This window comes from Paenibacillus donghaensis, from assembly GCF_002192415.1.
GTDB classification, from domain to species: domain Bacteria; phylum Bacillota; class Bacilli; order Paenibacillales; family Paenibacillaceae; genus Paenibacillus_AQ; species Paenibacillus_AQ donghaensis.
Genome location: NZ_CP021780.1, coordinates 2133845 through 2249187, shown reverse-complemented (window position 1 = coordinate 2249187; position 115343 = coordinate 2133845). Strand labels below are relative to the sequence as shown.

Sequence of the window (115343 nt, the reverse complement as noted above, 5' to 3'; positions counted from 1 at the left end):
ACATCGCCGTTCAGGCCGGGAATGCTAAGGCAGCCTTCTGGTCCCAGCTGTTCGCCTTCTCTGCTGATGATCTCCGGGTTGATCATCTGGATCAATCCATGCTCCTCATCCGCATCGATGACGATCAGCCTTTTCAGAATGCCTACCTGAGGCGCAGCAAGTCCTACGCCGTCCGCATCATACATCGTATCTCTCATATCGTTCAGCAGCTTTTTGACATTGGGTGTAACCACCATTACTTCTTTGGCTTTTTTGTGCAACACTTCATCCGGTTCCTTCACAATCATCCGAATTGCCATCTATAACACCTTCCTCGTTCTATTCAATAATAATTTGCTGCCTACATCAGCATCTGCGGGTCCACGTCGAGGCTGATCTGCAGATCCTTGTCCCGCACGGAATCCTCCAGCTCCTCGGCCACAGTCCTGGCCAGGCCAATGGCATCAATGGTGCCCCGCCACTTGATAATGCACTGGAACCGGTAGCGCCCCTTCAGACGTGGCATGGGCGATGCCACAGGTCCAAGCATATCAAGCGCATCCGCAGACAGCTTATCCAGACTGCCATACCATCTTAGCTGGCGAGCCTTGCCCTGCAGGTTCAGCGCATAATTCTCAGCCAGCCGCAGCAGCACGGGAAGCTGCTCATGCGACAAAGTCACGAGAATGAGCCGACAGTAGGGCGGATAATGCAGGCTTTTGCGGTGCTTCAGCTCTTCGCGTACGAAGGAATGGAAATCGTGTCCGCTGGCATGAATAATCGAATAATGCTCAGGGGTATAGGACTGGATCACCACTTCACCCGGCAGTTGATGCCTTCCCGCTCTGCCGGCTACCTGGGTAAGCAGCTGAAAGGTTTTCTCTGCCGCCCGGAAATCAGGCAGGTTGAGCGCAGAGTCTGCTGTAATTACGCCTACCAGCGTAACGTCTGGGAAATCGAGCCCCTTTGCCACCATCTGGGTACCGAGCAGCACATCGGCTTTTTTGTCACGGAACTGGTTGAGCAGCTTCTCATGAGACCCCTTCTCGGTCGTCGTGTCCACGTCCATACGGATCACCCGCATGCCCGGAAACAGCTTGCCCAGTTCCTCTTCCACCCGCTGGGTACCCGTTCCGAAGAAGCGGATGTGCTCGCTGGCACATTCCGGGCACACCTTCGGCGCAGGCTCGGCATGACCGCAGTAGTGGCAGCGCAGATTGTCGCTGCGGCTATGGTACGTCAGTGAAATATCACAATCCGGACAACCTGCCACATACCCGCAGCTGCGGCACATCACAAACGTGGAGAAGCCTCTGCGGTTCAGCAGCAATACCGTCTGTTCTCCACGTTCCAGCCGCTCAGCCAGCGCAGCATGAAGCCTGCGGCTGAACATCGAGCGGTTGCCTTCCTTCAGCTCATCGCGCATATCGACCACCTGCACTGCCGGTAGCTCATTGCCCAGCGCCCGGCTGGGCATCTCCAGCAGCACCGGGGAGAAATGAATATCGGTCTGCACCCTGGCAGCATGATAGCTCTCCAGCGAAGGGGTAGCCGATCCGAGGATCACGGCGGCTCCCCCCTGCTCCGCTCGGCGTACAGCCACATCGCGGGCATGATATTTGGGATTCTCCTCCTGCTTGTAGGAGCTTTCATGCTCTTCATCTACTATAATCAGTCCCAGGTTGACGAATGGGGCAAACACCGCCGAACGGGCACCGACTGCGACCGTTGCTTTGCCTTCGCGGATCTTGCGCCATTCGTCATAACGCTCGCCGACCGACAGCCGGCTGTGCATCACGGCAACCCCGCTGCCGAACCGGCCCTTGAAGCGTTCCACCATCTGCGGAGTAAGCGCAATCTCCGGCACCAGCACAACCGCCTGCCGGCCTTGATCCACGCAGAGCTGAATGCTCTGCAGGTAGATCTCCGTCTTCCCGCTGCCGGTTACTCCATGCAGCAGGAACACGTCATGACTCTGCGCCTCCAGCGTACGGGCAATCGCAGCATAGACATGGCTCTGCTCAGGGGTAAGCGGTAGAGGGACGCTTGGCTTGAAGTCGCGTCCACGATAGGGGTCGCGGTACACCTCAATCTCACCGATCTCTATATACCCCTTCTCCTCTAGCCCCTTCACCGTGCCTGCGGAGATTTGCAGCACCGCCAGTACCTCTTTGAGCGGCAGAGGCAGCAACGCTTCCATCTCGATCAGGAACTGGAGCAGCTCCTTCTGGCGGGCAGACCTGGCCGGGAAGCTCTCCAGCAGCCCGCGGGCCATTTCCGTACTGATCGCCAGCTCAACGGTTTTGAGCTTTTTTTTGCCCATTTTATCCTTGATTGACTGACTCTCAGTCAGCACTCCGCGCCGCAGCATGAACTTAACGGTCTCCGCTGCCTCCGGAAAGGTGCGGGTCAGCTGCTTCATAGATACCTCGCCATGCTTGGCAACGAATTCGGTAATGCTTCGTTCTTCCTGATCCGGCTCGGCGAAGAGCGGGAACAGCTCATCTTCAGTAGCCGCGGCATCCGATTCGGCACTGCCGAGTGAGATCAGCCGTTCGGCCTTGCCCTTGAGCGCCGTCGGCAGCATGGCCTGCAGCGCGGAAATACGCCGGCAGGCATACCTGCGGCTCATCCATTCCGCCAGCTCAATCAGCTCTGGTGACAAGGGCGGCAGCAGATCTAGCACCTCCTGGACCGGCTTCAGCCCAGGCATGGTGCCGATTTCACCGGATTCCAGGGAAATGACGAAGCCCTGTACTGTACGGTGACCAAAAGGCACCGCTACCCGGCTGCCGACCTCAATCCACAATTTCAGATCATCTGGAATCAAATAATCAAAAGGCCGGTCCGTGCTGCGGACAGGTACATCTACAATGACCTTGGCGATATCCATCAGACAGAAATACCGGTCATCCGCTCAGCGAATAGCAGCAGCAGCCGACGGGCGACCTCGTCCTTGGTCAGCAGCGGCCACTGCGCAACTACACCTTGTGTATCATAAATGGAGACAATGTTGGTGTCCAGTCCGAAGCCTGCTCCGGCTTCCGCCACATTGTTAGCCACGATCAGATCACAATTTTTGCGGACCAGCTTCTCTTTGGCGAAAGCCTCGGTGTCTCCGGTTTCTGCTGCAAATCCCACCAGAAACTGCTTGTTCTTGGTTTTGCCCAGTGTTTCCAGAATATCAGTTGTTTTTACAAGCTCTAGCAGCATCGTATCGCCGCTCTTTTTGATTTTGGCCGCCGCCTGTTCCTTCGGACGATAATCGGATACGGCCGCAGCCTTAATCAGAATATCGCAGTCCTCCCATACGCCCAATACCGCATCGTACATCTGCTGGGCAGACTCGACCTTTACCACACGCAGACCGGCTGCCTGTGGAGGCTCCTCATCCGTGCGGGCGGCGACAAGTGTAACTTCAGCTCCCATGGCAAGCGCAGCGCGGGCCAAGGCGAAGCCCATTTTGCCGGATGAGTCGTTCGAGATATAGCGGACCGGATCAATCCGTTCCACCGTTCCACCAGCGGTAATTACAACCTTGCGACCTTTGAGCGGCTGCTCGGGCTGTGATTCCGGGCGGCTTGACAACGCAAAAAAGCTCTCCACGCAACGAACAATCGCCTCCGGCTCTTCCAGCCTCCCCTTGCCCACATACCCGCAAGCCAGCAAACCTTCTCCCGGCTCGATAAACTGGATACCACGGCGTGACAGGATATCAATATTGTTCAATACTGCAGGATGCTGGTACATATGAACGTTCATTGCCGGAGCAACCATCACAGGTGAAGTTGCAGCCAGAAGTGTGGTTGACAGCATATCATCGGCCAGCCCATGCGCCATTTTGGCCAGAATATTGGCCGTTGCCGGGGCTACCAGCACCAGATCAGCCGAGTCGGCCAGATCGATATGCGAAATCGAAGACGGGTCCCGTTCCTGAAACGTATCGCTGTACACCCGCTGCTTAGACAAGGACTGCAGCGTCAGCTCTGTAATGAATTGTTTGGCTGATTCAGTCATGATCACATGAACCTCTGCACCCTTTTTAACCAGCATGCTGGTTAATGAGGCTGCCTTAAATGCCGCAATTCCTCCGGTGATGCCTAGCAGAATCGTTTTGCCCTGTAAGCTCTTCATTATTATTCTCCCCCTGCTCCCGGTTAATGTTAATAGAAGGATGATTGATATCGTGAAATATATAGATTCTGATCTTGTTACTACTCTTATCTTTAAAAAAATAACAACCTTGCGGTTGTCAGGAACAGCCCGCTAAGGGCTATTATAATAAGTTGACAGCCAGTTTAGAGGCCTATAAAGCAAGAAGAAACGGCTGCGCCGTCGGCACCCGTTTCCGAGGTTAATTAATCCTCCGGTTCACTGCAAGAACAACTACTCCCGTTCTTCTTCTTCCGTGCCGCGAGTTACAATAATCCGGTCTTCATAGATTTCTTCAAGGGCAACTCCCACATACTTGTAGGATCTTGGACTCTTAATATCGGTTCTGCCGCCTTCACGCAGCTGTCTTGCCCGGCGGGCGGAAGCGACAACGAGCGAATACTTGCTGTCGACCTTGGTCATCATTTCATCGATAGATGGATATAGCACTGGGACACCTCTTCATAGTTTACTGTGGATCATCATTACGTAATTAAGTAAGCCTGATTATCTAACCTTACAATGTTCGGCTATAATAATGCTTTCTATTCTCTTGCAGGCCAAATCAATCTCATCGTTAACTACGGCGTAATCATAATGCCGCATCAGACTGATCTCATCCTCTGCCACTGACATACGGTGGTCAATCACATCTGGATGCTCAGTGCCCCTACCGCGTATGCGGTCCTTCAGCTCATCCATGGATGGAGGAAGCAGAAACACAAAGATACCTTCGGGGAATTTCTCCTTGACCTTCAGCGCTCCCTGAACCTCGATTTCCAGAATAATATCTCTTCCGCTCTCAAGGGTCTGTTCAACAAAATCACGCGGAGTACCGTAATAATTGCCTACGTACTCCGCGTATTCCAGCAGCTGGTCAGCTTCGATCATAGAGGCGAACTGCTCTCTGGTCTTGAAGAAATAGTTAACTCCGTTCTCTTCGCCGCCGCGCGGACTGCGGGTGGTCGCCGAGACCGAATAAATCAGCTGCGGCATCTTCGGCCGCAGCGCCGTGCAGACAGTACCTTTACCAACGCCGGAAGGTCCGGATAAAATAATCAGCAATCCTTTTGACATAATACACTCCATTTAGTTGTTATTCGTCGTTATCATCGTCTTTGCTGGATAAGCGGTGAGCCACGGTTTCAGGCTGAACCGCCGACAGGATCACATGGTCGCTGTCAGTGATGATTACGGCGCGAGTCCGTCTTCCGTAGGTGGCGTCGATCAGCATGTGCCGATCTCTGGCCTCCTGGATAATACGTTTGATCGGTGCAGATTCCGGACTGACAATGGAAATAATGCGGTTGGCCGATACTATATTTCCAAAGCCAATGTTAATAAGTTTAATGGCCATGTTCCGGTTGTTCCCCCCATAAATTACATCTATGCTTGTGATCATAAACCCGCTATTCCTAATTGGCCGCCTGTTCGCGGTTCATTTCTTGAATGAGAAAGTCCAGCATGTCTCCCACCGGCCCTTCCACGTTTGATCTGCTGCTGAACCTTATCTTCGGAGCACAGCCTCATAACCCGTCCAATCCTGCGGCATCCGCATGGTTATTACGCAGTACCGGTGATTCACTGATTTCAATTCTAAACGGAATCACATCCATTACACTATTGTAATGGATTATTACTAGCGAAACAAGGGGGATAATTTACGACCCTGTTTGGCCCAGATGTACTCCACCAGCTGAGCGCTCATTTCATAGAACATGAACGGCGTCATCAGATAGATGCCGTTGAAGTGGGCTGTCGCCTCATCCAGCAGCTCCTTGGCAATGGCCACACCTTCCGCGCGCCCCACTTCTCCCTCAAGTCCGCTCATCCGGCTGCGCACTTCATCGGTCAGCTGGATACCGGGAACCTCATTATGCAGAAATTCGGCGTTGCGGCCGCTGGCCAGCGGCATAATCCCGATAAATATGGGGATATTGAGGTGGGCAGTGGCCTCGGCTACTCTGGCAATCAGCCCCCGGTCATACACCGGCTGGGTCATAATATAATCCGCGCCGGAAGCAATCTTCTTCTCCAGCCGCTGGACAGCCTTGTCCAGATGTTTCACATTCGGATTGAACGCGGCGCCGATCACGAATCCGGCCTTCTGCTTCAGCGGCTTGCCGGAGAAGGCAATCCCGTCATTCAGCTGCTTGATCATACGGATGATCTCGAAGGAAGTTAGATCATACACGGAGCTGGAGCCGGGAAGATCGCCGAACTTGGCCGGATCTCCTGTCACCGCCAGCACATGGTCAATGCCTAGGGCATCGAACCCCATCAGATGCGACTGAGTCCCGATCAGGTTGCGGTCACGGCAGGCGATATGCACGAGCGGCCGCAGACCAGTACGGGCCTGTACCAGCGCACCCAGTGCCATGTTGCTCATCCGGCTGACCGCGAGCGAGTTGTCAGCAAGCGTCAGCGCGTCGGCTCCTGCCTTGCGCAGCGCCTCGGCTCCCTTCATGAATCTGGCAATGTCCAGGTCGCGCGGCGGATCAAGCTCCACAATGACCGTGTGACGCTCCTTGACCAGATCGACCAGAGTCGGCTCTTTGCCGCTCGGTCCTTCCGCATCAGCCAGATGCTCCTGCAGAATCAGGCTTGCTGTCGCCCGCTGCGTAGGCTCCGGCAGCGGCTGGGGCTGGTAATTCCGCAGCGCCGCGGCCATCTCGGCGATATGCTGCGGCGTGGTTCCGCAGCAGCCGCCAATGATCCGGCTGCCCATCTCGGCGAAGGTAACGGCCATCTGGCCGAAATATTCCGGCGAAGCACCGTAGCGGTATTCACCATCCACATAATCGGCTACCCCGGCATTCGGGTAGACTGAGACCGGCAGCACCAGGCTGCCCTGCAGATGTCTAAGCGCCCGCTTGATCCCGTTCGGGCCGGTGTTGCAGTTGAAACCGATCACATCCGCTCCGTCGTCCTCCAGAATCCGGAACGCCTCGGGAAGGGTCAGGCCATCCAGCGTACGGGCAGTTTCATCCACCGCCAGCTGGCAGATGACCGGCAGCTGGCTGAGCTTGCGCAGGGTGCGCAGCGCCAGATGCAGCTCCTCGACATCATAGAAGGTCTCCAGCATAATGCCGTCCACCTCTTCCTCCAGCAGCGCCGATAATTGCTGCGTGAAGAAACGCTTCAGCTCGGAGGCGGACAGATTGGCACGTTTGCCGGAGCGGATCGAACCGACCGCTCCAACCACATAACCTGTATCTCCTGCAGCCTTACGGGCAATGCGCACGCCTGCCCGGTTGATCTCTTCCACCTTGGATTCCAGCCCGTATTTGGACAGCCGGTCATAGTTGGCCGAGAAGGTGTTGCTCTCCAGCAGCACAGCCCCCGCCTCCATGTAGCTGCGATGTACATCCTCAATAACCCCCGGTGAGGTCAGATTCAACTCTTCATAAGAGATGCCGACAGGAAATCCTTTTTGATACAAAAAAGTCCCCATCGCACCGTCTCCCACCAGCACTTTACTACCCCATGCAGAACGCAAATCCGGCTTCACGGCAAGCCCCCCAGACATTAGTTTCATACTAATGTAACATAAAACGGGATGCTTGATAAGCTTTAACGGCCAAAAGCGCTCGGCTTCAGGACAGCCGGTGCATGAGACCCGGATCTGTGCTTCATACTAGCCCTAACTACTAGACAGGAGGTGATCATGATGAAGAAGAAAGCCCGGAAGCTGCTGCTGCGCAAATATGCCATTCTGCTGCTGCTGTCGGTGCTGTGCCTGCTGTATTTGTTTTTGGGTGATTGGCTGTTTGGTTACGGGCTGCATAACATTCCCAAGGTTATGAATTATCTGCTGTATACCACCTCTGAGAAGGTCGCCGCAGGCCTTATGCTGCTGTGTCTGATCCTCCCCGATCTGCTGCTCTGGATCAAAGGCGGCTATCCCGGACGGGGAGCGGAGCGGTGACTTTTAATTGCGGCCACAATGACCAGCACCAGCGGAATCAGCACCATAAACAGCGGATACACCGTATACAGCAGCTTCCCTCCTTCATCCAAATGCTCGGTGAAGCTGCGGGCATCCAGCATGGAGGTGAACAGAATAATCAGCGTAGTCGGATAGAGCATTTTACGGTATGGAATCCCAAACACATCGGAAATTCCGATCAGGGCTGCCGCGAAAAATACGGCGATTTTGAAAAACACCCCGATAATCAGCACCATGACCACAAAAATATCCACTCGCTGGATAAAGTCCGAAATTGAGATTTTACTGATCGAAGGCATTAAGGGAAGCGAGGAACGCTCTACGATATCGACACCAAGCACGGAGATATTCATCGCCGTCGTCAGGCTCAGCAGCACTCCCGCAACAACCATGCCTGCGATCAAGGCCCAAGGCCCTTTGCGCACATTGGACAGATGAGGCATCAGCATCGTAAAAGCCACCATCTCCCCAAACGGAAACATATAGCTCTGATGAGCCACCGACGACAGCACAGGCCTCATTCCCTCTTCCAGCACAGGCAGCAGCCGGTTCAAATTAATCGACCCTGACAGCAACAGCATCATTATACTGAACAAGCCGATCACCAGCACCAGCCCCGAGAAGACCAGCGAAGTGCGCGTAAGCACCTCAACCCCTTTATGCAGCACGTAAAAGCAAGACAAAATCATCACCGCACTGAGGATAAACAGCGGGGTGTCGTGCATCGTCGATATAGCCAGCATGCTGCTGCCATCCCGCAAGTCACGGGCCGCCAGGTTGATAAACCATACGATATACAGCACGGAAACTGGCTGTCCGATGTATCGGCCCAGCAGCTTGCGGGTATAGCCGGTAAGCGGCAGAGTCGGATACTTCTTGTAGAGGTATACGTAACCCATAAATATAATCACACCCGCCACATCACCGATCAGGATCGAGAGCCAGGCATCTTTTCCCGACCCGATACCCAGATTCACGACCAGAGCCGTACCCAGCTCGAACAATAAGGTTATTGAAAAAAACTGCAGCAGTCCAATCTTTACCGTTCCCATTTCTATATCCTTCCTGCTCACCTTCAGCGGTTCATCTCAAAAGCTCTGCTGCGCATATCGGTATGCCTGATGACCGTATCCGCCTCAATCACAATTTCACACTCGCGAAAAATCTGATCCCAGCGGTCCTTCACCTTCTTCCAGCCGCGGGGATGGCTGCGCTCCACCGCCTCGCCGAATCCAAGATAATCACTTTCCAGCTTCCGTGCGGCTGCAATCGCTGCTTCGATCTGGCTGCGGCACTTGGCTGTCAGCTGATCGGCAAGCCCGGTGAGCACCCGGGGTTGGGTCAGATCCTTGCCGTTCGTAGATTCCTTCAACGCCGCCTGCTGTGTAACCTTGATGCGGATGACCGGATGTTCTGCGTCACCGCCTTCGGCCGACACCTTGACCTGCGACTTATAGATACTGAAGGCGCTATAACCTCCGCCCTCTTCCAGCAGCACAGGGTACTGCCTGATTGTGTTATGAAGCAGGGAGGTTCCGATCGCAGTACTGCCGTCCAGCCACCCCTTGAGCTTGTCCCCCTTGAAGGCAGCAATTTCTGCGATGCGCAGAATGGACTGCGGTGCAATCGTCTTTACATTATCATTGGAATCTGCCTTCTCGAGATTCCCGCTGACATAGACCCCGTTTATGATCGGCCCACCTCCATTCATCTGAATGCCCCGGACCACATCATCCACTTCCACTCTGAAATTATACCCAAATAGCTTGGAGGTGGTATCCAGTTTCTCTACCAGATCATTTGAAGGGATTTTACTGAACACAGTCATTGTTGACATAGTCTGGACCGCCTCCTGGCCATGCGATATAAAAATAAGGCTGGTCAGCCGCATATCACTTTCCCGTTCCAGTACATCCATAATATCTTTGATGCCCTCACGGGCAAAAGCCTCAGAAATCACGATGACGCGGATATGCCCCAGGGACAGGAAACGTGCCGTCTGGCTGGAGGCGCTAGAGAGCGCTTCGTACATCGAACGGCCACTGCCGGTGTACAAGGCAACCGGTGAGGTGCTCCGTGCATTCTCTCCGGAAATCTCTTCGGAGACGATTACTTGAAAGGACAGCTTATATTTCGTGTCTTCGGTCGGCCCTCTGTCAATGGAAACACCCGATACGATCGCCCGCCGGTTCAGCTCAACGCTGTCCCAGCACCCTGTCAACAGCAGCGTCAGCTGGAGAAACGTCAGCCATAGAGCAAGCCGGCTCTTATTGCTCATCATACGGATTCTCTCCCTGTTGTTCCGATTTCTTACGGATGGAGGGTGCAATTTCGGATTCATTGCCTGTCGTAACCTTCATGTACAAGGGCAATTCCTTCATCATCTGCTGCGGCGACTTATCGGGCTTCATCAGCCAGATTGGGAATCGGAGCAGGGTGTCCTTCTGCCCTTTGACGGACAGCGGCACAAACGGTGATAAATAGGGAACCCCGAAAGAGCGCAGGCTGTTCATATGGGCAACCAGAATAATCAGACCCAGGGTGATGCCGAAGAAACCGAACATTCCGGCCAGCAGCAGAAAAGCAAACCGGATCAGCCGTCCGGCAATCGCTATATTGTAAGCCGGGATGGCAAAGCTGGCGATACCGGTCAGTGCGACCACGATAACCATAATCGGAGTGATAATGCCCGCATCCACCACAGCCTGTCCAAGAATCAGCGCCCCCACAACCGAAACCGTCTGCCCGATCACCCGCGGCATCCGCACGCCTGCCTCCCGCAGGATCTCAAAGGTCATCTCCATGATTATCGCCTCGACAAAAGCCGGAAAAGGTACATTCTCACGCTGGGACAACAGGTTGATCAGCAGTGTGGTCGGAATCATCTCATAATGGTAGGTAGTGAGCGCAATATAGGCGGCAGGACCCAGGATCAACACAACAAAGCTCATATAGCGCACCAGCCGCATCAGAATGGCAATATCAAACCGCTGGGCGTAATCTTCTGCGGACTGGAAGAATTGCGTGAATACCGCCGGAGCAATCAGCACAAATGGCGTCCCGTCCACAATCAGCACCACCCGGCCTTCCAGCAGATTTCCCGCCGCCACATCCGGCCGCTCTGAATTGTAGAGGGTAGGAAACGGCGTGAAGGTCTTGTCCTGGATCAGCTCCTCTATGAAGCCGGATTCAAGCACTTCGTCAATGCTGATCTTGTGCAGCCGCTCCCTGACCTCACGGATCAAGTCCTCGCTGGCTGTGTCTTGTATGTACATTAAGGCCACATGCGTTTGGGTTACGCTGCCTATCTTGGTATATTCCAGCCGCAGCTTGGGCGATCTGATCCTGCGGCGGATAAGCGAAATGTTGGTGGCTACAGATTCGACGAAACCGTCCTTAGGCCCGCGCACCACCAGCTGCGAGGTAGGCTCGCTGACCGACCTCCACTCCCCGCCCCGGGTAGCGCATATTATGGACTGTGCATAGCCATCTACAAGAATGACCGTATCGCCCGAGAGAACAGCCAGCAGCAGCTCCTTCCAGTCATCCTGCCGCTCCGCTTCTCCGGCCTCCAGAACGCGGTTCATGATGAAATCCGGCAGTGCCGGCAGCTGCGAGCTGTCCATGCTGTCAAGTTCTGCTGTACAGCGCAGCAGCGAGCCAATTACGAATTCGTTCACCGTCTCCGCATCCGCCAGCGCACTGAGATGAATGGCAGCGGTCTGCACCGGGCGGGAGCTGCCTACCCAGACTTTACGGATCTTCAGGTCCGGACTGTTGCCAAGCTCGTTCGCTATATTGTCCAGATCCTGCGCCAGATCCCCGGTAAGGCTGAAGCTTACAGCACCTGCTGGATCGCCGGGAGCACCAGCTTTTCTTTTGCCCGAATACGGATTCTTGATCACATCACCACTCCTTCCGCGAGAGAATTCACGTTAGTATTTGCCCGCTGCTTTGCCATTATTCGCCATGGACATAGAAAAAGAAGCTATGGCCGCAGCAGAATATCTGCTTCGTCATAGCTTCTTGTGTCTTGGGAACTCCCTAGATGGAGACGGTACCTGTGTAAACCACTTCTGCAGGTCCGGTCATATACACATGATTGTCGGCTTCATTCCATTCAATCTCCAGATCGCCGCCCTTCAGGCTGATCTTGGCCGCACGGTCGGTAAGCCCGTTCAGCACCGAGGAGACCAGCGTTGCACAGGCACCGGTTCCGCACGCCAGGGTGGGTCCGGCTCCGCGTTCCCATACCCGCATGTCGACATGGCTGCGGCTCCGAACCGTGGCGAATTCAACATTCACCTTGCGCGGGAACAGGGGATGCACCTCAAGCTTCGGCCCCCATGCCGCCAGATCAAAGGTAACGGCATCGTCCACATAGATCACGCAATGCGGGTTGCCCATGGAGACGGCCGTGAAACGGAACTCTCTGCCATCCGCTTCAATCGTCTGGTCGAGCACAGACTCCGCATCGATGGCGACCGGAATCTGCAGTCCAGCCAGCACAGGCTCGCCCATATCAACTGTAACGGTCTCGACAACCCCGTCGTTCACCTTCAACGTAACCTTTTGCTCACCGGCACCGATCGTTTCAATAACAATCTGCTCCGAGCTGACGAGGCCCCGGTCATACACATATTTGGATACGCAGCGAATCGCGTTGCCGCATTGCTCGGCTTCCGAGCCGTCCGAGTTCATAATCCGCATCATATAATCTCCGCGTTCTGACGGCAGGATGTAGACAAGTCCGTCCGCTCCGATACCGAAGAACCGGTTGCAGAGGGCTATCGCCAGCTCCGGCGCGTTCGCCGGCAGCTCCTGCTCGCCATAAACGACGATAAAATCATTCCCGAGTCCATGCATTTTCGTAAATTCCACTGGGGTCCACTCCTAAAGGTTTGGTAAGTTCAAGGTTTGCTAAGTTCATTCCGTAGAGCTAGCATACCTTAAGGAGTGAGCCAATGCTATTGACTTTATGCTGAAATTTTTGTACTTTTTATCACCCGGCTGCTGCCGCTGCGGCGGTTTCTGCTGCGTTTGCCGCTCCACACGCTGCCGGCACCCATTAGGAAGGTCGGAATTCCGGCCATTACAAACACCAGGCACCATTCGCGGAACACCAGCGGCACGGTCTTGAAGACCGGCTGAAGCGGCGGGAAATACATCACGGCCAGCATCAGCAGCACTGAGGAGAGCACAGCCAGTACCAGATATTTATTCTGGAACGGATTGCGGTGGAAGACCGAACGGGAGCTGCGGCAATCGAAGACGTGAATGAGCTGAGCCATTACGAGCGTGGCGAAGGCTACCGATTGGGCACGCACCAGCTGGGCCGGATGATCAGGCGTAACCCGAAGGGTCAGCCAGAAGGCGCCCAGTGTGCACAGGCCGATCAGCAGGCCGCGGCTGACAATCTTCCAGCCGAGGCGGCGGGCGAAGATGTTCTCTTTGGCTCCGCGCGGCTTGTGCTCCATCAGATCCTTCTCCGGCTGGTCCACCCCCAGCGCCATCGCTGGCAGCCCGTCCGTGACCAGATTGACCCACAGGATCTGGATCGGCACCAGAGGCAACGGCAGACCCAGCATCATTGCGAAGAACATGGTGAGAATCTCTCCAACATTGGAGGCCAGCAGATACCGGATGAACTTGCGGATATTCTCATAGATGTTGCGGCCTTCTTCTATCGCAGCCACAATCGTAGAGAAGTTGTCGTCTGCGAGAATGAGTGAAGAGGCCTCCTTGGTTACATCCGTTCCGGTGATGCCCATCGAGATGCCGATATCCGCCGCCTTGATGGCCGGCGCATCGTTGACCCCATCCCCGGTCATTGCCACCACATGGCCATGCCGCTGCAGGGACTTCACAATCCGCAGCTTGTGCTCAGGGGACACACGGGCATACACATACACACTGTCCGAAACCTTGTCGAGATCGTCGTCGCTCATCCGGGTCAGCTGGCTTCCGGTCAGCACCGTGCCGCCGCGCTGCAGAATCCCGAGTTGGTGGGCTATGGCCTCGGCGGTCGTGCCGTGGTCTCCGGTGATCATCACCGTCTTGATCCCCGCCTTGCGGGTAACGCTGATCGCATCCCGCACTTCGCGGCGCGGCGGGTCGATCATGCCGGCCAGACCGGCAAAGATCAGCTGGCATTCGGCATCCTGCTCACTGTCCGCCTTCTCGCTCGAACGCAGCTCACGGTAAGCCATGCCCAGCACACGCAGTGCGCCTGATGCCATCTGCTCATTGGCATCCAGCACCTTCTGGCGCAGCGTAGGAGTGCAGGGCACCACCACGCCTTCCCACAACATATAGGAGCAGCGTCCCAGCAGCACGTCCGGCGCGCCTTTGGTGCAGACCATCCGCCCGCCCGGATGGGCGGCGATCACGGACATCAGCTTGCGCTCCGAGTCAAACGGAAATTCACGCTCCCGCGTAAAAGTGACGGCCAGCGACTGCGAGGTAAGCCCCATCTTGGCCGATAGAGCTACCAGGGCGCCTTCGGTGGGGTCGCCCTTCAGTTCCCACACGCTCTGGCTTGCCATATCCGTATCGCTGCCTGCATCCTTCCCTTTGCGCTTGCCTCTCGTTTCCTGAGGCAAGGTCTCAATAATCTCGGCATTGCTGCACAAGGCCCCGATCTGCAACATCCGCCGCAGGCTCTGGTCATTCTTCAAATCGACTGCTTTGCCCTTCTCCAGCACATGTCCTGCAGGGGCGTACCCTTCACCCGTCACCTCCAGCGCACGGCCTGCGGTCCAGAGCCGGGTTACAGTCATCTTGTTCTGGGTAAGTGTGCCTGTCTTGTCAGAGCAGATAACCGAAGCGCAGCCCAGCGTCTCCACCGAAGGCAGCTTGCGGACAATGGCCTTGCGTTTGATCATGCGCTGCACACCCAGCGCAAGCGCAATGGTCACAATCGCAGGCAGCCCTTCGGGAATGGCAGCCACGGCCAGACTCACCCCTGCCAGAAACATCGCTGTGGCAGGCTGTCCATGCAGAATACCGGCGGCGACTACCACAATCGTCAAGCCAAGCGAGACATAGATCAGGATTTTGCCCAGCTGCTCCAGCCGATGCTGCAGCGGCGTTTCCTGGCTGTCCGTATTTTGAATCAGATCGGCGATTTTGCCCATTTCCGTATTCATTCCGGTTCGAATGACCATGGCCCGTCCGGTTCCCCGGGTCACCATCGTGCCCATGAAGCCCAGATTCTTCTGATCGCCAAGCGGGATCTCCTCAGCGTGGATGGCTTGCGAATGTTTCGAAACCGGCAGCGATTCACCGGTGAGCGCCGATTCTTCCACATACAGCGCACTGCATTGCAGCCACCGCACATCGGCCGGAATCCGGTCCCCGCTCTCCAGCAGCACAATATCCCCCGGAACGAGCAGCTTGGCTGCAATCACCTCGCTTTTGCCTGCCCTCATGACCTTTGCCGTAGGCGCGGACAGCTGCTTCAAGGCGCGCAATGAACGTTCGGCGCGGAATTCCTGGACGAAGCCCAGCACTCCGTTGAGCAGAATAATGGCGATAATCGTGATGGCGTCCAGGTATTCGCCCAGCAGCCCCGAAACCAGCGTCGCACCCATCAGCACCAGCACCATGAAATCCTTGAACTGATTCAGCAGCAGGGTCAGCGGCGAGACCGTTTTGCCTTCCGACAGCTCATTAAGCCCGCTTTCTTTGCGCCGCTCTGCGGCATCCTCTCCGCTCAGGCCTGCTGTCGGATGAACCTTGAATAGTTCCTGCAGCTCCTCTGCACCGAGCCGGTGCCAACTTTTTTGTTCCATAATTATTCTTTCCCCTCCCGGTCGTTTCTTGACTTCCGGCGGCGCACAGCTTTTCCACCTGTTCAAGACCAAGTGTATTCAGGGTCGTCCCGAAATATCACTGCAACCGGACTGCCGCTTTTGCGCAAATGTCCCCAAGTGTGGCATCATAGAGGGGCAAGAACTTTATTTCAAGGAAGGCAGGAGAGCTGTAACATGGCATTGGACGGCATTGTAACCCGCGCTATCGTGCACGAATTGCAGGCTTTTACAGGTGCGCGAATAGGCAAAATATATCAGCCAAGCACTCACGATCTTATCTTTATTCTGCGTGGCTTCGGTGGCGGCAAGCTGCTGCTGTCGGCCAACCCAACTTACCCGCGACTGCATCTGACTGAACGCAGCAGTCTGAATCCTTCGGACGCCCCGATGTTCTGCATGCTGCTGCGCAAGCATTGTGAAGGCGGAACCATTGAGAGCATCACCCAGGTCGGTATGGAGCGGATAATACATATCAGCATCAAGAGCCGGGATGAGCTGGGAGATCTTTCCGCCAAAACGATCATCATCGAACTGATGGGCCGTCACAGCAATATTATTCTTACCGATCAGGCCACAGGCACCATTATCGACGGCATTCATCATGTCACGCCATCCATCAGCAGCTACCGCGTGGTTATGCCTGGCGTGTCCTACACAGAGCCGCCGCAGCAGCATAAGCTGAATCCGCTGGCGGTTGGCAAGGAGCAGTTCGTCCAGCTGATTGCCGCAGCCGAGGAAGCGGCTCTGCTGGAAGGCGCTGAAGAAGAATCGGAGCCTGAAGAGGTTATCGAGGGAGAGCTAGCCAATCTGCTGAAGAGCCTGGAGGAGCAGCCTGCCGACGGCTCCGGCGGGCCTTCTCCCTCAGGGAATCCGGTCGGCTGGATGGTCCATGCCTTCAGCGGCATGAGTCCGCTGATCGCCGGCGAGATCATGCTGCGTTTCAAGGAATCGGGAGGCGCCTATGACGGTCCGTTTGGGGAGGACTTCCCCCTCCGGCTCTGGGAAGCTTTCGATACCGTGATGGAGCCGGTCCGCGCGTGCAGGTTCACACCGGTGGCGGGACCGAGCAGCAAGGGCAAGATGATTTTCTCGGCGGTGCCGCTGCTGCAGATTCAGGAGAACGCAAAGCCATACAGCTCCATCAGCGAGTGCATGGAGGATTATTACGGGGACAAGGCCGAGCGGGATACCGTGAAGCAGCGCGTAAGCGACCTGATCCGCTTCCTCGGCAATGAGCGCAGCAAGAACATCAAGAAGCTGACCAACCTGAAGAAGGATCTGGATGAAGCCCAGGATGCTGAGCGTTACCGGATCTGGGGCGAGCTGCTGTTCGCTTCCCTGCATGCCGTCTCCAAGGGAGACAAATCGGCTTCGCTGGTCAATTATTACGATGAGAACCAGGCCGAAATTGTGATCCCGCTTGATCCGCTGCTCAGTCCGTCCGACAACGCCCAGCGTTATTTCAAACGGTACAACAAATACAAGAACAGTCTGCGCGTAATCGATGAGCAGCTGACCAGAACTCATGAGGAAATCGCTTATATGGAGAGCCTGCTGCAGCAGCTAGCCCATGCTTCCCTGCACGATATCGAGGAGATCCGCGACGAGCTGGTAACCCAGGGCTATCTGCGCGACCGCAGCAAAAAAACCAAAAAGAAGAAAAAATCGGCCAAGCCGATACTCCAGGTGTTCACTTCTTCTGAAGGCATCGACATTTATGTCGGCAAAAACAATCTGCAGAACGAATATGTCACCAACCGTCTGGCCTCGCCGAATGACACCTGGTTGCATACCAAGGATATTCCGGGTTCCCATGTCGTAATCCGCAGCGAGCAGTTCGGCGACGCCACCCTGGAGGAAGCCGCCCAGCTGGCCGCGTTCTTCAGCCAGGCCAAGCAGTCCAGCAGTGTGCCGGTTGACTGCACCCTGATCCGTTATGTGCGCAAGCCCAGCGGCTCCAAGCCGGGGTTCGTAATCTACGACCATCAGAAGACTCTGTTCGTAACGCCGGACGAAGACTTGATCAGACGGCTGCCTAGCAGCTATAAATAGAACGTTGTGGTGGCCGGCGGACCCGTTTGCTGCTTGCTTGCTGCTTACTGCTTGCTTGCTTGCTGGCTGGCTTTAAAGCTGCGGATCAGGTTGCTCCGAACATTCGGAGTTGTCAGGAAGCTCTATACACCAGGCTTGCTGCCAGCTCCAGCTCCACTGCTTCATTCTTAAGTTAATCTTGTATAGTTGCGAAACTGGTTGCTGAATAGCACCTAGCCAGGATCTGAGTGTGTTGGGAACGTTCAGCGCAAATAGATGCGAAAGTGGTTACTACTTAAGAGCCCCCTTGTGTTCCATGTGTTCCTCGTCCGAGCCTGTCATACAACACTGCGCGACAAGGAGGCTAAGAATTACAAATGAAGGCCATCGCCAGTAACCTGCACTTAAATTTCAGACTACTAACGGACTCAGGAGCCTCTATTTGCTGTAAAAAGGCTGTTTTGCAGGTCTAACGGACTCAGGAGCCTCTATTCAGGCAAAAACCCACTAGTTAGGGCCTGTTTTTCCAATATAGAGGCTATGCGGTCCGTTAGACTCCAAACCAGCACAGGAATGCGGAAATAGGAGCTATACGGTCCGCTAGGACGTGGGTTACCTGAAGGGGGGAGTGTTTGGGTTAAGGTAGCGCGATCCCCTAACCTTCGCAAGTAAACCTTCTATACCCTCGCAGGGACCTAAGTAGTAACCGAAAGTGCAACTAATTTCGGCCGAATCGTGAGCAAGCGGGTGAATAAGTGCAAATCTGCAACTAATCTGGCGTAAATCCGTCCTATTTGGACCAAACGCCAAAATTAGATGCCTTTTTGCACTTATTTTCTCCAAAACGATAAAAATCGGACAATTAGTTGCACTTTTGCAACTAAAGTATGGGTTTGAACTTAGCAGCAGCATCTCTGTGCTAATTCTTCAGCTTCTTATCATACTCATAGTCAGTCCGAAGCAGTGACCGAGAGTGTGCCTAGCTTAGCCGCTAGACATCCCGCGTGTGATTAAGTGTGAGGAGCTGTAGCTAAGCTCAAGCAGATCAGTTTCATGTCTCTTACAGCATCGCATTTAGAGCTGTCATCCAGCTGTCTATTCTCTCCCAGACTGTACAAAAGGCCCATTCAGATGCACTTCAGCATCTAGATGGGCCTTTTAACCTTTTATATTGTTTAACTATTGCCACCGAGCCTTGTCATCGACACCAGGTCGTTCTGGGACCTAAGCAATATACGCTTTCTCCCCGTGGGCATGACTACACAATGGCTGCAGTTGCTTACCTGTTCGCTGTACTCCCCTGTGGCTTCAGGCGCTCCAGTACCTCCACGCCAACCGTGACACTGCCCAGATCGCCGTGAAAAACCACACCCTGGCGGGCGCCATGAAAATCCGATCCACCGGTGACCGCCAGCTTGTATTCTTCTGCCAATGCAAGATAACGCTCCTCTTCAGCAGGGCCGTGATCTGAGTGGTACACCTCAATCCCTGTAAGCGGGCATTTCTCCAGGATATCGCGCACCAGCAGATCATCCCCGTACAGCCCCGGATGAGCCAGCACCGGCGAACCCCCGGCAGCGAGTATCCATTCGCAGGCTTCCTGCGGTGCAATCCGCAGCGGCGAGACGAACGCAGCTGCTCCTTCGGCAAGATATTTGTTGAAGGCGTCCCGCATATCCTCAGCCGCTCCCAGCCGTACCAGCTCATCGGCGATATGCGGCCGTCCGATACTCTCATCCGGCTGCAGCTCGCGCCCCATCCCTAGAATCACCTGCTCCATGGTAATCTCAATACCTAGACTGCGCAGCTTGGAGAGGATCAGTTCATTGCGCTGGGCACGGGTATCTCTTAGTCCGGCCAGACGCGACAGGAACAGTTCATCCGCCGGATCGATGTAATAGCCCAGCACATGAATATCCTTGCCGCCTGCACGCGTACTGATCTCCACTCCCGGCACTACGGTAATTCCGTAGGTGCGGCCTGCCTTCAGCGCCTCGGCTATGCCTGCCACCGTGTCATGATCGGTTATGGCTACCGCCCCAAGCCCTTTGTCACGGGCCAGCCGCACATTGTCCGCAGGAGGCTGCATGCCGTCCGAAGCCTGGGTATGCGAGTGCAGATCACAGCGCCCCCGGTTCTCCCATTCCTCGCGGAGAATGCCCATCTTGATCGCATCATAATATTCACCGCGCACAATCCGCGCCTTGCGGACACGCGCTTCTTCAATCATGCCGCATTTAGACGCAAGTCCCATCATGCGAATATTACCCGACCAGGTACCGATCCCCAGACGGACGGTATCCAGATTTTGAAACAGATACTCCATCCACAGCCGGAACGCTTCGGTTCCATAGCCCCCGGACCAGTAGCGGGAATCCATAATGCTGATTCCAATCTCAAACCAGTTGGTCACTTCAGATACCCAATAGCGGCCAACCGAACCTTTTAGCTCACCGTCGATTTCAATAATCAGCTTTCTCCGCGTAATGTCCGTTTGCGCCTGGGCCAGAATTGGCTCATAATCTTTGGCAAACTCCTCATAGGTACATTCCTCTTGCGGTTCATACGGCCCATCCCAGTTCAGATGCTCGCGGTCCTCGGCCTCATAATACCAGTAATACAGCTTGGGCAGATCCTCTTCCGTGAGGTCCCGCAGCAGCACACGTTCTCCATGCAGTCTGATGCTCACTTCCGCATTCCCCCTCTCCCTAACTAATGATATGCCGCATGTTCACGCAAAAAAGTCAAAAACGTCACAGCCGAAATCGGCAGCAGCGTGGATTTCAGATGAATCGAGTAATACTGCCGCTTGAAGGAGGCATCCGCCAGATCCACTATCTTCAGCAGCCCCAGCGCGACCTCATGCTTGACGGAGGAGGCCGAAATAATCGTAATCCCCAGCTCCGCCTCCACCGCCGATTTGACTGCGCCGGTACTGCCCAGCTCCATCACAATTCTCATCGCCCCCGGGTCAAGTCCCCTCGCCAGCAGTTCTTCCTCCATCACACTGCGTGTCCCCGAACCCTGCTCGCGCAGCACAAACGGATATTCCAGCGCGTCGGCCAGCGTCACCGGCTGCCGCTGAGCCAGCGGATGTCCGGCCGGAACAATCAGCTTCAGCTCATCACCCATTACCGGCTCCATCACCATATCGGGATGGCTGACCGGAGCTTCGATCAGGCCGAAATTCAGCTGATGCTTCAGAATCTCGTCCATAATCTGGGCGGTGTTCATCACTTTCATCATGATCGAGATATGGGGATTCTGCTTGGCAAAAGGCCCAAGCATACGCGGCAATACATATTCCCCGATCGTCAGACTGGCTCCCAGCTGCAGACGCCCCTCCAGCATATGGGTGAAGGCCGACATCGCCTGATCCGTCTCCCGCATCAGCTGAATGCTGCGCAGTGCGTAGGGCATCAGCGTGCGGCCTGCTTCCGAGAGCGAGATTTTTTTGGTGGAACGGTTAAACAATTTGATGCCGAAATAATCCTCCAGCGCCTGCACCTGCATCGTAACCGCAGGCTGTGTCATATGCAGCGTCTGCGCTGCCGCCGAGAAGCTGCCCCGCTCGGACACGGTATAAAAAATATGCAGCTGGTGAAAATTCATCCTCTGCCACTCCTTGCCGATTGCTCTAATCTTTGAATACTTGCTAAGTAGAAACGGCTTCGCCGTCCTTTTAGGGACGGTAACCGTTTCTGCGAGAAATAGAAGGATTTAGCATCAGGTGAAACCTATACATTCTTATCTTTTCAATAAAGAGCATGCAGCTCTCGCCGCATGCCTGTCCTTCTCTGGGTTATACTCGATCTTTCATCCTACTTGCCATCCTTCTTGCGCTTGCGGCGTTTCTTCGCCAGCTTCAGGCGGCGCGAAGAGCTGAGAGCGGAATAGAAGCTCCGCAGATTCCGCAGCTGCAGCTGGGCCGAGATCCGGCCGAGAAACGTGACAACGACCAGCAGATAGAGCGGATCACCGGACAGGGTGCTCTCCCCTTCCAGCTCCTTAAGCTCACAGATCGTCACAATATCATTATCGATCAGATAGGCATTATATTCTCTTGCCAGATAGGGTGCAAGACGATTCTGTCTCAAGCACTGCCACATCCAGGCCGCAACCTCGGCATCCACCGGCTCTTCGCTGCCCGTGGGGTTGATCCGGTCCTGATAGCGGCTTCCCGCATGGCTTGTAATCACGATATCGACGATTCTGCATTCGTCCAGCATGATGTAAAAAGGCTCATACATGCCCAGTCCTTCCGTTCCCTTGTTGCGCATCTTTGCTCACACTCCACCATAAACATGCTACTTATTTCTGTCATCTTACCTTATTGCCGGGGGTTGTACAAGCTTGCCCGGAGGCTTGGAGGCAGGACATTGCAGTGTCTCAGGGGCAGTTGCGGAACTCTCTGAAGCTTGGCTCAGCTACGGTTCGAGCGCGGCGGTGAATGCCTGCGGCTTGGCTTAGCTACGGTTCGGATTCGGCGGCAAATGCTACGGCTTGACTTAACTATGGTTCGGATTCGGCGGCAAATGCCTGCGGCTTGGCTTAGCTGCGGTTCAGACGCGGCATCATGGGCCGGGTAGCTGCAGGTGATTACAGGAAATTTTCACCAGGTATAGCTAATCCATATTCTATTAATTAGTTTAAACGTTACTACTTAGGTCCAGCGGCAATTTTAGAGGGATTTCTTACCGCTAGTTGGTCTCAGAATGGGGGTTTACAAAATGTAACCGTTGCCAGCGGGCCTATTTTCCGTTTTTTCGTAGGCAGAGGGGCTGTTTCGTCCAAATAAGCGCGCATACAACCGTTAGAAAAGAAACCCCCGTTTTTTGGGCCGATTAAGCGCTATGACAACCGTTAGCGTATCAATGTTCCAAACAGGTCGCTCGTTCGAGGCTAACCCGTTGGTCAAGCACCGATTTCTAGGTTGCGCCGGAAATCCTCCAGCTAATCTCTTGTAATTCGCAAGCCAATATTTTATATTGACATATGAGTAGGTCAATAACAAAAGAGGTGAACGGACGAGATGACTCCACGCACGAAGGAACAAAACGAAGATATCCGGCTACGGCGTCTGGCGCAAATCCGTAAAGCCGCTGCCGATGTGTTTTTGAAGAAAGGGCCTTTACTGGAAATCCGTGATGTGGCCGCGCAGGCAGGACTCGGCTATGGCACGGTATACCATTATTACAGCAATAAGGGCGATTTGCTCCACGATCTGCTATGGGACGCGTTGGAGCGGGCCGGGGGATGGCTGGAGGCCCCGTTGGAGGCTCCGCTAGAGGCCCTGCTGGTTCCGCCGGAGGTCCCACTGGAGGCTCAACTGAAGGCCCCGCTGGAGGTCCTGCTGAAGGTTCCGCCGGAGGTCCCACTGGAGGCTCAACTGAAGGCCCCGCTGGAGGTTCCGCGCGCTTCGGCTTCGGGGGAGGCGCCGGCGGGCGGGCATTTCGGCTTGGCTGCTGCGGCGGACACCGGGAACTCGGCTGCCGCGGATTCCCGAAGCGGAAGCCGCGAAACGGCCGCTGCCGCAGAGCTTGGCCCCGCCGCCGCCGCCGGCGTCCGGCTGCTGCAGCTTTGGGCGGAGGACCACGCCCTGTACCTGCTGCATAAGCTGGCCGGTGAGGGCTTTGCCTCGCTGCCTGAAGCGCGCTCAGCCCCGCTCTCGGTCGCCTTTCGCCGGGAGGTGCTCGCGCCGCTGGCCGCGCTGCTGGAAACCGGGCGTGCGGCGGACGGGGCTGCCGCTTCCGGCGGAAACGCGGCGGAGCCGCCGTATCGGCTGCGGCGCGCGGAAATGCTGCTGGCCGCCTTAGTCGGCTGCGCCTCGCTTTCGCTTCGCCGCGGAAAGCTGCACGAGGAGGCCAGGGATATCGCCCGGTTTTTAAAATTATAGAATGGATAAGGAGCGAATAAACAAAAGATGATCATTTTAAAATCACCTAGGGAAATCGAAGAGATGAAGCCGGCGAGCCAAATCGTTGCGGACTGCTACCGCGAGGTGGCCAAACTGATCAAGCCTGGGATCACCACCCGGGAAATCAATGACTTTGTTGCCAGACACATCACCAAGCTGGGCGGCAAGCAGTTTACGAAAGGGTACAACGGTTTCCCCGCCGAAACCTGCACTTCGGTCAACGATGTGGTGGCCCACGGCATTCCTTCGAACCGGGCGCTTATGGACGGCGATTTGCTGAAGCTCGACATCGTCGTGGAATACGGCGGATGGTTCGGCGATTCGTGCATGTGCTATGCGGTGGGCAATATCCGGCCGGAGGCGCAAAAATTAATGAAGGTGACAAAGGAATGCTTGGATCTGGGGATCGCCCGTGCGCTCCCCGGGGGCCGGCTCGGCGACATAACGTCGGCGATTCAACAGCATGCGGAAGCAAACGGGTATTCGGTCGTACGCGATCTGCTGGCGCACGGGATCGGGCGGAGCCTGCACGAGGAGCCGAGCTACGAGCATATCGGCGTAGCCGGCAAAGGCATTCGGTTAAAGGAAGGCATGGTATTTACGATTGAACCGATGGTCAACGAAGGTACGTTCCGTATGACGATCGACGACGATCAGTGGACGGCGAGAACGGCCGACGGCAAGTTGTCGGCGCAATATGAGCATACGATCGCAATCACACCGGACGGACCGCTGATTTTAACGGCCCAGTAAGAATAGAGGCGAACAGACGGGAATGCGTCATTTTAGAAAATAAGTTACCAACCCGGCCTGCTTGGCCTGACGAAAGTTCGTAATCCGAAACGACGAAAAAGCGCTGAGCCCCGCCTGTGACCCAAAGCTTTTTTTACATGGTTTGTAACTTTACCGATTTACGAAAAACCGCGTTGTTATGCGATTTTTTATTATGACTTTGGTATCAATTTTGTAACCTTTATGGAAAAGGGTGTAAAAATCGAACGAATCTTAGTGCACAATTCATGCGTCTATTTATGACGATTCGCTAAGCCGGATCCGGTGCCGAAAAACCGTCTCCCCGGGAAAATGGCCCAGAAGTAAAACACTTCCATTAGCCTAGTAGAACGATCTGAAATAACGTAAAAGGCATTCAACCTAACCCATGCTTCCAACGAAAAAGTAACAGGATTGGCGTTGACTTCTTGAAGATACAATTCAATACGTTGTTTCAATTCTTCCTTGGACTTCACTCGTAGGTGACGAAGCACTTGTTTCGTCATCTTTGCAAAAAAGCTTTCAATCACATTGAGCCAAGAACCATGTTTGGGGGTGAATATCAGTTCAAAGCGTCCGGGCACACTATTCATAGTCACCTACGCGTTACTCCTTAGAAAGCTAAAACCTCTATCAGAAGGCAAGGGGCCTTACGTAGTAACCTATACCTCATCAAATAAGCCTCTCTTCCGCTATAGGAAGAGAGGCTTATTCTCACATTTCGTTACTGCTTAGGATTCAGCCAGGATTTAGAGTGTTGCCTTGGAACCTCCGGAGTAATTAGATGCGAAACTGCAACTAATCTCCGCCGAAACACCCATTATCAGGATAATAAGTGCATATCTGCAACTAAATTCGAGTAAAGCAAGCTTATTACGCTCAAAATCCTAAATTAGGTGCGTTTTCGCACTTATTTCCTCCAACACAGAAAAAAACGGCTAAATAGATGCAGTTTCGCAACTAATTCTTTGGACTGATCATATGAGACTATATAAGATGAACTTAAGAATGAAACGGTGGAGTTGTCAGAATGCTGGGTGCATTGGGCTACCCGGACCACTCGAATATAACATTCTTAAGTTCACGTTCTATATCATGGAACTGAATCTGAAGTGTTCTTATCATACGGAATCCTAAGTAGTAACGTTTAAACAAATTAAAGGCAAACCTCTTATAAGTCAACCTGTACCTCCAATCCTGCACGTAATGCTCCACTTATCCCTCTTCGCACCATCACAGTCATCTAAGTAACCAGCTTTCAGAAGAAGTATAGCTCTAGAGCACACTATTTGAGTAAGGGGCTGCATGAGAAGAGAGGATAGCGGGTGATAGTGAGGATAGGGATAGGGAGAGACGAATGGGGAAGAGAGGTAACTGCATTTCGTACAGCTGTATTAGCTGGTTGGAGCGTAGAAAGTAGTTTAGATGTATTTCGCACACTTATATTTGCCGATACAGCCCTGATTACGCATTTTGGCCGAAAATAACTGCGCAGAATACAGTTAAAGTAGTTTTGAGCCAACTTTTGCCCAGAATAACTGTACCTAATACAGTTAGCATCGACAGCGACTGTGAGGCGCACCCAAAAAAACAGGTGCCAAAGGCACCTGTTTCAGAACTCCATTTATAATCCGTAATATCGGGACTTGTCCGGCCCGTTACTGGTATATTCGGTCTTCAGCTCATTGCGGTAGGATCTTTCGATCTTGCGCACATAAGAAAGTCTGCGGACGTTCTTCATGACTTCCTCGGCGCGTTCCGCGTTGACGTACATGACCGCGTAATGCATTCTGCGCGAAACATAATGTAATGTTCCGTACTTCTCCAGGTTGCGTGCCGCCTTGACATCGCTGACCCAAACAATATATCCTGTGCGTTCCGCAAACATAAGCTCATCCGCCCTTCATCTTCAATGCCCTGCCTAAGCTACCTTACCCGCAGGAGCACTTGCCGCCACTGCCGCAGCCGCCCTTCGGCGCCGGGTTATTGCTTGGAACCTTAATCGTCTCGGATACAGAGAAAGCAATCGTCTCCGACATGGAGTACAGGATATCGTCGAGTATCTTCTCCGCCTGCTTGAAGCGGACCACCTCTTCAAACTGTTCCATCTCCAGTTCTACCGCTGTTACCTCATCCTTGGCCGAATGATAATTCGGATGGAAATGTCCGAACCGCTGTGTCTCCTCGAACAGTTCTTTCTTGCTCTGCAACCGATTGATCATCGCCTGGATTTCAGGGTTAGTGTCAACCCGTCCCTTCCAGTATAAGTAATCCGTCACTTCGACAGACTGATTTATCATGTCGCCCAATTCATAGGCGTATGTCAGCACTTCGGCCATATCAACCGTATTTAATTCCGCTACGCTCATGAGCTTCATCTCATTTCTGTATAAAATTGACTACCTGCTTGAAGTAGACCTTTCTATCATAGCATATCCGGCCGCTTCAACAGAAGAGGAATTTCTGCTTACAACTGGAAATACCAGCTTCATTCCGGTCCAGTCCTCAGCCGTCAGCTCCATTTCGGAAGCGCCTTCTTCGCTGTCACCCTCTAGCAGGTAACCTGCCACTATCCAAGGGTTGTCCGTAATTCTCGAGGGAATGAACTCACAGACTTGTCCATCCAGGGTCAGACTTACCCCGATGCCCCAAGCCAAGGCCTGCTCCATGACTTGGCGGGCCGTTGAACTGTGGTAGTGCCGCCACTCGCGGCTCCACCTGGCCGGGACCTGCCCTAGGCCCGGGTACAGCGGTTCCTGCGGCAGGTCCGCAAGCGGCTGCCAGTGTGGCCGTTCCCTCGCTGGCAGTGGTCCCGGCAGCAGCTCTGGCTGCGGTTCCTGCTCCGGCAAGCAGAACCTCTCCGCCGGCGATGCGGCTTCCAGGCTGAACCAGCCGCCCACAGCTTCGGGCGGCTGGCTCTGCGGCCCCTTGCTGCGGAGCGGGGCCATCCCGGCTGCCGCCAGCTCCTTCAGCAATGCCGCTGCTGAAGGAGCTGTCACGCGAAACTGCAGCGGGCCATCCCTGGATAGGCCCGCCTGCAACCGTGGATGCCCGGCGAGGGCATCGGCATCCTCTTCGCTGCGGCAGAGCAGCATATCGCCGGACAGTGTCGTCCGGCCAAGGCTCCTGCCCCATTGCGCAAGCGAAGTCCTCACCACCGGTGGCAGCCCGCCGAGCGCGTGGCTCTCCAGCCAGCGGCACACCTGTCCTGCGTCCAGGCCCTGCTCCAGCGCGAACTCCAGCTGCGCACGGGTCAGCCGGTAGCTCCAGAGCGTGTCGCTCAGCAGCAGCTCTGCGCAGCCAGCCAGACTCCAGCGCACCGCATAGGGAACCTCCGGCGGGACCAGAATCTCATAGTCCGGCTGGACGATAAACGACGGGGATGCCGTCTCCACGTAACTGTCGGGCTCCATGTCCATGTCCATGTCCATCTCCAGCCCATCCCACAGCCCAGCCCCACCGCCAGCTTCCGGCAGCGGCTTGCCTGCTGTCCAGCGGAAGCAAAGCGCCCCCGAGCCGGCGCTCCCCAGCTCACCCCAGCCAAAAGCAGCCAGGCATTCCAGCCACCGCTGCCCTGCACTTGCCAATTCGTCCCGGCTGGTTATGTCCACCAGAGCAGTGCTTTCCATCCAGTCCAGCAGCGCAGGAAAGGACACCCATACGCCAGGTGCCACGCCACGGCCTGACAGCAGCCACCGCAAATGACGCGCGGCGGGCCGGTCACTGCCGTACCGCCGGCACACAATGCCATAGAGCAGCCTGTCCATAGCCGGCTCTGGCAGCTGCATCCAGGCCTTCAGCTGTCCGGGTACTAGGCTGTACCCCTTGCTGTGTCTCTGCACCAGTCCGAGGCACAGCATCAGATCCACGGCAACAGCCGCAGCCGGAAATTGCAGATCGCCGGCCGGGAAGAACATAATCAGGCTGCGCAGCGTTTCATCGCACAGGGACAGTTGCAGATTCAGGCGGCGCATCGTACTTCTGGCAATGATGCCTTTGGCCGTGAGAGGCAGTCCTTCCCGCGCCGTGAACAGCAGCGCCCGAAATAGCTCGCCCGCCAGTCCTGCTCCAGGCTCGCGGAGCAGCTTCACGCCGCTGCCGTCCAGCGCTGCAGGCGTATAGCTGAACCAGCGCTGCTGAAGCGCTGGCAGCACTGCCTCCGGTATCCGGTAGAAGATTTCCCCGGATACCTCCTGCACAGCTGTCAGCCAGCCGCCCTGCAGCAGCTCCTGCCGCGCCAGCGTGCCCGCCGCCCGGCATTGGTTTACCGGACCGAGCCGCTGCTCTTTGCCGGCAACGAAGGGCTCTGAGGCGTGAGCCGCACAGATACGCCTCAACAATTCCTGCGCCCCTTGTGAGAGCTGTTCCAACCTGCTCATCACAGCGCCTCCTGTCCGGCAGCCAGACTGCGGATTTCATATTCATACCCCTGCTCGGTCAGAAACATCCGGCGGTGCGCTGCGAAATCCTGCTCCCGGCTGTCAACCGTGACCAGCGAATAGAAAAAGGAGCGGTTCTCTCCCGGCTTCGGCCGCAGAATCCGGCCCAGCCGCTGCGCCTCCTCCTGGCGTGAGCCAAATGCGCCCGAGACCTCCACAGCAACCGCGGCATCCGGCAGGTTAACAGCGAAATTGGCCACCTTGGACACCACCAGCAGGCGGATTTCATCGGCATTAAAAGCCGCAAACAGCCTGCCCCGCTCCTGCTGGGTCGTCTGCCCTGTGATCAGCGGCGCTTGAAACAGCTCCGCCAGCTCACTCAGCTGATCGAGATATTGCCCGATGATCAGAATCGATGATCCGGCGTGTTCATTCACAATCTGCCGCGCAGCCGCAGCCTTGGCCGGATTAACGGCAGCCAGGCGGAATCTCTCTTTAGGCTCCGCATGGATATATCGCTGCTTCAGCTCACGATCCATCGGAACCAGCACTTCGACACATTCCACGGTGGCGATCCACCCCTGCTGCTCCAGCTCCTTCCAGGGCAGGTCGTAACGCTTCGGGCCGATCAGTGAGAATACATCGCCTTCCCTGCCGTCTTCCCTTACCAGCGTTGCCGTCAGACCGAGACGGCGGGTTGCCTGAATATCTGCGGTAGCCCGGAAGACCGGAGCAGGCAGCAGATGCACCTCGTCATAGATAATCAGTCCCCAATTGCGCTCGTTGAATAGATTGATATGTAGAAAGTCCCCATCCTTGGAGCGGCGGTGCGTAAGGATCTGATAGGTGGCAATGGTAACCGGGCGCACCTGCCGTTTCTCCCCGGAATATTCACCGACCGCATCTGCTGCGAGGTCCGTCCTCAGCAGCAGCTCCTCCATCCACTGCCTGACAGAAGTCGTATTGGAGGTCAGAATCAGCGTCTCGCATTGAAGCTTCTCCAGCACGGCAAGACCTACCAAGGTCTTGCCTGCCCCGCAGGGCAGCACGACTACTCCGCTGCCCTCCAGGCCTTGGAACTGCCTGACCGCCTCCACCTGGTAGTCTCTTAATTCCAGCGATGTAGCACCTGCGGCCTTCTCACCCGCTTTTTCACCAGTACTTTCACCAGCACTTTCACCAGCACTTTCACTCGCTCTATCTCCAGCCCCTTTATCAGCCCTCCCCCAGCCCCTCTGCCAGCCTGCTCACCGCTCTCCTTCTTCCATGATAGCTGCAGCGTCTGCCCCGCATGATAACCCGCATAATCCAGCACAGGGTAGCCCAGCCGCGTTAATTCCTGCTTCAGCAGCCCCCGTTCCTGTGCAGGGAATCTCGCCTCCAGCGTTGCGGTCCTCTCCCAGCCCAGACCGGTAACTGTGAGGTGGCACTCCAACTCATCCAGCAGCTCAGGCCCGTCAGTGCGCAGCAGAATCCGCCCCGGATCAGCATCCGCGCCATGCAGCGTCAATCTGCCGTAGCGGGACAGCAGCAGTGTGATTTCTTCCTCCAGCCCTGCGGGAACTCCCAAGCGGGCCAGCGCGTTCAGGCTGTCGTTGATCTGAGCAGCCGTATAGCCTAGTGCTCCCGCATTCCAGAGAGACAATGGCGTAACCCGGTACGTGTGATAGCCTGGAGGGCTTTTGACCAGCTCGGCAAAGACTGCCAGCACCCTTCTTGCCTCCTCAAAGCCGGGATGGGCACACTCCAGCAGAATACTGCGGTCCTTGCGCACAATACATGCTCCTGATCCGTTCATTCGGTTACCTCCTTAGTCGCAGGCGGTTTTGCCAAGCGGCATTGAATCCATTCACAAATAAGAAACAGCCTATATTTCAAAAAAGCCCATTGCGTATCCACGGCAATGAGCTTTCACAATAGTCCTTATCAGGTTATCCTCTCTCGGAGAAGATTATACAAGTGTGGGTTCTGCCAGCGAGGAATCGGCCATGGCAATCATCAGCCGGAGCCCGTGGAGCATAGCATCCTCATCGAAATCAAATTTGCTGTGGTGATGAGGATAAATCGCGTTCTTATGCGGATTGCCCGCGCCGACGAACATGAAACAGCCGGGAACCTGTTTCACATAATAGGAGAAATCCTCCGCAGGCATCAGCTTCTCCATCCGCATCACCTGAACGGAATCCCCCAGCGCTTCTGGCGCAATCCGGGCAAAACGGCCATACTCCGCCTCATCATTCACCAGCGGCGGATAACCCATCACATAGTCCAGCTTCGCTTCGGCGCCGTGAGCGGCAGCTACAGCAGCCGTCATCTCTTCAATTCTACGCCGGATCAGATGCCGCGTCTCTTCATCGAAAGCCCGCACGGTCCCGGTGATCCGGCAGCGCTCGGCAATTACGTTCTGGGCGAAGCCGCCCTGGATCGTGCCCACGCTTAACACCGCCGGACGCAGCGGATCAACGGACCGGCTGACCACGCTCTGCAGCTGGGTGACCAGCGCCGCGCCCGCCACGATGCTGTCAATCGTCTTGTGGGGCATACCGCCATGCCCCCCTCGGCCGATGATATCGATGAAGAATTCATCTGCGGAAGCCATGAGCGGACCGGGCGCACTGCCTACTGTCCCTACCGGAAACGGAGTCCACAGATGCAGGCCGTAGACTGCATCTGCTCCTTCAAGCACACCTTCGGCAATCATACCCTGTGCCCCGCCGGGGCAGACCTCCTCCGCCGGTTGAAACAGGAAGCGGATCTCCCCAGCCAGCTCTTCGCGCCGGGCACTGTAATAAGCCGCTGCGCCCAGCAGCATCGCCGTATGACCGTCATGGCCGCAGGCATGCATAACCCCCTCATTCAGCGAGCTGTATTCACAACCGTTGTCCTCACGGATCGGCAACGCATCCATATCCGCCCGCAGCACCACCGTTCTGCCCGGAAGCGCCCCCTTCAGGATGCCAGTCAGGCCATAACCTGTTTGGCTTCGGATCATTTCAATCCCGAAGGCTGCCAGCTTGTCCGCCACATATGCGGAGGTCTCTTTTTCCTGATAAGACAATTCGGGGTGACGGTGCAGATGCCGCCGCCAGACGATCATATCCTCCAGTAATTGTTCCACCTGTAATCTCTCCATGTTTCTCCAAATCCTCTCCCGGGATCATGATCCGTGCAGCCCGTAATAACGAATCTTTTATGTTAGTTGCTGCCACGGTCCCATATATAGCTTTTATTGTAGCAGAAACCCCAAAAACAGTGTATCGCAGCCTTTCGAACGCTCTTGCAGAACCCCTTTAAACATACTATCATGAGGAGGAACGTCAATAACCGGATCAGCAATTTATCATTATACTTCATAAGGGGGATGTCTGTGCTATGATTTTTGAGAACACGGGCCTCGTGGGATTAAGAAGCGATCTGTTCTATCTTGACGAGAGTGCGGCAAAAGCCGGCTTCATCCGCTGGCAATGGGAATACTACCGTGCCACTTACGACTGTAAAATCGAAGACCGGCAGAATGGCGATGAATATTACCTGCGCTTCAACACACGCGCTGTGGAGGGCAAGCTGGAGAAGCCCGACGCGGTCCTCTCGATTGAAGCGGTTTATCTCGGGAAAGCGACCTTCCCTCATGGGCTGGAATATGAGTCGCCGGTTCCACAGCCTGTATTGGACGCAGCTGCACAGCGGATTCTTGAGCTTAAGCAGCTGCTGGAAGCTTGAGTACGGCAAAGGGAAAGACGAAGTCCAAAGTCAGCCTGCCCAAAAGAGGAACACCCGATTTTCAGCTGCTCGTGCTGGTTATGCTGCTTGTAGGCTTCGGTCTGGTTATGATCTACAGCTCCAGTTCCAGCCTTACCCTGTCCAGCAAGCAATTCAGCTATAATCCTTATTTTTTCATCAAGAAACAGATTATCTGGGTCGCGCTGGGAACCTTCGTGATGCTGGTCGTGATGAATATTCATTACAGCAAATTCAAGAAATGGTATGCTCCGATATTTGTAATCACTGTGGTTCTGCTGCTGCTGGTAGCCACAATGGAAGGCATTAACGGTGCCAGAAGCTGGCTCAGCATCGGAACCTTGGGAATCCAGCCTACCGAACTGGCCAAAATCTCGATCATTCTCTACCTTGCTGCCCTGATCACCAAAAAAGGTGAGCGGCTGCGCGATCTGCGCACCGGCTACATCCCGGTCATGGTTATTGTCGGCATTGTCGCCGGACTGATCATGATGCAGCCCGACTTCGGTTCCTGTATGATTCTGGTCGCCACCAGCGGGCTGGTGATTTATGCCGGAGGCGCAAGCATGAAGCATATTATGGCCTCGCTCGCATTGCTCGTGCTGGGGGCTGCGCTGGTGCTGGGCGCCAAGGGTCTGCTAGATTCTCTCTCGTCCTCTCCGGAGATCGTGACTACTGAACAGAACTACAGAATGGACCGGATCGAAGCTTTTCTCAATCCTTTTAAAGAACCGGATAAAGGCGGATTCCAGATTATTCAGTCTTTAATGGCTTTTGGCGACGGCGGGGTCAGCGGCTCCGGATTCGGTCAAAGTGTGCAGAAGCTGAATTATCTGCCTTATCCCTATACCGATTTCATCTTCGCCATCATCGGAGAGGAGTTCGGGTTTATCGGGACCTCCATGTTCCTGCTGCTCTACCTCTATTTCATCTGGAGGGGCATTCTGATCGCCCTGCGCTGCCCCGATCCGTTCGGGACGCTGGTCGGGATCGGCATTATGGGGCTGTTCGCCATCCAGGCCTTCGTCAACATTGGGGGCGTCACCAAGACGATTCCCTTGACAGGGGTCACCCTGCCGTTCATCAGCTACGGCGGCTCCTCGCTGCTGGTAAGCATGCTCTGCATGGGCATTATGCTCTCCATCTCCAGAGAGAGCAATCGCCCGGCCAAGCAGGAGGTGACCAAATCGGTGACCACGGTCAGACAGGTAAGGGCGCTAAGAACCAATCAACGGTAAACTTCACACAAAAAGGCAGTCCGGGAGATGATCCGCGGACTGCCTTTTTGTGATAGATAAGTTTTTTCAATTTAAGGCAACCCTGACGTTTACGAAATCTCGTCATTCTTGAAGGCTACGCCTTCCACCTTAACATTCACTTCTACAATATGAAGACCGGTCATACTCTCCACAGCCTCGCGTACGTTCTGTTGAAGCATCCGGCACACTTCGTGTATCGGTGTTTCGTACAGAACAATAATACGCAGATCTACAGCCGCTTCAAGCTGTCCCACTTCAACGGTAACACCCTTCTGCACGTTCTTCCCGCTTAAGCGCTTGGCCCAGCCTTCGGACAAGCCGCCGGACATGGCCGCTATTCCCGGCGTTTCCAAGGCAGCCAGTCCGGCAATCTTGGAAACGACGTCATTCGAAATTCGTATATTTCCCATTTCCAGTTGAAGTTGTTCCGCCATGCCATATCCCTCCTACACTCATTATCAATTATTGTAATTCCTAAACAGGCTAAAAAGCAAATGACTTTCCTACTTTCTTACAGCTTCCGTTTACATGCATGGGCAATTTGGGTATATTGTTTATGAATTTATCCTACATATATCGGATGGAGCGTGTCTCAAGTGAAAAAATGGATTTCTCCGGGGCTGCTGGGCATCACCTTCGCCCTCATCGCCATCGGGCATTATGCCGGCTGGGGCCACACCCTGCAGTTTATACTTTAGGGCTTCTCCGTATGTAACATTCTTAAGTTCACGTTCTATAGGCAGAAAAAAAGCGCACATCACGGCTCTCCGGACCGTATGTGCGCTTTAATAATGGGTTTGTCCCGTATGAGCGGATTACTTCGCTTTGTTGTTGAGCGCTTCGTACAATACCGCCAAATTGCGCTCCAGCTTGCTCAGCACCATCTTGCCGGTAATCTCCGGCACCAGCCCGGCTCTGACCGCGAAATCGACCTCTCTGGAGAAACCGTACATTTGGGTATCCAGCACTTCCTCATAGAGAGGGCAATACCGGGTCGCCAGATTCTCCATCTGAACCTCGATAAGCTTCTCAATTTTATTGGCATCTTCCTGTAGAAGATTGATCGCTTTAAGATTATACTGTTCCTGCAACTCCGATGAAGTCATGTTTCGTCCCCCCCATGTCCAAAAGTGAAATCTGCTTTTGTTAGTTTATTTAATATTAGTCGAAATTGCATACCAATACAAGAATTCAGTTTGCGAAAGACTCATTTCCAGAATCAATATCCGTCATTTCCAAGTGGAAACGGCTTTGCCGTCCTTTTATAAGGACGGTATGGTTTCAGCGAGAAATAGAAGGATAAGTTATCGTGTGAAACATATAAATTCTTATATTCATAGTAAAAACGCCCTGCCACAATCGGCAGGACGTCCTCTTCTTCTGACTACTCCGCTACAACCGTGAAGTTGAGTCCGTGCTTAGCGAACACTTCGCTCATTGCCTTCTTGGCTTCCTCAGCATCGGCTCCATGAACATGAAGCTCATAGCTCTGGCTGGATACCAGCGTAGTGAACAAACCCAGAATGCTCTTAACGTCAATGTACTTGTTCTCTGCTTGAAGAACGATAGATGAGTTAAAACGGCCCGCTGTTTGGGCAATGTCAACAATTGCCGCATTGTTACTGGACATAGAAATCCCTCCGCAACTTGATTATAAGACTAGTCTTCGTTATCCATTCTCATGATACATTGAATCCGCTTACTCACGCAAGGTGTTTTCTTTCTTTACATTTTATTTCAGGTTATCCGGATTCAGACCTTGCAATTCCGGGGTCACAAAAATCCCGTCTTTGCGGATCAGCACATCGTCGAAATAAATCTCGCCGCCGCCGTATTCCGGACGCTGAATCAGTACCAGATCCCAGTGAATGGCCGAACGGTTGCCGTTGTCGGTGACATCATAGGCCTGACCGGGAGTGAAATGCAGGCTGCCTGCGATTTTCTCATCGAACAGAATGTCCTTCATAGGGTGCAGAATATACGGGTTGAAGCCGATGGCGAATTCACCGATATGCCGGGCGCCTTCATCCGAATCCAGAATTTCATTCAAGCGGGCCGTATCGTTGCTGGAAGCCTCGACAATTTTGCCTGACTCGAATCTGAATTTCACATTCTCAAAAGTTACCCCATTATATAGAGTCGCTGCATTATAGCTGATTGTGCCGTTTACAGAATCACGAACCGGCGCGCTGTACACCTCGCCATCCGGGATGTTCTTCTGGCCGGAGCATTTCTCGGCCCCGATCCCTTTGATTGAGAAGCTGAGGTCGGTACCCGGGCTTACGATGCGCACCTTGTCGGTAGCTCTCATCAGCTCGGCGAGCGCGTCCTGGGCCTTGTCCATTTTGGCATAATCCAGATTGCAGACCTCGAAGTAGAAATCTTCAAAAGCCTCAGTGCTGACATTGGCCAGCTGTGCCATACTTGCATTCGGATAACGCAGAATCACCCATTTGGTGTGCTTCACGCGTTGTTCAATATGTACCGGATGGGAGTAGATGGAGTTGTATAATTTCATATTGTCTTCCGGCACATCGGACAGATCATTGACATTCTCACCGCTACGGATACCGATATAACAATCCATCTGCTTCATACGGTTCAGGTCAATCTCAGCCCAGGTCTGCAGGCTCTCACGGGTTGCATATTGAAGCATGCTGCGGAGCACGGTACGGTCTGTCAGTTGGACAAAAGCGTTGCCGCCGGCTTTGCCGATCTCCTCCACCACGGCTTTGATCAAATCTCTCTCACTGCCGATCATTTCGACGAGTACATTCTCGCCCGGCTGTACATTCACGGAATAACCTACCAGGTTAGCCGCCAGCTTCTGAATTCGCGGGTCCTTCATGGTTCTCTATCTTCCTTCCTCTGACTAAAATAGACATGCCTTTCTATTGTAGCACTCCGGCATGCGAGCGCAAGATCTTTGCGGCTGTGCAGCGGCTTAGCGGTAGCCGTAGAAATCCACCTCTACCACATAGGTTTCACTGTCCGCCTGGCCCATGGCTCCCGTACTGCTTACCTTGCGGTTCCAGGTCAGCCGCTTGGGCAGATTACGCTTCGTATCTACCGTCAGATGGTAGACGGCCTCCACCTCGGCCTGGTTCAGCTTCTGCAGCAGCTCCTTATGCCGCTTTTGCCACAGCTTCTCCAACGCCGCGTTTACCCGCTGCTCCTGCGGCGTCAGCTGCTCGGCGCTCTCCGCCGTGGCCGGCCGCGCGGCGAGCATCTCCTGCTCCAGCTCGGCGGCCAGCCGCCGCTTTGCTTCCGCCGGGGTCACCCGGATGCGCAGCATCCGGGTACCGCGGGCTGCGCCGCGCTCCTCGGTCACCTGCTTGGGCGCATCCTCCAGCTCCTCCAGCTGGCGCAGCGGGTTGAGCGCAGGCAAGGGGTTCCCTTGCTGCTGCGAAACCAGCGCATTCGCCTGTGGCTGCCACACGCCCGCCTGCTTCTCCAGGCGGGAATAATACGTCGGCGAGCGCAGGGCGCGCTCTGCCGGGCGTTTCACGTCCGCACTTGCGTCTGCGGCGGTTGTATCTGGCTGCTCCGCTATAGCTGTACCTCCGGGACGGGAGACAGGTTCCATCTCTGTGTCGCCGAGTGGGGGACGGTCCGGCAGCAGCGTATACAGACTAACCTTATTATGGTCCTCCACATTGCCTCCATAATATAGAATCGAATCGGCCAGCGGCTTCCCGCCGCGCAGCAGCGCTGCCGCCCCTTCGAACGATACCGCATCGCTGCCCGCCATCCCCGCCAGCACCAGATTCAGATCCTCGGCAGCCGGCTTGTCCATCCCCGCGCTGCAGCCCGCGCAGATGCTGAGGAGGCAGCAGATGCCGCAGGCAGAACACCACACATGCTTCCGTACAATATTGTGCCAGTGCTTCATCCGCTTTCTCATTTGCGACCCTTCCTTTGTTCGCATGAAGTTAATCAATCTGCTAAGTTAGGTTATCCTCTCCGGTCGCGCTTATACGCTGAGCATTAATCTGCTGATCAGTTACCGCAGTCTCGCAACTAAAAAATCCCCAAGCCATCAGGCCCAGGGATTCTTCATACTGCTCTCGAATTTCTTACTGTCAATCACGACCCGGTTGCGGCCTTGGTTCTTAGCTTCGTACAGCGCCATATCGGCACGGTAGAACAGCGATTCCACGCTCACACGTTCATCTGTCCAGCTCCATTCCGCAATCCCGCATGATACGGTGACTCTCGGCTCCGTTTCGTCCATCACACGTTTACGGATACGCTCGGCCACAAACATCGATTGCTGCGCGCCAAGCTGCGGCAAATATACGGCCAGCTCTTCCCCGCCCCACCTGGCGGCAATATCGCCCTGCCGGATGGAGGATTTCACAATCTCGCTGACCTGTTTGAGGATCTTGTCCCCCTTCTGGTGGCCATAGGTGTCATTCACCAGCTTGAACTGGTCGATATCCACAACAATCAACGATCCGCAGAAATCGGTGCCTTGCCTGTCCTTGATCACTTCGTCCAGATAATGGCGGGCATACAGCCCTGTCAGACTGTCCCTGTTGGCCAGACGTCTTACCTCGGCATGTAAACGCGCGTTACCAACAGCCAGGCCAATATGGCCTGCCATGGCCTGGAGCAGCTTGTAATTGTCGTAAGAGAAGTAGTGAGCATCGCGGTGCGCAAGCATAATGGCTCCGCGTACTTCACCGCCTACACTTAGCGGCGTTGCAATCAGCGACTCGGAGCCGGTGGCATCCATTAGCCGGGAGCTGGCTTCGGGATTATCCAGGTAGTCGGATATAATTACCGGTTCGCCCGTCGAGTATACTCTCCCACCAAGTCCCTGCCCTGCCGGCATGATCTCGTTCAGCAGGGGAGCATGATTGCAGGCAATGACCTCCAGTCCGCCCTTCTCTTCATTCATATGCATAATGCAGCAGTAGTCGGCGCCAAACATCTCCAGCAGCTCTTCAAAAGCAAAGCGGAAAATATCGCCCAGCCGCAGGCTCTGATTCAGCCGCTGGGTCAGTTCATTGCTCATCCGCAGCTCGCGAATCAGCTGATTGGAGCGTTCATAGAGCTTGGCATTCTCAAATGCTGTTCCGGCTGTATCGGCCACCATAGACAGAAACCGCAAATCAACATCCGGGAATTCAGGATCGTTAAGCACCATATGAAAAACCCCGTATACCCCCTGCTTGCCGCCAAGCGGAAGACCGATCTCTACCGTACTGCAGTCAGCTCCTCCCACTGACAGCGTCACCTTGCCGTCCTTAAAGGCCTTGGCCCGCACATCATCGCTTGTCCAGAGATGAGACAGCGGCTTGACCTTTGAGTGGGTACTGCGGTGGTCCTGGGACATGAACAGTCTTAGCTCAGCCCCCGGATACATAGCCGAAATACTGTCAATGACTTCAGACAGCACAGCGTCCACATCTATATTGTCATGCATCCGCTGCACAATCTGGAACAGCAGGGAGCGGCGGGTGCTCTCCCGTTCTGCGTGAAGATGCACGCCAGCCAGATCAGAAACAAACACATGCTCGAAACGGCGGTAGAAACAGGTTCGGTAATGCTGCGCCATCGCCTCAGCCGTGAAGCGACCACCCTGATCATATACTTCTGCAGGCATGACGCAGCCAAGCAGGGCAAAGATCTCCCTGCCCTTGCGCGTAAATACCGGAATGGTGAACAAGTTCAGCTCCATTCCGTCCATAGAGGAACGAACCGCTGCTATATCCCCGGATAAGAGGGAGCTATAGGCGGCCTCATTCCAATAAGGGCTCCAGCGCTCCTGGTCGCCTCCCTTGGTACTGATCCACTTTCCTTCATAATCAAGGATGCACCATTCCCAAGCCTCGGCAAAAGGCAGGTCCTTTAGTCCTTCATGCCATTCGCTGAAGCTCTCGGCTATCAGCTCCGCTGCGTAAGGAAAGTCATGGGACACGATGTCCGCTTCCCTGAGCCATGCGGCGGGGTCAACGGCAGGTCCCCCGGGTTGCATGGTATCCTGTAACAGCATACGACTGTCTTTATGACCGTACGCTTCCTGCTCTGACATAAAGAGGATCCCCTTTGCATCTCAAGTAAGTAAACAAATTTTTCAAATATAAGAATTTATATGTTTCACGCCATAAATTATCCTTCTATTTCTCGCAGAAACGGATGCCTGAAAGCGATACGTAGTATCGCTGCTTCGGAAGCGTAGGCTTTTGCAGAGGACGGCGAAGACGTTTCTACCTGCGGTAACGACTAATTAGCTATATTTTACTCTCTTTCCTTAGGATATGCATTAGTTTTTCGGGATTTCCGGGATTTTTTTTAGGACCAAAGAACTAACGACAAAGACTGACAAAAACTCTTTAAAGATGCGCTTGACATCAAGCATGGTTTTCATATAATATTTATTGTTGAACAAGACTGTAACAGGTCTTACTTGGGCGTAACGTTGTGTCACCCTCTACGCGTTTCGTACTGTCAGGACAGCGGCTGAACTTTCCTGGCAGTGTGGCAGCATTCCATGCTGTTCACACATACGAAATGCGGCGCAAATACTCCCTATTAATCTAAACCCAAATATAAAGGAGTCTACTATAACATGGCACGTTACACCGGACCTAAATTTAAACTCAGCCGCCGTCTGGGCATTTCCCTAAGCGGTACAGGCAAAGACTTGAAACGCCCTTTCCCACCAGGACAACATGGAGCCAACCAACGCCGTAAAGTAAGTAACTACGGAATGCAGTTGCTGGAGAAGCAGAAGCTTCGCCACATGTACGGTTTGGGTGAGAAGCAGTTTAAGACTTTGTTCACCAAAGCACAGAAGCTGCAAGGGATCGCGGGCGAGAACTTCATGTTCCTGCTTGAGAGCCGTTTGGACAACCTCGTTTACCGTCTTGGCTTCGCCAACTCCCGCGCTGGTTCGCGTCAGCTGGTAGCTCATGGCCACGTAACCGTAAACGGCAAGAAAGTCGACATCGCTTCCTACCGTGTAGCACTGGGCGACGTAATCGGTCTTCGCGAGAAGAGCCGTGCAATGTCCTCCATCAAGGAAGCCCTGGAGAACCGTTCCCACCTTCCAGCTTACCTGGAATATGCTGACGGATCGTTCGAAGGTAAATACATCCGTTTGCCTGAGCGCGCTGAGCTGTCCCAGGATATTGATGAGAAGCAAATCGTCGAGTTCTACAACCGTTAAGATTAATCTTAATCTGTGTATGACCAAGAACCTCCGGATCATTCCGGAGGTTCTTTTTTTTGTTTATTAAAATCCTGCTTTATCTTGGATCATGCGCCACGTGATCAAGCATCGTCAATCTCAACTTCGCGAACTTTCGCTTCCCCACCTGAATGATGTCTCCGTCCTGCGGTGCTAACCCACCATTCACATTCAGCGGCACGCCGCCGATTGGATCAGTTTGCGCTTCAATTCTTCCTCAGGTACCATTTCTGCAACTCCACGCGAGATTACTTCCAGCTGATGCTGCACAGTTTTCCTGCTGTTCCACTGACAACTCTTCCCACCTCATCGTCATATTCCCCCTGTTAAATTCACATAATAACGCCATAGACAGCGGCTTTTATTGAATGCACTGCACAACAAAAAGCCCCTTATTCATCCCTAGGGACGAGTAAGAGGCTCGCGGTACCACCCTTATTAAAGCGCCTGCAGCACTGCTTTGTGCAGTCGGAGCCTTCACTTCATTGCCATAACGGGCTTGCACCCGGTGCCGGACTGCTGAGCCTGCCCAGGCAGACACGCCGTTCCTCCGCACAGCTCCAGACTGTAATTCAAAGGGGCCCGTTGCCGATTCGCACCACCCACCCTCTGCAACGCAAGGCTTGCCTTCTACTGCTGTCTTTCCGCGCTTTTTCAGATATGAGATTACGTTACTTTTATCACAGACTTCGCTGTCATATCAAATCGCATCTTCTGAGGAAGAAGCGCATTCAAATTCGCCAATTTATGCTATAATAGTTCCGTTAAAAGGAGGAATATGGTCGATGGTTGAAGAGACAAAAAAGAAAACTCCCAAAAAGCCTAAACCCCGCAGATCCGGGCTGAGAAGATTCGGGTCTATAGTCAAGTGGATGTTTATTCTGGGAATCATGGGTATTCTGTTTGCCGGTGGTGCACTGGCAGGCTATATTACTTCGATCGTAAAAGATGATATTGTACGCTCCGGCGAAATGATTGAGCAGCAAATCAGCCAGAATGCGATCACTGGCTTTGCTTACTTCCGCGACGGCTCTCCCATCGGGCAGCTCCGTACGGAAGAAGACCGCAGAATCATTCAATACAATGATATCCCCCAGCTGGTCATCGATGCCGTCCTCGCTATAGAGGACAATAATTTCAATGATCATGAGGGCGTCGATTTCAAAGGTACTCTGCGTGCGGTGAAGCAGCGGCTGCTGAACGAATCCGTCCAGACCGGCGGCAGCACGCTAACCCAGCAGCTGGCCCGGCGGGTATTCCTCAGTCTCGATAAGACGGAGGACCGCAAGGTCAAGGAGATTCTGCTCGCCCTCCGGCTGGAGCGGTTCCTCACGAAACCCGATATCCTGACCGCTTATTTGAACAAGGTTCCCTTCGGCAACGGCTCGAACGGCTATAATGTCTTTGGTATCAAAGCCGCAGCCAAAGGGATCTTTGGCTTGGATGATCTCGACAAGCTGAATACGGCACAAGCGGCTTATCTAGCCGGACTGCCGCAGCTTCCCTCCTCCTATTCGGCATTTAACGGGGTTGGCGAATTTAATGAGACCGCCTTTAAGCGGGCCATGGACCGCCAGAAGCTGGTGCTTCGCCGTATGCTGGAGGAGAACAAGATTACCACCACCCAGTATGAGACCGCACTCGAATTCGATATCCAAGGCTCGCTGGCGAAGCAGACCAAGAAAGCCTACGCCACCTATCCTTATCTGATGCTTGAAACCGAGCGCAAGGCCGCTGAAATCATGCTAGCCATCAAGGAAGAAACCGCAGGCGCCGGAGAAACGACCGACAATAACGTCCTGCTGGAGGAAGCACGCCAACAGCTGATGACAGGCGGCTACCGTGTCTATACTACAATTGACAAGAAGGTCTACAGTGCGATGCACAGCATCTCCGAAGACGCTGACAATTTCACCAAGGACAGCAAGGCCAGAGGCAAGGAACAGACTGCAGGCATTATGCTTGACAACAAATCAGGCGCCATCCTCGGCATGATCGAGGGACGCGACTTCAACATTGAGCAGATGAATTACGCCACCCAGATGATCCGCCAGCCCGGCTCCACCATGAAGCCGATCTCTGCATACCTTCCGGCACTGGATGCCGGACTGATCCAACCTGCGGGGATTCTGGACGATGCGCCTATTATTCTGAAGGATGGCGGCAAAGGATATCATATTCCAAAAAATTCCAACAACCGCTACCAGGGACTGGTCACCGCTCGTTACGCGCTGAACAAGTCGCTGAACCTGCCTGCTCTGAAGCTTTTTAATGAGAAGGTCGGCATTGAAGCGTCCTGGGCCTTCACCAAGAAGCTGGGGATCACTACGCTCACGGAAGATGATTATAATGCCAAGACAGGTGTAATCGGCGGATTGCGCTACGGGGTAACTGTCGAGGAGCTGACCAATGCCTATGCCGCTATTGGGAATCATGGAGCCTTCAATGACGCCTATATGATTGAGAAGATCGTCAATGCCGACGGCAAGATTATCTACGAGCACAAAACCAATTCGAAGCAGGTCTTCTCCCCGCAAACGGCATATTTAATGACGGATATGCTGCGCACGGTTATTACCGAGGGTACGGCAAGCACTGTAAAGAGCAATTATAAACACTTCAAGGATATCCCGATTGTCGGCAAAACCGGCTCCACCCAGAATTATGGAGATGTCTGGTTTATGGGCTACACCCCTGACGTTACGCTTGGCATGTGGGTAGGCTATAAAGAGCAGATCAACACGCTACAGGGCAAAAGCCAGCAACGGCAGGCACAGACGCTGTGGACCAAGGTGCTGAATGCGGTCATCACTAAGCAGCCTGATCTGTTCGTTACCGATAAATTCAAGCAGCCGGAGGATATCGTTAAGAAAACCGTATCCGCCTATAGCGGCAAGCTGCCGACGAAGCTGACGGACCGGTTCACTACCGATCTGTTTAACAGCAAATATGTGCCTACCGATAGTGATGATGGAATTTCCAATGCCACTTATATTACTTATAACGGGGTTAATTACATCCCGCTGGAAGGAACGCCTTCAGACTTTCTGAAGCAGAAGATTGTCGTGAAACGCGACAAGCCAATTCAGGAGCTAGTCAAGGAGCTGCTGGCCGCATTCCCGGCCATGAAGACGCATGAGCAGTTATCCTACTATATGCCTTCGGATGCCAAAACCGATTTCCCGACCGAAGTGGACCCTCGTGTCGATGACGGCAGCTCGCCAACCCCTCCGGGCAATGTGAGCATATCGTACAGCAGCGGCAAAGCAGTAATCAGCTTCACGCGCAGCGGATCTCCAGATGTCGTTGGATACCGCTTATACCGCTCACTTAACGGAGGCGCGTTCAAGCAGCAGGACGTGATTATGGCGGGAGACAGTCTTTCCTTTAGTCCGGGAACCCCGGCAAGCTCCAATGCGACGTTCTATGTTACAGCGGTAGACGTAGCCGGACATGAGACATCGTCCGGAAGTGTGGCGGGCGGTGTAGTCTCAACGCCTCCACCTGCCGAGACTACACCACCGGCGGAGACGCCGGGAACTGAACCGACACCGGAGCCGGAGATTCTCCCCACGGAGACCGTCAGCCCGGAAGATCCCGGAATGATCATCATTGATCCGCCTACAACCGAGAATGTGCCTGCCGGTACAGGCAACAGCCAGGGCAGCAACAACCAGGGTGGCAACAGCCCAGGTGGCGGCAATGCCAACACTACAGGCAAAAATACCGAGAAACCCCAATAAGGAGAGCGGCAAGCCCTACCGTGAGCTTGCCTCCTAACACAACACCGTTCCCGCTAATCAGCCGGGAACGGTGTTTTTGTGCTGCAGGGTTAGTCTTCAATGGTGGATAGGTCGCCGGCGGGCAGCTGCAGCTCCCAGGCCTTCAGGACCCTGCGCATGATTTTGCCGGATCGGGTCTTGGGCAGCTTCTCCTTGAATTCGATCTCGCGGGGAGCCGCATGAGCGGATAATCCCGCCTTGACGAAGGCGGCGATCTCTTCCTTCAGAGCAGCTGTCGGAAGATACCCTTCCCGCAACGAGATGAACGCCTTGATAATCTCGCCCCGCGTAAGATCAGGCTTGCCGATCACACCTGCCTCAGCCACCGCTGGATGTTCCACCAGCTTGCTCTCGACTTCAAACGGACCAATCCGCTCTCCAGAGGAATTGATTACATCGTCGATGCGGCCTTGAAACCAGAAATATCCTTCATCATCCATATAGGCGGAGTCACCTGAAATATACCAGCCGGGGATACGGAAATACTCATCATATTTCGCCCTGTTGTTCCAGATCATGCTCATCATCGATGGCCATGGAGTGCGGATTGCCAGGTTGCCCATGCTGAATGGCGGCAGCTCCTGCCCTTTGTCATCCAGGATCGCTGCCTGTATGCCGGGCAGTGGCCGACCCATCGAGCCGGGCTTAATCGGCATCGCCGGATAGTTACAGATCAGCTGTGCGCCAGTCTCGGTCATCCACCACGTATCGTGAATCCGCTGATGGTAGACTTTGTCCCCCCAGCGAACGACCTCCGGATTCAGCGGCTCACCGACGGACAGCACATGGCGCAGACTTCCGAGGTCTACATCCTTCAGTGCCTGCTCTCCTGCGCCCATCAGCATGCGGAACGCCGTTGGCGCACTGTACCACACCGTTACCCCATACCGTTCAATGGTCTTATACCAGTCAGTCGGACTGAACCTTCCGCCCCGGATCACGTTGGCCACCCGTTCAGCCAAGGAGCGAAGATCCCGTAGGAGGTACCTGTAACCCAGCCGGGATCTGCCGTACACCAATACACATCGCCCGGGCGCAGATCGAGCACGACCCGGCCTGTATAATAATGCTGGATCATGGCCCGCTGCGCGTGATAGACACCTTTGGGTTTCCCGGTGGAGCCTGAGGTATAATGCATGATCAGGCCATCCTCCAGGCTCAGCCATTCCAGCTCCAGCTGTGGCGAGGCAGCGGCCATTTCCGCTTCATAGCTGAGGAGCCCTTCTTCCTCCCTGTTCTCCCCGCCCACCACGATAATATGCCTCAGAGCAGGCAGCGCCTCGCGCTTCACCCGTTTCAGCAGCTCTGGTGTAGTTACCAGCAGCACCGCTCCACTGTCCTCCAGCCGATCCGTGACAGCCGTTTCCATAAAAGCTTCAAATAACGGACCAGCTACAGCGCCGACCTTCAGAATACCTAGCAAACTGAAATACAGCTCAGGCTGGCGGGGCATAAACAGGAATACGCGGTCTCCCTTGCTTATTCCATACTGGCGCAGCACATTGCCGAAACGGTTCGAAAGCTCCTTCAGATCCTCAAAGGTATAGCGTTCCTGACGCACCGAATCACTGTACAATAGCGCCTGGTCAGCCCCACGGCCCTCCTCGACATGACGGTCTACCGCTTCATAAGCCATATTCACTTTACCGCTCTGGAACCAGGTGAAGTGCCGCTGCGCGTCCTCCCATGCAAACTGCGCTGCTGCCAGCTCATAATTCGGCATATTGCTGTTTGCTGCGGTAACCGGCAGAACTTCCTTCTCCATACTCTTCATCTTGCTTGCCTCCCTTACCTATTTGCTTTAAGCTTTAAGGGCGAGACTATTGTTGTAGATGATGCCACTTCTGCTGAGCTTGGGAATGACAACATGGCAAATGTGAATATTATGTGTCTGAACCAGTATATCATAGCAAACGCTTACATACCATGGTTTGGATAAAGGAGAGGGTCTGCATGATGGAGCACCGCAAACGTTATGGCACACGGGTCTGTCCTTTTAATGGCAAAAGCATTGAGGTATCCGGACCGCAGCCGCAGAGCGCTCTGGAACGGCTTGTGATGCACCCTGATCTGGACGCCTTCCGTCCTCCCCGCGAACAGCTGGAGGCTCTTCTGGAGATTGCAGGACTGCCTGAAGGGCGTGTGATTACAGCAGTGGATCAGCATACCATCGTTGGTTATGTTACCTTTCATTATCCAGATGAACTGGAGCTCTGGTCTCAGGGCGGAATGGCCGATCTGGTCGAGCTGGGAGCGATTGAAGTGGCCGATGATTACAGGGGAGCCGGGATTGGACGGCAGATGCTGTTGACTGCTTTTGACAGGGAACAGCTGGAGAATGTTATTGTGTTTACAACCGAATATTATTGGCACTGGGATCTGGCAGGCAGCGGGCTGGATGTGTGGGGGTACCGCCAAATGATGGAGCGGCTGATGGAGACTGTTGATATGGTGTGGTATGCAACCGATGATCCGGAAATCTGTGCGCACCCCGCCAACTGCCTGATGGTCCGGGTCGGCACAGAGGTGCCGCTGTCTTCCCGTGAAACCTTCGACAGGGTGCGCTTCAGACAACGTTTCATGTACTAGCCTAAAGAGCCTTCAGCATGTGCTCCAGAATGGCGTGGGAGCGCTCGGAAGCCAGAATGGTGAAATCTCTGTAATTCATCTCGGCCGAACCATCCGCCTTGTCGGACATGGAACGCAGCACTACAAAAGGAATCGCATTCATCGAGCAAGCCTGGGCCACAGCCGCTCCCTCCATCTCCGCACATGCGCCGTCCATCTCCGCTCTCAGTGCTGCAACTGCGTCTTTGCTGGCAATAAACTGATCGCCTGACAGCACGCGTCCGGTCAGGAATTTCTGGCCAAGCTCAGCACAAGCCTGCTCTGCCAGCTGCACCAGGGCAGCATCTGCAGGGAAGATCGAAATCTCTGCGTCAGGAATGACTCCCTTGGCATACCCCAGCGGGGTCACATCCATGTCATGCTGCATACACTCCGAGGAAATGACAATATCGGCAATATCCAGGTCCGGGTGCAGCGCACCTGCCACACCGGTGAACAATACACGGGACACGCCAAATGTATCGATCAGAATCTGCGTCGTTACTGCAGCGTTAACTTTCCCAACCCCGGACTTGCAGAGGACAATCCTTTTGCCGTGAATGGTCCCTTCATAATATGTAATCCCAGCCTTAATCCGGCTGTGCTCCTGCGTCATGCTACCTTGCATCAGCTGGATTTCTTCGTCCATTGCCCCAATAATCCCAATCACTTGACTCATCTTATGACCTCCTGTTAAGTTATAATCGATTGCTCGCCAAACAGCATAAAAAGCTCCCAAAGGAGCTTCTTATGTCACCTAATCCTGTAAATGCTGTGTACCGAGGAATGCCGGCACAGCCTTCAATTATTTGTTGACGTGGTTAACGGAAAGACGAAGAATGGTTTCATGCGGCAGAATAACCCGCGGGTTCTCCACCGTTTCCTTCTTCATCAATTTGGTCAGCAGTCTCATCGCTACTGCACCCAGATCATACATAGGCTGGGCTACTGTGGTCAGCAATGGACGAACCATCGAAGCCATGCGGATGTTGTCGACGCTGATGATTGAGAAATCATCCGGCACCTTCAGCCCTTCATCCTGAATGCTGTGGATCGCGCCGATCGCCATTTCATCGGTAGCGGCAAAGATTGCCGTAGGCTTATGCTTAAGCCCCAGGAAATACTTCATGGCTTCGACACCGGATTCGTAGCGGTAGTTGCCGATACGCACCAGGTCCTCCTGGTATTCAATTCCCGCTGCTTCAAGCGCTTTCTTGTAGCCATGGAAACGTGAATAGCCATTGGCCGGGTCCTGCAGGGTGCCGCTGATCATCGCGATCTCACGGTGTCCGTGACGAATCAGCGTATTCACGGCATCAAATGCCGCAGTCTCATGGTCAATATCAACCGACGGGTAGGTACCCTTCTCATCGCGTGTCGCACAGAGCACAATCGGAACGGAAGAGGTCTGGAAAGCCTGGATATGCTCGTCTGTTACCGTACCGCCCATGAACAGCAGACCATCCACCTGCTTCTCCAGCAGCGTGTTGATGACACGGATCTCCTTCTCTTTACGCTTGTCCGCATTGCACAGAATAATATTGTAATGATACATGTTGGCGATATCTTCAATCCCGCGCGCAATTTCCGCAAATATCGAGTTGGAAATATCAGGAATGACAACACCAACTGTTGTCGTTTTCTTACTGGCAAGACCTCTTGCCACGGCATTGGGACGATAGCCCAAACGTTCAATCGCTTCAAACACTTTCTTCCGGGTCTGCGGCTTCACGTTGGGGTTATTATTCACAACCCGTGATACCGTAGCCATGGATACGCCTGCTTCTCGAGCTACATCGTAAATGGTTACCGTCAAATTACTCTCTCCATTGCGATAAATTTTATCGTTCGACTAATTAAAATTATGATACGACACTTTGTACATTTGTGCAATGATAACGCTTCATTTTCCTTTCAATATTTCTTTCAAGGCTGAAATACGCTACTGTTCCTTGCACCAATTCTATAAGCTTTCTCTATCGTAACAAAAAGTGAGTGAAAAATCCAATATTCGTGAAAGATTTTCATCTTTTTTGCAGAAAAATCTTTCATTTCGCACTTTTTAACGAATGTTGGGTTAATTGAGACAGCCTACGGCCGGTTTCTTCCATCCATTCCTGATCCGAATGATCGGCTGCAAAGCGGTAGATATCCAGCAGTAGATCGATCCGGCTCTGGATGGCTGTGCGGATTCTTAACTCCAGCTCTTCCAGTCCGCCGGTGACGGATTTGGCAAAAGTCTCCTTCAATACACCGGCCCATTCATTGTGGTCGGCAAAAGAGTAATGTCTGCGGGAACGGTCGAGCGACTGCCCGCCCATCCCGGTAATCAGATCAGCCAAGTCCTGCTTAATCATTGGCAAGGGCTCATAACGCGCGCAATCACGGCAGGTGTAGACCGGTACATTGGTTATTTTGGTTCTGGCATTATAAATTAATGTATGCATATGTATGGTCATTACGCCGCCGCAGCTGCAGGTCTTTCTCATGAGTTCATCATTCGGCATCCATTACACCTCTGACGTTAGATTAAAAAGGGGTATAGTCCAGCCTTTTCAATACACTATATTCGACCTGCCGGCCCTTAAACCCTTCCGATTTGCATATCATGATTAATTTGGAAAAATACCTAAGGATTACAATTCCACATGTGACTTCAAACCGTTAATTTGCTAGAATGTAAAGCATCCTGCAGCTTGAAAGGAGTTCTACCCATGAGATTAGCCGGCAAAAAAGTAATTGCACTGGTAGACGATGAATTTGAGGACCTGGAACTATGGTATCCGGTGTACCGGGTACGTGAAGAAGGCGCAGAGGTTCATCTCGCCGGGCTGGAGAAGGACAAGACTTATATGGGCAAATACGGCGTTCCCGCCACCGCGGAATACTCCTGGGACGATCTGGATGCTGCCGATTATGACGGCATCTTGGTTCCAGGCGGCTGGGCGCCGGACAAAATCCGCCGCTATCCAGCTGTGCTGAAGCTGGTGCGGGATTTCAATGAAGCCAAGAAGCCGATTGGCCAGATCTGCCATGCGGGCTGGGTGCTGATCTCCGCCAAAATCCTGCAAGGGGTCACGGTAACATCCACCCCCGGCATCCGTGATGATATGGAGAACGCCGGAGCCATCTGGAAGGATGAAGCCGTCGTGACCGATGGGCACATCATCTCCGCGCGCCGTCCGCCGGACCTGCCGCCTTACGGCAAAGCGTTCTGTGATGCGCTGGCTGGAGAATAAATTATATTCATAAGCCAGATTTAGCAGCAAGCCCTGTTCCTTCACCGAAGTGAGGATCAGGGCTTGCTTATTTATTGATGTTATTTTCAGCTAATCTGCAGCTATCTGCACAACTATCTGATCCTCAGACTGTCACTGCCTTCAAGCAGGTTCGGGTACACGGTAAGCCTGAATGTCAATGGCTGGGGCAGCTTCTCTGTCCCCAGGTTATACGTGTTGATTCTACTTGCAGCGCCGTCAACCCCTTGGTTAGTTTCGCTATACGTTGAGTAATTGTCCTTCAGTCCCTGCATAAAGTGTCCGCTCCCAGTGCCGTCCACAAAGTTATCATCGAAGGCGAAATTATCCCCCCCACCTGATTGGCTCCCTGATTCTTTCGGTGTGGTCAGCTCTACATACAGATATCCTTCTTCTCCAAGCTCCTTCCGGTCGATTACCTTGAGGCGGTCATCCGGTGCTTGAAGGATGGTATGCTTCTCTGTATCAATTACGACCTCCAGCTTGTTCCGCTCCAACGCATAAACATCTTCAATTACCAGTGTTAACGGACTGTCCGGATTCCTGTTGTCGTTCTGATAGATGTAGGTTTCTTTGAAATTGTTTTTGCTGGTCAAGCTATATAGCGGATACATAAGATCATCACTCGGCTCTTGTTGTCCCTCCAGAATTCCTCTGCGTAGCTGTGGATACATATGAAATATTCTCATCGAATTCTTGCGGTCCATGGACGTTTCCACATAAATACCTGTGGGTCCTACATACACCTGCTCCACCAGCATCTTCTGTCCTTCAACCTGAAGGGTCTTGTTAATTGGAGTTACACCGTAGTCTTCCGTTTCTTCTGCCAGCTTCAGCTTAAGCGGTACATTAAGAGTAGTAGCATCTTCGAACCAGTTAAATTGTTTCGATTCAAGCAGTTTCTCCGGGAATACCCTGAATGCGAGATTGAATTCCGATTGCCCGTCCAGCAGTTGATTCCAGGAAATACTCGTATATTCCCGGATAAGTCCTGTTTGGTCTGAATCCATTCTACGACCGCTTTCACCATAATTTCCTGTCACCGGTTCTTTCAGTCCTTCGAAAGATAAGCTCATGCCACCCAAACTTGCTCTATCCTTATTCTTGTTTTCGAATGAATACAGCACAATCATACCCATCCGGTCTGCTACAACACCGTTAATAGTTAACTGATAGCCGTTCTTCTCCTCTGAAGCCACATTCATCGGCTGCACTAAACCAGCATCCAGCGCGGACAGCAAGCTTAGGCTGCTCTCATTAATGACTGAACGAAACACCTCCAGCTCTCCCCAGCTCTGCGGGGTGAAGGTCTGCTGCGGCTTCAACTGCTGCTGATACACCCAGGGGAGAAGAACCAGCATTACTAGGGTAACGGCGGCAATTAGCCCGGCAGTATAACGGCTGCGCAGCCCTCTGCGGCTACTTGTCCCCCGCTGCATTCCCTTGCGGATGGCAAGCTCCAGCTTCATTTCCGGCACCTCATCGGCTTCGGCCGTGAGTTTCTGGAAATAGTCTGACAGCTGTTGTTTGTCTTCATTGGTATCCATATTAGTATTCCCCCTTCCGCTTCATTCGGTCACGCAGCTGCTTCAGCCCTTTGTTGAGCCAGGTCTTTACGGTTCCCTCCGGCTTATCTAGTACCTCGGCAATATCGCTGACCGTCATATCCTTGTAATACTTAAGCACCAGCACCTGGCGGTATTTGGGCTTCACGGCATCCAGTGCCTGATCCATATCCAGCCTGTGGTCGCTTCTCATCTCCATAACACCGTCTTCGAAACGTTCTGGCTGCTCAGCAGTAACGATATGTTTTCTGCGCTTCAGCTCATCCTTGCAGCAATTAATCAGAATACGGACCAGCCAGGGCGTGAAACGCTCGGGATTTCTCAAGCTCTTACGCTTCTGCCAGGCACGGCAGGTAGTCTCCTGCAGTACCTCCAGTGCGTCCGCTTCACTTCTTAGATAGCTGTAGGCGATGCCGTACAGCTTCCTCCGCTGCGCGGACACCTGCTCATAGAAGATCTCCTCCTCCGATATCTCAAGCGCCCCTGCTTCAGCCGTTTGTTGCATACCCTTCCCCCCCAATCTGCTGTTCTTCAGAGGACGGCGATGCCGTATCTTCTTAGGAAGCAGCAGTTTTGTTGCTCTGTTTTTATATTGACTCTGTTCAGGCGCAAACGGTTTTTCTTTTTTGGAGCAGCCTAACTTCCAAGGCTGCTGAAAGCTGCAGACAGACCAAAGGCCCGGCAATCTGCCAGGCCTTTGATTAAGTCAGCCTGAATGCCGATACTCCGGCCCAGGGCTGTGTGCTGTATTTGCAGCTGACGCCCGCTGCGTCAGGAGCTTTTCTCTTGCGGCTTGGCAGCGGCTTCAAGCACGATTCCGCTTCTTCGGACAAAAGCGCTAAGCTTCTCTTCGGTTTCCAGACTGGTGCGGTGGCGGAAACAGGCCTTCGCTACCGTTCTGGCCTCTGAAGCTATTGTATTCAGCGCGCGGTGCTTCACCTTCAGAAGCGCCTGCGGCGACATGCTCAGTTCGCTGATGCCCAGCTCCAGCCAGAGTGGCAGCGAACGTTCGTCTGCTGCCATCTCTCCGCATACGCTGACCTGAATGCCCGCATCAGCGGCGGCTTCCACGGTCATGCGGATCATGCGCAGCACTGCCGGATGGTAGGGATGATACATATGAGCAATCTGCTCATTCATCCGGTCAACAGCCAGCACGTACTGCACTAGATCATTGGTGCCGATGCTGAAGAAATCAACTTCCTCTGCCAGCAGATCGGCGATCATCACCGCTGCAGGCACCTCGATCATAATGCCCACCGGCAGATTCCTGTCGAACGGCACACCCCGATCTGCCAGCTCCTGCTTGACTTCCTCCAGCACAGCCTTGGCAGCCTGAACCTCCTCCACAGAGGAGATCATGGGGAACATCACCTTGACCTTGCCGAACGCGCTGGCCCGCACAATGGCAGTCAGCTGGGTTTTGAACATATCCTTGTGGTCGAGGCTGATACGGATGGCGCGGTAGCCCAGGAAGGGATTCTGCTCTTCCGGCAGCTGGAAGTAATCCAAGTGCTTGTCCCCGCCGATGTCGAGCGTACGGATAACAACCGAGCCATCTCCTACCTGCTCTACCACCTGCTTGTAGACATCAAACTGCTCTTCTTCCGTAGGGAAGGAGCTGCGGTCCATGTAGAGAAACTCGGTACGGAACAGCCCGACGCCTCCGGCTCCGTACTTCAGCGCCACTTTTAATTCCTTCACCGAGCTGATATTGCCGGCAAGCCGCAGCGTCACTCCGTCCTTCGTGACAGCTTCCACCGTCGCCAGCAGCTCCAGCTGTTCCCGCTTCTTTTGCTGCTTGTCCCGGATGGAAGCGTAATTGGTCACGGTCGTCTCATCGGGATGAAGCTGCACTGAACCCGTCTCGCCATCGATCACCAGCATATCCCCGGTCTGGATCGGGCTGGGCAGCTTGTTCTCCAGTCCCGCCACCAGCGGAATTCCGAGCGCCCGCGCCATGATTGAGGAGTGCGAGGTTTTGCCGCCCATCATGGTCACAATACCCAGGACATAAGCGGGGTTCAAATGAACCAGCTGGGAAGGCGACAGCTCCTTCGCTACCAGGATATAAGGCTGTGTGTCCGAGGGAAGAACCACTTCCGGTGCACCCAGCAGATGCTTGAGCAGACGGTTGCCGACATCCTTGATATCGACCGCCCGCTCTTTCATATATTCGTCATCCAGCAGGTCGAACATCTGTACAAAGTGGTCGATGGCCTCTTTAACCGCCACCTCAGCCGCCTTGTACTGGCGTTCGATAATGCCACGGATTTCACTCATGAATACCGGATCATCCAGGATAGCCAGATGCGCATCAAAAATGCTGGACTCCTCCGGCCCCACCACCTCGCGAAACTCTTTTTTGATAAATTCAATCTCATTCTTCGAGGTACGGATGCCTTCATATAATCGTTCGAATTCCTTGGCCAGATCTACCGGGTTCACCTGCGTATCCGGCAGGCTCCATTCCCAGTTCGGCAAGACAAAGGCCTTCCCGATGGCTACACCAGCTGCTGCGCCTATGCCTTGTATCATGCTTCGATCCCTCCAATGCTGCTTTCATGCAATACTACGGACATTACTGATGATTGCCCCTTTTTAACATTTTTGAATGGAGCATAACTCCAGGATTTCACACGGTCCGGATTCGTAATCACCATCGGAGTGGCCAGCGATGCAGCATGCTCCTTCAGGTAGGCCAGATCAAACCTCACAAGCAGCTGTCCCGGCTCTACGCTGTCGCCTTCTTTCACCACCGCATCAAACGGCCCTTTCAGCTGTGAGGTATCAATGCCGATATGCATCAGCACCTCCAGCCCTTCCGGCGTGGCAATGCCGACAGCATGCATCGTGGGATACACATGCATAACCTTGCCGAAGACCGGAGAGACCAACTCTCCTTTCTCCGGCATAAAGGCGACGCCGTCTCCCACCAGCTTAGCGGCAAAAATATGGTCCGGCACCTCCTCGATCGGCAGCATCCGGCCCTGCATCGGCGCACTGAACAGCACCTGCGGCAGATCCCGCAGCAGCAGCTTGTTGATCTCTTCCCGGATCAGCTCAGAGTACGTGCCAAAGACCACCTGCACATTGCCGCCTCCGAGCTTGATGATCCCGGCCGAGCCGAGTCCCTTCAGCGCTCCGGTATCGATCATCCGGTCATTGTGCACTGTGAGTCTCAGACGGGTGATGCAGGCCTGCACCTGCACGATATTCTCCTTGCCGCCAAGCGCTTCCAGTACAAGCGGTGCCTGATACGGAATATTGCCCGCCCAGTCGCCCAGGTCGGAGCCCTCCTCGCGGCCCGGAGTTGGAATCTGGAAACGGCGTATAGCCCAGCGGAACAGATTGTAGTAGACAATTCCGTAGCCGATGCCGATCGGAATCAGCAGCCACGCCCGCTGCGACAGATGCAGATTGAGGAAGAAATCAATCGCCCCGGCCGAATAGGAGAATCCGTGATGGATGCCGAGGTAATAAGTCAGCACCATCGCCAGACCCGACATCACCGTGTGCAGGATAAATAGCGGCGGCGAAGCAAACAGGAACGCGAACTCAATTTGCTCTGACACCCCGGTCAAGAAACAGACCAAAGCGGCACGAAAAAAAGTCTTCCTGATCTTAGGCTTCAAATCCTCGCGTGCTTCCTGAATGATGGCGAACGCGATGGCCGGCAGCGCAAACATCATGATCGGAAACAGCCCGGCCATGAAGATCCCCGCTGTAGGGTCTCCGGCAAAAAAACGCGGCAAATCGCCCTGTACAACAGCGCTGCCGTCAGATGTGGGAAAGCTGCCCAGCTGGAACCAGAACACATTGTTCAGGATGTGATGCAGTCCGAAGGCGGTCAGCACCCTGTACAGCACCCCGTATATAAACAAGCCAAAACCGCCGGTTTCAAGTATGCCTGCAAACAAGCGGTTCAAGCCGCTCTGCAGCAGAGGCGCAACCCCCAGCATCACCCAGGCGAACAGGGCGGAAAACAGCCCCATAAACAGCAAAACAAAACGCGATCCTCCAAAAAACTGGATCGCCTCCGGAAGCTTTATATTCTTAAACCGGTTATGCGCAACACCGGCAACAATCCCAAGCATAATACCGATCAGTGTAGCGGGCTGAACGGTTCCGTCACCCATACCGCTGAGAATCCGGTCATAGGTGAACATCCCTGCCAGCGCTGCCAGTCCCGCAGGCCCTGCCTGATTGGACAACCCCCACGCTACGCCGACTGCGAACAGGTATGGCATATAGAAGAATATTCCCTCTCCCGCCAGTGTGGCCACTTCGGCTACCGAAGAAAGTCCCCATGCAGACCAAGGCAAGCTGCCCAGACTAAGCAGAATCGCTGCCGCCGGAAGCACCATGGTCGGAAGCATGATGGCTCTGCCCAGTTGCTGCAATGATCCGAGCCAATTCAAGCTGACCCTCTCCTTTCTTTCTATAATAGATGGTACGCGCTGGGCGAGTTTTTGTCAAAAGATTCTGTGCCGATTCGCCCACAGCTGGAAGCGCTATATCCCGCTCTCCAACCACTTACCACCTGCACGTTCAGGTGCGCTCGCTCTCTGACCACTAACCACCTGCCCTTCAACTGCCCCGGTACCTCCAGGTACCACGCACGCCAACTACTCCCATCGCTCCTCCAGGTACCACGCACGCCAACTACTCCCATCGCTCCTCCTGGTACGCACCAGCCCCAATTCTGACCACCTGCCTGCCCCCACGCCAAGGTAACTGCATTTTGTACACTTAAAACAGTCACTTTTCTCTCAAATCAGTGAATAACTGTATTTCATACACTTAAAAATCCTGATTTAGCCGTTTTCATACGCTTTGGTCAATTTTAACTGCACCAAATACAACTAAAACTAAAAAACAGCTGATTACTTTAAGAATAGATGTATGAAATACAGTTACTCTCCATAGAAACGCCCGCCGGGTGATCCACTTACCATATTTGATCGGGATGCATCGCTTTTGGCTCATAAAATCTCACTCTTTGGCCGGAGCCGACTGGCTGGAGCAGATTTTTGCCGCTAAGCGACTGCAGCAGCTTCTGTGCCGTCCGAAAGTTCAGCTCAAAATGCAGTTGCACATCCTTCGGCCTAACAGCACGGCCCAGGCTCCAGGCATAACGCAGCACGTCCTTTTCTGCTGAAGCAAGCACAGGGCCGCCCGTTCTGCTGCGCGTCAGATATGGAGCCAACGCAAGCTGCAGCAGCATCCGGCAGATCTCGGGACGATTCTGAATATCGTCAAACGCGAAGTGCAGCATCCGCCAGCCCATTCCTGTCAGGTAGCTGTCCCGGTTGAGCGCGTAGCTGAATTTCTCGCGGTCCATATCCTTAATATGACTCTGAAAGCCGTCACACTCCAGCCCGAAACGCGCCCCATTCTGCGGCAGATAGGCAAAATCCAGGAACTGTGATTTGCGGTTCCAATCATAAATCTCAACCTCTGGATGCAGCTGATCCAGCGATTCGAATAGCGGCCACCACACATTTTGCACAAAAAGCTTCTCGGCATAGTTATGCCCCCTGAGCAGTCTTCCCTTAGCTTCACCCTCTCTCTGTTCAGCATGCTGGCTGATCCACAAACGGTGAGCTTCCTCAAACTCCTGATTGCTGCCATTCTCCATCATTTCTCCCCCCCCATTCTTATAACGCAAAAAAGCCCTTCAACCCGCAGAGCTGCGGATTAAAGGACGTTCTTCGTCACATATAACTACTTACAATTATAGCTGTTCCAGCTTAAAAGTTCTACAACGATCCGGCTGCCCCTCTGCGGGAAAAGTCTTAGGCCATCACTCACGCAGGGTAGCGGTTTAGCTCAGCCCAGCAGGCGCTTGGCAAGGTGCAGGCATTAGCATGGCGACAGGCGGCCCTTAGCATGGCAACAAGCGGCGCTTAGCATAGCGACAGGCAGCATTCAGCTCCCTTACACCCGGCTGCGCCCGTGCATCGTGATCGCTTCCTCTACCTTGATGCAGCGGTCCATAATGGCCGTCATCCCGTGCAGGGCGGCAATATCTGCCGCCTCCTGGCTGATGATGCCCTGCTGGAGCCACAGCACATTCGCGCCGATGTCGGCCGCCTCCTGCGCAACCTCCGCGCAGAATTCACTGCGGCGGAACACATTGACGATATCCACGGGTTCCGGGATTTCTGCCAGCGTATGGTAGCATTTCTCGCCCAGGATTTCGCCGTCAACTGTTGGGTTGACCGGGATGATCCGGTAGCCGCGCATTTGCATCGCCCGGGCGACCATATAGGAGGTGCGGTCGGTTTTGTCTGATAATCCAACAACAGCTATGTTGCCCACAGCAGCCAGCAGGTCGCCGATCCGTTCACGGGGCGGGTTCTCAAAATGCATATCTCATTCCCCTTTTCATATTAGGCTCTGAATGGTTCCCTATCCTTATTGTACCCACTCTACATCGGCACCAAGCGCACGCAGGTGATCGAAATATTGCGGATAGGACTTCGCCACATGATGCGCATCCTTGATCAGCAGCGGCTGGCGGGCACGCAGGCCTACTACGGTGAGCGCCATAATTACCCGGTGGTCATAATGCGCATTGATCGTCACGCCGCCTTCAACCCCTTCCGGCATGCCGTGGACAATAATCTCATCGCGCCGCTCCTCGACCTTGGCTCCGGCCCGTGTCAGCTCGGCCAGATAATCCGTAATCCGGTCGCACTCTTTATAGCGCAGGTTCTCCACATTGTAGAACCGTGAGGTGCCTTCGGCGAAGACCGCCGCCGCCACCATCGCCAGCACCGCATCCGTTGCGTTGTCACCGTCGAATTCAACCGCCTTCAGCTTCCCGTTCCCCTGCACATGCACCGTACCGTTCTCATGGGTTAGCGGCACTTCCATCATCCGCAGCACATCGATTATCGCCCGTTCCCCTTGCTTGCTGTGCTCGGCCAGCCGGTGAATGCTCACATCCGACTGCGTTACCGCCGCTGCGGCAAGCACCGCTGCAGATCCGGGGTAATCGCCCTGCACCGTATAATTCTTGGCGGCATACGCCTGCCCGCCTGGCACCTTGAAGGACATGTAATCCTCTGCAGCATGGACTACAATTCCGGCCTGCTCCAGCACCTCCAGCGTCTGCCCCACAACCACCTTCGACTTCAGATCGTCCAGCACGATAATCTCGCTGTCCTCGGCAAGCAGCGGGGTCAGGAACAGCAATGCGCTGAGATATTGCGAGCTGACCGCACCGGAGACGGTAATCCGGCCTCCTACCGCCGAGCCGCCGCGAATGGTGATTGGCAGCTTGCCTTCACGATGCTCGACCTCCACACCGAGCTGGCCCAGCGCTGTTATAAGGTCGTCATGCGGCCTTTTGCCCAGCGAATCGGGATAGGTGTTCACGAAGGTCACCTCAGGACTAAGTGCAGCCACAGCCATCAGGAAACGCAGCACCGCTCCCGCGTTGCCCACATTCAGCTCCTTCACATGACGCGGATGGCGTCCAAAGCCCTGAATAACAATCTTCTCTTCGTCTTCGGTAAGCACTGCTCCAAGGTCGGCAATACAGCGGCGGATCGCATCGCTGTCCTCGCTGTGTGCGGGATGATAGATCGTGCTCACCCCTTCGGAGAGGGCGGCAACAAGCAGGTAGCGGGTGGTGTAATTCTTGGAAGAGAGTGCTCCGATTTCACCTTGCAGCGTTGGCGTTGGCCTAACAATAACATCCATAATTTAAGCGCTCCTTAGTATAATTGTAGTCTGTATGTACAGCTGGTTTGACAGGCTATTCTGCTCTTGTGTTATCATTAGGGCATTCTTCAGATGAAAAGAGGTTGCTCCATGAACAATAATATTCCCCAAATTACACCGCAGGAACTGCGGCAGCGACTGGAAACAGGCAGTGACCTGGTGCTCATCGACGTCCGCGAGGATGAAGAAGTAGCCGCGGGCATGATCCCGGATGCGCTGCATATCCCCATGGGCGAAATTACTGCGCGCCAGGATGAGATTCCTGCAGACGCAGAGATTATATTCATCTGCCGCTCCGGCGCACGCAGCCAGCGGGTCTGTGAATACCTGGTTCAGTCCGGCTATAACGTCGCCAACCTGAGCGGCGGCATGATCGAATGGAACGAAACGCAGGAGGACTAATGCCTGCAGTTCCACACGCTTAGAAGCTAAGACGCGGCAATGCACCAAAGACAAGGGGCTGACTGTCCCTGCTTAGCGGCAACCCGCTCTTCCAGAACCTCAAGGTTTATGGATGAATTGAAGTATAACTACCCATATGATCCAAAATATGCTGCAGCACCTCAGCCGTATTCAGGCCTGTGGTGTCCACTGTGCAATGCGCGAAGCGATAGGCCTCCCGGCGCTCTTCCATGATGCCCCGGACCCGTTCTTCCGCATTGCCGGCGAGCAGCGGCCGGTTCTGATCCCCGCTGACCCGGGCAATAATCTCCTCAGCAGTTGCCGTAAGCGCAATGACCACTCCCTGCTCCAGCATGAGACGGGTATTGGCCGGTGCCAGCACCGCTCCGCCGCCGGTCGATATAATCTGCTTGTCGGCTTGCAGCACCTCCGCAAGACACTGCGACTCAACCTTCCGGAAATAGGCTTCGCCGCTCTGTGCGAAGATCTCCGCGATGCTCCGGCCTTCCTTCCGGACGATCACCTGATCCACATCCACCAGCTCATAGCCCAGCTCCTCGGCAAGCAGCACAGCCACAGTCGACTTACCGGTCGCCATCATGCCTACCAGAACGATATTACTGCTGTGCTCACGGCATTCTGCCGGTTTCTCTGCTTCCTTCTTCCCAGTCATGACTACCCTCCTGGCCGCGACATTTGTCATATCATAACACAGGGTCAAAAGATTAGACAATCCGCTTCTTGCACGCCCCGCCCAGGCACAGCCACAGCAAAAAGCCCGGAGGGCCCGCCATTTCTGGCGAAATCTTCCGGGCTTGCAAGTTATGAAATGAATCGTATGTCTTACTCTGCCAGCCAGTTGTGGTGGAACACGCCTTCTTTGTCAACACGCTTGAACGTGTGGGCACCGAAGTAATCGCGCTGCGCCTGCAGCAGGTTCGCCGGAAGGCGTTCTGTGCGGTAGCTGTCATAATAAGCGAGTGCGCTGGAGAACCCTGGAACCGGCACACCAAGTGTTACCGCCGAAGCGATGACCTTGCGCCATGCAGTCTGGTAGGAATCCATGACATCCTTGAAGAACGGATCAAGCAGCAGGTTCTTCAGATCAGCGTTATTCTCATAAGCATCTGTGATGTTCTGCAGGAAACGGGAGCGGATAATGCAGCCGCCGCGCCAGATTTTGGCCAATTCGCCATATTTCAGGTTCCAGCCGTATTCGTCGGAAGCTACGCGCAACTGGGCGAAGCCCTGGGCGTAGGAAACGATCTTGCTCGTGAACAGTGCCTTGCGCACGTTCTCGATGAATTCAGCCTTGTCCCCGGTGAATGGAGCGGCTTCCGGTCCGTTCAGCACTTTGCTGGCTTCTACACGCTCATCCTTCATGGCAGACAGGAAGCGGGAGAATACGGATTCGGTAATCATGGACAATGGCACGCCGAGATCCAGCGAGCTTTGGCTTGTCCACTTGCCGGTACCCTTCTGTCCGGCGGAGTCAAGAATCACATCCACCATCGGTTTGCCGGTTTCTTCGTCATACTGCGCGAAGATGTCTTTGGTAATCTCGATCAGGTAGCTGTCGAGTTCGCCTTTATTCCACTCTGCAAAAATTTCATGCAGTTCCTTGGCACCCAGGCCAAGCACATCCTTAAGCAGTTGGTAGGCTTCACAGATCAGCTGCATATCGCCATACTCAATGCCGTTATGCACCATTTTGACGTAATGTCCCGCACCGCCAGGCCCAATATATGTACAGCAAGGCTCTCCGTCCACTTTGGCCGAAATTGCCGTAAGAATAGGTTCTACGAGCTTATACGCGCTTTCCTGGCCACCTGGCATGATGGAAGGCCCTTTAAGAGCACCCTCTTCGCCCCCGGAGACACCGGCTCCGATGAAGCGGAAGCCTTTTTCCTCCAGCTCTTTGCTGCGGCGCACCGTGTCAGGGAAATAAGCGTTGCCGCCGTCGATGATAATATCGCCCTGGTCCAGGAACGGCAGCAGCTGCTCAATGGTAGCGTCCGTTGCTTTACCCGCCTGCACCATGATCAGAATTCTGCGCGGTGTTTCCAATGATTCAACAAATTCCTCAATGGTAAAAGCACCCGTCAGGTTCTTGCCTTTCGCTTCGTTCAGAAGATCATGTGTCTTCTCAGGAGAACGGTTGAATACTGATACGGTGAAACCTCTGCTCTCGATATTCAGAGCCAAATTCTTGCCCATTACCGCTAAGCCAATGACGCCGATTTGTTGTTTAGCCATCTGGTCCTCCATCCTTTACACTCTGTATTGTGTGAAATCCATTTCTCGCAGTATAAGAATACCACCCTTTGTCAGAGACAGCAAAGTCCCCTGCGAAAAGAGATCAATTTCATTGACAAATCCCTGGATACAGGGAAATTGCTCACAATGACTATTTTAACGGTTTTATGTTCAGAAGTGAACCCCTCCGTAGATAGGCAGCTACATATTCCAAGAAGAAACGGCTTGCCGCCGTCCTTTGAAGGAGACGGAATCCGTTTCTGCGGGAAATAGAAGGATAATTTATGGCTGAAACATATAACTTCTTTTATTTGAAAAAAAAGCACCCCGGCTGCGGAGTGCCCTTTGCGCTGCTGTGGTCCATTATGTTACCATTCCAGCAGGCTCAGCTCGTGCGTCAGCGCTTGAAGCTTGCCGGTGCATTCCGCCGAAGCCTCAGCATCGCCTGCACGCATTGCCTTGCTCAGCAGATCAAGCTGCTCATCAACCTCCAGCCTGCGCTGGCGGATGCGTTCCTCTCCCTCTGCGGAATAGTACAGCTTGCTCAGCTCCAGGTCCGACAGCAGCGGCCCCTTCTGGTATAATACCCGCTGCTGGTAGCCCGAGATTTCCACCAGACGGATGACTTCACCGAACAGAATATTCTCGATAATAATCTGGCGGTCGCGGAAACGCTTGACGATTGCATGGCCGCGCATCTCTCCGATCAGCTTCTCCATCCACTCGGACAGGCGCGGATCACGGATCATATAGTCACCCACCAGCTTGTAGCCGTCTTTAAACGGCTGGAACCGCAGTTTGACAAGCTTGCGGCCGGTGCGTACCGAGATCAGAAACACGTTCTCATTCTCGCTCCAATACAGGGAATAGCCGTCTTGAATCAGATTCTTGATCAGATCCTGGATATGCTGCCGGTCGAAACGCAGCTCCAGATTGCAATATTCAACCTCGTCGTTTTTATTCAAGGCACTCCCTCCTAACAGCTTGGTAAGTCAATCTCGGAAGTATTGCAGGATGCCGGACCTCCCCAATTTTTGTGATGCTGAATTTTGCGTTCGTGTTACTCTTATTTTATACTTCATTTTATGTAGCGGTAACTTGGTTTATTGACTATTTTTACCCGCTGCTGTCCATTCCCAAACGTTTACAACATTTTAACCCATTAAAATACGAGGTGACAGCTATCATGCCGGTTATTGAATTTGACAAGCCCGATTTTGCCGTCTTTGAGATTGAAGGACTGGAGCCGCGTATGGAGGCGCTGATCGAACGCGTCCGTCCCAAGCTGACCCAGCTTGGCTATGAGCTGGCACCCTTCCTGTCTGCACTCTGCGGCGAGGAGATGTTCCCGCATGTAGCGAAGCATGCCCGCCGTACCGTCCACGCCCCGAAGGATACCTGGGTCGCCTGGGGACCGAATAAACGCGGCTACAAGGCGTTGCCCCACTTTCAGGTAGGGATGTTCGGCAGCCATTTGTTTGTGGTGTTTGCCATTATCTATGAGAGCACTAATAAGATTAGCTTTGCCGAAGCCCTGTCGAGAAATACAGAGGATGTGATCAAGCAGCTGCCAGGGGATTATTTCTGGTCCACAGATCATCTGGACCCGCGTGGCACACCCCATTCGGAAATGGGCGGCGAAGAGTACGGCGAATTCGCCCGCAGGCTGAAGGAAGTGAAGAAAGCTGAAGTCACCTGCGGGCTGCGCATCGCCAAGGATGACCCTGTGCTGCAGGATCAGGATCGGCTGATCGCCTTGATTCAGCAGACTTTTGAGAGGTTGTTGGTGTTGTATAGGATGGCGTCGATCCCTCCCAAACCCTCCCTTCCAAGGGAGGGCCCCAAAGGGCTGCACCCTCTGGACTCCCGCAAATTTGGCGAATGAGCTTGGCGGTACTGTGATTAGGAGGCTGGGAGGGAGGAGCGCTTATCCCTGCGGGACCGCTTGGACGCCGCTGGGGTTGGCCGTGGCATCCCTTACGGGATAACACGGCCGATTGCTAAGATCAAGAGCGGGCTGTTCCTGCGGAATGCGCGCAAGAGCCTATGAGCGAGAGCGGGCTGTTCCTGCGGAATGCGCAAGAGCCTAAGTGCAAAAATTTTACTACTTAGGTTCTTGCCAGGAATTTAGAGTCTGCCCTGGAACTTTCTGGGTAATTTGATGAGAAACTGGTTACTCCTTAGGTCCAGTGAGGATGTGTAGGGAAATTCTACCGCTAATTGTACGAAAGTTGGGGAATCTGATGAGAGGATAGGGAGTTTCTACCACTAATGACACCCTATTGGCTCCAAAATGCCCTCGATAGACGATTCAGTGGTAACTTTTCCCTATATGCCATGATTATCGATCATTAGCCCGGAATTAACGGTAGTTTTTCCCCATAGCCACCTATATTTTTCTCCTTCGATAGCGCCAATCTGCTTGGGGAAGGCCCGAGTCCTAAGCAGTAACCGAAACTGCAACTAAATTCAGCTGAAACATCAATGTAGAGTGTTGCATAAGAGCTTTCAGAGAATTAGATGCGAATCTGCATTTAATTTCAGCTGAAACTCCTGTTAGCGGAGAAATAAGTGCGAATCTGGTTACTACTTAGGACCCCCTTATGTTCCTTGTGTTACTCGTCCGAGCCTGTCATACCACACCGCGCGACAAGGAGGCTAAGTATAACAAAGGAAGGCTGTCGCCGGTAACCAGCGATTAACTTTCAGACTATTAACGGACTCAGGAGCCCCTATTTGCTGTACAAAGGCTGTTTTGCAGCTCTAACGGATTCAGGAGCCCCTATTCAAGCCAAAACCCACTAGGTAAGGCCTGTTTTTCCGATATAGAGGCTATGCGGTCCGTTAGATTCCAAACCAGCGCAGAAATGAGGAAATTGGAGCTATACGGTCCGTTAGGACGTGGGTTACCTGAAGTTCGGGTGGGGAGGGTTTGGATTACGGTAGTGTGATCCCCTAACCTTCGCAAGTAAACCTTCTATATCCTCGCAGGATCCTAAGTAGTAACCGAATCTGCAACTATTTTCGAGGAAAACGTTTGTTTAACGCTCAAAACTCGAAATTAGATGCGTATTCGCACTTATTTGCTCCAAAACAGAAAAAATCGGTGAATTAGGTGCGTTTTCGCACTTAAATCGCTGGCTGGACTAAGCTGGTGTTCAAGAAATCACATCTTGGATGCTCCTATCTTATGGAGACCTAAGCAGCAACCCGTTTCGCAACTAAATGTTCGGCTCCTTAAAGGAGTCCTAAGTAGTAACACAAAGGCCGGCTGTTCCTGCGGAATGCGCAAGAGATTAAGTCAACAATAAAGCCGCTGGTCCCCAGGATGTTCCCGGGGACCAGCGGCTTTATTCATAGCTCACAAGCATACACAATAAGCGTGCCTCTAGTCATAGAGGCGGTTTCTGCTTCATTCAGCTCAGCTTCAGCTTCAGCTTCGTCCGGTGGACAATCAGCAGATGCAGCACAAACAGCAGAACCATCACAACAGCGCTGGCCAGAAATGGCACACCATGCCCCACGCTGTCCCATAGCTTCCCGGACAGCACCGGTCCGGCCACCATCCCTGAGCCTTGCAGGGTCAGGAACAAACCCCAGACCGTACCCCGCTCACCCTTTGGCACCTGCTGGGCCAGAAATGCATTCCAGGCCGGGAGGATCAGCGCGTAGCTTATTCCCACCAGTGCCACCGCGCCGAACGCGAACGGCAGCCAGCGCACCTGGGAGAACAGCGCCAGAGAAACAGCAGCCAATAGAAAGCCGATGTTCAGGAATACGGTCGTTCCGATCCGATCCACCAGTCGGCCGGCCGGAATCAGCGCCAGCACGGTAATGCCTCCGCCGGCAATCAGCAGCAGGCTGAACTGGTTCGGGGTCACATGCAGCTCCGTGCGGGCGAACAACGTGACCACAGGCGTCATCAGCCCGATGGCAAAGGCCTGCAGGAACAGCGCCGGATAGAGGAGCCGGCTGACTTTGAGTGTTGTTCTAACCTGGTGCAGTGTTCTTCGCAGGCTCTCCAGCGGTCTCAGCTTCTTGGCCGGCACAGCGACCTCGCTGACAGTGGCATCCATGTCACGCACGACATGGGGCGCGCTGGGGCCGATCCGCTTGGGCAGAAACAGCGCAACGACCACCACAAGGACCGCGCAGCCGAGCAGGAACAGAAAGGCTGCCTGGTAGCTTTTTCCGCCATGATCCATCAGGAAATTAACCGTGATCGGCCCTATGCCGGTTCCGGCCAGGGAAGCCATCTCCACCGCCCCCATCGCAGCTCCGCTGCTGCCGCTCTTGGTTAATCCGGCCAGCTCGGTAATTCCGGTCATGACACAGGGCCAGAGCGGCGAAGTCCCGATGCCCAGAATCAGGCAGGCCACGGACAAGGATACTGCATCCTTAGCGTAAACGATCATGCCCACAGCTACCAGGATAAGCAGCAGCGCTCCGGTCATCGCCCAGCGGTAGCCGATACGCTCCATGATCCAGCCGGACGGGCTGCGAAACAGGTTGTCCCCCAGATACTGCAGGGCGAACGCAAAACCCACCACTGTCACGGATAAACCGAGTATGTTCTCCATATATACCGGCAGCAGGGCGACAAGAAGTGAACCTTTGACAAACTCCACCAGAAAAATAATGACCCACATCTCCATGATAAACGGAGACGCCAATTTAATATGCATACGCTGCTCGATTTTGCCAGGCATTACATCACATCCTAGTAATATGTTGTTGGTTTTGTTATACTGATGCTTGCTTGAAAATTTAGCGAAACACGAAAGGTTGTGACAGCATTAAATGAATCAACACCGTACTCCCCTCTTCTCTGCTCTCAAAAAGCATGCCGCCGGCAATCCAGTTCAATTCCACATTCCGGGACATAAGAAGGGGCTGGGAACCGATGCCGAATTCCGTGAGTTTATCGGCGATAATGCTCTATCCATAGACTTGATCAACATCGCGCCGCTTGACGACCTACATCAGCCCACAGGGGTGATTCAGGAAGCTCAGAAGCTGGCGGCGCAGGCTTTCGGCGCCGACTACACGTATTTCAGTGTACAAGGCACGAGCAATGCCATCATGACGATGATCCTCTCTGTCTGCTCTCCCGGTGACAAAATTATCGTGCCGCGCAACATCCATAAATCGGTGATGTCGGCGATTATTTTCTCCGGAGCCAAGCCTGTGTTCGTCTCGCCTGTACAGGATGAGAATCTCGGGATAGACCACGGCATAACCACCAGCTCGCTGGAACGGGCTTTAAGGCGCCATCCGGATGCCAAGGGCGTTCTGGTCATCAATCCAACCTATTTCGGTGTCTGCGCTGATCTGCGTTCGATTGTCGACCTGGCCCATACTTACGGTGTTCCCGTTCTGGTTGACGAGGCACATGGTGTTCTGATTCATTTTCATGAGGATCTGCCGGTATCGGCGATGCAGGCCGGTGCGGACATTGCAGCTACGAGCGTGCATAAGCTGGGCGGCTCCATGACCCAAAGCTCGGTGCTTAATGTCAATGCCAAGACCGGTCTGATTAACCCGCAACGGGTACAGACGATCATGAGCATGCTGACCACAACCTCGACATCCTACATTCTGCTCGCATCGCTGGATACGTCCAGACGCAATCTTGCGCTGAATGGCCACGAGATGGCGAGCCGGACGATTGCACTGTCCAATTTCGCCCGCGAAGAGATCAACAAGATCGAGGGCTTGTACAGCTTCGGCAAAGAAATTCTAGGTACAGAAGCTACATTTGATCTAGACCCGACGAAACTTAATGTGCATGTGCGCCATCTGGGCATTACCGGCTACGAAACCGAGAACTGGCTGCGTGCTAAATATAATATCGAAGTAGAGCTTAGCGATATGTATAACATTCTTTGCCTTATTACCCCGGGAGATACCCAAGAATCAGTTGATAAATTATTAGCTGCCTTGCGTGTGCTCTCTGCCATTCATTACAGCAAAGGCGAAATCTACGAGATGAAGGTCCAGGTTCCGGAAATTCCACAGCTGGCCTTGATCCCAAGAGATGCGTTCTATGCCGACACACAGCTGGTGCCTTTCCGTGAATCGGCTGGTTTTATCATCGCAGAATTTATTTACGTCTACCCGCCGGGAATCCCGATCCTGCTGCCTGGAGAGGTCATTACCCAGGACAATATCGATTATATTATTGATCATGTGGAGATTGGACTTCCGGTCAAAGGTCCTGAAGACCGCAGCATCACCAATATCAAAGTGATTGTAGAGGCCGACCCCATCTCCTGATGGGAGCCTCTGCTCCTGAATAGAGACGGCAACCAATGAACCCCCGACGCACATGCATCGGGGGGTTCATTGGTTAGCTGCATCAGATGCTCCCTATTGCCAGAGCCTCTGTGTAGTCACCGAAATCTATTGTTGCTGGGCAAGCATCTCGTTGTAAGCTTCTTCAACGGCTTTCCATTCAGCTTCATCTTCGATATTGTACAGCACCATTTCTTCATTCTCTTCTTCCAAGCGCAGAATAATGCCGTCTGCCTCAGGGTTTTCACGTTCCAGCAGCAAAGCATACAGCTTCTCTTCTACATCAAACGTTTCCACCAGCACCATTTCCACATCTTCGCCCTGCTCATTCGTCAAGGTCAGCACAAACTCCTCGTGCTCATGGTCGTGATCATGTCCGCAACCGCATGCTTCACCATGTTCATGGCCATGCTCATGTTTGTGATCGCTCATTGTAATACCTCACTTTAATTGAATTATCCTACGAAGGGTATCGTAACATGGTTGGTAAGTTCAGGTCAATTTGCCGGACCCACAAATACCCTAATTCATTGTAGTGATTACTTTCTCAGACACAAGTACGTAATCCGAGCCCTTGGTGGCCTTAATGTAGAAGCCTACCTTATACTTGCCGCTCTCCTTGAAATCATAAGTAAATTCCGAAGTGGGGAACCAGAAATCCGCCATCTTGGCGCCTTCCATATCACGGGTATCAATATCCTTCACGTTTCCTGAAGGGTCGGTAATGGCGATCTTCACCGAGGAGACCGAATCGGTCAGGCTGTCTACCTGGGAGAGTACCTTGAATTTAAGCTTGCCCAGCTTCACATTGCCGAAGACGGTATCTCCTTTGAAGAGTACGATATGAACATTGGGTCTGAGGATGCTCACCTTACCGGAACCATCCAGACTGACAATGCCGCCGGCTTCTCTTGCGGAAATAAATGTCTTCCCATCAATCACATAGCCGCCATCCGCAATTTCCTTGCCGTTGCTCCATACCCGGATTTTCTGCGTGACGGTATCTGCGAACAAGAAAGAACCGCCCATGAGCGAAAACACGAATACACACACCGCTACTTTTTTCCATCTAGTCATTGGAGAACCTCCAGATAATTCATGCTATTAATATATACTGTCTCCCCTCACGCAAGTTGCGCTGATACGGTTAAAATTTCATCTATTACTAATTTCTGCTCTCTGATCTGCAGAAAAGGCGACAGCGGGTGATCCTCCATAGATTTGCCTGCCCGGTTTTGCATTCAGACATAAGAAGAAACGGCTTCGCCGTCCTCTGCAAGAGGCGGCATCCGTTTCTGCGAAAAATAGAAGGATGAATTATAGTGTGGAACATATAATTTCTTATATTTCAACAAAAAACCGGGCAGGCCGGTTAAGACACGGTCTGCCCGGTTAAGATATTGCAGATTAGAATGACGGCAGCTGATCCAGGTTGTTCGTAGGATCTCCATCGGCGTCACCACGGATATACATTTCCCCATCCTTGCCTTTAAAAACATTCACTCCGGCGATTCTGCCGGCCTGCACCTCCTGCAGAGCCTGCTCATAAGCGAGCACACGTCCGGATGAAGTCTGGAAGCTGGTCAGATCACCGTCTCCATTCTTCTGGGCGGCTACAAAACTTTCGCGTTCATTGTCCATCATATGATCGTTCGCTCCCCGTCGCTAAATTGTGCCTGGGTGCTTACCGGGCAGTTCATAGCTTGTACCGGGGATCAGAAGATTATGTACAACTGCTGCTATAACGCCTTTCTCATACGCACATGAAGAATGCCCGCATCATAGAACGGCTCCGTTGAAATCACTTCATATCCCTGCTTGGCATAAAAAACTTCCGCCTGGCACTGTCCATCCAGGATGGACGCCTTGAGGCCCAGCTCACGCGCATACTCCTCCAGCGCCATCAGCAGCACGCGGCCGTACCCATAAGCCCGGTATTCCTTCAGCACAGCAATCCGCTGCATTTTGGCTGAATCGTTCTGGTAATAAATCATCCGACCCGTCGCTACCGGCACGCCGTGATCCATAATCAGCATATGCTGCACATTCGGACTGATGACGTCATATTCGTCAACCTCTTCCTGCATCGGCACCTTCTGCTCCTCGACGAACACCTTGGTGCGGATAGCCAGTCCCAATTGAAGTTGTTCCTCTGTAGTCACTCGTACAATTTCTGCAGCCATGATCGCAACTCTCCTCTTTCACTTTCCCAATTTAGATACATGCGCTGCTCCTGAAGCTTAAGTCTACTCTCCCGAGTACACCTCTTCAGGAATGGAACGGTCATATACATCCTGCAGCACCGGGGAATACGGACCATATTCGGTTCCGAGTCCGCCATCCAGATTGGACATCGTCTCCACCTCAGTCACTGTCGGCCTTTGTTCCTCCGGGAAGCAGCCCGTTAAGACCAGCAGCAGACTTGCAGATACGCCAAGCCCCCATTTTTTCATTAATTGAATCATAGCTATACCCCTTTCGTCAATTGCTGCAACAGCCTACTCTACTACAGCCTTGACGATTCAGCGGGGTTATAAACTACACACTTATCTATGAAAGCCCATCAGCAGCAACAGTCTCAGCACCAGCTTCCACCAGCGGAACGGGTTATACTCCATGGCTGCACCTCCTGTCCGGCAGATTCAGATGATCTTATTTTAGCATAATGGTTAGAATAGTCATGTCGGCAAACAGCATAAAGAAGGCCGGCAATCCGGCCTCCTCTGTCGATGCAGCCTGTACACTTTTACTTGCTCAGACAACCCGCTGCTAGCACAATACCCGTTTAATTTTGCGGACAGCTACAGCATTCAAACGAAGCGCTTGGCGGATAGAGTCTCTTGCTGCAAGCAGCTCAGCTCTGGGACGGCTTCCAATGGGAGCGAAACACAGATTCTGATTGATGCGCACTAATCTTTCCTTCAGCACCACCCGCTGTGCCCGCAATGCTTTTAGCGCTTTGCGCAGTCTTGCTCGATCAGTTACACTCATGAGTTTACACCTCTTTACAGTTTGATAGTATAAGAGATGCATCCGGGTGCGGGTTAGTCTGTGTGCTACGGCAAAGAATATGGAGAACGAAGCCTGGTTGCACTACTATAGAAGGATAAAAGAGTGCATCGGCCTGATCCACCGGGTTCCTGAATTCGGAACCATTGATTTAATTGCAAAAGTGCAACTAATTAGCGGATTTCTTCCGTTTTTGAGTAACTGCTAGATTGGCGAAGCAAACCAGAGAACTCTATTATTTCCTGTATCGTTGCAAGAATTACTCAAGCAGTCCTAATGAATCACTAAGCAAACACTGCGCCCGCCTGACAGCGAACGCAGTGTTGTATGGTTGGACGGCTTGGAATAAGCCTTCTCTTCTATTGCTCTTTCAAGACCAGCTTCAGCGGTGCGGGAATCATCGGCTTCACGGTTTGCCCGTCCAGCACATCCTTGGCGGCTTGAACGGCCAGCTGGCCGATTAATTCGGGCTGTTGGGCGATGGTTCCGGTCAATTTGCCCGCCTCAATGGAAGCAAGCGCGTCTTTGTTGCCGTCAAACCCGATAACGGGAATATTTTTGCCCGAGCTCTGGATCGCTTCAATCGCACCCAGGGCCATCTCGTCATTGTGGGCGAAGACCGCCTGCACGCCCGGATTTCCTTCGAGCAGGTTCTCCATAACGGTCAATCCTTTGATGCGGTCGAAATCGGCTGTTTGCTTCGCAATGACATCTAGCTGGGTATCCGCGAGTTCATGGAATCCCTTGCCCCGTTCACGGGTGGCCGATGCACCCGGCGATCCTTCCAGCTCAATGACCTTCGCGCCCTTGCCCAACTTCTGGACGATATATTCGGCCGCCATGTTTCCGCCTTTAATGTTGTCCGACGCGACCAGGGCTTTGACTTCTCCTTGATCCGCCGAGCGATCCAGTGTAATAACCGGGATATTCAGGCTGTTGGCCGACTGGACCGATGTCGAGATTGCCGATGAATCCACAGGGTTGATCAACAGTGCGTCCACCCCTTTTTGCATCAGATCCTCCACATCGTTGTTCTGCTTGGCAGAGTCGTTCTGAGCGTCGATAACCAGGATCTCCACCCCTTGCTTCTTCGCCTCCGCCGTTACGCCGTCTTTGAGGGACACGAAGAAGGGATTGTTCAGGGTTGACAGGGATAAGCCGATTTTCAAATTTTGCGCGTTGCCTTCATTATTAGGTTTAGCCCACTCGGGGGGCTCCAGGGAGCAGCCGGTCATCATCAACAGCAGTATGGACGTCAGGACTAAAGCGAGTTTTTTCATAGTGGAATCCCCCTTTTATACGGCTTTCTTGCGGTCAATCAGTACGGCAATCGCAATGACAATCCCTTTGACGACCATCTGGTAGAAAGAAGAGACGCCCAGCAGATTCAGCCCATTGTTCAGAATTCCGATAATTAGCGCACCGATCAAGGTACCAACAATGCGTCCGCGGCCCCCGGTCAAGCTGGTGCCTCCCAGTACAACCGCCGCGATGGCGTCAAGCTCATAGGAGGTTCCCGCCGTTGGCTGGGCCGAATTCAATCGGGAAGTCAGGATGGCCCCGGCCAATGCCGACAGCATGCCGACCAGCGAATAAATCATAATTTTGATACGGTCTACCTTAATCCCTGAAATAATGGAGGCCTTCTCATTGCCGCCGATGGCGTAGGTCTTGCGGCCGAACGGCGTTTTGTGCAGCACTATCCACAACAAAGCGAACACGATAATCATCGTAACAGCCGGAACGGGAATACCCATGAAGTACCCGCGGCCAAACAATTGGAACGTCATGCTGTCTCCAAGACCCGTTATCGGGTTGCCATCCGTATAGACAAGAGTCAATCCTCGAAAAATCGTCATGGTCGCCAGAGTGGCGATGAACGGCGCCATTTTGCCTTTGGTAATCATCAGGCCGTTGACCATTCCTATCGCTCCGCCCAATACACAGCCACCTATAATCGCCAGTATGGGATTCCAGCCCGCCAACAGCAAATTTGCCATGAAGGCACTGGAGAGTGCGAGAATGGAACCCACCGATAGATCAATTCCGCCTGTCAGAATGACAAAGGTCATCCCAAAAGCGATCAGCGCATTGATGGCGACTTGCCGGAGCAAATTCAGTATATTAAGGGGCTCCAGAAAGCTCGGATTCAGCAAGGACACGATGAGAACAAGAATGAACAACCCCAGCAGCGGACCCAGCTTCTGTATAATCTGCCCCACCCGCAAATTCTTTTTTTCTCTGCCATCCGTAATTGTTGTCATCCTATTGCCCCCCTGTGGCTAATGTCATAATGCTTTCCTGCGTAGCTTCCTGCCGGGATAGTTCTCCGCCGATTTCCCCTTCATGGACCACTAATATCCGGTCGCTCATCCCCAGAACCTCGGGCAGCTCAGAGGACACCATAAGGATCGCAACGCCGCGTTCGGTTAACTCGTTCATGAGATGATAGATTTCCCTCTTGGCTCCCACGTCGACGCCGCGTGTGGGTTCATCCAGGATCAGCACGCTTAGGCCGATGCCGATCCATTTGGCGATAACCACTTTCTGCTGATTGCCTCCCGAGAGCTGACGCGCCGGCGTGGATGAGGACTCCGTCTTGATCTGAAGGCGCTGAATGAGCAGATCCGCGAACTCTTTTTCCTTCTTGTCCAGAATTACACCCTTGGGGGCGAAGCTGGATAAATTCGTCAGTGCCATATTGTCGCGGATGGAGAAATCAAGAATTAGACCCTCATCCTTACGGTCCTCCGTAACGAAGCCGATGCCCGCTTGCATCGCATCATGGGGGTTACGGATCGCCACTTGTTGCCCCCGAACCCACACCTCGCCGCTGTCCAGAGCATCAAGCCCGAACAACGCTCTCATGATTTCCGTCCGGCCCGACCCCATCAATCCAGAGAATCCGATAATTTCACCGGCCCGCACCGAGAAGCTAATGTCTTTAAATTTCCCCGTTTTGAAAGCGTTCTTCACTTCAAGCACCACTTCTCCGGGCTGGAAGGCGCGCTGAGGGAAACGGTCCGTTAATTGACGCCCGACCATTTTCCGGACCACATCGTCAAAATCCGTGTCCGGTATGGCCTGGGTATCTATGGTTTTGCCATCCCGCATGACGGTGATCCGGTCGCATATCGTAAAGATCTCCTCCATCCGATGAGAAATATAGACGATGGAGACGCCTTCTTTTTTGAGGGAGGCAATGACTTCGAATAATTTCTTGATTTCCCGCTCGGTCAGTGCGGCCGTGGGTTCATCCATAACGATAACCTGAGCATGGGTCATGAGTGCCTTGGCAATCTCGATCATCTGTTTCTCCCCAACCGAACATTCCCCGGCCTCCTGGTTCAGCGGTATCGTCACGGAGAGCTTGCGGAACTGCTCATTTGCTAGCGCTTTCATTTCGTTCGTATTCAATAGGCCAAGTGCAGTGGTTCTTTCCTTCCCGATAAACAGATTCTCCAGGACCGTCATATCCGGCCATACATTCAGCTCCTGGTGGATAAAAGCGATCCCGTTACGCTCCGCTTCTTTGGGGTTGGCAAAATAGGTTTCCCGACCATCGATCAGGATAGTCCCGCTGTCCCGTTGATGAAGACCGATCAGAATGTTCATCAGCGTGGATTTGCCGGCGCCGTTCTCTCCCATCAGGGCATGAATCTCCCCATCCTGTAGCTCAAAATCCACTCCCGTGAGAACCGGGTTGGTGCCAAAGGACTTATAAATGTCTTTCATTTCGATGCGCATATCTCTAGAACCTCCTCCATATCAAAAATAGACGCCGGCTTGCAGGATGCAGTTCGCGTAAGGCTTCGCTTCGCCCGTGCGAATAATCACCTTGGCCTTCTGGGTCAGCTGCTTGAATTGCTCATGGGAAAGCGCCTCTATCGGAGTTCCCCTGAACTTGTCATTCACATATTGCGAGGTTGCTTGATTATTCGCGGCCAGTTCCTCGGCTACAATTACCTTCTCGATCACCATATCCTCGGCTATGACATCGACGACCTCTTGAAAGCCGGGAACGCCCGGTTTAAGGGCCAGGTCAATCTTGGGAACGCCCGCCGGAACCGGTAGTCCGATATCCGCTATGACAATCATGTCGGTATGGCCCAGGTCGGCCAGAATTTTGGAAATATGGCTGTTCAATATCCCGTGTTTCTTCATAATTAAAGACTCTCCTCCACCTCTGCTCTCATAGGCATGCCGCCTTGAGCGCCAAATTTGGTAACGGATAAGGAAGCGGCTCGATTGGCGAACTTCACGCTGGCCTGGATGGAGCCGCCTTCGGCCAGAGCCACGGCAAATGCAGCGTTGAACGTATCTCCGGCTCCCGTCGTATCTATGGCCTCCACTTGATAAGTGGGCACCAGTACCTCCCGCTCTCCATCGCAATACCGCACGCCGCTACTTCCCTCCGTTATAAAAAGCTTGCCCGGATACTTCCGCAACGCTTCCGCCTTATTCATCCCGCTGAACAAAATGGAGCATTCGTGTTCATTCGGCGTCAGGTAGGCGGCCTGTTCGATCACCGCTTCACTAAGCGGACGGGCGGGTGCCGGATTGAGCAGCAGCGGCACATGGATGCTATGGCAGAGGCTGCTAACATACGATACAGTCTCCTCCGGGATTTCTTGCTGCACCAGAACCATATCGGCGCTTCGGATAGCGTCCAGCGCCCGTTCGACCAGGGCAGGCGTAACGTGATCATTGGCGCCTTTGACTACGATAATGCTGTTGTCCCCCTCAGCCAAAACGATGTGGGCCGTCCCGCTCTCGGCATATGTAACCGGTTCCACATAGGTGGTAACAACGCCGTTTCTTTTAAAATTGTCCAGGATCGCTTTGCCGTAAAAATCGTCACCGATACAGCCGATCATCGTAACCTCAGCGCCCAGCCGCGCGGCGGCAACCGCTTGGTTCGCGCCTTTTCCTCCCGGAACGGTGGTGAAGTTGTCTCCCAGAACCGTTTCACCGACTTGAGGCCGTTTGGAAGCGGTCACCACCAAATCCATAGAACAGCTTCCAATCACACAAATCTTAGCCACATCTTTCACCCTTTCTTACTGGTTTCCATTCTGCTTCGGGTCGTTTCCCGCTCGATGAAGCTGACGGGCAACTGAATGATCTTGTCTTCCACCTGATCCTGCTCTATGAGCTGAATCAATAATCGGGCCGCCGCGCTGCCCATGTCACGCGCGGGCTGGCGGATGGTGGACAAGGATGGCGACATCAGGCTACTGAGCGGAATATCGTCGAATCCGATAATCTGGACATCCTCCGGCACGGTTTTGCCAAGCCGATGGGCTTCACGAAGAACCGCCGAGGCCACAATATCATTGCTGGCGATAACACCGTCCGTATCCAAAAATCGCTCAAACAGCTCGGTCGCCCATTGCCCCGCTTCGGTATAGGAGAAGGATGATGTCTGGATCACATTGTAGCTGATCCCCATTTCAGCAAGTGCTTCAGCCGCGCCCTGAAATCGGTCCTGCGCCGGCTTGACATGGGCAGGTCCTTGGATAATGGTAATCCGGCTGCTGCCTCTTGCAACCATTTCCTGCGCGGCAAGACGTCCGCCCTTACGGCCATCTGCGTAAACGGAAGGACTGTCATTGGAAGTACGGTCCAGGAAGACGACCGGAATATTCATTTCCAGATAAGCCCCGCTGTCGGGAAAATTCGTAGATGATATCACGCCAACGACGTTGTTCTGGACAAAGGTGCGAATATAATCCAGCTCTTTATCCGCATTCTCATCGCTGTTGCCAAAAATAATCCGGTAGCCATTCTCCTGCATGTAATCTTCGATGCCCCGCGCCAGCTGCGGGAAAAAAGGGTTGGTAATATCCGGAAGCAGCAAACCGATTAACTTGGATTTTCGTTTGTATAAAGACCGGGCCACTTCATTGGGAGAATAATTGCTTTGCCGAATCGCCGCCTCAACCTTTTTGCGGGTATCGATGTTGACATAACCCGATTCATTGATCACCCGTGAAACCGTGGCCACCGAAACGCCGGCAATTTTTGCGACATCCTTAATTGTCATCATGAACTGCTGTCACCCCCTCATTTGTGTAACCGGTTACATGTTTTATATTTTTAGATTAGCACATCCCGTTTGAATTTACAAGTACCCAAAATAGCTTCTTCAGCAGGAAGCAAACAGCCTCATTGAGGCCCAGTGTAATCAAATCACCATCGGATTTACCTTGCGAGCTGAGGTCAAATCCCAATACATTAAAAAACAAGCCGGAGTGCTGCCCAACATGCGCCTCCGGTTTGTTGATATCAGATTACTTTGGATGAGTACACGTTCCGAATCGTCAGATGCTATTTTAATCGTATTGCCATACAAGCTGTCCCTTTCTCATTTTTGCAGCATATATGATTTGACCCGTATGATAATGAACCTCTCTCACCATCGCTATCATAAGATTGAGAGCTGTCGTCTCGTTATTTACTTGGCTATAGGTAAGAGGTGGTAAATTAAGAAATGGTTGTGACATTAATAACTCAGGGTTCGATTGGAGACGTTCAAGATATTGAATGATAATATCAAAAGCTTCTCTGGTCATTTTTATGGCTTGTTCTTTTGACATTTCCAGTCCTTTTTCAAATTCCCTCTCTCTATCTCTTGTGTCAGGAATATCAAAGAGGATTGTTTCAATTCGAGAGTGTGCTGCCCCTCTAATGTGAGCAACTAAATTGGCAATACTGTTACTTTCCATTGTTGGGGAAGAAGTAATATCTTCTTCGGACAATTGTTCAAGTGCTTGAAGAGTCCATTTCTTTTCCGATCTAAACTTAACCAACATACTTTCAATTAACTCAAAAGCGATATCCATTAGCAACCCCCTAATAACTAAGTTTATGTATAATCCTACCAAACAAATCCGCTTCCCTCAAATTTCATTAAGACACTAACGCGTGGTTAGTGTCTTTAGCGTTCAAGTTATCTCATCACAATCCAAAAATCTATTATTATTGTACTGCTATTGTTTCCAAATCAAGTACCGCAAAAGGTTCGATATTGACAAGAGGATGTTTCAGGCAGTGTCGTGTAATCTGCCTGTTCGGGTGAGTACGCGTAAGGGTTCGAAAGAACCTCAAGCAGCCGTTCCATCACACTGTAGTCTTCATGTTTCACCGCGGCTTCCAGTGCCTCTTCTACCCTATGGTTGCGCGGGATTAACGCAGGGTTGCTGCTGTACATCAGCTGTTGCGAGGAGGTTAGTGACTCCGCCTGTCTGCCTAGTCTCGCCTGCCACAGCTCATGCCACTGGGCAAATTCCTCAGTACCTAATAGGAGCGTATCTTCAGGTTTGCCCAAAGTTAAAGCACGGAAGGTATTGGTGTAGTCAACACCATATTTTTGCATCATACCGAGAAGGCCCTCAATAAGAGATACATCCTGTTGCTCTTCGTTAAAGATCCCCAACTTCGCCCTCATTCCTGTGAGCCAATTACGGTGATACATCTCTGTAAAATCTGAAATGGCCTCCTCTGCCAGTTTGACAGCCTGATTCTCGTTGTCATGCAAGAGTGGCAGTAGGGTCTCCGCAAATCTCGCGAGATTCCAAGCGGCAATATGTGGCTGATTGCCATAGGCATAACGGCCCTGAACGTCAATGGAACTGAATACCGTCTCAGGATCATAGGTATCCAAGAAGGCACAAGGCCCATAATCAATAGTTTCTCCACTTAGAGCCATGTTGTCGGTGTTCATCACACCGTGAATAAAGCCGACGAGCTGCCATTTGGCAATCAGCTCAGCCTGACGTTTGATCACTCCCTGAAGCAGAGAAAGATAACGATTCTCACCAGCATCCGCTTGCGGATAATGTCTTTGCCATGTGTAATCTGCCAGGGCCTGCAGATCCTCGGTTGTACCCCAGGCTGAGACGTATTGAAAGGTCCCGACGCGCAGATGACTGGCTGCCACACGGGTCAGAATGGCACCCGGCTGCTCAGTTTCCCGGATTATCAACTCACCGGTTGTTACCACCGCCAAACTACGGGTGGTAGCAATCCCAAGCGCATGCATGGCTTCGCTAATAATATATTCCCGTAGCATCGGCCCAAGTGCCGCCCGGCCATCACCCCGGCGGGAGTATGGCGTTCTGCCAGAGCCTTTAAGCTGAATATCAACCCGCTCGCCCAGGGGAGTGATCTGTTCGCCAAGCAGCACTGCTCTGCCGTCTCCTAACATGGTGAAATGTCCGAATTGATGTCCTGCGTAAGCCTGAGCAAGAGGCATAGCACCTTCAGGTACCTCATTGCCTGCAAGAACCGCTACATTATCTTTGCTTCGCAATGCTGAGCCTTTCAACCCCAGAGAGGTTGCCAACGGATCATTAAGAATGATCAGCTTCGGTAAGCGAACAGGCGTTGGCTTGAGCCTTGTAAGCAAAGATTCCGGCAGACTGGCATAACTATTGTCGAAGCTCCAGCCTGCATCTACAATTTCTTTTTTCTCAGTCATAAGGTCTCCTTTTCTCTTGATGTCGTAGCTTTTGTTTTCGTTTAGTGTATACTACTGCTCATTTATTATCCCCTCTTGACCAGTGCAAATACAGTGACTACTCCTGTCTCTCGTTTCCATAGATTTGATGAATTACAGAATTCTATGCATACTTTCATTTTTGTTTAGTAATCCGTATACTGATTTGAGAACAATCACTGGGGAAGAGGGCCACAAAAAATGGATATACGAAAATTACATTACTTTATTGCTGTAGCAGAAGAGCTTCACTTCCATCGTGCAGCGGAGAAATTAAATATGACACAGCCTCCATTAAGTCAGCAGATTCAAGCTCTGGAACAAGAACTTGGCGTAAAACTATTTGAACGGAACAAACGTCAAGTTCGGATCACGCCAGCGGGTTCCATTTTTTTAGAGGAAGCCAAAATGATCTTATCTCAACTGGAGCGATCTATTAAAACTGTACAGCTGGCAAGTCAAGGCATCATTGGACATTTAAACATTGCTTTTATCGGGTCCGCAGAGGGTGGAATTATGGTCGATGTTCTGAAAATATTCCGGGAACGTTTCCCGCAAATTCAGCTGAATCTACGGGAGATGACCTCTGCCCAGCAATGGCAGGCCTTGCATGACGGTACCCTTCATATTGGATTCCTGCGCTTCATTGAGCCGGCAAAGGATATTAATCATTATAGCTTAAACAACGAAACCCTTGTTGCCGTATTACCTGATCAACATCCGTTGGCTAAGCTGCCGACATTGTCTGTCTCATCTTTGCATTCAGAACCATTCATCTTTTTCCCGCGTCATCTCGGACTTCCTTTTCATGATCTTATCATGGGCTTCTGCGCAGAGCATGGCGTTTATCCCAATGTTGTACAGGAAGCGATCCAGATGTATACCATTGTAAACCTTGTGGCTGCGAACCTGGGGGTTTCCATTGTCCCTTCTTCGGTTTCCGTGTTCCAACGCAGCGGTGTCGTGTTTCGTCCCTTTGAAGAAACCGCGCCGCCCGTCCCCTTCTATGCCGCTTGGAGAACGGATACGAATCAGGCAATCATTTCTGCGTTTGTGGAGATTTTAAAAGAAAAGAATCCCTCGTAAAATGTTAGCAAATAAGCTGTATTCAACCGGTTTTTTCAGGATCACGCTCAACTAGTCCCTCTAATATCTTATCGATCTGACTCATCAATTCAGGTTCTAGACATATCCCTGCAGCCTTGACATTTTCTTTTACTTGCTCTGGTTTGGATGCCCCTATGATTGCAGCCGACACCTGTGGATTCTGCAGCACCCATGCTAAGGCCAACTGCGGCAGCGTCAACCCTGCTTCACGTGCAAGTGAGGTAAGTCTGGATACAGCCACCAGAACCTCGGTGCGCAGCCACTGACCAGCTAATCGCTCAAAAAATGGAGAGCCCGCTGAAGTCGAAGCACGGGACCCCTGCGGCATCGGTTCATTCGGCAGATATTTCCCTGAAAGAATTCCTTGGGCAAGCGGGGACCAGACCACCTGTCCGATTCCTTCCCGCTCGCAGGCTTGTACAACCTCCGCTTCGATCACTCGCCATAACATCGAATATTGTGGCTGACTAGCCACCAGGGGAACTCTCAACTCCCGGGCCAAAACCGCCGCTTGTCCAATCTGTTCAGCCGTCCACTCGCTGATCCCGACATACAGAACTTTCCCTTGGCGCACCAGATCCGAGAATGCCAGAAAGGTCTCTTCCAGCGATACCTTCTTATCAAATCTATGGGCATAATAGATATCTATATAATCTGTCTGCAACCTATTCAACGAAGAGTTGCAGGCTTCCATAATATGTTTCCGCGAAAGCCCTCTGTCGTTAGGCCCTGTTCCTGTAGGCTGATAGACCTTGGTACACAACTCGATACTTTCTCGCCGCACTCCTTTTAAGACTTGTCCCAGCACCGTCTCCGCTTTCGTGTCCGAATACACATCCGCTGTGTCAAATGTAGTAACTCCCGCATCCAGTGCAGCATGGACACAAGCTTTGGCCGTATCATTATCCACTTGAGCACCATGGGTAATCCAGTTTCCAAAAGCAATCTCACTGAGCGATAAGCCGCTTGCACCCAATTTCCGATAGTTCATCCTTTTTACCTCCTTTAGATAACAATTTAATAGTAACAAACCACTATTAATAGGTGAAATATTCTTTTATAAGCATTTTGATTCGAAAAAAGTATTACAGAGCGATTAACTGCGTTCTGCCGTAACACCGGTTTCAAAGCACATCCTTTCCACAGCATGTTTGAAGGCATGACGGCCGGAGCGCGCAGTCAATGCCGGAAGAATGAGCAAATGCGTTATCCCCTGTAATTGCTTTGTTTACCTGAACGTCCAATCCATATTGACTGAGGATCATAATTCCGCTTTTTAAAAATACATAAATAATCATCCAAGCGCGTTTATCTCTCCTTAATGAATGTAATGAATCCAAATATTTATTAATGGGCATTCGCCGTGAACAATATAGGTTTAAGTCCATAGACTGTTGTTGAGATATATTTATCTGAGGAGGGTGTTCATGGAAACAAGTTATCAACAAATCAGCTGGAACTGCATGAATAAATACGTTGGTATTACAACAACCGACGGTCAGGCTCATGATGGGTTTATTGCTCATGTGGATCAGGACTATGTTACTCTTGCTATTCCGACGAACGAAATGGTTCATGGTATGCCAGCGCAAAATTCTAGCTATAGACAGTTTGGGTACTATCCGGGTTTCTACCCAAGACGCCGCTTTATCCGGAGACGGTTACCTTTTGGTGCAATTGCTGCTTTGTACTTACTTCCATTTTTTATTTGATGAGAGAACATAAGAGATTATGAACGATCCATTACCAAGGCGTTAATAGATGGATATAAAGAGGAGAATGAATTCTCTTCTGAGATGCTTATGAACTTTCTAAAGAGCTTAGCGAGGAACAAGTCTGAATCTTGGTCACTACTTAGGACTCCGTATGATAAGAACACTTCCGAATTAGTTGCGAAACTGCATCTATTTAGCCGTTTTTTCCTGTGTTGGAAGAAATAAGTGCGAAACCGCACCTAATTTAAGATTTTGAGCGTAATAAGCTTGCTTTACTCGAATTTAGTTGCAGATATGCACTTATTATCCTGATAATGGACGTTTCGGCTGAAATTAGTTGCAGTTTCGCATCTAATTGTTTGGTGAGGTTTGTGTTACTTGTCGCTGGACCTAAGTAGTAACGAATCTTGACTTATATAGGAATTGGATAGAGTACAGCCACTCTTGTACTAACAGTGAATAAGGGTCAGAATTGATGAAGAGGCATAAATTCCGTCCGGGACTGTCGCCTAACCGTCCCCCACTGAATACATCTGAAGTATAAGATGATTCAGGAGAGGATGTTGGCCGTGCAAGCTGTTCCTTATGATCACAGTCAAGGATGGATTGCCTACACGTCGGACCGCGGCGGAATGTTCGACATTTGGCTGTACCGACCGCAGGACGGTCTTAATTTTCAACTTACGAAGGGGCTTGGTGCGGAATTTTCCGTTCCCTATTGGTCTCCGGACAGCAGGAGAATCGCTTTCATCGGCATTGGCAACGTGGTCCACCTGCTGAATACTGTCACACTCGCTGTAGCCAGGATCGACCAAATCGAACCCTACACGCTGCTAGACTGGTCCCCGGACAACCGTTCTCTCGTGTATGTCAAAAACGCGCAAATCGTCGTCTATGATACTTGCTCACATAGCAGCTATGCCATCCCTGAGCCGGGTGCCAGCGATGTCCAGTGGTTCCCTTCGGGTACGGAGCTTCTATTTGCGGCTCCGGATTCCACCGGCGTCACTCAGCTCTACCGCATCCGGGCCGATCGCACAGATCGGAGACAAATCACGCAAAATACGGACGGACCGCTCCATGACGTTCGGATTTCCCCGGACGGAACCTTCGCACTTTATACGTTCCCCGGTGCAAGCATCTCCATCATTTCGACGGTTGATTTGGCCACTGGTACCATCAATACGCTAGAAGGTGGACCGCTCGCCAAAAACTATTTCCCGGCATGGTCCCCTGACTCCCGGAGCATCGCCTACAGCGCAACCGCCTATAAGGAGCCGATTTATTATTCTCTCATCCAAATCGACAGCCGTACCGGTCAGAATCAAAGGACGTTGGCGGCTTCCGACTGTTTCGCCACTCCCGTCGGCTGGTCGTCGGACGGTGAAAAAATCGCGTATTTATCGGGATGCGCAGGTGTAGAAAGCGCAAGTCAGCTCTGGATTGTCGATATCAGGGAGCAGATACCGGTGAACGTCCTCAGCGGCGGCCGGATTACCGCCTTGCAGTGGTCTCCTCGCGTCAGCAGGGTTCCGGAAAACATCTTCACAAGCTTCGTGTACCGGGTATCCTTTTCGTACCCCGCAAACTGGCACCGGGTCAGCGAAGAGAGGTACGAAGGGTTCGGCGGTTTTTTCCAGGTATCCGCGATTTCAGCGAGCGACCGGATTGCCGATGTATGCAACTCCGAAGCTTTTCATCCATTGATGCCTTACGGCTCTTCTCCTAGGATTGTCATTATGACGATACAAAATCGAGAGGCATGTTTCATTTTCCCGTCGGCCGACCAACCAGCGGAGATGAATAAGCAAGCTGCCCTTATCGTGAGATACCCCCGCCCTGTCCAAATTGGGGAAACGTTCTACAATTATTTTATCCTGTGGGCCGACGTCAACCACATCCGTCAAATTGGCGGGCGGCTGTCGTTCATTTAGCCAACGGAGCCAGAAGTTAAAGTTGGAGAAGTTGTTGAGCTAACAGGTAACCATGACCCCTACCCTGTCAAAGTGAATTACTGATCTTTGATAATCCGTGTATATCTTAAAAACCCTTAATTAATGGATCGAAAATAGGAAATAAAAACAGAATAAATTCTCTTTTTCAAAAGGTTTTTTACCTTTATCATTTTACTAAAGTTAAAAGTGTGGTCAAACTACATATTATATCTTTTATTCACTATCATCATGAATATTATGAGGTAATTACTGATAAAGTTCTTAGAGGAGATAACATCATTGAAACCAATAATACAACTACTGCATTTTGGCTATCATCAGGCGATGAGTTGCATATTTCCTATTGCGATCTTTGGGACTTTAGCTCTTTCTAGCGTAATAGAGGTGCCTTTTGTTTACCGTTATGATGCCATTCTTTCTATACTGCTTACAGTGCAGTACCTCATGTACCGCAGTGGATTAGAGACACGCGATGAAATTAAAGTCATCTGTATATTTCACTGTATTGGTTTGTTGCTGGAAATATATAAGGTAAGGATGGGTTCATGGTCATATCCTGAGCCCGGGCTTACGAAGTTACTCGGTGTACCGCTCTATAGCGGATTTATGTATGCAAGTGTCGCAAGCTTTATGTGTCAGGTATGGCGTAGACTGAAGATGGACATGACCGGCTGGCCGGGGCTTACTTCTGCGGGATTACTAGGAGGAGCCATCTATCTGAACTTTTTCACACATCATTTCATTCCCGATTTTCGATGGTGGCTGACGGCGCTTGTGCTCATTGTCTTTTGGAGAACATGGATCATATACCGGGTACGGACCATTACTTATCGAATGCCCTTGACACTGGCTTTTTTCATAGTAGGTTTTTTCATCTGGTTAGCCGAAAATATAGCTACATTTTTTAATGCTTGGAAATATCCTGACCAATACCAAGCCTGGCAACTGGTTAGTTTCAATAAGATCAGTTCGTGGTTCCTTCTGGTAATCATTAGCGTCATTATTGTTGCCCAGCTTAAACATGTTAAAGCTAGCCGGAAAACGAAAGATTTATGGTCCAGCTAAGATTAAGCTAACTAGTTAATAGGAGAAGAAAGGTGAATGATTATGATCATTCAATTTTTAGATTTGCGCTGCCACCCCTCGATGATAACGGCGCTCTCAGGTGGTTTACCGGGCTACCACTGATATAGTTATCCTCTGCCAGCAATTGTGGGCATATGTATGTATAACCCGACCAAATGCTGTTTTGGTCTATTTGTGCTTTCTGGAAGTAAAAAACGCTATTGTAGGATTAACGTTTGAATTACGCAACAAATATGGATAATGATATAATGGGAAGAGAACGGAATTGGTAAAGATGGAACTGCTTGACCCACGTAATGATTTTCTATTCAAACGTATATTTGGCAGTGAAGAGAATCGGGATGTTCTGCTAGTCTTTCTTAACCGTACATTTGCTGAAGCCGGGAAACCACCGCTGAGCGAGTTATTCTGCTAAACCCATACACCGATAAAGACTCTCCTCGCGATAAACAGTCTATACTGGATATACGAGCCCGAACTACAGAGGGTGAAATCATCAATGTTGAAATGCAGCTGTTCAATAAATACGATACTGAGAAACGAACGTTGTTCTACTGGAGCAAGCAATACTCAGGGCAATTACAGGAAGGTCAGTCCTACAGCAAGCTTAAAAGATGCGTAACCATTAACATTTTGAACTATACTTTTCTGCCCAATGACTTGTATCATAGTGTGTTTCATCTACGGGAAGACCGAACGGCAATACCGCTAATCGATGATATTGAAGTTCACTTTCTGGAACTGCCGAAGCTGGATGGGCAGGCTGTTTCTGTTGAGGAAGGCGGACTTGTGAACTGGCTGTTGTTCCTGAAAGGCGCGGATCAATCCAAATGGGAGGTGCTGGCGATGAACGAACCTGTGTTAAAGAAAGCTATGGATACATTGGAATTCTTGAGCCAGGACCTGGAGGCGCGGAGACTGTATGAGTCACGGCAAAAGTATTTGCATGATGAAGCCTCGATGATTGAAGGCGCACGGAAAGAAGGACAAACTGATATGGCAAGGAAACTCCTTGCTCTAGGTGTTGAAATTTCTATCATTGCTGAAGCTTCTGGCCTCAGCGAAGAAGAGATTAAGACATTAAAGCCGTTGCAGTAAAAAACACAGAAGAGCCGACCCATTGCGGTCAGCTCTTCTTATTTTTAAATTAGTATTTTTTTGACCAGTACACTCCACCAATAGACGATTTTCTACATTCCAACTTATCTCTAAACAAAAGAAAAAGCCTTATAGAATAAGGCTTCCTCGATATAGGACGGATGGGGTTCGAACCCATGACCCCTACCCTGTCAAAGTGAATTACTGGCCTTTGACAATCCGTGTATATCTTAAAAACCCTTAATTAATAAGGGTTTTTATTTTTGAAACCTAGCCACTACTCGTACATAAAAGGATATCCGAGTTGGTCGCGTCCCCAATCCGTCCCCACTTCGTCCCCCGATTAAACATTCGAATAATTGAAGCTATCTTAATGGTTGAAGTTCCAAGTGGTGTGTTTTATTAGGAGTGACAACCATGACCTTTGCTGGTAGCGATGCATTCATAACTTTCAGTGTCGATCTCACTTTGATTTCCAAGTATTTTTCTTTTATCGCCTTATCATATGTAATCTCATGTGATAACAATTCTTCTACCCCCTTCTTGGTTTGCTTCCTGAATTTACTTACTAGATCACAACATGGTATAATTCGCTCGAAAACACCTTCTTGTTTTAAAGATTGGAGGCATTGCTTAAGTTGGCACTTCGTCACGGGAAGTGCCTGTTGCGCGATCTCAGAATGTCCAGAGGTATGAAACAAGAGGACCTTTCGGACGGATTAAATGCTTTAGGACTCATCGTATCTACTAAAACGATTTCGAAGTATGAGAATGATCATCAGATAATACCACCTCTGACTATGCGAGGTATTTGTTTGGTGCTCAACTGCTTGGAATCCGAAGTGTACGAGTGGCCTAAATAACGCAACAGGACGGAGTAGATTTTCTGCTCCCCGATGACACAAACCAGAAATAAGAGTACACTCGAAAATTTGTCAATGATATTTCAACCGCTGGATTTACTTTAATTAAATACTATGTGCTACTATATGTAAATTTCATTTCACAGCAGTGAATTTTATTGATTCGACACCATTCTTCGACAACTTCTCTCATCACAAATGTGCTATAATATTTGGAACTAAAAAAAGCTACCAATTAGGTAGCTTCAGGTGAATGATACGTCAATCTGCTTGTCGATGATTAAAGATGTGACTTCCTTGTATCCACTTTTGGACATTGTGCAGTAATTCGATGTTTTACTTTTATTGATTTCAAAGTAAGCTACTTTCAGAAATTCATTCATTTCAGTGATGTTTTCTATATTTACCGAAGTGCTTCGATCAGCAATATAAAAATTATAGCCACTTCCATTTAACGCTTGAGTCCAATATTTCAACGTCCCCTCACTGTAGTAAACTTCGTTGTCTACAGTGTTAAACATTACTTTCCCCAGGCGACTATCGCATTCTAAAAATGCCACTCTGTTCACGTCAATATGGGTTAGGCCGGTGAAGCCCTCCATATCTTTCGCCACGCTTATCATCATTTAGGCCATCTCCATTACTATTTAAGTAATTCTTCTGGAGTTTCTCCTGAATAAATAAACACAATGCTTGCTGTGTTTACGATCCCAAGTGCAATTACCGACAGAAACGACGCTGCGCCGAAAGCAGCACTACGATTAACCTTCTTCACAAGGTTCAACATTCTATTTCACCTCCCTTCGCGAAATAAGGGTTACAGACTGAACGAAAAAGCTAATAGACAACACTGGCGATTGAATAATTAAACTCAGTAAAACTAAGAACGCTGAAATATACTTCAATTTAGGATAATGCCTTTTCGGTATGCGACTTTGTTTTTCGATCCGAGAAGGTGCGAACATCATTACTAAGAGAAGGCTTATCAAATTAATTACTACTACGTAAATTTGACTTACTTCAAAGAACGATAATATTGTAAAAAGAGAGGTTGTGATTATTACACAAGCTTCACCGCTCTTAAGATGCTTACCACCCGACACTTGTCTTAAAAGAGCGAATCCAAACATAATTATCAGGACTTCTTTTGTTTTTCCTGTCCACAGTGATATGAGATATGTAAAAAGAATAATAGAAGTGACATTTATAATCATGGCCAGAGAATATTTCAATACAGCAATGGACGCAGGATGATCTGGGGCCTGTTTTTTAATTGCCGTTGCAGTTTTGTTGGCTAAAAACTCTATCACTTGCCTTTCTCCTTCCAAATTGCATAGTAAAGTAGAAAGACTATGGTTGAAGTGAAAAACAGTATCAGCAAAAACAACTGGTTATAATAGAAGATGATCGATATGAGAATCAAGAAAACAATTATTAGCACAATAATAAAGACATCTTCGAATTTAAACCTCAATCTCTCGAAGTCGAACTTGAAGCCCCACCCAATCTTGTAAAGCCAAATCGATAATAGAATTGTTATTGTGCCCGTTGCGAATTGCAAAAGGTAACCATTCGAAGCGCTTGATTGTGCTGCACTGATAGAACCGAACAGAAGGACTGTAAAAGCAATTTGCAAAAATGCATAAACAGCATATCCGAGAATTGTGGAAATCAACGACCATATTAACGGTATCTTCACGACCACAGCGAATAAAAAGGTGAATATCATTACAGTAATAAGTGGAACAAGATAAGACATTGAAAATTCTGTTCTGAGGATATAACTCTGAAGGTTAATGAGCAAACTAACAAATAGAGCTTCCCAAATATATTGTTTAGATTTGAATCTAAACAGAGTCATTACAACACAATAGACAGCAATTGTTTCAATAGTTGAAAAAAACATAAAACCTACCGGCTCCCACGACAATACACAACACCGCCTGACATAATTTTCTTACAACAGATTAATTATATATCCGCTCCAGGTATAGCGTATACTACTTATTTACTACGAAATAGGTCTATCAGGCGGTGTTTTTTCAGTACCCCTTAACCAACTTCCCGGACCGGCGCAGCCAATCCATTTTAACCAGGATATCCACTTCCCACGATACATCTTGTGTGGATCTGGCCTGCACAAGTTGATTGTTGAGGGTGTTGTAGTCCCAGCAGTATTTCGAGTTTTCGTAGAGGCAATGTTGCAGATCCATTGCTAAGTCATCGTCTAAGGGTCCCTTCAAATGCTCTTGAAAGATTTCGGCCAACCTTTGGTGTACCGGAAGCATATTAATCCACTCCTATCATGTGAGAGCGCGTGCTGCTCTCTTATGGCGGATTCCGCGACCATCCCGGATTTATATGTCCGGTAGGTTTCGACCAGCCCCGCAGCCGGTCCAAGGCGCTTATGCACTCATCAGGCGGATTTATCGTTCCTTTATTTTTGCCAAAGCCGATTGAGCATCGGCCAAGAATAATCTGCAGGTATCCGCTATCGGCTTGTCATGCCACCTCTCTATATCGCCCTCCAGCAACTTGATATAGGACTTTAGCGTCTCTTCAAGCGCGTATTCTTCCATTCCAGTAAACTCCACGTTCATCCTCCTTTAGAGGGGCCTTAGCCCCTGATGTTATTCGGTAATGAGAGTGACGCTGTATGCAACAGCATCTCCGTCATTGTCAACAAACTCCACCTTAGTGGAATCTGTGTCGATGGTTTCCCCGCCATTCCAGAAAGCATCAGTTAAGTAGTTCACTTTGGCGAACTCTTCTATCGCACCCTCCATTGACTCTGCGAATGCCGTACCAGCAAACAAATTATTTTCAAAATACGTGAATCTATATCTTCTCATGGATCAGTCCCCAAGGTTTAAGCCCTCCGGCTGTAGTGTAGTGGGGCCGTAGCCCCTGATAGTTATACCTCGCCTCCATTGCTAAAAAACCATTGGCGGATTTCAAATAGTTTTTCGCTTGCCATCTGTTCGCCCCCATAGCAATTCAGCTATTTCAACCTTTTTCTTCAACTCGTTTACATCCTTTTTGGCGTAAGTGAGCGAATAAGAATGAGTTCTTTCTATCGTGCCGTTCTTCAACCCCTCGTGATAGCCTATCGCCTTTTCAAGTCGCCCATTGAAGTATTCAAGGCTTTCCGGCATGGCAAGCGTTGTTTCATCAGCTTTGTTTTCCCAATATTCCGCTTTCCGCTCCGCTTCTTTTGCTTTTTCGGCATACTCCATGCTTTTTTCCATACGATTCCAATTGCGTTCTATCAAAGCCCTATGTCTTTTTTCACTGTGGTGTCCCACTTTTATAGGTTCACCGAGTGATAAAAACTCCCGCCCTTCGTTTGATGCGTTAAGGCGTTCTTCGCTTTTTGCCATGTGGTTTATGGCACTGTTATTGTATCGTCCTGCTTTTCTCTGTGCGTATGTCTGCTCTTCAAGCCTTACGATTGAGTAATAAAACAAACCATTCTTTTGGGCAACCAAATTGTGGACTTCGCACTCAACCGATTTTCCATACTTCGTTTCAAGTTCAATAATTTCGCCTTTTTCGTATTCTTCCTCGCACTCAGCTACCCACACATTGGGGAAAAATTTCTTAAATTTGTTCATGTCCCTTTTCCCTCCCGCGTATGCCCGCCGGCATGTCGTTGTTCTTCTTGAATCTAATTTAACATGCTTTTAAATGCTTGTAAATAGATAATTACGCATATTGCTAAATATTTTTAAATGCTGTAAAATTCAATAGGACAAGGAGTGTGATTTTATGGCTGGTCGTCCAAAAAAGGATGAATCCGAAAAGAAAATACGCGAGGCTATCTATTTTGAACCCGAGTTATTAGAATGGCTGCGCGAAGAAGCCGACCGCGAGAAATGCACGGTCAGCGTCATCGTAAATAGAATAACCGCAGAAAAGCGTAAAACCCCGCCAGTATAATCACTGACGGGGTTTACTTTTTTATATGATCCCTTAATACTGCGCCGACCTCGGCTGTATACCGGGTAAGTCTTAAGCTGATCTCAGTCCTCATGACATCTCGGGTCAAGCCAAACCGCTCCTGGTACCCCCGGCAAAATACCTTATGATATATAACAAAATCGGTCTGCTCATCAGGGATAAAACGGATGTTACGCTGCTTCAGCTCTTTCTGGAGTTGGTAGGTATCCTGCATAACTCTCCGCTGGATCGCCTCTCCGACCATCTGATAAGCCCGCTTTAATATGCTGCTGGAGTGATCCAGCTCCCGCAGGCTCTTGGCGACCATTGTATCTATATGAGGTAACAAGATCAGATCCCGGATCATGCTCCGCTCTTCGGCGGTGAGCATCTTGTTACTGCTCGCTGCCGTCCTCTCCGCTTGCTCATACTGCTCCACATGATCGGTCAACAGCATTTTGGTCTTCCACCGCTCGTTGCCATCTAGCTTACTCATAATACATCCCCTTAATGATACAACCAGTAGTCAGCATTACCGCCACGCCTGCCGCCCTGTGCGCCATCCTGTGGCCCTGAATCTAATTGTACGTTGCGCTCCCACATCTCAAGGACTACGGCTGTCTCAATGGGTTTGCCTGCCTCCCACTCTATATAATGTTCTGAAGCCAATACTTTAAATCCCCTGATGATCTCCGCAGGTCGCCGCCCGCTTAATCGCCCCAGCTCCTGGATCGTAGGTATCCTCTTAAAATGATACTTAAACTGCACAATGATCCGCAGTAGCTTGCGCGGGGTGTCGTCAAGCATGCTGCCGCTCCGGTACCGGACGCCACGACAGAATATTGGCAGCCAAGAACACACGGGGCTGGCCCGTACTCAGACAGGTGGCACGAATCCGGCCGTCCCGAATCCCGCGCACCTCAATAGTCCGCTGCGTAATCTTGCCCGCTTTATCCAGGTATATCATTTCTATGGTTTGGCCGATGCTCATTTTCATGGCTAATCGCCTCCGTTAAAACAAGAACACTTGTTTGCATTATAACCAAACGAACGTTCTATAATCAATCATGAGTATATTCCTAAGTTCCCATAATTATGTATATTGATTGATAACGATCTAATAATCCCAAATATAAGAATTAATGTTTAGACAGAATACGCTTTATCATTTACTCTTACCTCATCTTATTACAAAGGTGGAATATTCTGGTGTCAAAAAAAATCAAATTAATCCTTTCATCATTAGCCCTTGTATTGTTTGTCGTTTTAATCTCTTCTTTTGTACCTACCACTTCAACATACGCTTACCAGGAGGACTGTTAAACAGCAAAGCAGGATTTAAAAGCGATACTTTGTGGTCTTCAGCCGCAACTATCACTAGCTTAACTGATAATAATGTTGATACAAACGAAAAAACAATTACTAATAGATGGTACTGGTTCGACCTAGGATCTAGTAAAAATATTTCCAACTACAAACTTTTGGGTGGTACTGTTACAATCGCATTCTTTGATACGAATAAAAACCAAATTGGTTCACCGATTGAGAATCAATACAATACAGGAGAGCAAGTTGCAATATCTTATCTGGATGTAAGGTATGTAGCACTTCGTGCCATTAATACTGGAAACACAATTAAGGAGTTTGATATTTTTGAACAAATTTCCACTCCAGAACCAACAGTCACTCCTTCACCGACGCCGGACCCTGCTCCTACTCCTGCTCCTACTCCAGAAATACCTTCCGGCGATCGTGCAATCTTAACTGTCACAATGACAACTGGCTCCGAAAAAGAATTCGATTTACCACTGTCTGAGGTTAATGTGTTCCTTCAATGGTATGATTCGGCCACCGGATCAGCTCGATATGGAATTGACAAGCATGATAATAACAAAGGACCATTTAGCAAGCGAACTGAATACGTAATACATGATAAGATCCTAACCTTTGAAGTAAGTGAGTACACAACAACCGAATAATCCTTACCATCACTTACCTCCTCTGTCCTCTGTAGCATAGCGCTATAATTGGACGCAGGAGGTTTTTTTATGTTTGTATCACCTATGTTATTACAGACCGCTGCTGGCCCTTTTAGCCACAGCGATTATATATTCGAGCCTAAGATTGACGGTCACCGGCTGATTTACTCCCACCAGGACAGCAAGGTTCGCCTTTACACCCGCCACAATAACGAGTGCACCCTGCAGTACCCGGAACTGCAGCTTCCCTTTGCCGACGACATTATCCTGGACGGCGAAGTCGCCTGTGTTGACCCGGCCACCGGTGTATCAGATTTTGAATCTGTAATGAGCCGGTTCCAGACGCGCCGGGCGGATAAGGTTCGGCAGCTCACAGCCTCCTTGCCAGCCTATTACGCTATATTCGATATATTGATGTATAAAGGCCAGGACATGCGCGGGTTGCCACTACTGCACCGCAAGGAGATCCTAGCAGGCTTGTCGCTGCCATCCGGTAGTTTTGGAGTGGTTCCGCATGTTGACGGCGCTGGCGAGGCGCTATTTAAACAAATCGAGGATCGTGGAATGGAGGGTGTTGTCGGCAAACGTAAGAACAGCATTTATGAAACTGGCCGCCGCTCCGTTGCCTGGCAGAAGGTAATTAACTGGACCTACGCCGAAGTGTTTATCACCGGTTACCGCAAGCAGGAATTCGGATGGCTCGCTGCGGTCTCGTCCGGTCCATCCGGCAGGCTGCGCCCGGCTGGGATAATTGAGCTCGGCGCGTCACCGCTCCACAAGCAGGCGTTTAGAGGTGTGGTCCAGCAGCTTGTAAAAGGCGAGGATACGGAGTTTGTACATCTGGAGCCCAGGCTGCGGGCCAAAGTGCGAATGAGGAACTGGACCAAGTCCGGCATGCTGCGGAGTCCGGTGTTCACAGAATTTATCATTTAAACATCTTCTTTCTTGCAGGTAATTCTATTTTAAAATGGAATTATTTATGTGGGGGAGGTGTTGATTTTGGAAAAAAAAGAAGTGCAGTGTAGTTCATGTGGTAAGCGAGTAGAATATCTTGTTGATTCCGGCATTTGCCAAGAATGTTTCGACGAACAAGAGGATTAAGCTATAACCCGTCAGGCTAAGCCAGACGGGTTATTTTATGTATGCTCTAAATTCAAACCGTTCCCGGACAAAATGGGCACCAGCTATCTGGATGGAGTCTGGAGTATATCCCTCCACGATCCCGCCGTAACCCATCAGGTGACCTTCAGGGTCCGGTTCTTCCCGGTACCATACTGACACCTTAGATTGTGTCAGCGCCGCCGTCAGGAAGTCTGTATCACTCTCTAGGACTTTGTATGTGGTGCTCAAACATCCCCCTCCAAACTTTGGCGAATCTTTATGATCGATTATATTTGATTTGGAACATTATGTATATGAACTCTATATCACTGGTAAGGAAAATTTGCCTGAACGCAAATAAATACCCCACTTATACACATGGGGTATTTAAATCAAATAGCTATTCTATTGTGCTGCACTCCAGTGTCCTCAGGACGCATTAAATGGACTGTTAATTTTGCTATAAAGAGATAATACCCGTACTTGTTAAGTGAAGCCGATTTCCTTAATCGTTCCGATTGCAATGATGATTCAATGAGTTTTCTGGGATATGAATTTATAATGCTAAAATCAACCGCGTAATCTATTAATCCAGGATCAGGAATGTAAAGGAGCCTATAATTGAGGTTATTTTGTACTTTTTCTCTGTTAACATCCAAATCAGCAAGAGGAAGCAGCGGTGCAAAGAGCAATTGCTCATCTCTTTCTGCGGAACAAGTATTCGAAAGAAGTATTCCTCTAGCTTGCACATTTCTTTCATTCCCATGCTCATCAAATTTAATAAATGTAAACTTTTCGATGATATCTCCTTGGGCGAGATGAGGTAGCGGTTGGGACAATAAATAATCTTGTATTTTTCCAGATTGTTCAAATTGACGAATAGATTCTTTAACGTTGTCCTTAGCATAAGGTGAGATGGAGGGAAATAACTCATGAACGAAATCTACGAAATCATTTATCATAGGTCAAAGAAATTCCTTCCCGTAGGCTTGAAAATTTTGTTCAATGATTCTTCATATCTCAATGCCTCTTCCTCTGTAAATTCTTGAATTCCAGGGAATAACTCTTCCGCTTCTGCTAACCAATTTCTCTTTGGTTGTTCATAAGGAGCACTGGACGACTTTGACGTATTCTTAGTTAAAGATATTCTTTCGGTAGTATAAGGGTGATGTAACCCTATTTCAGCTCTTGGAGCGCTCTCGGAATATTTTTGATCGCGGCCCATATTGACTCCCTCCCCCTTTGCTTGCCGTAGCACCGTGCTCGGGCTAAATCTGTCTCTCAAATCATATTCAATTTTTCTTTGAGGTGTCGAATCAATCCGAGCCGTCAAAGTTGTAATTGGTGCTCCAAATGCTAAAGTGCCAATAAGACCCGCTTTAGCGAGAGTAAAATAAGGGTTTTTCCTATGATTTGTTTGAGGAGTATTTACTGTAGTTAGGCTACTCATATCCACCGAACCTCCGTTCCAGTTCTCCCTCGATTGATTTTTTGAACCATCGATCTATTACTTGATGTGCTCCCTCGATCCAAACTTCAAATTCTTGAGCGTTAGTCGGGAAGGAATTTACGCTTGCTCTAAACATTAATTCCCAAATAATTGATTCTTGATCTTCGTGAAGTCCTCTATTAATAGTTACATATAGTTGCCCTACAGGCTCAATAGAGTTCAATACAGTTAAGAAATTAAAGACACGAGGAGAATTGGTTACTCCCGCATGATCAATAACTTCTTGATCAAATCCCACATTTACCTTTAAATTCGTTGCAAGAAAATCCAATAAGTTACCTTCTTCAAAGTTGAAAGGTACACTATTTATATACCTGAGTACAATATCGGTAAATTTGACCTTTTCTTTCTTCGGATGAATCTCATAAAGTGTCTTAGCCAAATTGATGGCTCTTTCTTTGTAATCTAACCAATCGTAACTCTTGGTATCGTTTAATGTTAGGATGCCAGGGCCGAATTGAACCATTGGCCATCCGCTTTCTTCTTGCGTAAAACGATGTTGGACTAAATTAGCGGCGTATTCTTCTGGGACACCAGCTTGGGGTAATTCGGAGTATTCAGGATATCCATTCGAGATAAGGTGATCATACATCTTTAAGAGAAATATTTTGTGATAGTCATCTGCTTTGAATGGTTCGTTAGCATTTGGACCTAAATCAAAGCTTTCAGGCACATGCTCTTTTGTGGTCCATCTTAGTTCGAGAATCGTCTCCAAAAGTGGGCTGTGTTTAAGTTTTTTCATAAATCCTCCGTTAAATCGCATTATACATACTAATATGTCCTTGTGAGTACATTCTAAACTCACTTTAGATAACTCACAAGCGGAGATTTATAAGGTTAGGATGGAGGTTTTTTAACTGGAATTATCTCATTATCCTAAAACCTAATGCTCCTTACCTAATATTACCACATTTTAGCTTGAACTCCTTCCGACCATATGTTCTATTTAAAAATAATTATAGGATAAATATAATCGCGCATTGACAGTATTGGGGCGGCTTTCAAGCTATTTTATGTCTGATTATCAGAAAAAAGCCCACCAGCCTAAGCCAGTGGGCAAATTATCAAGGGATGGGATCTTTGATAACGTTATGTATCAATTCATAAGGACAGCAGCATTATTGTCCATCAGGAATATACTCTTAGCTTCTCCCTGTTCATTAATATTAATAGATATATGATAAAAACTTTTTCTTTCTTCGGGGTTAACCTCCGTAGTGGTGAGATATTTTTTGTTTATCGAATCATAGACATAGTCTAAATTATTTCCTTGCACCTCTATGGCCTTATCCTTCCCGTATATTCCTTTCAATTCTTCTTTATTCATATTGATTTCTGCACCTTGTAAAGTCTTATAGACCCCTTTAGATTCTTCACCCAATGAAAGAAGCGCCACCGAATTGTCCCTGTATAAGACTTTCACTCCATTCTCGTAGCTCAAGTAATTCTTATCTCCGCTTGCTTCCCCCAACACTTTCTCTGCTGCTGCGCGACTCATACCATATTGCACAATTTGTTTTTCATCATCAACTTTTACAATTGCAAGGTCATCTGTGGATAATCCACTGTTCGACGCCCCGCAGGCAGTGAGCAATACGAGCATCAACAATAAAACAGCACATCGACGCATTTCTTTCCCCCCAATAATTTTCCTAAAGTTTACCACGAGAGAGTAAAATAAAGAAGCCCACCAGTTAGAGACAGTGGGCATAATCGCAAGCGTTTGGGAATTTACTTTGTATCCTTAAACCCTTTGCCCGCTTCCGGGTTACTCACGATACCCAGGACAACCAATATACCCAGTACCGCATTAACAGCAGCCGTCACCTCATCGTATTTCTCCGGCGCCAGCTCCAACCCGAAGATCGCCCCAATCGTCTGTACCCCCAGCAGCACGGCAGCTGTGAGTGATACCCACAGGCCGTAGTTACGCCATTTGTTTTGCATGGTTACTTGTCCCCCTTTTTAAATAGGCCTGTTCGATCCATGACCGTAATCATCCGATAAAAGTCATAACTGCCGTTTGCTGTGGTATCCAGCAGCCCCGCAGCCTTGGCAGCCTCACATGCTGGTAAGGCCCATTTCGGGATCTCAGGCAGCTTGGCCGCTGTCTCCAGCTCCGTGATTCGGTTGGTCAGTTCCAACGTTACCTCTGCTTGTGCCTTGATGAGCACCTGCATTGCTTCAAAGTCTTTCTTCTCCTGTGCTGTCATTTCTTCCTCGACCTCCATGTATTTATCAATTTTTGCTGAAGCTTTTGCCATAGCCGTTTCAGTGGGCTTCTGGCCCGCGCGTAATTGAGATATTTTAAGCCCGAAAGTGATTTGGAAGTGTGGTGCATCCTTAATGCTCACGAAATCCCCGCCCCACTCAAATCCGAGCGCCTTTGCTTCTTGGACAACCTCCGTCCAATCCTTTGTGCCGTCGCCGTCACCATCCCGGTTTAGATCCCATGATACGCTGGACCCATTGGGGAGCAGCAGCGCGAAATCAATAGCTAGTCCGTAGTTGTGGTAACTCGTTCCACCTTTGGCATTGGTGACGATTGGCCCGGGTTTGGTGCGACCCTGCGCATATAAGGCATCCTGCTCCTCGATGGTGCGCAGTCCCTGAGTGATCACTATGTTTACTCCCCGGGCATAACTGCGCTCGATCAGCGCAACAGCAGCAGCCAATACCACCGGATGCAGCCCGGCCAGCCGTTTACTTGATTTTTCCTTTACTTGCTCAAGCGTCAGCATCGTCTATATCCTCCTCAATCTTTTTATCCAGGCGGCGCAACGTAACAAACTGGTCATACCGACCGGTCCAGGTCAGCCAGGCCAGAGCAGCCAGACCTCCGGTTGTCCCGATCTGGGCAATCGTCCAACCCTGTAGCAGCCAGGTAGATAACTCTGGAGTGGCAAAGCCAAATATAGCCGCAGCTCGAATCAGCAGCACGATAATCATCTTGAAGGTGTAAGCCGCCAAGAAAAAAAGCATCGCCAGCATGAAGACACTGACAACACCTTTTTGGAATCTCTCGTGAAAATAACTCCTATGTTTGAATAGGATGTATACCGCCGTGAGAATGGCGATAATGTATAGCGACAATAAAATGATATCAATGACCCCCATGATGATCCCCCCGATCATAAACTAAATATTTGGAGAATTTATTGCGCTCAATTTCAGCCTGTATCTCTTTTGAAGACTCCCTATATCTAAGAATCGTCAGTGCTACCCGGCGCGAAGATTGGTCTAACTCTTTCTTTTTTTCCTGGTGCCGGGGGAATAAACTCTGAATCCATTTCATCAGCATGTTATCCTCCCCTGTCCTGGTCATTTTCTTGATGGTGGTCCGTCTTAAGCCTTTTGAACACTTCCAACATCGGCTGCATAAACTCTTTGCGTTCGCTGTCCAGTATTTCCTGCAGTCGGTCATTGTCTTCGAGCGCCCTGTCCAGCATCTCGCGCGGAACCAGTTTACCCTTTGCTACAGCTCTCCATTGCATAATAACGATGATCAGCAGAATAAAGACCAGCAGCACGGCGAGGCCGTATTTTTCTGCCAATGGCAGTAATCTTTCAATATCGGAGATACGATCCGCTTCCATTCCCCCGCCCCTTTCTCTCTATGGCGTTTCCTTTTTTGCTTCCTTTGCTGCAGCCGGTTCTTCATCTTTCGGTTGGACAGCAGCCAGCATATCGCCAATGTTTTGATCTACCTGCTGCAATATTCCAAGTTGCCGCCCTGGGAAAAACTCCATAATTGTAATAATGGCCTCAGTGATTTCTTCAGCCGGTCTTGTGAGGTCAATCGATAACTCAAGTTTCTTAATGACTACCACGTGTATTTGCCTCCTTTCAGACAAGAGTAAAAGCCCCTCCAATAACTGGAGAGGCTTTTGATAACTATATTGTAATTGGTATATGGTCCGTAACCGGTGCGGAAATTGGTGTGCTATACTCAGTCCGAATATTGGTCTTTGCAGGAAATATTTCCTTAATGTCGAATTCTGGTTACCATGAGGAGGTATCCAGATGGCTGAAGACAATAACGAACCAAAATGGATTTCATTAAAGGGGTCCGTTGATAAGAGATCTGCAAGGCTCTCACAATACGAAATTCCCAAGAATGAGATCCCACCTACAAAGAAATCAAATCAGGAAGGAGAGAAAAACAAATGAGTTCTAATAAGGAAGATAACAAAAATAGACCAAAACCCGGCGGAATAGAGAGACGCAGCGATAATTATGGTATCGAACGAAAGATCTATTCCGTTGATAAAAGCTCTGCTAGAATCTCGACCGATTCTAATTCGAGCTCTGACTCGAAGAAGAAATAGCTTGGATGTCTTTTAACTGGGCGTCTTTGATCTCATTGGGATCATATATTTTTACATAAGTACCAGACTTGGTGTCATAAAAGATCTGAGATACCTTGATCTTATGATTTCTGATTAAATCTGTGAAAAACTCAACATCATTGAGATTCAGGTAGCGTTCCGGTTCAAAAGTCCGGGACGCTTTATTTATACAACCAATTATTGATCCATCTTCTTTTCCCATTTTATCAATTTTCCCAATTTCAACGACTTGAGGGTCACTATTAGTAAATACCTCATCCCAAACGGAAGGTGTTTTAGAAAAGTTGGCAATTCCCCTCCACTTTCGAATCCTGTTAATTAACTTCATCTGTATTGGATAAAGCCATTTAGCCCAAATTACGCACAATACAAACGTAACCACTGAACTCAAGAGTAAAAACATAATGAGGAATGTCAGACTGCCCGACTTATCCTTTAAACCCTGAATCGACCATATCGCGTCGGCCTTTGATATTTTCTTGGATAAACTCACCACTCCATTATAAAGCAAAAGGGTAGAGAATGACGCGGGCAACCATAGAAGCGCCGAAATTGCTGTGAACTCCCCAGGTGTATGCTTAACGACCGGATTGATTCCAAAAGATTGCAGCCAAAAGTACATAAGAAATCCTGGCAAAATAAAAACAATAGTCCCAAGTAAATTGTCCATATTCAACACCTCACCTATAATTATTCGCTTTATCTGAAGAATTCCCTTTACATGGAGTCCTTCGAATAAAATAAATAGGCCCCTCCATAGGAGAGACCTTCTTAGTTATAGGGTACATTGGTTTGTATGCTGTGTTACTACGGTTATTCGGAAATTTATTGAATTATGAGCAAGGAAAGTATATTGTGAGAAGTATTAGGGTGTTGTTCGAGTAGTCGTTTGAAACATTCATGTAATCAGGAGGATTTATCGTGGGTTATCTTATTTTTGCTGCAGTGGTCATTGGCGGTATCTTCTGGCTGATGTATACTGCCAGTAGTGAACAGCAGAAGAAATTATTAGAAGCTAGAGAAGTCAATAAAAATGAGTACTACGAATCCTTAGCAAAGTTATCTTCTCATTCTGAAGAACCCCAGTTTAGAATCGATGCGCTTGAAAAAGGACGTAAGTACTATGCTAGTTTACGTCCTGACGGAATTTCAACTATTACCGATGAAACATCAATAGCAAATGATTTGAATGCTTATTCTGGACATAAGTCACTAACAGTTTTTCCCAATACTGAAGATTAACAAAAAAAACGGATGCCTTTTTTTTGTATAGGGCATCCGTTTTTTTATTTCTGTTCTAATAAAGCCAAGGCTTCATCTATTAGTTTAATTTGTGTCTCGGCATTTTCAATTGCAGTAATTCTTGAATCCAACTCCGCTTGCGTTGTTTTAATTGAATCCAACACAGCCTCTTTGAATTTCGTCCCCGTTTCTTTCTCAGCAAGTTCTAAGTTCTTTTGATTTGTAATCATTCGCTCTTCTAAAGTGGATTTAGTCTTCTTTGCTGGTTCGATAATTTTTTCAACGAATATTTTTCTCGACTCCAACAAACCATCTTTCGACTGACCCACGTAAGGGTTTGATGGCTTATTAGCAATGGCATCATCAACAACTGCTGCTATACTATCGACATTTGTGGTCACTTCAATTGTTCTTCCTTCCACGTTTACCTTAGCCCCCAGTGAGTCGGAAACAGCGCGTAATGGGATATGAGCTTTGGAGTCAACGACAATAGCTTTCTCACTTAAAGCTTTGCCGTTGACACTGACTGTATATTCTCCCGCAACTGTTTTACCGACAAAAGATTTTATTTGATCCGCAAAGGCGCTAGATGAAGCCATGAGGATTACCCCAATTACAACGCCGCTCAACATATAACTCAACTTTTTCAATATTATCACCCTCCGACAAATGGTATATATACCCTATAGTACCATTACGTTAAGAAACTGAATAGGTGCCACCGCCACTATTCAGATTATCCGGGTTACCATGATTATGGTTAGGCAATGTAACTGAATGACCATGACCTATATTAGATTTTCCGCTCAAGGCAGACCAGATTGCATCAAGTTCTGATTCAAGTCCTGAAACACTACTTATGCTCATTCCTGTCACGGTTGCGCCACTGAATCTCACCTCTCCATTGAATGCTATTACTGGAGCAAATAAATTCATAAAACTATTAGCGTCCAAATATAGTCCATCGTCTATTCCGTAAAGTCCACCCTTGTATAATCCTGTACCGTCAAAGTATTCTGTACCGGCCACACCATATTTTCCGCTTGGTGAAATGGAGACACGTACTCTGTTATTAGCATCAACCGATCTAAAGCTTGTATAGTCCATCTCAACGCGTTGTCCGCTCGCCGCTGTTCTTATAAAAGCACCTGTTATCGTTCCTCCATCAAAAGAACTGGCGCTTATAGAACCAATAAATTCTCCGCTATACGCTTTCATATGGCCGGATGCACTTACCGAAAACACTCCATTACCTACATTAATGGATGATCCAATAATGGCCCCTCCACCAAAAGTGGAGTCATTTATAACTGCGCTGTTTGCGGTCAATTTATTCGTGACCACATTCCCGGCCATATCCACTCTGAAGGGAGCACTATTATAGTCATCGTGTCCAGCAGAAATCCCGTTTGGATTCATCTTTGTTACATTATTGCCTATGCCAATCACGAGAGACACACCAAAAATTTGCTGCCCAACAATTGTCTCCGCAACAACGCCCCTCGCGGTAATTGCTGATCTAACTGTATTCCAACCATCGGTTGAGATGCCCAATCCTTTTGAAGTTAGTCTGACTTGCTCTAAAGGGTTGCTTTTCTCTTGTGCCAATATCCCTCCGTCTGGCGGATAAATCAATTCTGTTTTTGAGTTATTGATATCCGTAATAACTTGCTTTGCTACAGCCTCAAAGAGTTCCGTCCGAATCCGTCCATTTGAATACAGGTTGTCTACTAGATTTTTGCTTTTATTCAGGTCAGCAATGATATCATCCATATCTCTTACTGCGATATTAGATAATGTTGCCTGTGCATGCTTCTCTTTGGTATACGGATATTCCGTCAACTCCATGATCCGAGCCTTGAGATTAACCAGTTCTATGTCCGGGTCATGACAATAGGCGGTATCTCCAAGGTTCGGCTTTGGTTCGCCACTTTTAATTTTGTATAGGTCAGCGCTGTCAGCAGTAACCTCAAAACTCGGGATCTCCTTTTCTCTCAGGGTCTTCCGTCCGACCTCCAACAGATCAGAGACTTCCTCAATATCCTGTTCAATTATTTCCCCGTCAAAGAACGGAACAGAATCACTCGCCCAAGTTGCAGCGTAGGGAGAGATAAGGTAATTGACTTGGAGAATACCGTTTACAATTGCCCCCGGCACAGCCTCCAGCAGCGTTCTCTCTTCGTTTGTGAGGATGGAAGATGGTTGTCCTATCCATGTTCTACCATCCTTCATTTGGCAGTACAGGCGGGTTACAAGTGATGATGAATCATCCTTGAATTGGTCAGAGACAATGTTCTTCTTTATGCGGTACTGCATGCTTTCATCTTTGCCGATTTGTTTCTTGAGATGAATAACGAAGTTGTCTGGTTCGACTTCGCAGCCATACATTTCAATGATTTTGTTGAGTGCCTGGAGACAGTTACCCTGACCGAAGTCCTTGACATCGAACAGGTCAAAAGTATCATCAATCGAAAATGTAAACCGTCCACCTGTTGCAGCAGATATGAGGCTTGTCAGTTGCGAAATATGAACACCATAAGCTTCAGCGATGTACGAGGTGTATGGAAACTTGAAATCTGTAAGTTTGAACATCACATGTGTACACATAATGGATGCTGTAAGCTTCCGATCTTCCCGGACCCGGGACCGGCTGTTGATCACATAACATTGCCCGCGCTCATCCTTTACATGACCTTTAATCAATATCTTTTCAAGATAGTCTCTGGAGTTCATTGGGACTAAAAAGGAAAGTTCGTAGTCGGAATTAATGCGCCGCTTTCTGGCGATATCATAAGACTTGACTAGTGCGCCGGTAGGAACCATATTCTTGTCGTAAGACTGTAAAAAGTCCATTCGCGTCCTCCTTGTTGCTCAGGAAAATTTTCCTTAACATAAAAACAGCCCCCGGGCAAGCCGGGGGCGAATTAAAAACGCCTCAATGGGCGCTACGGTTATCTCTATTATTTGTCGGCCAGAAATTCCAGTCCACTGTCGGTCAGGATCTCTTTAACCTGAGTCTTAAGAGCCTCTGTAGGCACAGCACTAAAAGCAAGTTTACCCAATATGACTCTCTGTGCCAAAAACAATGCAATCATGTTATCACCTCCTCCCAGATGTAACAGCCACCATACCAACAACCGAGCAATCATTGAGCCTTGATGATCATTTCCTGCAGGACGTCCTCGATAAAATCAGATCGCTCAGATTGTGCAGCCAGTTGCGCCTTCAGCAATTCATTTTCCTTCTGCAGTTGTTGAACCTCTGTCAGCTGAGGCGGGTGGGCCGTTTGGTACTGCTCCCACATTGTTGCCAACTCCACATCTGTGCGCTCGACCATATCGTCACCCTCAACGTACCAGCGCGGGATAACGCCGTTATACCAGAGGTCCAGGTTAAAGTGTCTGCCGCCGTTCTCTGTGACTAGCAGATCGCCAGGTTGCGGCTGCTCGAAGGCATCAGAAAAAGCGCGGATCACGTTGTCGTCTGTGTCCACGCGGATATAGTGTTTATACATGTCGTCCCCCCTTATAGTTCAGCATCTGCGGCAAAGTGGAAAAATCGTCGATTAGTTGTAGATCCATTCAGAGTGTAATTATGCCGGATTCCCGCTTCGTCTCCGATGCATGCGACACCAGATGATATAGTACGGTCAGCAGTACCATCACTCACCATACCAACGCCGCCCCCTTTACCATAAGCCGTCACTGTCGGTGTTACACGCTTGCGTGTCTTAAACGATGTATACCCAAAGTGAGGGCCACCTACCGTACCGTCTTCGGATACACCATATAGCGATCCATTTTCAGTCGCCGTACCCGGTGCATCCTCAAGATAATAACTTTTTTCATAGTATCGTTGACATAAAGCCAACTCATCGGCCAGGCTTCGCGCCTGAAAAGGCAGAGCAACTTCACCCACATTTACTTGCGCCTGAGCAATGTCTACATAACCAGTTGCCCAACTACCTACCGCTCCGCTCGGCGCTGATACGATCGTATTCCCAGCCTTGTATATAATAAGCGAAACGGCGAGATAACTTCCAACGCCGACCGTTTTGCCGGATATGCTAGGTACGTTGATACTGACCGTGACTTTTTGCCAGGATGTCGTCAGATTAACGGTCGGTACATTAGCAGCAGTATTGACTTCTGCCGATCCCCCCGATCCGAAATTTTGAATAGCCACAACTCCCACGGAACGGGCAGCATTGGCTTTCATCCAAATAGTAAAGGTGACTTTCTGCCCGGCAAAGTTACGTACATCTTCAATTGCCTGGTGGAATCGGATTAGCGATTGTGTCTGTAGAGCAGATAAAGTCAGGATATTGAAGCGTGCGAAATGCTTGGGGTTGCCCGGTACGACCGTCTGTCCGGCGGCGAAATCCTGGCGTACCCAGCTGCTTGTATTCCCCGTAACAGATCCTGCATATATCTGGCTCCACCACCGATCAGGACCGTATCCATATGCATTTGATCCGTCCCCTCCAGGCAGCACCGAAGTTCCCCGCTGCCATATGTCAACCCCACCGTTTATTAACGCCTGCTGGTTTTTGTTATACGGAACATTCTCAGCCGCCAAAAACAGCGTATCCCCGCCTGAAACATTACCGATATACAGGTCTTTGGAATCCGTGCAATACCCCGGCTCCGCAACGCTCAGACCGCCCAATGCGGCCAATTGCGCCTTAGTCCCGCGCCGTACTTGTATCTTATTAGCCATAATGTACAGCCCTCCTTAAAATGTACCGCCGTCGATGGTGTCGCCGCTGGACATGTACCCCTGAGCCTTAACAAAAGCCGTAGTCGCCAGCTTTGTGCTGCTGTCTGCTGTTGCTTGGGTTGGGGCGGTTGGATTACCCGTCAATGCCGGAGACGCTAACGGAGCCTTAAGCGCATCGGCTGCAGCCAGTATGCCTCGAACTGCCTCCACAAATGCTGTTGTTGCCAACTGAGTTGAATTGTTCCCTGCGGATGCTGTTGGCGCGGTAGGTGTACCCGTAAGCGCAGGGCTGGAAAACATCGTTGCCTTACTCTCGTTGGTCACATTGCCCAGAGCAACATCTGCTGCAGTCATTTGAGAGGCGGCAGTTATCCGTCCCTTGGCATCAACCGTAAACTTGGTGTACGCGCCTGCGGTCACTCCGGTGTTGGCAAGCACAACGGTGATGGTACGATTTGCGGACCCGTCAAATGTGGTCGATCCGGTGGCATCCCCGCCTAACGCAATAGTCCGGGCGGTTTCCAGTTTAACCGCAGTCTCCGCTGCGGCTTGATCTGGGTTAAGCAGCACCCGCTCAGTCCCGTTACCGGCATAAAGTTTATTTGTGTCCGTGGCAAGCGCTAGTTCCCCCGCCGCCAGCGTCAAAGTTGAAAGATTGGCGCTCAGCCCGCGCTTGATTTGTATAGTAGTTACTACCAAGTTAATTCCCTCCTTTTAATATGTGCCACCGTCAATTACGGGTCCGCCTGGTGTCGTCTGGAAGCCCCCACCATCAATCGGCATATATGCCAAAAAATCTTCTAATGCCGTCACTTTCGCCTTCAAGCTTACCAGCTCCGGTATTGGGTCTGAACCGTCATTATTATGGCTGCTGCCGTGAGCACCTGGGGTGGCTATCCCTGTGGCCGTTACGAACATGGTCTTGGTTGTAGGGTTAGTCGTTACCGTGATCCCCGTCCCACCAGTTACTGTGAGCGTATCGGACTTTGCAGCAGCCGGAATGTTGTTCACTGTAGCAAAGGCGTTTTGGTTGACCTCTGCTCCTGCTGCAATCCCTGCCAACTTTGTCTTTTCGCCGGCAGTGGTGTGCAGGCTGGCATTGTCCACGTGGGCCTTGGTCGCTTCCAGATTGATCGCCGGGGCCGTCAGCGCGCTGGGCTTACCCGTGATGCCTTTGATCAAGGTAAACAGGCTAGACAGCAGCCCGGTCAGTGTGCCGGTTAAGCTAGGCGTTGCCGTGTCTGTTGCCGTCCGGTTACCGATTACTGCGTCTGTGGCCGATCCCGCACCGCCAGCTCCGGCAGTGATTCCGGCCAGCTTTGCCTTTTCGGGTGCTGTAGTGTGGATATTTCCGTTTGCAATATGGTTTGCTGAGTTTGTAACCGCGATATCATGTGCATCTAATGTGGTTTCGATATCCGTGTAACTACAATTAACTTTAATCCTCCAAGTAACCCGCTATCACCAATAGATATAATCAGCTCATCCCAAGATGCTCGTAATTGCTCGGATTGTTTGGTCAGAGTTGACATTGTAAGAGTGTTTTCCCGTTGTGCAGATCCAAAAGACTCTTCCGATACCTTTGCTACGTCTACAACTTTGCTGTAATTGTTCATCAGTGTGATAAATCTTGATGCCTGATCCCCACGCGCAATTGCTTGAGTCACTTCATTTCTTTCTGCATCTGATAGGGTATCCCACTGAGCAGCGATTTTGCTAAGCAGTTCGGGGAAGTCCATCATTTCGCCGTCTGCCTGCTTCATCACGCCAACATACTTCTCAAGCTTATCGATAGCAATTGGTCTGCTGGCATAACTAATAAATGACTTGATGGCGTTACCGGCAACTGCGCCACTAAATCCAGCTTGGTTGAGCACCGTCAAGTAACCGATTAACTCATCAATGTCCACACCGGCATTCTTGGCTGTGGCACCCACTCGGTTAATCCCCTCCAGCAGCTTCTTGGATGTGGTTGGGAAGTTATTGGCGACTTCATTTAGTCGATCGAGCAGTCGTTCTGCATCCTCTGCGGCCATCCCATAGTTGAGGATTGCCCCGGTCATTAACTCCTGAGCCTGGGAAGCACTCTGGAAGGATTGCTCAACGTTTTTAGCCATGAGTGCTGTTCTAGCTAACTGTTCTGTCTGCTTTTCATCAAACCCATTCTGTGCGATGAGAGTATAGACGCTGGCTACTTCTCGAAGAGCATACCCATATTCTTTTGCACTGGAGATCATAGAGTCTTTGACATATCCGACGTCAGCAGACTCACCCATTACCCGCTGCACATTGACCAACTCGTATTCAAAGTCTTTAAGCAGGCTGATCGCCTCTGTAGCACCTCTTGTAAAGGCATAGTACAAAGTGCCGGTCATAGCAAACTGCGCTGCTGTACCCGTAATGCCGCTGATCTGAGTCTGCGTCTGAGTCAGTGATCGGCGGACCCTTTGCTCTTCTTGCAAGGCTCTCTCTCGTACTTGTGCTTCCTTCCGTTCCCTGGACTGTAATGCGTTGATCCAGAACTTTTCGTAGTCAGCAGCATGTTTTCTAGCCTGCATGCTTTCCTTCTCGGCCATTTGTGCTAACTTCTGCCGGATCGCTTGCTCCTGCATAAGAACACGTTCGCGCATCGTGTCAGCCGATGTTGCTGAAGTACCTGTTGTCACTCTGGCTGCGCTGGCCGTTAGTTTGTTCTGCAGGATCTCCATTCTCTTCTGATGTTCACGCTCTTGTTGCTCTACTGCATCATATCGTCTCTTAATAATGGCCTGTTGTGCAGCTAGCTTCGCATCTACAATTTGATTGGCCTGTTCCATTTGATTCTTTTTCATCGTCAAAAGTTCGGCCTGCGCTGTACGCTGTTTAACTAGTGCCTCCGATTCGGCCATGATCTTTTTTCGCCGTTCGTCGGAATTAAGAGACATTTTGTCCGCAGCTCCGGCTAGTGCGGTGTAATTCTTAGTTGTAACCGTTATTTCTTGGTTAAGCACTTTAAAGGTTTCGGCGTTCTGTTTTGCTCCTTGGTCAATCATTTTAAAGGCTGGGATCATTTTAGACGTATCAAGGTTAATCCGCGCCCCAACAACATCCCTGGTTGTATCTGCCAATGTACATTCACCCCTTATAATGGATCAGGAAAATTTTCCTTAGCGATAGAAATAAGTCTGTATACAGAAAAAGAGGCCCCCGGCATGATGCGGAGACCTCTGTGTTTATTTAGGGAAGATGCCAATGTCAGATAGATATTTGGCTTTCTTCGGCTTCTTTTCGATTTCCCCACCGTGAAGGGCTATTTGGAACTCTTGATTCCTCTTTCTAATTCGCTTGAGCGCGTATATTTTAGGAAAGGTCATGTTCTCCCATTCGCTATCTGGGACACCCAAGGTTACACACAAAGCCCACGCATCAAGCAGCGTCTGCACTCTTCCTTCGTCCGTCCCTTGGCTCTCGCCTTCTTCTTCAGCATCTGGATCGGGAGGGAATGACTCCTCATAGAAATCGGGTAATGAGTTTTTCCAACTCCTCGATGCCGTCCTCGTCTACTCTTTGGTACTCTTCGTCCGTCAATCCGCCCTCAAGGACAAGATTGAATGCCTCGCGATACGCTGCCTCGACTGCAGGCCAATCCAACTCAGACCCAGATTCAGTTCCTGTCCATTTCTCGCGTCCAATTGATTCGGAGAATTTATAAGGAGCATCTTTCATGATCTTACGCACTTGGCTGATTGAGCCGATGGTTCCAATCTTCACGTTCTTCAGTAACTCTGAATGTTCTTTGGTGGCGGCAGCAAGTTTCACTTCAGAACCAATATTTAGTGTCTCGTCAATTTGTTTGTCCAAGGTAAGCCCTCCTAAAAATAGATAATCCCCCGCTATTACAGCGAGGGATCTCATATGTTGCGTTTTGCAATTAGTCCACGAAGATAATTGTTGCTGCGATGCCTTCTGGATTGTCTGGAGTGACATCTGCTTCCAGCACTTCCAGATTCAACGTGCTGGTGCTTGGCGTTTTACGAGTAGCACCAACATTAAGTGTACCGCCGCCTACCGCCTTGTGTACGGTCAATTGCACCTGTACCGGCAATCCTGTGCGGTCATTAATCAATTCAAAACGATGGACAAACTTAAATGGCTTCGGTCTCCGGGTTCCTTTGAAATTACTGGATGTTCCCAACTTTGACCACTTGTATGTCACGATGATGTTCTTGTTCAAATTTCCCGCCGCAGATGTAATAACTCCAGCAGTAGTAATCGAGTATTGCTCAATTGTTGGCACTGATGCCACTCGTTCAAGCTTAGTCAAAGATCCATCATTCGCTTTGAGATAGACATCGTCACTTGCGGCAACAAATGTACCGCCAAATGCCGTGATTCCTTTTATGGCGTATCCAGTTGCCCCGAGAATACCTTCTTCGTTTTCATCAATTTCAACCACTCCGGTTTTTGTCTCAGCACCTTGCGAAATCTCAGCTATGACAGCAGAGTAACGCGGAAGTTCGATCGTTAGCACATCCTGCAAATCCTGTGCGGTCAAGTGGAACGCATAACCGGACTGTCCGCCGAAAACTTTGGTCCAAGAGAACTGTGGCGCGAACATGACACTGTTAATCTTTTCATCAATATATCTGAGTGTGCCGTCGAGTTCTCTCATCCAAATCTTACCGACTCCATCAAATACCAATGGTTCTTGCATTCGTATATCCCTCCTTGGGTAATAAAAAAGGAACTAATCAGTTTATTTGATCAGTTCCCATAGTTTCAAATCAATTTCATTAATGCGTTTGTATTCATCCGTTTCTTCGTAACCTTCGTTCGGCTTCGTCCCTTGTTCCATCAGTCCGAGTTTTTTCGCCAGAGAAATTTTCTCTTTCACAAGCTTTTCGACTTCCGTTGGTTCTTTCTTTGATTCGGCCTTCTCCGTCACCGTTATCACCTCGATCCGTATGTCACTGAACTTCCTCATGTATACTTTACAATCACACTTATGCATGATTGCTCCTTAATTCATGCGGATATAATCAATATCGAAGATGCCTTTATAGCCCTTAACCCCACTGATCCCCGTTGCAAAGTCTCCGTCATAAGCTAGAACGCACAAAAATGAGTGGAACTTAGGCTGGACGATACGTCGATCATGCAAAAGCTCGAATGAACGCTGGAATAACAGCTTCGCCTCATATCCGGTCTTTCCGTAAAAGTCAATGCAGAACTTCCCTTGGAATACCAGATGGTTACGTGCAAACTGTCCAGGCATGATGTACTGGCATAGGTGCGGCATGGTGTCTTTCGTCACCGTTATCTCAGGCTCTACGCCCTTCGTGAAGCGTTTGATCATATCGGCGGATGCTGCGGCAGGGGTCAGACCCAATAACGCCATGAACGCCGCGTCAGCCTTGTGTGTGTTCTGAATAGCATCGATTAATTGTAGACTCATTGCTTGTCCTCCAGAAAGTACCGATGATACGGGAAGTTTTCGATTACCTCCGCAATTCCTTGCAGTATTCGATTACGATTGGACTGAATCGCGATTCGAAGGAAATAGGTTGGTGGTGTTGGCTTGAACTTAGGATCAATATCCCCGCGTTCAGCCAGCTCCTCCAAATCTACCCCTGCATAGCCGCCACCTGAATAACGCATGGTTCCGTCAATGCTTTTGTAGTTTCCCATTCCGCGACCAACGACAACCTTACTACCCTTCGACCGCAGCCGGTTCCATGCGTCACTGTTCATGTAGGTGACTAAACCGGGGTTTTGGGAAGCATCCGCCATCAGTGAGCCTTTACCAAACTGCTCCAGCCAAGCTTGCCAATAGTCTGCTGTGATGTCTCCTGATATCATCTGATTCGCAAGTGTGAACATTTCCATCTGCAGCTTATCCCTCACGGCTGGATAGTACCGTATGCCGCCCTTGGCGGTCAGTAGCACCAGTTTAGTAAGTCCGGTAATCTCAACAGCCAGCTTGCTTTCCAAGTCTTTAGTGGCTCTTGCAGTATCATATCCGGTGATCATCGCAATCCATCTTCCGACAACTGAACTTGCAACAACCCTGGATACTTCACATCATCGATAGCATCGACTCGGTACGGCTTACCGTTTAACAGGACTCGATCAGGCTGCAATAATGCGGGATCGTTCGGTCGTTTGATATCGACTGTAAATTGTAAACGCAGCAAGTAAGCTGTTGTCGGTAAAAGACCGGGATTCTCTTGAAGTAACTTAGCATTTACGAATTCGGCGTATGCGATTACTCCGCTCTGTACAGTGTTGAACGTAGGATCGCCAATCGGATTGTCATTGCTGTCATACTTCTGTGAGTACCTTAGAACTTCAATGACGACATTGGACTTGACCAGGCCGCAATACTTATCCCTGTCCGGCGTAATACGAAGAGAACATATGAGATAACTGTCTTCAGTAATCACTATGTCTCCAGTAACAACCGGCGACTCCGGGGCAAACCTCCCCATGTAATCCGATTCTCGTCCAAACTGAGAACCTCCGCTTGATCCGCGTGACAGGATTACTGCATCCGGTTGTCCGTTCACCACACACGGCGTATGACGGTATGCAAATTCATGGAACATGACCTTCTCTCCTATCTGAAGGAACGATGCATATGCTCAGACAGCAAGTCTGCTATCTCTGGAGTGATCATATCGTTCCCGAAATATTCAATAGTGGAGTCAACGTCTTTTCTCATTTTTACATTCGAGTTTGAATTACTGGATAACTGAGCAATGAGTAGACCGCAAGCCACCTTCACCTTATCAGGAATGGGGTCCCACCCACTGGTATACGTGACCTCCAGCTCTGCATAAGGCGCTCCGAATGGTGATCCGCCGCATGACAAAGAGCCTATCTCCTTGTCAACGTCTAAGACGCTCAGATCAGCATCCGTGAACCCTGGTGCACCGAAAAAGTTATCGCCGGTGATGCCGTATGCTGCTCTGCCTTTAACCTCTGTGACTTCCTTCACTGGGTAATAAGACAGATGCCCTCGTTGATTTGTCAACGGTATACGCTCAGTGTAGGTTGTCACGCCGATTTCACGCTTGCAGCGCCCGTCTATGATAGCGGATGCCCGAATGATCAACGGGAGGGTCAGCACCACTCCTGTGGGTACGTAGTCGGTGTCCGTTGTGGTTAGGTATTGGCTCATTCAATGTAACCCGCTTGGCGCAATTCTGCGGCGGACTCAGGTAGAATCTCAGCCTTTCCGTTGACAAAATTGAAGATACCCCGTTTGATATGGATGGTGTGAATTCCTTCGCTACCTTCCTCCCAACTCTTCAGCAGAACACTTTCAAGTACGGCGGTAAACTCTCTCTTGGCTGTTTCCTCTTCAAAGACGGAATCACCGTTCGCCCCCGCCTTATCCAACTCGGAGTTTTCACCAATGGTACCAGTGCTTAATGCCGCGGCATCCGGGGAAGGTATCACAGGTTCGTTTGCGGTATCTTGCTCAACTTCAGAAACACCATCTGGTGCTTCGACCTCAGATTGAATGTCCTCGGGCTTTTCCTCCCCAAGTTTTATTTTACCCACCTGATCATCTCCTTTTTAATAGAAAGAGGGCGGCTATAATACCGCCCTGAATGGTTTACTAAGCAACGCCTGCAATAGTAGGACGTGTAACAGTTCCATAAGCATGAGCATAGCTCGGGCCTTTCGCTACCGGCGCTCCATATTTGATCGCAATGTATTTTTCCTGAATATCAGAAGTGGTCCCTAGTTGGAAAAGGAATGCATCCTTTTTGCCCACATAGTGGTACTCAAGCATGGGTTCAGTCAATATCGCAATGCCATAATCAGTCATCAATGGGTCTGTGGCATTTACTGCATAGGTCATAAAAGGTTCAGGGATGAGTGGAAGAATACCAGCAGATGTCATGATTGCAAGGACTGTAATACCTGCAACCATCGTCTTAGTCAAACTGTTGATCTGCGTTTCGTTGTTCGATGAATTCTTTTCTTCTTGCTCCAGGTAGTGATGAGCGATTGGGTGGATATAGATTGCTGTAGGCATCAGCACATATAGTTCGCTGGAAGTCATTGCAGCAACTTTAGCTCGAATGGCATCCACGATT

Annotated in this window: 119 protein-coding genes and 4 pseudogenes (2 of these 123 running past the window's edge); 24 read left to right on the top strand and 99 right to left on the bottom strand. The window is 50.8% G+C overall.

The genetic code is table 11. The features are described 5' to 3' along the window. The 8 genes from def to B9T62_RS09630 form a co-directional block, all read right to left on the bottom strand. Positions 1–299, bottom strand: the 5' portion of a protein-coding gene (gene def, locus B9T62_RS09665; protein WP_087915063.1) for a peptide deformylase. The gene continues 184 nt to the left of window position 1, outside the view; the window shows 299 of its 483 coding nt (coding positions 1–299); the start codon lies at positions 297–299; its stop codon lies beyond the left edge, outside the window. A gap of 41 nt (positions 300–340) precedes the next feature. After that, entirely contained in the window at positions 341–2872 is a 2532-nt protein-coding gene (priA, locus tag B9T62_RS09660; protein ID WP_087915062.1) for a primosomal protein N', read from the bottom strand. Continuing rightward, entirely contained in the window at positions 2872–4113 is a 1242-nt protein-coding gene (gene coaBC / locus B9T62_RS09655) for a bifunctional phosphopantothenoylcysteine decarboxylase/phosphopantothenate--cysteine ligase CoaBC (RefSeq protein ID WP_087915061.1), read from the bottom strand. Before coaBC ends, priA begins: the two co-directional genes overlap by 1 nt. Before the next feature lie 252 nt (positions 4114–4365). Next, on the bottom strand, positions 4366–4581 hold the full coding sequence (gene rpoZ, locus B9T62_RS09650) for a DNA-directed RNA polymerase subunit omega (RefSeq protein WP_087915060.1): 216 nt from the start codon (positions 4579–4581) through the stop codon (positions 4366–4368). A 57-nt stretch (positions 4582–4638) separates the two neighbouring features. Continuing rightward, positions 4639–5208, bottom strand: a complete 570-nt coding sequence (gene gmk / locus B9T62_RS09645; RefSeq protein WP_087915059.1) for a guanylate kinase — start codon at positions 5206–5208, stop codon at positions 4639–4641. 19 nt (positions 5209–5227) lie between these two features. After that, complete coding sequence (gene remA, locus B9T62_RS09640; RefSeq protein ID WP_006209218.1) at positions 5228–5488, bottom strand: extracellular matrix/biofilm regulator RemA; 261 nt, start codon at positions 5486–5488, stop codon at positions 5228–5230. A 150-nt stretch (positions 5489–5638) separates the two neighbouring features. Beyond that, positions 5639–5716 carry a hypothetical protein gene (locus B9T62_RS41735; protein ID WP_245864572.1) on the bottom strand — a complete coding sequence of 26 codons (78 nt, stop codon included), beginning with the start codon at positions 5714–5716 and terminating at the stop codon, positions 5639–5641. A 54-nt stretch (positions 5717–5770) separates the two neighbouring features. Continuing rightward, a complete protein-coding gene (locus B9T62_RS09630) occupies positions 5771–7642 on the bottom strand; it encodes a bifunctional homocysteine S-methyltransferase/methylenetetrahydrofolate reductase (RefSeq protein WP_087915058.1) in 1872 nt (623 codons plus the stop codon). Positions 7643–7798: 156 nt separating this feature from the next. Here B9T62_RS09630 and B9T62_RS09625 point away from each other — a divergent pair, with 156 nt between their 5' ends. After that, positions 7799–8059, top strand: a complete 261-nt coding sequence (locus tag B9T62_RS09625) for a hypothetical protein (RefSeq protein ID WP_157685545.1) — start codon at positions 7799–7801, stop codon at positions 8057–8059. Here the strand turns inward: B9T62_RS09625 and B9T62_RS09620 are convergent. The 5 genes from B9T62_RS09620 to B9T62_RS09600 all read right to left on the bottom strand — a co-directional run bounded on the left by B9T62_RS09620 (position 8032) and on the right by B9T62_RS09600 (position 15873). Then, positions 8032–9132 carry a GerAB/ArcD/ProY family transporter gene (locus B9T62_RS09620; protein WP_087915056.1) on the bottom strand — a complete coding sequence of 367 codons (1101 nt, stop codon included), beginning with the start codon at positions 9130–9132 and terminating at the stop codon, positions 8032–8034. The genes B9T62_RS09625 and B9T62_RS09620 overlap by 28 nt on opposite strands. Before the next feature lie 23 nt (positions 9133–9155). After that, positions 9156–10361, bottom strand: coding sequence for a Ger(x)C family spore germination protein (locus tag B9T62_RS09615; protein WP_157685544.1), 1206 nt, complete (start codon positions 10359–10361; stop codon positions 9156–9158). Then, positions 10348–11985 (bottom strand): spore germination protein, encoded by a 1638-nt coding sequence (locus tag B9T62_RS09610; protein WP_245864405.1) that lies wholly within the window; start codon positions 11983–11985, stop codon positions 10348–10350. The genes B9T62_RS09615 and B9T62_RS09610 overlap by 14 nt, the downstream gene beginning before the upstream one ends. Positions 11986–12124: 139 nt before the next feature. Further along, positions 12125–12961: a diaminopimelate epimerase gene (gene dapF / locus B9T62_RS09605; RefSeq protein ID WP_087915054.1), complete on the bottom strand. Its 837-nt coding sequence runs from the start codon at positions 12959–12961 to the stop codon at positions 12125–12127. 95 nt (positions 12962–13056) lie between these two features. Beyond that, positions 13057–15873: a calcium-translocating P-type ATPase, SERCA-type gene (locus B9T62_RS09600; RefSeq protein WP_087915053.1), complete on the bottom strand. Its 2817-nt coding sequence runs from the start codon at positions 15871–15873 to the stop codon at positions 13057–13059. Positions 15874–16068: 195 nt separating this feature from the next. Between B9T62_RS09600 and B9T62_RS09595 the strand changes: the two genes are divergently transcribed. Then, entirely contained in the window at positions 16069–17946 is a 1878-nt protein-coding gene (locus B9T62_RS09595) for an Rqc2 family fibronectin-binding protein (RefSeq protein WP_087915052.1), read from the top strand. Positions 17947–19204: 1258 nt separating this feature from the next. On the opposite strand, the gene B9T62_RS40625 is transcribed toward B9T62_RS09595, so the two are convergent. From B9T62_RS40625 to B9T62_RS09580, 4 genes and pseudogenes are all read right to left on the bottom strand, one after another. Continuing rightward, positions 19205–20044, bottom strand: coding sequence for a PHP domain-containing protein (locus B9T62_RS40625; protein WP_281257764.1), 840 nt, complete (start codon positions 20042–20044; stop codon positions 19205–19207). Positions 20045–20053: 9 nt separating this feature from the next. Further along, positions 20054–20614, bottom strand: a pseudogene (locus tag B9T62_RS40620) (GNAT family N-acetyltransferase); the annotation flags it as partial. 23 nt (positions 20615–20637) lie between these two features. Then, on the bottom strand, positions 20638–21537 hold the full coding sequence (locus tag B9T62_RS09585) for a LysR family transcriptional regulator (RefSeq protein WP_087915050.1): 900 nt from the start codon (positions 21535–21537) through the stop codon (positions 20638–20640). Between the two features lie 209 nt (positions 21538–21746). Beyond that, positions 21747–22205, bottom strand: coding sequence for a hypothetical protein (locus B9T62_RS09580; RefSeq protein ID WP_087915049.1), 459 nt, complete (start codon positions 22203–22205; stop codon positions 21747–21749). Positions 22206–22957: 752 nt separating this feature from the next. Here B9T62_RS09580 and B9T62_RS09575 point away from each other — a divergent pair. Both B9T62_RS09575 and map read left to right on the top strand, forming a co-directional pair. Further along, positions 22958–23821, top strand: coding sequence for a TetR/AcrR family transcriptional regulator (locus tag B9T62_RS09575; RefSeq protein WP_087915048.1), 864 nt, complete (start codon positions 22958–22960; stop codon positions 23819–23821). 27 nt (positions 23822–23848) lie between these two features. Next, positions 23849–24595 carry a type I methionyl aminopeptidase gene (gene map / locus B9T62_RS09570; protein ID WP_087915047.1) on the top strand — a complete coding sequence of 249 codons (747 nt, stop codon included), beginning with the start codon at positions 23849–23851 and terminating at the stop codon, positions 24593–24595. A 272-nt stretch (positions 24596–24867) separates the two neighbouring features. On the opposite strand, the gene B9T62_RS40615 is transcribed toward map, so the two are convergent. The 7 genes and pseudogenes from B9T62_RS40615 to B9T62_RS09535 form a co-directional block, all read right to left on the bottom strand. Then, the gene (locus tag B9T62_RS40615; protein WP_245864569.1) at positions 24868–25206 is read right to left on the bottom strand and encodes a transposase; all 339 of its coding nucleotides are present in this window, start codon (positions 25204–25206) and stop codon (positions 24868–24870) included. A gap of 1031 nt (positions 25207–26237) precedes the next feature. Then, complete coding sequence (locus B9T62_RS09560; protein ID WP_087915046.1) at positions 26238–26501, bottom strand: YlbG family protein; 264 nt, start codon at positions 26499–26501, stop codon at positions 26238–26240. A gap of 43 nt (positions 26502–26544) precedes the next feature. Next, entirely contained in the window at positions 26545–26982 is a 438-nt protein-coding gene (locus tag B9T62_RS09555) for a YlbF/YmcA family competence regulator (RefSeq protein ID WP_087915045.1), read from the bottom strand. Between the two features lie 30 nt (positions 26983–27012). After that, positions 27013–28992, bottom strand: coding sequence for a helicase-associated domain-containing protein (locus B9T62_RS09550; protein ID WP_087915044.1), 1980 nt, complete (start codon positions 28990–28992; stop codon positions 27013–27015). After that, positions 28992–30122 (bottom strand): annotated as a pseudogene (locus B9T62_RS09545) (DNA repair helicase XPB); the annotation flags it as partial. The pseudogene B9T62_RS09545 and the gene B9T62_RS09550, both read right to left, overlap by 1 nt. Continuing rightward, positions 30101–30790, bottom strand: coding sequence for a helicase-associated domain-containing protein (locus B9T62_RS09540; protein WP_087915042.1), 690 nt, complete (start codon positions 30788–30790; stop codon positions 30101–30103). The gene B9T62_RS09540 and the pseudogene B9T62_RS09545, both read right to left, overlap by 22 nt. A gap of 153 nt (positions 30791–30943) precedes the next feature. Next, positions 30944–32125 (bottom strand): amidohydrolase, encoded by a 1182-nt coding sequence (locus B9T62_RS09535; RefSeq protein WP_087915041.1) that lies wholly within the window; start codon positions 32123–32125, stop codon positions 30944–30946. Positions 32126–32364: 239 nt separating this feature from the next. On the opposite strand from B9T62_RS09535, the gene B9T62_RS09530 reads away from it, so the two are divergent. Together B9T62_RS09530 and ftsW are read left to right on the top strand one after the other, a co-directional pair. Next, positions 32365–32712, top strand: coding sequence for a YugN family protein (locus B9T62_RS09530; protein ID WP_087915040.1), 348 nt, complete (start codon positions 32365–32367; stop codon positions 32710–32712). Continuing rightward, entirely contained in the window at positions 32709–33968 is a 1260-nt protein-coding gene (gene ftsW / locus B9T62_RS09525) for a putative lipid II flippase FtsW (RefSeq protein ID WP_087915039.1), read from the top strand. The genes B9T62_RS09530 and ftsW overlap by 4 nt, the downstream gene beginning before the upstream one ends. A gap of 89 nt (positions 33969–34057) precedes the next feature. Here the strand turns inward: ftsW and B9T62_RS09520 are convergent, their stop codons facing one another. The 6 genes from B9T62_RS09520 to B9T62_RS09490 all read right to left on the bottom strand — a co-directional run bounded on the left by B9T62_RS09520 (position 34058) and on the right by B9T62_RS09490 (position 40029). Next, positions 34058–34423: an Asp23/Gls24 family envelope stress response protein gene (locus B9T62_RS09520; protein ID WP_019911482.1), complete on the bottom strand. Its 366-nt coding sequence runs from the start codon at positions 34421–34423 to the stop codon at positions 34058–34060. 381 nt (positions 34424–34804) lie between these two features. After that, positions 34805–35095 carry an Fpa/YlaN family protein gene (locus B9T62_RS09510; protein WP_087915037.1) on the bottom strand — a complete coding sequence of 97 codons (291 nt, stop codon included), beginning with the start codon at positions 35093–35095 and terminating at the stop codon, positions 34805–34807. A gap of 278 nt (positions 35096–35373) precedes the next feature. After that, positions 35374–35619, bottom strand: coding sequence for an HPr family phosphocarrier protein (locus B9T62_RS09505; RefSeq protein ID WP_087915036.1), 246 nt, complete (start codon positions 35617–35619; stop codon positions 35374–35376). Between the two features lie 102 nt (positions 35620–35721). Continuing rightward, positions 35722–36837, bottom strand: a complete 1116-nt coding sequence (locus B9T62_RS09500; RefSeq protein ID WP_087915035.1) for an aminopeptidase — start codon at positions 36835–36837, stop codon at positions 35722–35724. Between the two features lie 96 nt (positions 36838–36933). Next, positions 36934–37893, bottom strand: coding sequence for a hypothetical protein (locus tag B9T62_RS09495; RefSeq protein WP_087915034.1), 960 nt, complete (start codon positions 37891–37893; stop codon positions 36934–36936). Between the two features lie 135 nt (positions 37894–38028). After that, positions 38029–40029, bottom strand: a complete 2001-nt coding sequence (locus tag B9T62_RS09490; protein WP_087915033.1) for a sensor domain-containing diguanylate cyclase — start codon at positions 40027–40029, stop codon at positions 38029–38031. Between the two features lie 537 nt (positions 40030–40566). Between B9T62_RS09490 and rpsD the strand changes: the two genes are divergently transcribed. Together rpsD and B9T62_RS09480 are read left to right on the top strand one after the other, a co-directional pair. Further along, positions 40567–41166, top strand: a complete 600-nt coding sequence (gene rpsD / locus B9T62_RS09485) for a 30S ribosomal protein S4 (protein WP_087915032.1) — start codon at positions 40567–40569, stop codon at positions 41164–41166. Between the two features lie 806 nt (positions 41167–41972). Beyond that, complete coding sequence (locus B9T62_RS09480; protein WP_087915031.1) at positions 41973–44930, top strand: transglycosylase domain-containing protein; 2958 nt, start codon at positions 41973–41975, stop codon at positions 44928–44930. Positions 44931–45019: 89 nt separating this feature from the next. Here the strand turns inward: B9T62_RS09480 and acsA are convergent. Continuing rightward, positions 45020–46743: pseudogene (gene acsA, locus B9T62_RS09475) on the bottom strand (acetate--CoA ligase). A gap of 182 nt (positions 46744–46925) precedes the next feature. Between acsA and B9T62_RS09470 the strand changes: the two are divergent. Continuing rightward, entirely contained in the window at positions 46926–47558 is a 633-nt protein-coding gene (locus B9T62_RS09470; protein WP_087920202.1) for a GNAT family N-acetyltransferase, read from the top strand. A 1-nt stretch (position 47559) separates the two neighbouring features. Here B9T62_RS09470 and B9T62_RS09465 read toward each other — a convergent pair whose 3' ends face one another. The 3 genes from B9T62_RS09465 to B9T62_RS09455 form a co-directional block, all read right to left on the bottom strand. Beyond that, a complete protein-coding gene (locus B9T62_RS09465; RefSeq protein WP_087915030.1) occupies positions 47560–48255 on the bottom strand; it encodes a 5'-methylthioadenosine/adenosylhomocysteine nucleosidase in 696 nt (231 codons plus the stop codon). A 126-nt stretch (positions 48256–48381) separates the two neighbouring features. Then, complete coding sequence (ccpA, locus tag B9T62_RS09460) at positions 48382–49392, bottom strand: catabolite control protein A (RefSeq protein WP_087915029.1); 1011 nt, start codon at positions 49390–49392, stop codon at positions 48382–48384. A gap of 232 nt (positions 49393–49624) precedes the next feature. After that, on the bottom strand, positions 49625–50083 hold the full coding sequence (locus B9T62_RS09455; RefSeq protein WP_087915028.1) for a hypothetical protein: 459 nt from the start codon (positions 50081–50083) through the stop codon (positions 49625–49627). Between the two features lie 207 nt (positions 50084–50290). On the opposite strand from B9T62_RS09455, the gene B9T62_RS09450 reads away from it, so the two are divergent. Continuing rightward, positions 50291–50815, top strand: coding sequence for a type 1 glutamine amidotransferase domain-containing protein (locus B9T62_RS09450; protein WP_087915027.1), 525 nt, complete (start codon positions 50291–50293; stop codon positions 50813–50815). A gap of 113 nt (positions 50816–50928) precedes the next feature. Here the strand turns inward: B9T62_RS09450 and B9T62_RS09445 are convergent, their stop codons facing one another. From B9T62_RS09445 to aroA, 7 genes are all read right to left on the bottom strand, one after another. After that, positions 50929–52380 (bottom strand): DUF4179 domain-containing protein, encoded by a 1452-nt coding sequence (locus B9T62_RS09445; RefSeq protein WP_087915026.1) that lies wholly within the window; start codon positions 52378–52380, stop codon positions 50929–50931. A gap of 1 nt (position 52381) precedes the next feature. Beyond that, on the bottom strand, positions 52382–52903 hold the full coding sequence (locus tag B9T62_RS09440; protein ID WP_087915025.1) for a sigma-70 family RNA polymerase sigma factor: 522 nt from the start codon (positions 52901–52903) through the stop codon (positions 52382–52384). A 266-nt stretch (positions 52904–53169) separates the two neighbouring features. Beyond that, entirely contained in the window at positions 53170–54936 is a 1767-nt protein-coding gene (gene ptsP, locus B9T62_RS09435; RefSeq protein WP_087915024.1) for a phosphoenolpyruvate--protein phosphotransferase, read from the bottom strand. Next, the gene (locus B9T62_RS09430; protein WP_087915023.1) at positions 54933–56819 is read right to left on the bottom strand and encodes a glucose PTS transporter subunit IIA; all 1887 of its coding nucleotides are present in this window, start codon (positions 56817–56819) and stop codon (positions 54933–54935) included. Before B9T62_RS09430 ends, ptsP begins: the two co-directional genes overlap by 4 nt. A gap of 530 nt (positions 56820–57349) precedes the next feature. Beyond that, positions 57350–58042 carry an endonuclease domain-containing protein gene (locus B9T62_RS09420; RefSeq protein ID WP_245864404.1) on the bottom strand — a complete coding sequence of 231 codons (693 nt, stop codon included), beginning with the start codon at positions 58040–58042 and terminating at the stop codon, positions 57350–57352. Positions 58043–58338: 296 nt separating this feature from the next. Continuing rightward, the gene (locus tag B9T62_RS09415) at positions 58339–58773 is read right to left on the bottom strand and encodes a CoA-binding protein (protein WP_087915021.1); all 435 of its coding nucleotides are present in this window, start codon (positions 58771–58773) and stop codon (positions 58339–58341) included. A gap of 45 nt (positions 58774–58818) precedes the next feature. Next, entirely contained in the window at positions 58819–60111 is a 1293-nt protein-coding gene (gene aroA, locus B9T62_RS09410) for a 3-phosphoshikimate 1-carboxyvinyltransferase (protein ID WP_087915020.1), read from the bottom strand. A 111-nt stretch (positions 60112–60222) separates the two neighbouring features. Between aroA and B9T62_RS09405 the strand changes: the two genes are divergently transcribed. After that, a complete protein-coding gene (locus B9T62_RS09405) occupies positions 60223–60534 on the top strand; it encodes a rhodanese-like domain-containing protein (protein WP_087915019.1) in 312 nt (103 codons plus the stop codon). Positions 60535–60640: 106 nt separating this feature from the next. Here B9T62_RS09405 and B9T62_RS09400 read toward each other — a convergent pair whose 3' ends face one another. The 3 genes from B9T62_RS09400 to B9T62_RS09390 form a co-directional block, all read right to left on the bottom strand. Continuing rightward, positions 60641–61207, bottom strand: coding sequence for a shikimate kinase (locus tag B9T62_RS09400; RefSeq protein WP_087915018.1), 567 nt, complete (start codon positions 61205–61207; stop codon positions 60641–60643). Between the two features lie 170 nt (positions 61208–61377). After that, positions 61378–62790 carry an NADP-dependent phosphogluconate dehydrogenase gene (gene gndA, locus B9T62_RS09395; protein WP_087915017.1) on the bottom strand — a complete coding sequence of 471 codons (1413 nt, stop codon included), beginning with the start codon at positions 62788–62790 and terminating at the stop codon, positions 61378–61380. Between the two features lie 368 nt (positions 62791–63158). Further along, entirely contained in the window at positions 63159–63755 is a 597-nt protein-coding gene (locus tag B9T62_RS09390) for a hypothetical protein (RefSeq protein ID WP_087915016.1), read from the bottom strand. A 221-nt stretch (positions 63756–63976) separates the two neighbouring features. On the opposite strand from B9T62_RS09390, the gene B9T62_RS09385 reads away from it, so the two are divergent. Continuing rightward, positions 63977–64675, top strand: coding sequence for a DUF1054 domain-containing protein (locus tag B9T62_RS09385; protein WP_087920200.1), 699 nt, complete (start codon positions 63977–63979; stop codon positions 64673–64675). 1531 nt (positions 64676–66206) lie between these two features. Here the strand turns inward: B9T62_RS09385 and B9T62_RS09380 are convergent. Next, complete coding sequence (locus tag B9T62_RS09380; protein ID WP_087915015.1) at positions 66207–67499, bottom strand: MFS transporter; 1293 nt, start codon at positions 67497–67499, stop codon at positions 66207–66209. Between the two features lie 91 nt (positions 67500–67590). Here B9T62_RS09380 and B9T62_RS09375 point away from each other — a divergent pair, with 91 nt between their 5' ends. Then, on the top strand, positions 67591–69066 hold the full coding sequence (locus tag B9T62_RS09375) for an aminotransferase class I/II-fold pyridoxal phosphate-dependent enzyme (RefSeq protein ID WP_087915014.1): 1476 nt from the start codon (positions 67591–67593) through the stop codon (positions 69064–69066). Between the two features lie 126 nt (positions 69067–69192). On the opposite strand, the gene B9T62_RS09370 is transcribed toward B9T62_RS09375, so the two are convergent. The 14 genes from B9T62_RS09370 to B9T62_RS09305 form a co-directional block, all read right to left on the bottom strand. Beyond that, positions 69193–69516, bottom strand: a complete 324-nt coding sequence (locus tag B9T62_RS09370; protein WP_087915013.1) for a DUF1292 domain-containing protein — start codon at positions 69514–69516, stop codon at positions 69193–69195. Positions 69517–69606: 90 nt separating this feature from the next. After that, positions 69607–70161: a copper amine oxidase gene (locus B9T62_RS09365; protein WP_087915012.1), complete on the bottom strand. Its 555-nt coding sequence runs from the start codon at positions 70159–70161 to the stop codon at positions 69607–69609. A 330-nt stretch (positions 70162–70491) separates the two neighbouring features. Beyond that, the gene (locus tag B9T62_RS09360) at positions 70492–70728 is read right to left on the bottom strand and encodes a DUF3892 domain-containing protein (RefSeq protein WP_087915011.1); all 237 of its coding nucleotides are present in this window, start codon (positions 70726–70728) and stop codon (positions 70492–70494) included. 95 nt (positions 70729–70823) lie between these two features. Continuing rightward, the gene (locus B9T62_RS09355; RefSeq protein WP_087915010.1) at positions 70824–71267 is read right to left on the bottom strand and encodes a GNAT family N-acetyltransferase; all 444 of its coding nucleotides are present in this window, start codon (positions 71265–71267) and stop codon (positions 70824–70826) included. 63 nt (positions 71268–71330) lie between these two features. Next, complete coding sequence (locus tag B9T62_RS09350; RefSeq protein WP_087915009.1) at positions 71331–71549, bottom strand: hypothetical protein; 219 nt, start codon at positions 71547–71549, stop codon at positions 71331–71333. Between the two features lie 304 nt (positions 71550–71853). Continuing rightward, positions 71854–72075 (bottom strand): hypothetical protein, encoded by a 222-nt coding sequence (locus tag B9T62_RS09345; RefSeq protein ID WP_087915008.1) that lies wholly within the window; start codon positions 72073–72075, stop codon positions 71854–71856. A gap of 377 nt (positions 72076–72452) precedes the next feature. Beyond that, positions 72453–73373: a ribose ABC transporter substrate-binding protein RbsB gene (rbsB, locus tag B9T62_RS09340; RefSeq protein ID WP_087915007.1), complete on the bottom strand. Its 921-nt coding sequence runs from the start codon at positions 73371–73373 to the stop codon at positions 72453–72455. A gap of 15 nt (positions 73374–73388) precedes the next feature. Then, a complete protein-coding gene (locus B9T62_RS09335) occupies positions 73389–74357 on the bottom strand; it encodes an ABC transporter permease subunit (protein ID WP_087915006.1) in 969 nt (322 codons plus the stop codon). A 1-nt stretch (position 74358) separates the two neighbouring features. Beyond that, complete coding sequence (locus B9T62_RS09330; protein ID WP_087915005.1) at positions 74359–75840, bottom strand: sugar ABC transporter ATP-binding protein; 1482 nt, start codon at positions 75838–75840, stop codon at positions 74359–74361. Between the two features lie 21 nt (positions 75841–75861). Then, positions 75862–76257, bottom strand: coding sequence for a D-ribose pyranase (rbsD, locus tag B9T62_RS09325; RefSeq protein WP_087915004.1), 396 nt, complete (start codon positions 76255–76257; stop codon positions 75862–75864). A 2-nt stretch (positions 76258–76259) separates the two neighbouring features. Further along, positions 76260–77138 carry a ribokinase gene (gene rbsK / locus B9T62_RS09320; protein ID WP_087920199.1) on the bottom strand — a complete coding sequence of 293 codons (879 nt, stop codon included), beginning with the start codon at positions 77136–77138 and terminating at the stop codon, positions 76260–76262. Positions 77139–77143: 5 nt separating this feature from the next. Further along, entirely contained in the window at positions 77144–78142 is a 999-nt protein-coding gene (locus B9T62_RS09315) for a LacI family DNA-binding transcriptional regulator (protein WP_087915003.1), read from the bottom strand. A 286-nt stretch (positions 78143–78428) separates the two neighbouring features. Next, positions 78429–78938 carry a DinB family protein gene (locus tag B9T62_RS09310; RefSeq protein ID WP_087915002.1) on the bottom strand — a complete coding sequence of 170 codons (510 nt, stop codon included), beginning with the start codon at positions 78936–78938 and terminating at the stop codon, positions 78429–78431. Positions 78939–79099: 161 nt separating this feature from the next. Beyond that, positions 79100–80575, bottom strand: a complete 1476-nt coding sequence (locus B9T62_RS09305) for a protein adenylyltransferase SelO (protein WP_087915001.1) — start codon at positions 80573–80575, stop codon at positions 79100–79102. A 219-nt stretch (positions 80576–80794) separates the two neighbouring features. Between B9T62_RS09305 and B9T62_RS09300 the strand changes: the two genes are divergently transcribed. Continuing rightward, entirely contained in the window at positions 80795–81679 is an 885-nt protein-coding gene (locus B9T62_RS09300) for a LysR substrate-binding domain-containing protein (RefSeq protein WP_087915000.1), read from the top strand. A gap of 22 nt (positions 81680–81701) precedes the next feature. Here the strand turns inward: B9T62_RS09300 and B9T62_RS09295 are convergent, their stop codons facing one another. Then, positions 81702–82691, bottom strand: coding sequence for an aldo/keto reductase family protein (locus tag B9T62_RS09295; RefSeq protein WP_087914999.1), 990 nt, complete (start codon positions 82689–82691; stop codon positions 81702–81704). A 436-nt stretch (positions 82692–83127) separates the two neighbouring features. On the opposite strand from B9T62_RS09295, the gene B9T62_RS09290 reads away from it, so the two are divergent. The 5 genes and pseudogenes from B9T62_RS09290 to B9T62_RS41730 all read left to right on the top strand — a co-directional run bounded on the left by B9T62_RS09290 (position 83128) and on the right by B9T62_RS41730 (position 88417). Continuing rightward, the gene (locus B9T62_RS09290) at positions 83128–83412 is read left to right on the top strand and encodes a phosphatidylinositol kinase (RefSeq protein WP_087914998.1); all 285 of its coding nucleotides are present in this window, start codon (positions 83128–83130) and stop codon (positions 83410–83412) included. 563 nt (positions 83413–83975) lie between these two features. Then, positions 83976–85349 (top strand): TolB family protein, encoded by a 1374-nt coding sequence (locus tag B9T62_RS09285; protein ID WP_087914997.1) that lies wholly within the window; start codon positions 83976–83978, stop codon positions 85347–85349. 300 nt (positions 85350–85649) lie between these two features. After that, a complete protein-coding gene (locus B9T62_RS09280; RefSeq protein WP_087914996.1) occupies positions 85650–86435 on the top strand; it encodes a DUF817 domain-containing protein in 786 nt (261 codons plus the stop codon). A 295-nt stretch (positions 86436–86730) separates the two neighbouring features. Further along, a pseudogene (locus tag B9T62_RS09275) lies at positions 86731–87554 on the top strand (Rpn family recombination-promoting nuclease/putative transposase). A gap of 620 nt (positions 87555–88174) precedes the next feature. Beyond that, positions 88175–88417, top strand: coding sequence for a helix-turn-helix domain-containing protein (locus B9T62_RS41730; protein ID WP_425436643.1), 243 nt, complete (start codon positions 88175–88177; stop codon positions 88415–88417). Positions 88418–88662: 245 nt separating this feature from the next. Here the strand turns inward: B9T62_RS41730 and B9T62_RS09265 are convergent, their stop codons facing one another. From B9T62_RS09265 to B9T62_RS09235, 7 genes are all read right to left on the bottom strand, one after another. Next, positions 88663–89043 (bottom strand): LytTR family transcriptional regulator DNA-binding domain-containing protein, encoded by a 381-nt coding sequence (locus B9T62_RS09265; protein WP_087914994.1) that lies wholly within the window; start codon positions 89041–89043, stop codon positions 88663–88665. 17 nt (positions 89044–89060) lie between these two features. After that, positions 89061–89204: a cyclic lactone autoinducer peptide gene (locus B9T62_RS09260; RefSeq protein WP_087914993.1), complete on the bottom strand. Its 144-nt coding sequence runs from the start codon at positions 89202–89204 to the stop codon at positions 89061–89063. Position 89205: 1 nt separating this feature from the next. Next, entirely contained in the window at positions 89206–89727 is a 522-nt protein-coding gene (locus B9T62_RS09255) for an accessory gene regulator ArgB-like protein (protein WP_087914992.1), read from the bottom strand. Positions 89728–90459: 732 nt separating this feature from the next. Beyond that, positions 90460–90705, bottom strand: coding sequence for a DUF7667 family protein (locus B9T62_RS41725; protein ID WP_087914990.1), 246 nt, complete (start codon positions 90703–90705; stop codon positions 90460–90462). Positions 90706–90843: 138 nt separating this feature from the next. Next, entirely contained in the window at positions 90844–91011 is a 168-nt protein-coding gene (locus B9T62_RS38905; protein ID WP_169834357.1) for a hypothetical protein, read from the bottom strand. A 36-nt stretch (positions 91012–91047) separates the two neighbouring features. Next, positions 91048–91269, bottom strand: coding sequence for a hypothetical protein (locus tag B9T62_RS09240; RefSeq protein ID WP_087914989.1), 222 nt, complete (start codon positions 91267–91269; stop codon positions 91048–91050). 102 nt (positions 91270–91371) lie between these two features. After that, positions 91372–92031: a DUF3560 domain-containing protein gene (locus B9T62_RS09235; RefSeq protein WP_087914988.1), complete on the bottom strand. Its 660-nt coding sequence runs from the start codon at positions 92029–92031 to the stop codon at positions 91372–91374. Positions 92032–92185: 154 nt separating this feature from the next. Here B9T62_RS09235 and B9T62_RS38900 point away from each other — a divergent pair, with 154 nt between their 5' ends. Beyond that, entirely contained in the window at positions 92186–92356 is a 171-nt protein-coding gene (locus B9T62_RS38900; protein ID WP_157685539.1) for a hypothetical protein, read from the top strand. Between the two features lie 13 nt (positions 92357–92369). On the opposite strand, the gene B9T62_RS09230 is transcribed toward B9T62_RS38900, so the two are convergent. The 3 genes from B9T62_RS09230 to B9T62_RS09220 are packed head-to-tail and all read right to left on the bottom strand — an operon-like array spanning position 92370 to position 93353. Continuing rightward, the gene (locus B9T62_RS09230; RefSeq protein WP_087914987.1) at positions 92370–92852 is read right to left on the bottom strand and encodes a YhjD family protein; all 483 of its coding nucleotides are present in this window, start codon (positions 92850–92852) and stop codon (positions 92370–92372) included. 11 nt (positions 92853–92863) lie between these two features. After that, a complete protein-coding gene (locus tag B9T62_RS09225) occupies positions 92864–93163 on the bottom strand; it encodes a LexA family transcriptional regulator (RefSeq protein ID WP_087914986.1) in 300 nt (99 codons plus the stop codon). After that, a complete protein-coding gene (locus B9T62_RS09220) occupies positions 93156–93353 on the bottom strand; it encodes a hypothetical protein (protein WP_087914985.1) in 198 nt (65 codons plus the stop codon). Before B9T62_RS09220 ends, B9T62_RS09225 begins: the two co-directional genes overlap by 8 nt. Before the next feature lie 145 nt (positions 93354–93498). On the opposite strand from B9T62_RS09220, the gene B9T62_RS40195 reads away from it, so the two are divergent. Together B9T62_RS40195 and B9T62_RS09210 are read left to right on the top strand one after the other, a co-directional pair. Next, positions 93499–94335 (top strand): hypothetical protein, encoded by an 837-nt coding sequence (locus tag B9T62_RS40195; protein ID WP_211296434.1) that lies wholly within the window; start codon positions 93499–93501, stop codon positions 94333–94335. A 69-nt stretch (positions 94336–94404) separates the two neighbouring features. Then, on the top strand, positions 94405–95268 hold the full coding sequence (locus tag B9T62_RS09210; protein WP_087914984.1) for an ATP-dependent DNA ligase: 864 nt from the start codon (positions 94405–94407) through the stop codon (positions 95266–95268). Between the two features lie 198 nt (positions 95269–95466). On the opposite strand, the gene B9T62_RS09205 is transcribed toward B9T62_RS09210, so the two are convergent. From B9T62_RS09205 to B9T62_RS09155, 11 genes are all read right to left on the bottom strand, one after another. Beyond that, positions 95467–95685 (bottom strand): hypothetical protein, encoded by a 219-nt coding sequence (locus B9T62_RS09205; RefSeq protein WP_087914983.1) that lies wholly within the window; start codon positions 95683–95685, stop codon positions 95467–95469. A gap of 143 nt (positions 95686–95828) precedes the next feature. Further along, positions 95829–96398, bottom strand: coding sequence for a hypothetical protein (locus tag B9T62_RS09200; RefSeq protein WP_087914982.1), 570 nt, complete (start codon positions 96396–96398; stop codon positions 95829–95831). Next, on the bottom strand, positions 96395–96886 hold the full coding sequence (locus tag B9T62_RS09195) for a hypothetical protein (protein WP_087914981.1): 492 nt from the start codon (positions 96884–96886) through the stop codon (positions 96395–96397). Before B9T62_RS09195 ends, B9T62_RS09200 begins: the two co-directional genes overlap by 4 nt. Then, the gene (locus B9T62_RS09190; protein ID WP_157685537.1) at positions 96879–97688 is read right to left on the bottom strand and encodes a TIGR04255 family protein; all 810 of its coding nucleotides are present in this window, start codon (positions 97686–97688) and stop codon (positions 96879–96881) included. The genes B9T62_RS09195 and B9T62_RS09190 overlap by 8 nt, the downstream gene beginning before the upstream one ends. Before the next feature lie 354 nt (positions 97689–98042). Continuing rightward, entirely contained in the window at positions 98043–98576 is a 534-nt protein-coding gene (locus tag B9T62_RS09185; RefSeq protein WP_087914979.1) for a hypothetical protein, read from the bottom strand. A 101-nt stretch (positions 98577–98677) separates the two neighbouring features. Further along, positions 98678–98893 carry a phage holin gene (locus tag B9T62_RS09180; RefSeq protein WP_087914978.1) on the bottom strand — a complete coding sequence of 72 codons (216 nt, stop codon included), beginning with the start codon at positions 98891–98893 and terminating at the stop codon, positions 98678–98680. A 2-nt stretch (positions 98894–98895) separates the two neighbouring features. Next, a complete protein-coding gene (locus tag B9T62_RS09175) occupies positions 98896–99687 on the bottom strand; it encodes a M15 family metallopeptidase (RefSeq protein WP_087914977.1) in 792 nt (263 codons plus the stop codon). Next, positions 99674–100063, bottom strand: a complete 390-nt coding sequence (locus B9T62_RS09170; protein ID WP_087914976.1) for a hypothetical protein — start codon at positions 100061–100063, stop codon at positions 99674–99676. Before B9T62_RS09170 ends, B9T62_RS09175 begins: the two co-directional genes overlap by 14 nt. Then, positions 100050–100247 (bottom strand): hypothetical protein, encoded by a 198-nt coding sequence (locus B9T62_RS09165; protein WP_087914975.1) that lies wholly within the window; start codon positions 100245–100247, stop codon positions 100050–100052. The genes B9T62_RS09170 and B9T62_RS09165 overlap by 14 nt, the downstream gene beginning before the upstream one ends. Before the next feature lies 1 nt (position 100248). Further along, positions 100249–100542 carry a hypothetical protein gene (locus B9T62_RS09160; RefSeq protein ID WP_087914974.1) on the bottom strand — a complete coding sequence of 98 codons (294 nt, stop codon included), beginning with the start codon at positions 100540–100542 and terminating at the stop codon, positions 100249–100251. Between the two features lie 18 nt (positions 100543–100560). Then, positions 100561–100776: a hypothetical protein gene (locus B9T62_RS09155; protein WP_087914973.1), complete on the bottom strand. Its 216-nt coding sequence runs from the start codon at positions 100774–100776 to the stop codon at positions 100561–100563. A gap of 193 nt (positions 100777–100969) precedes the next feature. Between B9T62_RS09155 and B9T62_RS38895 the strand changes: the two genes are divergently transcribed. Further along, on the top strand, positions 100970–101116 hold the full coding sequence (locus B9T62_RS38895; RefSeq protein WP_157685535.1) for a hypothetical protein: 147 nt from the start codon (positions 100970–100972) through the stop codon (positions 101114–101116). A 126-nt stretch (positions 101117–101242) separates the two neighbouring features. Here B9T62_RS38895 and B9T62_RS09150 read toward each other — a convergent pair whose 3' ends face one another. Then, positions 101243–101965: a DUF6338 family protein gene (locus B9T62_RS09150; RefSeq protein WP_087914972.1), complete on the bottom strand. Its 723-nt coding sequence runs from the start codon at positions 101963–101965 to the stop codon at positions 101243–101245. Positions 101966–102216: 251 nt separating this feature from the next. On the opposite strand from B9T62_RS09150, the gene B9T62_RS09145 reads away from it, so the two are divergent. Then, a complete protein-coding gene (locus tag B9T62_RS09145) occupies positions 102217–102537 on the top strand; it encodes a hypothetical protein (RefSeq protein ID WP_087914971.1) in 321 nt (106 codons plus the stop codon). Between the two features lie 44 nt (positions 102538–102581). Here B9T62_RS09145 and B9T62_RS09140 read toward each other — a convergent pair whose 3' ends face one another. From B9T62_RS09140 to B9T62_RS09060, 17 genes are all read right to left on the bottom strand, one after another. Then, positions 102582–103187 (bottom strand): stalk domain-containing protein, encoded by a 606-nt coding sequence (locus B9T62_RS09140; RefSeq protein WP_087914970.1) that lies wholly within the window; start codon positions 103185–103187, stop codon positions 102582–102584. 49 nt (positions 103188–103236) lie between these two features. Beyond that, positions 103237–105390, bottom strand: coding sequence for a phage tail protein (locus tag B9T62_RS09135; protein WP_087914969.1), 2154 nt, complete (start codon positions 105388–105390; stop codon positions 103237–103239). A 107-nt stretch (positions 105391–105497) separates the two neighbouring features. Next, positions 105498–105632, bottom strand: a complete 135-nt coding sequence (locus B9T62_RS41225; RefSeq protein ID WP_281257708.1) for a hypothetical protein — start codon at positions 105630–105632, stop codon at positions 105498–105500. A gap of 50 nt (positions 105633–105682) precedes the next feature. Next, positions 105683–106051, bottom strand: coding sequence for a hypothetical protein (locus B9T62_RS09130; protein ID WP_087914968.1), 369 nt, complete (start codon positions 106049–106051; stop codon positions 105683–105685). Between the two features lie 11 nt (positions 106052–106062). Beyond that, on the bottom strand, positions 106063–107256 hold the full coding sequence (locus tag B9T62_RS09125; protein WP_087914967.1) for a hyaluronate lyase N-terminal domain-containing protein: 1194 nt from the start codon (positions 107254–107256) through the stop codon (positions 106063–106065). Between the two features lie 15 nt (positions 107257–107271). Beyond that, positions 107272–107955, bottom strand: coding sequence for a hyaluronate lyase N-terminal domain-containing protein (locus B9T62_RS39925; RefSeq protein ID WP_169834356.1), 684 nt, complete (start codon positions 107953–107955; stop codon positions 107272–107274). A gap of 15 nt (positions 107956–107970) precedes the next feature. Then, positions 107971–108438: a hypothetical protein gene (locus B9T62_RS09115; protein ID WP_087914966.1), complete on the bottom strand. Its 468-nt coding sequence runs from the start codon at positions 108436–108438 to the stop codon at positions 107971–107973. A 218-nt stretch (positions 108439–108656) separates the two neighbouring features. Further along, on the bottom strand, positions 108657–110363 hold the full coding sequence (locus tag B9T62_RS09110; RefSeq protein ID WP_087914965.1) for a phage tail tape measure protein: 1707 nt from the start codon (positions 110361–110363) through the stop codon (positions 108657–108659). 382 nt (positions 110364–110745) lie between these two features. Next, on the bottom strand, positions 110746–111096 hold the full coding sequence (locus B9T62_RS09100; protein ID WP_245864403.1) for a hypothetical protein: 351 nt from the start codon (positions 111094–111096) through the stop codon (positions 110746–110748). A 70-nt stretch (positions 111097–111166) separates the two neighbouring features. Continuing rightward, entirely contained in the window at positions 111167–111949 is a 783-nt protein-coding gene (locus B9T62_RS09095; protein WP_087914962.1) for a hypothetical protein, read from the bottom strand. 42 nt (positions 111950–111991) lie between these two features. Next, positions 111992–112180 carry a hypothetical protein gene (locus B9T62_RS09090; RefSeq protein WP_157685532.1) on the bottom strand — a complete coding sequence of 63 codons (189 nt, stop codon included), beginning with the start codon at positions 112178–112180 and terminating at the stop codon, positions 111992–111994. Positions 112181–112255: 75 nt separating this feature from the next. Then, positions 112256–112690, bottom strand: a complete 435-nt coding sequence (locus tag B9T62_RS09085) for a hypothetical protein (protein ID WP_087914960.1) — start codon at positions 112688–112690, stop codon at positions 112256–112258. Next, positions 112687–113265 carry a hypothetical protein gene (locus B9T62_RS09080; protein ID WP_087914959.1) on the bottom strand — a complete coding sequence of 193 codons (579 nt, stop codon included), beginning with the start codon at positions 113263–113265 and terminating at the stop codon, positions 112687–112689. The genes B9T62_RS09085 and B9T62_RS09080 overlap by 4 nt, the downstream gene beginning before the upstream one ends. Continuing rightward, positions 113262–113840 carry a hypothetical protein gene (locus B9T62_RS09075; protein ID WP_087914958.1) on the bottom strand — a complete coding sequence of 193 codons (579 nt, stop codon included), beginning with the start codon at positions 113838–113840 and terminating at the stop codon, positions 113262–113264. Before B9T62_RS09075 ends, B9T62_RS09080 begins: the two co-directional genes overlap by 4 nt. Before the next feature lie 11 nt (positions 113841–113851). Continuing rightward, positions 113852–114415 (bottom strand): hypothetical protein, encoded by a 564-nt coding sequence (locus B9T62_RS09070; protein ID WP_087914957.1) that lies wholly within the window; start codon positions 114413–114415, stop codon positions 113852–113854. After that, entirely contained in the window at positions 114412–114801 is a 390-nt protein-coding gene (locus B9T62_RS09065; protein WP_087914956.1) for a hypothetical protein, read from the bottom strand. The genes B9T62_RS09070 and B9T62_RS09065 overlap by 4 nt, the downstream gene beginning before the upstream one ends. Positions 114802–114859: 58 nt before the next feature. Beyond that, positions 114860–115343, bottom strand: partial view of a hypothetical protein gene (locus tag B9T62_RS09060; protein WP_245864402.1) — the 3' end only. 515 nt of this gene lie beyond the right edge of the window; only the last 484 of its 999 coding nucleotides appear in the window; its start codon lies off the right edge, out of view; it ends in the stop codon at positions 114860–114862.

Excerpts from the sequence above, each read along its gene's own strand:
- priA (WP_087915062.1), bottom strand. The coding sequence starts at position 2,872 with ATGGATATCGCCAAGGTCATTGTAGATGTACCTGTCCGCAGCACGGAC.
- coaBC (WP_087915061.1), bottom strand. The coding sequence starts at position 4,113 with ATGAAGAGCTTACAGGGCAAAACGATTCTGCTAGGCATCACCGGAGGA.
- gmk (WP_087915059.1), bottom strand. The coding sequence starts at position 5,208 with ATGTCAAAAGGATTGCTGATTATTTTATCCGGACCTTCCGGCGTTGGT.
- remA (WP_006209218.1), bottom strand. The coding sequence starts at position 5,488 with ATGGCCATTAAACTTATTAACATTGGCTTTGGAAATATAGTATCGGCC.
- B9T62_RS09625 (WP_157685545.1), top strand. The coding sequence starts at position 7,799 with ATGATGAAGAAGAAAGCCCGGAAGCTGCTGCTGCGCAAATATGCCATT.
- B9T62_RS09620 (WP_087915056.1), bottom strand. The coding sequence starts at position 9,132 with ATGGGAACGGTAAAGATTGGACTGCTGCAGTTTTTTTCAATAACCTTA.
- B9T62_RS09615 (WP_157685544.1), bottom strand. The coding sequence starts at position 10,361 with ATGATGAGCAATAAGAGCCGGCTTGCTCTATGGCTGACGTTTCTCCAG.
- B9T62_RS09600 (WP_087915053.1), bottom strand. The coding sequence starts at position 15,873 with ATGGAACAAAAAAGTTGGCACCGGCTCGGTGCAGAGGAGCTGCAGGAA.
- B9T62_RS09595 (WP_087915052.1), top strand. The coding sequence starts at position 16,069 with ATGGCATTGGACGGCATTGTAACCCGCGCTATCGTGCACGAATTGCAG.
- B9T62_RS09585 (WP_087915050.1), bottom strand. The coding sequence starts at position 21,537 with ATGAATTTTCACCAGCTGCATATTTTTTATACCGTGTCCGAGCGGGGC.
- B9T62_RS09580 (WP_087915049.1), bottom strand. The coding sequence starts at position 22,205 with ATGCGCAACAAGGGAACGGAAGGACTGGGCATGTATGAGCCTTTTTAC.
- B9T62_RS09575 (WP_087915048.1), top strand. The coding sequence starts at position 22,958 with ATGACTCCACGCACGAAGGAACAAAACGAAGATATCCGGCTACGGCGT.
- map (WP_087915047.1), top strand. The coding sequence starts at position 23,849 with ATGATCATTTTAAAATCACCTAGGGAAATCGAAGAGATGAAGCCGGCG.
- B9T62_RS40615 (WP_245864569.1), bottom strand. The coding sequence starts at position 25,206 with ATGAATAGTGTGCCCGGACGCTTTGAACTGATATTCACCCCCAAACAT.
- B9T62_RS09560 (WP_087915046.1), bottom strand. The coding sequence starts at position 26,501 with ATGTTTGCGGAACGCACAGGATATATTGTTTGGGTCAGCGATGTCAAG.
- B9T62_RS09555 (WP_087915045.1), bottom strand. The coding sequence starts at position 26,982 with ATGAGCGTAGCGGAATTAAATACGGTTGATATGGCCGAAGTGCTGACA.
- B9T62_RS09550 (WP_087915044.1), bottom strand. The coding sequence starts at position 28,992 with ATGAGCAGGTTGGAACAGCTCTCACAAGGGGCGCAGGAATTGTTGAGG.
- B9T62_RS09540 (WP_087915042.1), bottom strand. The coding sequence starts at position 30,790 with ATGAACGGATCAGGAGCATGTATTGTGCGCAAGGACCGCAGTATTCTG.
- B9T62_RS09535 (WP_087915041.1), bottom strand. The coding sequence starts at position 32,125 with ATGGAGAGATTACAGGTGGAACAATTACTGGAGGATATGATCGTCTGG.
- B9T62_RS09530 (WP_087915040.1), top strand. The coding sequence starts at position 32,365 with ATGATTTTTGAGAACACGGGCCTCGTGGGATTAAGAAGCGATCTGTTC.
- B9T62_RS09520 (WP_019911482.1), bottom strand. The coding sequence starts at position 34,423 with ATGGCGGAACAACTTCAACTGGAAATGGGAAATATACGAATTTCGAAT.
- B9T62_RS09510 (WP_087915037.1), bottom strand. The coding sequence starts at position 35,095 with ATGACTTCATCGGAGTTGCAGGAACAGTATAATCTTAAAGCGATCAAT.
- B9T62_RS09505 (WP_087915036.1), bottom strand. The coding sequence starts at position 35,619 with ATGTCCAGTAACAATGCGGCAATTGTTGACATTGCCCAAACAGCGGGC.
- B9T62_RS09500 (WP_087915035.1), bottom strand. The coding sequence starts at position 36,837 with ATGAAGGACCCGCGAATTCAGAAGCTGGCGGCTAACCTGGTAGGTTAT.
- B9T62_RS09495 (WP_087915034.1), bottom strand. The coding sequence starts at position 37,893 with ATGAGAAAGCGGATGAAGCACTGGCACAATATTGTACGGAAGCATGTG.
- B9T62_RS09490 (WP_087915033.1), bottom strand. The coding sequence starts at position 40,029 with ATGTCAGAGCAGGAAGCGTACGGTCATAAAGACAGTCGTATGCTGTTA.
- rpsD (WP_087915032.1), top strand. The coding sequence starts at position 40,567 with ATGGCACGTTACACCGGACCTAAATTTAAACTCAGCCGCCGTCTGGGC.
- B9T62_RS09480 (WP_087915031.1), top strand. The coding sequence starts at position 41,973 with ATGGTTGAAGAGACAAAAAAGAAAACTCCCAAAAAGCCTAAACCCCGC.
- B9T62_RS09470 (WP_087920202.1), top strand. The coding sequence starts at position 46,926 with ATGGAGCACCGCAAACGTTATGGCACACGGGTCTGTCCTTTTAATGGC.
- B9T62_RS09465 (WP_087915030.1), bottom strand. The coding sequence starts at position 48,255 with ATGAGTCAAGTGATTGGGATTATTGGGGCAATGGACGAAGAAATCCAG.
- B9T62_RS09455 (WP_087915028.1), bottom strand. The coding sequence starts at position 50,083 with ATGCCGAATGATGAACTCATGAGAAAGACCTGCAGCTGCGGCGGCGTA.
- B9T62_RS09450 (WP_087915027.1), top strand. The coding sequence starts at position 50,291 with ATGAGATTAGCCGGCAAAAAAGTAATTGCACTGGTAGACGATGAATTT.
- B9T62_RS09445 (WP_087915026.1), bottom strand. The coding sequence starts at position 52,380 with ATGGATACCAATGAAGACAAACAACAGCTGTCAGACTATTTCCAGAAA.
- B9T62_RS09440 (WP_087915025.1), bottom strand. The coding sequence starts at position 52,903 with ATGCAACAAACGGCTGAAGCAGGGGCGCTTGAGATATCGGAGGAGGAG.
- ptsP (WP_087915024.1), bottom strand. The coding sequence starts at position 54,936 with ATGATACAAGGCATAGGCGCAGCAGCTGGTGTAGCCATCGGGAAGGCC.
- B9T62_RS09420 (WP_245864404.1), bottom strand. The coding sequence starts at position 58,042 with ATGATGGAGAATGGCAGCAATCAGGAGTTTGAGGAAGCTCACCGTTTG.
- B9T62_RS09415 (WP_087915021.1), bottom strand. The coding sequence starts at position 58,773 with ATGCATTTTGAGAACCCGCCCCGTGAACGGATCGGCGACCTGCTGGCT.
- aroA (WP_087915020.1), bottom strand. The coding sequence starts at position 60,111 with ATGGATGTTATTGTTAGGCCAACGCCAACGCTGCAAGGTGAAATCGGA.
- B9T62_RS09405 (WP_087915019.1), top strand. The coding sequence starts at position 60,223 with ATGAACAATAATATTCCCCAAATTACACCGCAGGAACTGCGGCAGCGA.
- B9T62_RS09400 (WP_087915018.1), bottom strand. The coding sequence starts at position 61,207 with ATGACTGGGAAGAAGGAAGCAGAGAAACCGGCAGAATGCCGTGAGCAC.
- gndA (WP_087915017.1), bottom strand. The coding sequence starts at position 62,790 with ATGGCTAAACAACAAATCGGCGTCATTGGCTTAGCGGTAATGGGCAAG.
- B9T62_RS09385 (WP_087920200.1), top strand. The coding sequence starts at position 63,977 with ATGCCGGTTATTGAATTTGACAAGCCCGATTTTGCCGTCTTTGAGATT.
- B9T62_RS09380 (WP_087915015.1), bottom strand. The coding sequence starts at position 67,499 with ATGCCTGGCAAAATCGAGCAGCGTATGCATATTAAATTGGCGTCTCCG.
- B9T62_RS09375 (WP_087915014.1), top strand. The coding sequence starts at position 67,591 with ATGAATCAACACCGTACTCCCCTCTTCTCTGCTCTCAAAAAGCATGCC.
- B9T62_RS09370 (WP_087915013.1), bottom strand. The coding sequence starts at position 69,516 with ATGAGCGATCACAAACATGAGCATGGCCATGAACATGGTGAAGCATGC.
- B9T62_RS09365 (WP_087915012.1), bottom strand. The coding sequence starts at position 70,161 with ATGACTAGATGGAAAAAAGTAGCGGTGTGTGTATTCGTGTTTTCGCTC.
- B9T62_RS09360 (WP_087915011.1), bottom strand. The coding sequence starts at position 70,728 with ATGATGGACAATGAACGCGAAAGTTTTGTAGCCGCCCAGAAGAATGGA.
- B9T62_RS09355 (WP_087915010.1), bottom strand. The coding sequence starts at position 71,267 with ATGGCTGCAGAAATTGTACGAGTGACTACAGAGGAACAACTTCAATTG.
- B9T62_RS09350 (WP_087915009.1), bottom strand. The coding sequence starts at position 71,549 with ATGATTCAATTAATGAAAAAATGGGGGCTTGGCGTATCTGCAAGTCTG.
- B9T62_RS09345 (WP_087915008.1), bottom strand. The coding sequence starts at position 72,075 with ATGAGTGTAACTGATCGAGCAAGACTGCGCAAAGCGCTAAAAGCATTG.
- rbsB (WP_087915007.1), bottom strand. The coding sequence starts at position 73,373 with ATGAAAAAACTCGCTTTAGTCCTGACGTCCATACTGCTGTTGATGATG.
- B9T62_RS09335 (WP_087915006.1), bottom strand. The coding sequence starts at position 74,357 with ATGACAACAATTACGGATGGCAGAGAAAAAAAGAATTTGCGGGTGGGG.
- B9T62_RS09330 (WP_087915005.1), bottom strand. The coding sequence starts at position 75,840 with ATGCGCATCGAAATGAAAGACATTTATAAGTCCTTTGGCACCAACCCG.
- rbsD (WP_087915004.1), bottom strand. The coding sequence starts at position 76,257 with ATGAAGAAACACGGGATATTGAACAGCCATATTTCCAAAATTCTGGCC.
- B9T62_RS09315 (WP_087915003.1), bottom strand. The coding sequence starts at position 78,142 with ATGATGACAATTAAGGATGTCGCAAAAATTGCCGGCGTTTCGGTGGCC.
- B9T62_RS09310 (WP_087915002.1), bottom strand. The coding sequence starts at position 78,938 with ATGGATATCGCTTTTGAGTTAATTGAAAGTATGTTGGTTAAGTTTAGA.
- B9T62_RS09305 (WP_087915001.1), bottom strand. The coding sequence starts at position 80,575 with ATGACTGAGAAAAAAGAAATTGTAGATGCAGGCTGGAGCTTCGACAAT.
- B9T62_RS09300 (WP_087915000.1), top strand. The coding sequence starts at position 80,795 with ATGGATATACGAAAATTACATTACTTTATTGCTGTAGCAGAAGAGCTT.
- B9T62_RS09295 (WP_087914999.1), bottom strand. The coding sequence starts at position 82,691 with ATGAACTATCGGAAATTGGGTGCAAGCGGCTTATCGCTCAGTGAGATT.
- B9T62_RS09290 (WP_087914998.1), top strand. The coding sequence starts at position 83,128 with ATGGAAACAAGTTATCAACAAATCAGCTGGAACTGCATGAATAAATAC.
- B9T62_RS09285 (WP_087914997.1), top strand. The coding sequence starts at position 83,976 with ATGTTGGCCGTGCAAGCTGTTCCTTATGATCACAGTCAAGGATGGATT.
- B9T62_RS09265 (WP_087914994.1), bottom strand. The coding sequence starts at position 89,043 with ATGATGATAAGCGTGGCGAAAGATATGGAGGGCTTCACCGGCCTAACC.
- B9T62_RS09260 (WP_087914993.1), bottom strand. The coding sequence starts at position 89,204 with ATGTTGAACCTTGTGAAGAAGGTTAATCGTAGTGCTGCTTTCGGCGCA.
- B9T62_RS41725 (WP_087914990.1), bottom strand. The coding sequence starts at position 90,705 with ATGCTTCCGGTACACCAAAGGTTGGCCGAAATCTTTCAAGAGCATTTG.
- B9T62_RS09240 (WP_087914989.1), bottom strand. The coding sequence starts at position 91,269 with ATGAGAAGATATAGATTCACGTATTTTGAAAATAATTTGTTTGCTGGT.
- B9T62_RS09235 (WP_087914988.1), bottom strand. The coding sequence starts at position 92,031 with ATGAACAAATTTAAGAAATTTTTCCCCAATGTGTGGGTAGCTGAGTGC.
- B9T62_RS38900 (WP_157685539.1), top strand. The coding sequence starts at position 92,186 with ATGGCTGGTCGTCCAAAAAAGGATGAATCCGAAAAGAAAATACGCGAG.
- B9T62_RS09230 (WP_087914987.1), bottom strand. The coding sequence starts at position 92,852 with ATGAGTAAGCTAGATGGCAACGAGCGGTGGAAGACCAAAATGCTGTTG.
- B9T62_RS09225 (WP_087914986.1), bottom strand. The coding sequence starts at position 93,163 with ATGCTTGACGACACCCCGCGCAAGCTACTGCGGATCATTGTGCAGTTT.
- B9T62_RS09220 (WP_087914985.1), bottom strand. The coding sequence starts at position 93,353 with ATGAAAATGAGCATCGGCCAAACCATAGAAATGATATACCTGGATAAA.
- B9T62_RS40195 (WP_211296434.1), top strand. The coding sequence starts at position 93,499 with ATGTTTAGACAGAATACGCTTTATCATTTACTCTTACCTCATCTTATT.
- B9T62_RS09210 (WP_087914984.1), top strand. The coding sequence starts at position 94,405 with ATGTTTGTATCACCTATGTTATTACAGACCGCTGCTGGCCCTTTTAGC.
- B9T62_RS09200 (WP_087914982.1), bottom strand. The coding sequence starts at position 96,398 with ATGATAAATGATTTCGTAGATTTCGTTCATGAGTTATTTCCCTCCATC.
- B9T62_RS09195 (WP_087914981.1), bottom strand. The coding sequence starts at position 96,886 with ATGAGTAGCCTAACTACAGTAAATACTCCTCAAACAAATCATAGGAAA.
- B9T62_RS09190 (WP_157685537.1), bottom strand. The coding sequence starts at position 97,688 with ATGAAAAAACTTAAACACAGCCCACTTTTGGAGACGATTCTCGAACTA.
- B9T62_RS09185 (WP_087914979.1), bottom strand. The coding sequence starts at position 98,576 with ATGCGTCGATGTGCTGTTTTATTGTTGATGCTCGTATTGCTCACTGCC.
- B9T62_RS09180 (WP_087914978.1), bottom strand. The coding sequence starts at position 98,893 with ATGCAAAACAAATGGCGTAACTACGGCCTGTGGGTATCACTCACAGCT.
- B9T62_RS09175 (WP_087914977.1), bottom strand. The coding sequence starts at position 99,687 with ATGCTGACGCTTGAGCAAGTAAAGGAAAAATCAAGTAAACGGCTGGCC.
- B9T62_RS09170 (WP_087914976.1), bottom strand. The coding sequence starts at position 100,063 with ATGGGGGTCATTGATATCATTTTATTGTCGCTATACATTATCGCCATT.
- B9T62_RS09165 (WP_087914975.1), bottom strand. The coding sequence starts at position 100,247 with ATGCTGATGAAATGGATTCAGAGTTTATTCCCCCGGCACCAGGAAAAA.
- B9T62_RS09160 (WP_087914974.1), bottom strand. The coding sequence starts at position 100,542 with ATGGAAGCGGATCGTATCTCCGATATTGAAAGATTACTGCCATTGGCA.
- B9T62_RS38895 (WP_157685535.1), top strand. The coding sequence starts at position 100,970 with ATGGCTGAAGACAATAACGAACCAAAATGGATTTCATTAAAGGGGTCC.
- B9T62_RS09150 (WP_087914972.1), bottom strand. The coding sequence starts at position 101,965 with ATGGACAATTTACTTGGGACTATTGTTTTTATTTTGCCAGGATTTCTT.
- B9T62_RS09135 (WP_087914969.1), bottom strand. The coding sequence starts at position 105,390 with ATGGACTTTTTACAGTCTTACGACAAGAATATGGTTCCTACCGGCGCA.
- B9T62_RS41225 (WP_281257708.1), bottom strand. The coding sequence starts at position 105,632 with ATGATTGCATTGTTTTTGGCACAGAGAGTCATATTGGGTAAACTTGCT.
- B9T62_RS09130 (WP_087914968.1), bottom strand. The coding sequence starts at position 106,051 with ATGTATAAACACTATATCCGCGTGGACACAGACGACAACGTGATCCGC.
- B9T62_RS09125 (WP_087914967.1), bottom strand. The coding sequence starts at position 107,256 with ATGGCTAATAAGATACAAGTACGGCGCGGGACTAAGGCGCAATTGGCC.
- B9T62_RS09095 (WP_087914962.1), bottom strand. The coding sequence starts at position 111,949 with ATGCAAGAACCATTGGTATTTGATGGAGTCGGTAAGATTTGGATGAGA.
- B9T62_RS09085 (WP_087914960.1), bottom strand. The coding sequence starts at position 112,690 with ATGAGTCTACAATTAATCGATGCTATTCAGAACACACACAAGGCTGAC.
- B9T62_RS09080 (WP_087914959.1), bottom strand. The coding sequence starts at position 113,265 with ATGATCACCGGATATGATACTGCAAGAGCCACTAAAGACTTGGAAAGC.
- B9T62_RS09075 (WP_087914958.1), bottom strand. The coding sequence starts at position 113,840 with ATGTTCCATGAATTTGCATACCGTCATACGCCGTGTGTGGTGAACGGA.
- B9T62_RS09070 (WP_087914957.1), bottom strand. The coding sequence starts at position 114,415 with ATGAGCCAATACCTAACCACAACGGACACCGACTACGTACCCACAGGA.